Below are 115343 nucleotides of genomic sequence, written 5' to 3'. Positions count from 1 at the left end.
GCCATGCCCCCTGAAGGTGCGGCAAGGGTTATTAGACGATTGTCGACAATGTGTATTTATTCTTTGACTAAGAGGGCTTGATTGGCTAGTTTTTGCGGCATTGCTTTTAAAGGTGTCGACAATATGTTGGATCAGCTGGAAACGCCGGTGGTGGCGCAAGACGATTCCCAGACCATGTCCGAGAACGTTTTCCGGCGTATCCAGGCCGCCATCGTCAAAGGTGAGATCGCTCCCGGCAGCAAAATCTCCGAACCGGAGCTGGCGCGCACTTACGGCATCAGCCGTGGCCCTTTGCGTGAGGCTATCCACCGTCTCGAAGGCCAGCGCCTGCTGGTGCGCGTGCCTCACGTCGGCGCAAGAGTGGTGTCCTTGAGTCATGCCGAGCTGATCGAGCTGTATGAAATCCGCGAATCCCTGGAAGGCATGGCTTGCCGCCTGGCGGCCGAGCGCATGACCGACGCGGAAATCGAAGAGCTGCGCCAGGTGTTGCACACCCATGAGCGCGACGAAGCGTTCCAGGCGGGCCTGGGCTACTACCAGCAAGAGGGCGACTTCGATTTTCATTACCGGATAATTCAAGGCGCCGGTAACCGCACCCTTACCCAAATGCTCTGCGGCGAGCTGTACCAGTTGGTGCGCATGTACCGCATCCAGTTCTCCGCCACCCCTAATCGTCCACGCCAGGCTTTTGCCGAGCATCACCGCATTCTTGACGCGATTGCCGATCGCGACGGTGAACTGGCCGAGTTGTTGATGCGCCGCCATATCGGCGCTTCCAAACGCAATATTGCCCGTCACTTCCCGGACGGCGCTCCTTCATCACGAGGTGAGTCATGAGTTCCAACAATAAAACCACTCCAGGCCAGCGTTTTCGTGACGCCGTCGCCAGTGAACAGCCCTTGCAGGTGGTCGGTGCGATCAACGCCAACCACGCGCTGTTGGCCAAGCGCGCCGGTTTCAAGGCGATTTATCTGTCAGGCGGGGGCGTTGCCGCCGGTTCCCTGGGCGTGCCGGACTTGGGCATCACCGGCCTGGATGACGTACTCACCGACGTACGCCGCATCACCGACGTGTGCGACCTGCCTTTGCTGGTCGACGTCGACACCGGTTTCGGCTCCTCGGCGTTCAACGTGGCGCGCACCGTCAAGTCGATGATCAAGTTCGGCGCCGCCGCCATCCATATCGAAGACCAGGTCGGCGCCAAGCGTTGCGGGCATCGCCCGAACAAAGAAATCGTGTCCCAACAGGAAATGGTCGACCGCATCAAGGCCGCCGTGGACGCACGTACCGACGACAGCTTCGTGATCATGGCGCGCACCGACGCGCTGGCGGTTGAAGGCTTGGAGTCGGCGCTGGAGCGTGCCGCCGCCTGCATCGAAGCCGGCGCCGACATGGTCTTCCCGGAAGCCATCACGGAGCTTGAGATGTACAAGCTCTTCGCGTCAAAGGTAAAGGCCCCGATCCTGGCTAACATCACCGAGTTCGGTGCAACCCCTCTCTATACAGTCGATCAACTGAAATCTGCCGATGTTTCCATCGTGCTGTACCCGCTCTCGGCTTTCCGCGCCATGAACAAGGCCGCCGAGAACGTCTACACCGCGATCCGTCGCGACGGTACGCAACAGAACGTGATCGACACCATGCAAACCCGCATGGAGCTTTACGATCGCATCGACTACCACACCTTCGAGCAGAAGCTCGATGCGCTGTTCGCCGCGAAAAAGTAACGAACGCGCCTCCCTGAATAACTACAAAATTGGAGAAGAACCATGGCTGAAGCAAAAGTACTGAGTGGCGCCGGCCTGCGTGGCCAGGTGGCCGGGCAGACTGCACTGTCCACCGTCGGCCAGGCCGGTGCCGGCTTGACCTATCGCGGCTACGACGTGCGCGAACTGGCCGCCGATGCGCAATTTGAAGAAGTCGCCTACCTGCTGCTCTACGGCGAGTTGCCGAGCAAAACCGAATTGGCCGCTTACAGCGCCAAACTCAGCAAACTGCGCGACCTGCCGCAAGCGCTTAAAGAAGTATTGGAACGCATCCCCGCCGACGCCCACCCGATGGACGTGATGCGCACCGGTTGCTCGTTCCTGGGCAATATCGAACCCGAGAAAGACTTCAGCGCCCAGCACGATGTCACCGACCGCCTGCTGGCCGCTTTCCCGGCGATCATGTGCTACTGGTATCGCTTCAGCCACGACGGCAAGAAGATTGACTGCGTGACCGACGAGCCAAGCATCGGCGGCCACTTCCTGCACCTGCTGCATGGCAAGAAGCCCAGCGCGCTGCATGAAAAAGTCATGAACGTGTCGCTGATCCTCTACGCCGAGCACGAATTCAACGCCTCGACCTTCACCGCCCGCGTGTGTGCTTCAACCCTGTCCGATTTGTATTCCTGCGTGACCGCCGCCATCGGCTCGCTGCGCGGCCCGTTGCATGGCGGCGCCAACGAAGCTGCGATGGAGATGATCGAGCGTTTCGGCTCGGCCGAAGAAGCCGTCGAAGGCACCCTCGGCATGCTGGCGCGCAAAGACAAGATCATGGGGTTTGGCCACGCGATCTACAAAGACAGCGACCCGCGCAATGAAGTGATCAAGGGCTGGGCGAAAAAGCTCGCCGATGAGGTGGGCGACAAGGTGTTGTTCCCGGTTTCGGAGGCTATCGACAAGACCATGTGGGAGCAGAAGAAGTTGTTCCCCAACGCCGACTTCTACCATGCCTCGGCGTACCACTTCATGGGCATCCCGACCAAGCTGTTCACGCCGATCTTTGTGTGCTCGCGCCTGACCGGCTGGGCCGCCCATGTGTTCGAGCAGCGCGCCAATAACCGCATCATCCGCCCAAGCGCCGAGTACATCGGCGTAGAACAGCGCAAGTTCGTGCCAATCGAACGTCGCTGAGTGGGCTGAACCCGGCACATTGGCCAATGTGCTGTTCTGTGGGAGCTGGCTTGCCTGCGATCGCATCACCCTGGTGTACCTGTCACACCGCAGTGATGCCATCGCAGGCAAGCCAGCTCCCACAGAGAGCCAGGCCAGTGTCGACAGTTCGCCTTGTGAACCTACCGTGACCGAGTCCTGACGATGAACACTGAATTTCGCAAACCGCTGCCCGGCAGCCGCCTGGATTTCTTCGACGCCCGCGCGGCTGTCGAGGCAATCACCCCCGGCGCCTACGCCACCTTGCCGTACACCTCGCGCGTACTCGCCGAAAACCTGGTGCGCCGCTGCGATCCGGCCACCCTCAACGCTTCCCTGAGCCAACTGATCGAACGCAAGCGCGACCTCGACTTCCCGTGGTTCCCGGCGCGTGTGGTGTGCCATGACATCCTCGGCCAGACCGCGCTGGTCGACCTCGCCGGCCTGCGCGACGCGATCGCCCTGCAAGGCGGTGACCCGGCGCAGGTCAACCCGGTGGTGCCGACCCAACTGATCGTCGACCACTCCCTGGCCGTCGAAGCCGGTGGTTTTGACCCGCAGGCGTTCGAGAAAAACCGCGCCATCGAAGACCGTCGCAACGAAGACCGTTTTCACTTTATCGAGTGGACCAAAAAGGCCTTCAAGAACGTCGACGTGATCCCGCCGGGCAACGGCATCATGCACCAGATCAACCTGGAGAAGATGTCTCCGGTGATCCAGGTGCGCGATGGCGTGGCCTTCCCCGACACCTGTGTCGGCACCGACAGCCATACCCCGCACGTAGATGCCTTGGGCGTGATTGCCATCGGCGTCGGCGGTCTTGAGGCCGAGAGCGTGATGCTCGGGCGCGCTTCGTGGATGCGTCTGCCGGAAAGCGTCGGCGTCGAGCTGACGGGCAAGCTGCAACCGGGCATCACCGCCACCGACATGGTGCTGGCGCTGACCGAGTTTCTGCGCAAACAGAAAGTCGTGGGTGCCTGGCTGGAGTTCTTCGGCGAAGGCGCTTCGGCACTCACCCTGGGCGACCGCGCGACCATCTCCAACATGGCCCCGGAATACGGCGCTACCGCCGCGATGTTCTACATCGACCAGCAAACCATTGCCTACCTGAAACTCACCGGCCGTGAAGACGAACAAGTCACGCTGGTCGAGCAATACGCCCGCCACACCGGTCTGTGGGCCGATGACCTCAAGGGCGCGCAATACGAGCGTGGCTTGACCTTCGACCTGTCCAGCGTCGTGCGCAACATGGCCGGCCCGAGCAACCCGCATGCGCGCGTGGCGACCAGCGATCTGGCGTCCAAAGGCATCTGCGGTCAGTGGGACGAAGTGCCGGGGCAAATGCCCGACGGCGCGGTAATCATCGCCGCCATTACCAGTTGCACCAACACCAGCAATCCGCGCAACGTGATTGCCGCAGGCTTGCTGGCACGTAATGCCAACCAGCTTGGGCTCACGCGCAAACCGTGGGTCAAATCCTCACTGGCGCCGGGCTCGAAAACCGTGGCCATGTACCTGGAAGAAGCCGGCCTGGGCCATGAGCTGGACAAGCTCGGCTTCGGCGTGGTGGCGTTTGCTTGCACGACTTGCAACGGCATGTCCGGTGCGCTCGACCCGCTGATCCAGCAAGAAATCATCGACCGCGACCTGTACGCCACGGCCGTTTTGTCGGGTAACCGCAACTTCGACGGGCGTATTCACCCGTATGCCAAGCAAGCCTTCCTGGCGTCCCCGCCGCTGGTAGTGGCCTATGCGATTGCCGGTACCATCCGTTTCGACATCGAAAAAGACGTGCTGGGCCTGGATGCTGACGGCAAGGAAATCCGCCTGAAAGACATCTGGCCGAGCGACGAAGAAATCGACGCTGTGGTCAAGGCCTCGGTCAAGCCGGAGCAGTTCCGCGCCGTTTATATCCCGATGTTCGCGATCCACGAAGACACCGGCCCCAAAGTCGCGCCGCTGTACGACTGGCGCCCGCAAAGTACCTATATCCGTCGCCCACCGTACTGGGAAGGTGCGTTGGCCGGTGCGCGGCCGCTCAAGGGCATGCGCCCGCTGGCGGTGCTGCCGGACAACATCACCACCGACCACCTGTCGCCGTCCAACGCGATCATGCTGGACAGCGCCGCGGGCGAATACCTGGCGAAAATGGGCCTGCCGGAAGTCGACTTCAACTCTTACGCGACCCATCGCGGCGACCACTTGACCGCCCAGCGCGCAACCTTCGCCAACCCGAAACTGTTCAACGAAATGGTGCTGGAAAACGGCAAGGTCAAGCAGGGTTCCCTGGCGCGTATCGAGCCCGAAGGCCAGGTCACGCGGATGTGGGAAGCCATCGAAACCTACATGGAGCGCAAGCAACCGCTGATCATCATCGCCGGCGCCGACTATGGCCAAGGCTCTTCTCGCGACTGGGCGGCCAAAGGCGTGCGCCTGGCCGGGGTGGAGGCGATTGCCGCCGAAGGGTTCGAGCGCATCCACCGCACCAACCTGGTGGGCATGGGCGTGTTGCCGCTGGAGTTTTTACCGGGCACCGACCGCCACACACTGAAGATCGACGGCAGCGAAACCTATGACGTGGTCGGCCAACGCACCCCGCGTGCGCAACTGACGCTGGTGATCAATCGCAAGAATGGCGAACGTGTCGAAGTGCCGGTGACATGCCGCCTGGACACCGCCGAAGAAGTGTCGATCTACGAGGCGGGTGGTGTGTTGCAACGTTTCGCCCAGGACTTCCTGGAATCGGCGGCGACCGCTTAAGGGGATAACCATGGCACATGCAGCGCAAATCAAGATCCCCGCCACCTACATGCGTGGCGGTACCAGCAAGGGCGTGTTTTTCAGCCTCAAGGACCTGCCCGAATCGGCGCAGGTGCCGGGTGCTGCTCGCGATGCCTTGCTGTTGCGGGTCATCGGCAGCCCCGATCCTTACGACAAGCAAATCGACGGCATGGGCGGTGCAACCTCCAGCACCAGCAAAACCGTGATCCTGGCCAAAAGCACCCGCGCCGATCACGACGTGGACTATCTGTTTGGCCAGGTCTCGATCGACAAGCCGTTTGTCGACTGGAGCGGCAACTGCGGCAACCTGTCGGCGGCGGTGGGTTCGTTTGCCATTAGCGCCGGCCTGGTTGACCCGGCCCGCGTGCCGCATAACGGTGTGGCGGTGGTGCGGGTGTGGCAGGCCAATATCGGCAAGACCATCATCGCTCACGTGCCGATCACCGACGGCGCGGTGCAGGAAACCGGTGACTTTGAGCTCGACGGCGTGACCTTTCCGGCCGCCGAAGTGCAGCTGGAGTTCATGGACCCGGCAGCGGAAGAAGAGGGCGGCGGTGGCTCGATGTTTCCCACCGGCAACCTGATCGACGACCTCGAAGTGCCGGGTGTCGGCACCTTCAAGGCGACGCTGATCAACGCCGGCATCCCGACCATTTTCATCAACGCTGAAGACCTCGGCTACACCGGCACCGAGCTGCAAGGCGCGGTCAACAGCGACCCGAAAGCATTGGCGATGTTCGAGACCGTGAGGGCCTATGGCGCGTTGCGCATGGGCCTGATCAAACACCTGGACGAAGCCGCCCAGCGCCAGCACACGCCGAAGGTCGCTTTTGTGGCCAAACCTCTGGATTACGTGGCGTCCAGTGGCAAGGCAATCAAGGCCGGTGATGTGGATTTGCTGGTACGCGCACTGTCCATGGGCAAGCTGCACCACGCGATGATGGGCACGGCGGCGGTGGCGATTGGCACGGCGGCGGCGATTTCCGGCACCCTGGTCAACCTCGCGGCCGGTGGTGTGGAGCGCAACGCGGTGCGGTTCGGGCACCCGTCCGGCACTTTGCGCGTGGGCGCCGAGGCCACCCAGGTAAACGGCGAATGGGTGGTGAAAAAAGCCATCATGAGCCGCAGCGCACGGGTGCTGATGGAAGGTTTCGTGCGCGTCCCCGGCGACGCGTTCTAACCTTTGCGGGAGCTGGCTTGTGTGGGAGCTGGCTTGCCTGCGATGGCATCACCTCTGTGTTTCAGATGAACCGAGGTGATGCCATCGCGGGCAAGCCCGGCTCCCACAGGTGATTCTCTATTTCAAGGCAGACACCCAAGATCTGCTTTCCAATAACCGTGAGCCCGAGGACTAACCCCAACCCACTTTGGAGTACTGCCATGAGCGCCAACGTCGACCAGAACAACCGCCCCGACTACGACCAGGTCCTGCAGGACATTGCCGACTATGTCCTCAACTACCGCATCGATTCCCGGGACGCCCTGGACACCGCCCGCAACTGCCTGATGGATACCCTCGGCTGCGGCCTGCTGGCCCTGCGCTTCCCCGAGTGCACCAAGCACCTGGGGCCGATAGTCGAGGGCACCGTCGTGCCGTTCGGCGCGCGTGTGCCGGGTACCTCATTGCGCCTGGACCCGGTCAAGGCCGCCTGGGACATTGGCTGCATCGTGCGCTGGCTCGACTACAACGACACCTGGCTCGCCGCCGAATGGGGCCACCCTTCGGATAACCTCGGCGGTATCCTCGCCGTGGCCGATCACGAGTCGCAAAAACGTGTGGCCAACGGCGACGCACCACTGACCGTGCGTGCAGTGCTGGAAGCGATGATCATGGCCCACGAAATCCAGGGCGTGATTGCCCTCGAAAACTCCTTCAACCGCGTCGGCCTCGATCATGTGTTGCTGGTAAAAGTCGCCTCCACGGCGGTCACCGCCAAGCTGATGGGCGCCAACCGTGAACAGCTGCTGTCGGCGTTGTCCCACGCCTTTGTCGATGGGCAGGCGCTGCGCACCTATCGCCACGCACCCAATGCCGGTTCGCGCAAATCCTGGGCGGCCGGGGATGCATCGAGCCGTGGCGTGCGCCTGGCCGATATCGCAATGCGCGGCGAGATGGGCATACCCGGTGTGCTGAGCGCGCCGCAATGGGGTTTTTATGACGTGCTGTTCAGCCACACCAACAAAGACCTCGCACTCAAGCCTGAGGACAAGCGTGGGTTCAGCCTGCCCCAGCCTTATGGCACCTATGTGATGGAAAACGTGTTGTTCAAGATCAGCTTCCCGGCCGAGTTCCATGCGCAAACGGCCTGTGAAGCGGCGGTGACCTTGCACCCGCTGGTCAAGGATCGTCTGCATGAAATCGAACGCATCGTGATCACCACCCACGAGTCGGCGATTCGCATCATTTCCAAAGTCGGGAAACTCGCCAATGCCGCCGACCGCGACCACTGCCTGCAATACATGACCGCGGTACCGTTGGCGTTCGGCAATCTGGTGGCCGAGCAGTACGAGGATGAATTCCACGCGGCGCACCCGATCATCGATGAGCTGCGCGAAAAGATGGAGATCGTTGAGGACGTGCGCTACAGCCGCGAATACCTGGAGGCCGACAAGCGCTCCATTGCCAATGCCGTGCAGGTGTTTTTCAAAGACGGTACCCACACCGAGCGGGTTGCGGTGGAATACCCGATTGGGCATCGCCGCCGTCGGGTGGATGGCATCCCATTACTGGAGGACAAGTTCAAAGCCAACCTGGCCACGCGGTTTACCGCGCAGCGTAGTGGCGAGATTTTTGCGTTGTGCAAGGATCAGGCGCGGCTTGAGGCCACGCCGGTGAATCGGTTTGTGGACCTGTTTGTGATCTGACAAACGCCCAAAAACTAATGTGGGAGCTGGCTTGTGTGGGAGCTGGCTTGTCGAATCGTCGCACCGCTGCGATAGCATCACCTCGGTGTAGCTCAAAGACCGAGTTGTCTGCATCGCAGGCAAGCCAGCTCCCACATGGGTTCGGTGTTGCTCAATAGAAAATGGTCGACTTCACGCCATTACATACTGCCTTCCACGTCATCCAGGCTAAACGTCTCGGTATGGTCGTCATACGAAAAAATCTCCGCATAACGCCCCCACGCAATCACGCTTTCGAGGGTTTTTTCCACGAACGCTTCGGTCATCGAGTCTTCCAGCTCCTGCTCGAAACGCACCCGTGGCGCACGATGCCCGCTGCGCTCAAGCAACACCTGATGAATTCGCGCGGCCAGCGGCACGTGTTTGATCAAATGCTCGGCGAACAGGGTTTTGCGTTCTTGGGTGCCGTAGTCGGCGAACAGCTTGCCGGCGTCGGTGAGGGTGATGTCGGCGCCCTTGAGTTCAGCGAAGCCCAAATGCTCGAGCATCTCGGCCACCGGGAACAGGTCATCGACTTCCAGCAAGCGCCGTTCGGCCACGGTGGGCAAACCGGCGTGGCCGTTGTAAGGCTCGGCGGCCAGGGTTTCGATCAGGCCGGCCATCAGGTTGGTGGACACCTCCGGCAGCAGGCTGCCCATTTTCAGCTCGGGTATGCCACGGCTGGCGTCGGCGCTGCGCCGGTCGGTCATCAGCGCGTAAATGTCATCGACCATTTGCCGGAACGTCGGGTCCAGGCGGTTGCGCGGGTGCGCGAACGGCACTTTGATCTCTGCGACCACGCGGCCGGGGTTGGATGACAGCACCAGGATGCGGTCGCACATCAGCACTGCTTCTTCAATGTTGTGGGTCACGATCAGGATCGACTTGATCGGTAACTGCTTGCCGCTCCACAAGTCCAGCAGGTCGGTACGCAGGGTTTCGGCGGTGAGCACGTCGAGGGCCGAGAAGGGTTCGTCCATCAGCAACAACGTCGGGTTGACCACCAGGCCACGGGCAAACCCCACGCGCTGGCGCATGCCGCCGGACAGCTCGCGCGGGTAGGCGTTTTCAAAGCCGTCGAGGCCGATCAAGTCGATGGCCGCCAGGGCGCGCCGGCGGGTTTCCTTGCGCTCGACTTGCAAGGCTTGCAGGCCGGCTTCGACGTTTTCCAGCACGGTCAGCCAGGGGAACAGCGCAAAGGTCTGGAACACCATGGCCACGCCTTCGGCCGGGCCGTTGAGCGGCGCGCCGTTGTAGCGGACTTCGCCGGAGGACGGCTGGATCAGCCCGGCGATAATGCGCAGCAAGGTGGATTTGCCCGAGCCGGAGCGACCAAGCATGCCGACGATCTCGCCTTCGTGCAGGCTCAGGTCGACGCCGCTGAGCACTTGCAGCTCGTCTTTACCTTTGCCGAACACCCGGTTGACGTTTTTCAGCGAGTAGATTTGCGGGGTATCGGCAGTGTTTTCGGTGTAGGTAGTCATCACAGCGAATCCCATCAATTCAGACGAAGTTTGTTTTCAGCGATGGCGTACATCGGCCGCCAGACCGCGCGGTTGAACGCCACCACGAAAATCGACATCACCACCACGCCCAGCGCAATTTTCGGAAAGTCGCCGGCGGCGGTGGTTTGCGCGATGTAGGCGCCCAGCCCATGGGCGACCACGTTGTCCTGGCCCCAGGACACGTACTCGGACACGATGCTGGCGTTCCAGGCACCGCCCGAGGCAGTAATGGCGCCGGTGACGTAATAGGGGAAGATCCCCGGCAGCATCACCTTGCGCCACCATAGCCAGCCGCGAATACGGAAATTGGCGGCGGCTTCCTTGAAGTCATTGGGGAAGGCACTGGCGCCGGCAATCACGTTGAACAGGATGTACCACTGGGTGCCCAGCACGATCAGCGGGCTCAGCCAGATATCCGGGTTGAGGTTGTAGTGCAGGATCACGATCACAAATACCGGGAACAACAGGTTCGCCGGGAAGGCCGCAAGAAACTGCGCCAACGGCTGGATTTTTTCCGCCAGCGCAGGGCGCAAGCCGATCATCACGCCCAACGGCACCCAGATCAGCGAGGCGATCAGGATCAGCCCGGCCACCCGCAGCAAGGTGATCAGGCCCAGTACAAAGACATGGCCGACTTCGGCGAAGGTCACTTCGGTGCCGACGTATTGCACGATGTGGTACAGCGCATACGCGGCCAGCAGTGCAATCAGCGTGCCCCACACCCAGTCGATCACTTTTGACGCCGCCGGTGTTTCAGCCGGCAATGCCTTGAACGCGCCGCCCGCCAGGCTGAAGCGTTTGTTGCCGATCCGGCTGAAGGCACGGGTGATGGGGCGCAGGATGCGCTGCACGATGCGCGTGCGCTGGATCAGGTTCAACAGCCAGGATTGTGGCGCCGCGCCCTGGGACGCGGTGGTTTCCATGCGGAACTTGTCAGCCCAGGCCACCAGCGGGCGGAACAGCAACTGGTCGTACAGCAGGATCACCACAATCATCGCCAAAATCACGTAACCCACGGCGTGCAGGTCTTTCTGAGCGATCGCCAAGGCCAGGTACGAACCTACGCCCGGCAGCGTGATGGTCTTGTCGCCGACGGTGATGGCTTCGGAAGCCACCACGAAGAACCAGCCGCCGGACATGCTCATCATCATGTTCCACACCAGCCCCGGCATGGCGAATGGCACGTCGAGCTTCCAGAATTTCTGCCAGCCGGAAAGCCGCAGGTTGGTCGACACCTCCACCAAGTCGTGGGGCAGCATGCGCAGCGACTGATAGAAGCTGAACGTCATGTTCCAGGCCTGGCTGGTGAAGATCGCAAAGATCGCCGCGAGCTCGGCGCCGAGTACGCGCCCGGGGAACAGCAGCAGGAAGAACGTCACCGTGAATGAGATGTAGCCGAGCACCGGCACCGATTGCAGGATATCGAGCACCGGCACCAGCAGCTTTTCAGCGCGCCGGCTTTTGGCCGCCAGGGTGCCGTACAGCAAGGTGAACACCAGCGCCGCGACCATGGCCGCGAGCATGCGCATCGTGGTGCGCATCGCGTATTCCGGCAGGTTGGCCGGGTCCAGGGAAATGACTTCACTCTGCAACGTGGCGATGGGCGCCCAGGTTTCCCGGGCCGTGAGGGAGAAAAACAGCAGAAAGCCGATCACCAGCGGCAGCGCGACCAGGTCCCAGCGGTTGGGTAGCAAGCGCAGGGTGGATGCCGGCAGGTAATCGCGGAACACTTTGTTCATATGCATTCAGTCCGGCAGCGTTCAGGTTCAGGGGCGTAATGGGGGTGAGCTTAGCTGCTGCACGAATGCCCCACCGAGAAGGGCGGGCGCTGTGTTCGTGAGTCAGGGGCAACGAGACGTTGCAGGCGGGATTGTACGTTTCTGAATGTTACAAGCGCATAAATTTGCTGTCAGTTTCCTGTACGAACTGCGGCTTGGGCATCCGTTTTGCGTGCGCTGATCAACCTTCAGGAAAAGGCTGATAGCGCTGCCGACACAATTAGCTACCCACACACCCTGTATTCCAGGAACCGCTTTCAGATAAATGCCAATCAATGGGACAGATCGCTTGCCGCAGCAAGTCTCTGCCAACCCACCACTCAGCATTATCTGGATTTGAGAAAGCATCCTATGATTAGCGTAAATACCCCGCCACAAACGAACTACCCTGTGGGCTACGAACCGTCTCAGCATTCGAAGCCGCCCCGTCAGGAAAGCAAGGCCGATACCTCAAGCGATGTCGGCACACAGGGCGAAGCTGCAGCTCCTCGGCCCCCCATGACGCCAGAGCAGCGCGGTCAGTTATCGAGCCACAACACCCTCGTTAACCCGCCGCAATCGCAAAAGGTCGGGCCACAGAACGAGACCCTGGAATTGGTGGGTAAAAATAACCAGCTCCTGATCGACTTCAAGGCGTTTATCACCGAATGCCAGGAGAAAATCGTCAAACTCAAAAACGAAATTGTCGAACTGCGTGAGCAACTGTGTGCTCCGCGCAAAGGCGCAGACGAGGCCCCCGTCAAACTGCCTCAAACATCTCAAGAGCCGGTTAACCATGTTGTTCAGGACGCTCAGACACCTGAAGTTGTCCAGAATCAAGATCTTGAGGAGCCACTCAAGCTGAATACGCAGTTGCGCGCAGATATCGGCAGGCTGATGCAGCAGATGACGGAGGCCGTTGAAGCGTTGGGCAAGGAGCTTAAAAGTATGACTGAGCACGTCAAGAAGGCGACCAAACCTGAAATCCAGACGCCAACGGCGCCGGCGGATGAGTCCACTATGACCACCAGCGATGCCCCGGCAGATCCGACCAACGAGTCACCCACGCAGTCGGTGCCCACCGCTGAGCAGTTCAGGGTGGACAACGCTAATATCGAAGCGGGTATTGCTGAGATGAAGTCCTACTACAGCACACAAATTTCAATGCTTGAGGAACAGGTTCAGGTGTTGAAAAAACACCTCAATGAGGCGAAGCAGTAGGGCTTAGCTTCACGTCGGCAAGCGTGGTCTACAGCGCCCACGCTTAGCTGACTCGGGTAATTTATCCCTCAAACCGCAGGATCACCCGGCGGTTGTGCTTGCTCTTTTTCTCGATTTTCTCGCAGTACACCCGGCCGATTTCTTCGGTGTTGATCACATGGGTGCCACCGCATGGCTGGATATCGATCCCGGCGATTTCTATTACCCTCACTGAGCCCTGGATGACCGGTGGCGCCACCGCCTGTGTGCGGGTGATCTGCAGCAGGGTCGAGTATTCCGAAGCGGGCATCGACAGGGTTTTCACTGCATGGGCTTGTTCGATCAAGGCATTGAGGTCGCGGGTGATGCTGTCCTTGTCGAGGGTCATTTCCGGTAAGTCGAAGTCCAGGCGGCCTTTGTCTGCGCTGATGCTGCAGCCGGTGACGGGCGCATCAATGATCGAGCACAGCAGGTGCAGGCAGGTGTGCATTTTCATGTGCTGGTAACGCCGCTCCCAATCCAGGCCGGCATCCACCTGTACGCCGGCCGTCAATTGCTCGGGGCAGTGTTCAACCTGGTGCCAGATGATCGAGCGCAACACCGGGTCGCGCACGGTGCCGGTCACGTTGACCCGCGTACCATCGGCCAGGGTCAGGTGCCCGGTGTCGCCCGGTTGCCCGCCGCCGGTGGGGTAGAACAGCGTGTGTTCCAGGGCAATGCCCTGTTCGCTGACGGCAATCACCCGGGCGCTGAAAGCGTTCTGGTAGGGCGCGCTGTCAAACAGCGCCAGGGTTTCCATGGTATGCACGGACATGTTCAACCTCCGACGATCAGTGGGCTGGCTTGCAGCAGGTGACGCACCATTGCGCTCAAGCCAGGCGGGGAGAGCAGGGTGATCTCAAATTCGGGGCCACAGACTTTCAGGTTCAGCGGCAAGCGTGGCAGATGGTCGCCGGTGTCCAGGCGACGCAGGCGAAACTGCAAGTGATGACGCTCCTTCACCGTGGGCTCCAGCATCAGCCCGTGCAAAGGGTGAAAGTCGGCATCCAGCACCGTGACCTTGTGGCTGGCGCTGACTTCGCCGACCACGTGCAAACGCTCATCCAGCGCGAAAGCCCCCAGGTAATTGCTGTGATCCGATTCGGCGTTCTTTTGTAACTGGATCTGGTTGACCACCTTGACCTTGGTGCCCGCCGGTACGTCCTGGGTGATCACACACGAAGGGCTGATAAACACGTTGTCGCCAATCTGCACATAGCCCAGCACTCGCGCGCCGGAGCCGACCTCGACGTTATTGCCCAGGCGCGGGTGGCGTTTGCCGTTCGGGTTGTTGGCAATGCCTCGGGCACCGAGGGTCACGCCGCAGAGGATGTAGCAATCGTTGCCGATCTCGCAGGTTTCGCCGATCACGGTGCCGAAACCGTGGTCCAGCACAAAGCGCCGGCCGATCCGGGCTGCGGGGTGGATTTCGGCGCCGGAGAGGATTTTGCCCTGGTTGCTGAGCTTGAGGGCCATGCGTGAGAACAGACCGTTGGCCTGGTCGGGAAAATTCCACACCAAGTGTGCCAGCCGGTAGAACAACACCGCCTTGAACGAGGCGTAGGACTCCAGGATCAGCTCGCCCCGCCCACGGGACGCCGGGTCGCGGTAGGCATAGGCAATCAAGTCCTCTGCCACGGCCTGTGCGGCATTCTGGATCAATGGCGCCAAATGCGGTTCCAACTGCTTCATCTGCGCAGGCGTCAGGGTCTGGATGAGGTGGGTCAGTAACTCATCGTGCAGCTGTTGCATGTCGATAAAGCCCCCCATGGAGGCACCCCCACAGTCTGGATGGTTGAAAAACCGGTTATTCGAAATTGGGCAGGTAGCTGTCGGCATTGTCGTAGACCATGGTCAACACCACCGTTTCGGGCGGGAGTTCGGGGGCGAGTTGGGCGATGGCCACCATGTTGGCGGCCGAAGACAAACCCAGGCTGATGGCGTCGGTGCGCATGATGCGCTTCATCATGTCGATGCACGCCAGGCGCGAGACCTTGAGCATGCCGTCAATGACACCCACGTTAAGAATGCTCGGGATCAAGCCGATCGACAGGCCCTGGATATGGTGCGGCGCGTGCTGGTCCTTGAGCAGGTCGCACTCCTCCGGTTCCACACCCATGACGCGCATCGCAGGCCAGGCCGCCTTGAGGGTTTCGCCGATGCCGGTGATATGGCCACCGGTGCCGATGCCGCTGACGAAATAGTCCACGCGCTGTTCACCGAAGGCGCGGAGGATTTCCGGTGCGGTGGTGTCGCGGTGGGTCTGCGGGTTGGCGCCGTTGCGCTGCTGGTTGAGCATCACGAAATTGGGGTTTTCCAACTGCAGTTCCATGCACTTTTCGCCGTGGGAATTGTTCCCGAGGCGGCTGTCCGAGAGCACCACCTTGGCGCCGTACAAGCGCAGCAGTTTCTGCTTTTCGGGGCTGTAGTTGTCAGGGATCACCAGCACCACTTTGTAGCCCAGCACATTGCCGGCCATCACCAGGCCAATGCCGGTATTGCCGCCGCTGGGTTCGATGATGGTTTGCCCGGAATCGCGAATCAGCACGCCTCGACGTTCTGCGTCGAGGATCATGCCCAGGGCGATACGCGCCTTGTGGCTGCCGCCAGGGTTGAGGGATTCAAGCTTGGCGTAGACCTCGATGCCGAGGTCTTCGGAAAACTGCGCCAGGCGTACGATCGGCGTATGGCCGATCACATCGAGAATGGAGTTATGCAACATCGCTCAGCCCCCGGATCAGTACAAAGGCATATCGGGTTCGACGTCGCGAACCCAATGTTTCATGCCGCCCTGCAGGACTTTGGTATTGGCGAAGCCGGCGGCCAGCAAGGTGCTGGCCGCTTGCTCGGCGCGGGTTCCGGCGTAGCAGATCAGGTAATGGGTGTTGTCGCGGCTCAGGCTGCCCAATTGCCCGTCCAGTTCGGCCAGGGGGATATGCACCACGCCCGGCAACTTGCACACTTCCAGCTCGCTGGCGTCGCGCACATCCAGCAACACGTCGGCGCTGCGTGGGTGTTCGAGCAGTTGCTTGAGTACGCGCGGTTTGATGTAACGCTCTTCGGCCAACGCGGGCTGGCTCTGCACGGCATCCGCGCAAACGGCTGGCGCGACGCTTTCGCTGTGGCGCAGGTCTGAGCAGCATGGGCAGTCGGCGCGGCGTTTGAAGCGGATCTCGCTGAACTTCATGGCCAGCGCGTCGAAGCGCATCAGGCGGCCCGACAGCGGTTCGCCGATGCCGATGAGTAATTTGATCGCTTCAGTGGCCTGGATCATTCCGACCACACCCGGCAGCACACCGATCACGCCACCGGCGCTGCAATTGGGTGCCAACTCGGCCGGCGGCGCTGAAGGAAACAGGCAGCGGTAGCACGGCCCGCCTTTGTAGTTGAGCACGCTGATCTGCCCATCGAAGCGGTAGATGGCGCCGTACACCAACGGCTTGCCCAATTGCACGCAGGCATCGTTGACCAGGTAGCGGGTGTCGAAATTATCAGTGCCGTCGATCACCAGGTCATACGCGCCGACCAACTCCAGCGCATTGTCGGCGTTGAGGGCGGTGTCGTGGGCATTGATCTGGATATGGCTGTTGAGGTCTTGCAGCCGCCGCTTGGCTGACTCGACCTTGGGCATGCCGAGGGTGCTGTTGCCGTGCACGATCTGGCGTTGCAGGTTGCTGCTCTCGACCACGTCGAAATCCACCAGGCCCAGGGTGCCGATGCCGGCTGCCGCGAGGTACAGGCTGATGGGCGAGCCCAGGCCGCCGGTGCCGATGATCAGCACCTTGGCTTTTTTCAGGTTCAACTGGCCTTCACGGCCCACGCCGGGCAGGGTGATATGGCGCACGTAGCGCTGGACTTCTTCGTTGCTCAGTGCGTCGACGTCCATGCCGCCGGAGGTGGCCAGCAGCACTTCGATCCTGGCTTTTTCCGGCAACTGCTCATCGGCGCCGATCAGTTCTTCCTCGGCGGTGAACAGGAAGTGTTCCTTGAGCTGGTTGTTGTTTTCGTGGAACAGGTGCGAGCGCAGCTGCGGGTGGCTGCTGCAGAGGTTTTCAATGACTTCGCGCAATGTCGATCCAGTGCCCTCAAGGGTCGATTCCGGCAGCTTGGCCACGCGAACCAGGATATCGGGGAAAGAGACAGCGTTCATGGACAACTCCGTGTGCAGGTCGTTGAAGGGTTTAAGGGCGAATTGCTTGCCATCCCAGGCAAACAGCTTTGAGCCCAGGGCCTGGCCCTGGCGCACGTCCACCACCAGGTAGCTGACGGGGTGGATCGGCTCACCCAGGAACAGTGCCTTGTCCTGGTCTTCATCACTGAAATAGGCGCCGACGTCCGGGTGGGAGTGGTAGATCACCACCACCGGGTTGTCGCTGCGAAACGCCTTGTTCAGCAGCAGGGTGTCGGCCACCGAAAAGGTATAGCCATTGGCCGCGCTGCGCGGGTACATCTCGGGGTTCTTGTGGTGCAGCTCATTCTGGATATTGTTGCCCAGGTACACACTGCCATCGGCGAAGACAAAACCGCAGCATTCGTCCGGGTAGCTGCGGCTGGCGTGGGCATAGATCTGTTCCAGAGCGGTGGGGCGGAGGACTTCCATGTTTCTCTCGCGTCGTTGTCGTTGTGGTTTAAGGGTCAATTTTTTTTGGCCAGGAGTTTTTCAACCGGCAACTTGGTGATCGCAAAACCCGCCAGCAGGATGGCCGAGTACAGCATCAGGTCACGGGAAATTTCTACGCCTTCGTACCAGGCGCCGATGATCACCGCGAACACCGGGAAAATAATGAACACGAACGACAAAATGATCGGGCTCAAACGTTTGAGCAACATGAAATACACAATAAACCCGCCCACCGACGCCACCAGCCCCAGGTAGAACAGCGCACTCCAGGAGCGCAGGGTGATGTTTTCGAAGGTCGGTGTTTCAAACCACAGGCCGGCCACGAACAGCATCAGCCCGGCGATACCGATGGGCAGTGTGTTGTAGGTAATCACGCTGATAGCGCTGCCTTTTTGCTTGGTGATGACGTAGCACAAGGCATGCATGATCGCGGCGGTCAGTATCGCCAGCACGCCGAAGAATTCGGCGTGGTCCAGGTGCAGGCCCTGGCTCTTGATGATCATGTAGAGGCTGCCGAAACCGATGCCGATGCCGACCACCTGGGAAAAGTAGATGCGTTCGCGCAAAAACAGCGCGGAGAAAATCAGGATGAACACCGGCATGCAGCTGAACAGCAGCGCGGTGAGGCCGGACGACACATGCATTTCGCCGTAGTTGAGCAAGTAATAGGGAACGCTGAAATACGACAGGGTCACAAATACGAAGAACCAGCGGCTTTCACGCGGGAACAGGATCGGCTCGCGGCGCACCAGGGCAAAACACAGGAACAGCGGGAACGCGATCAGAAAGCGCAGCCCGGCAGACGTCAGCGGCGGCACGCTTTCGACGGCGATCTTGATGCCCAGCCAGGTGGTGCCCCAACTCAGGCACACGATAAGAAACATCACGCTGGTGACCAGACCGGCCAACCACTGTTTCTGATTTTTTGTTTTTGTAGTGTTTTCAAGAACGGCGGACATTGGCATCGTTTATTGCTTCCCTGAGCCGGAATTGAACTCTATATTGACTGTGTATTAAGTTGTTTCATTCGGTGATTGAACCCGTAAAAGCACACTATTAGGGCGAATGATGGCTGTCAAAACAAATATTGACATGGTGTCAATTATGCGTGAGGGGTTGGCCAGCGGTCAGGGCGTGAAGTACAAACGCCTGTCCGATGTGATGGAGCGGGGCATCCTTGAAGGCTTGATTGAACCGGGGCGCAAACTGCCGCCCCATCGGGTTCTTTCCGATAATCTCGGCGTGACCATCGGCACCATCAGCCGCGCCTACGGCGAGCTGGAGCGACTGGGGTTAGTGGTGGCGCGTGTCGGTGACGGCACCTTCGTGCGCAAGCGTGGGATGGAGCGCCAGCGTGATGAAGGCTTTCGCAACGTCAGCGAAGAGCCGCGCCAGTACTTCGACATGAGCCGCAACATGCACATTCCAGGGCAAGAAACGGTGTTCCTGGCCCAAAGCTTCCAAACCTTGTCGACCAACGCCAAGTTCCTCCAGGACATCAGCGCCTACACGCCGGACGCCGGTTTGCCGCGCTACCGCGAGGCCGGTGCGCAATGGCTGGTGCAGCGCGATTTTCATCCGATTCCCGAGCAGGTCATCTGCGTCAATGGCGGCCAGCATGGCCTGCTCTGCGCCATGATGGCGTTGCTGCGGGCGGGGGATACGGTGGTCACTGAGCAACTGACTTACCCAGGGCTTATCACCGCCGCACGCATGCTCGGTGTACGGCTGATCGGCCTGGAGATGGACGACGAAGGCGTGCTGCCGGGTGCGCTGGATGAAGTCTGTCGTAATCACCGGGTTTCGGCGTTGTACTGCACCCCGACGATCCAGAACCCGACCACGGCCGTGCTGTCGGTCGCGCGCCGGGAAGCGCTGGCCAAGGTGTGCCGCGAGCATAATCTGCTGATTCTGGAAGACGAAGCCCACGGCGTGTTGGTGGAAGATCGCCCGCCGCCGCTGAGTTTCTTCGCGCCCGAGCGTACGATTTTGATCAGCAGCCTGAGCAAGGCGGTGTCTGCCGGTTTGCGCGTGGGGTATGTGCATGCGCCACCGGCATTGGTCAGCCGTATTTCGGCGGCCTTGCGCTCGACCTGCTGGATGGCCACGCCGGTGACGCTGGAGCTGGCGACACAGTGGATCGAAAACGGCACGGCGGAATACCTGCTGCGCCAGCAAATCAACGAGATCAGCCGGCGCAAGGCCTTGGTGCGTGACCTTCTGGTCGGTTTGGAATACCGCACTCACCTCAACAGCCCACACTTCTGGATTGAAGTGCCGGAGCCCTGGCGTGCGTCGGAAATCGAGGCAGAGCTCAAGCAGAATAATTACCTAATCGCCACCGCAGAGGCGTTTGCCGTAGGGCAGACGGCGGTGCCGCAGTTTATTCGAGCGAGTATCTGTAATACGTCAGGTGACGATCAGTTGCTGCGTGAAGGCTTTGATGCGCTGGCCACCGCGCTGGGGCAGGGCGGTGACAGGTTTCAGCTGTAGGCAGGTTTACCGCGTTATCGTTCATCGCAGGCAAGCCAGCTCCCACATTTGGAATGCATTCCCCTGTGGGAGCTGGCTTGCCTGCGATGGGGTCCGTGCAGGCGCCCGCTATTTGAAGCGGCGCTCTACACCTTTCTCCACCAGAATCTTCGCCGAGATCTCTTCCACCGAAAAATGCGTGGAATTGATGTGCGCAATATTCTCACGACGGAACAGATTTTCCACTTCGCGCACTTCGAATTCGCATTGGGCATAGCTGGAGTAGCGGCTGTTGGGCTTGCGCTCGTTGCGGATGGCGGTGAGACGGTCCGGATCGATGGTCAGGCCGAACAGCTTGTGGGAATGCGCACGCAAGGCGGCGGGCAGCGTCAGGTGCTCCATGTCGTCTTCGGTGAGCGGGTAGTTGGCCGCGCGGATACCGAATTGCATGGCCATGTACAGGCAGGTCGGGGTCTTGCCGCAGCGAGACACACCCACCAGGATCAGGTCGGCCTTGTCATAGTAGTGGGTGCGAGCGCCGTCATCGTTGTCGAGGGCGAAGTTCACCGCCTCGATACGCTCCATATAGTTGGAGTTATGGCCAATGGAATGGGACTTGCCCACGGAATAGGAGGAATGTTCACTCAGCTCCTGTTCCAATGGCGCCAGGAACGTGGAGAAGATGTCGATCATGAAACCATTGGAGGTTGCCAGGATCTCACGAATGTCCTGGTTGACGATGGTGTCGAAAATGATCGGGCGAAAACCGTCTTTTTCAGCCGCCAGATTGATTTGTTGTACCATGGCCCGCGCTTTATCCACGCTGTCTATATACGGCCGCGTGAATTTGGCGAAGGTAATGTTTTCGAACTGCGCGAGCAGGCTCTGGCCCAATGTTTCGGCTGTAATGCCGGTGCCGTCGGAAATAAAGAAAGCAGATCGTTTCATTTGAGCCCTGGGCCTTAAGCTGATGGCGAATCTTGGATATGATAGGCGCGATTTTGCCGTCCCGCAGTGGGCCGCATTCTCACTTATTTTCCAGGTCCAGGCCACAAGCGCTGGCGTTTGCTCCTACTGAGCCGCCGGCGTCCTGAGCTTTTCCAACACAGAAAGTGGAGAGATCACCTTGGTAGAGTACGTAGTTTCCCTCGATAAGCTCGGCGTCCATGATGTAGAGCATGTGGGGGGCAAGAACGCATCCCTCGGCGAGATGATCAGTAATCTTGCAGGCGCTGGAGTCTCGGTGCCCGGTGGTTTCGCCACCACGGCCCAGGCTTACCGCGATTTCCTCGAGCTGAGCGGCCTCAACGCCCAGATCCACGCCGCGCTGGACGCTCTGGACGTCGATGACGTCAACGCCCTGGCGAAAACCGGCAGCCAGATCCGCCAATGGATCATGGACGCCGAGTTCCCCGAGAAGCTCAACGAAGAAATCCGTACCGCCTTTGCGGCACTGTCGGCCGGCAACCCGGACATGGCGGTTGCCGTACGCTCCTCGGCCACTGCCGAAGACTTGCCGGACGCCTCCTTTGCCGGCCAGCAGGAAACCTTCCTGAACATCCGCGGCGTTGAAAACGTAATCCGCGCCGCCAAGGAAGTGTTTGCCTCGCTGTTCAATGACCGCGCTATTTCCTACCGCGTACACCAGGGTTTCGACCACAAGCTGGTGGCTCTGTCTGCCGGTGTGCAGCGCATGGTGCGTTCGGAAACCGGCACCGCCGGCGTGATGTTTACCCTGGACACCGAATCCGGTTTCCGTGACGTGGTGTTTATCACCGGTGCCTACGGCCTGGGTGAAACCGTCGTACAAGGTGCGGTCAACCCGGACGAGTTCTACGTCCACAAACACACCCTTGAGGCCGGCCGCCCGGCCATCCTGCGCCGCAACCTGGGCAGCAAGGCCATCAAGATGATCTACGGCGACGAGGCCAAGGCCGGTCGCTCGGTGAAAACCGTTGAAGTCGACAAGGCCGAACGCGCGCGTTTCTGCCTGACCGACGCTGAAGTCAGCGAACTGGCCAAACAAGCGATGATCATCGAAAAGCACTACAAGTGCCCGATGGACATCGAGTGGGCCAAGGACGGTGACGACGGCAAGCTGTACATCGTGCAAGCGCGCCCGGAAACCGTGAAGAGCCGCACTTCGGCCAACGTGATGGAACGCTACCTGTTGAAAGAAACCGGCACCGTGCTGGTGGAAGGCCGCGCCATCGGCCAGCGCATCGGCGCCGGCAAGGTGCGGATCATCAAGGACGTGTCCGAAATGGACAAAGTCCAGCCCGGCGACGTGCTGGTCTCCGACATGACCGACCCGGACTGGGAGCCGGTGATGAAACGCGCCAGCGCCATCGTCACCAACCGTGGCGGGCGAACCTGCCACGCAGCGATCATTGCCCGCGAACTGGGGATCCCGGCGGTTGTGGGTTGCGGCAACGCCACCCAACTGTTGAAAGACGGTCAGGGTGTGACTGTGTCCTGCGCCGAAGGCGATACTGGCTTCATCTTTGAAGGTGAGCTGGGCTTCGACATCAAGCAAAACTCCATCGATGCCATGCCGGACCTGCCGTTCAAGATCATGATGAACGTCGGTAACCCAGACCGCGCCTTCGATTTCGCACAGTTGCCGAACGCTGGTGTGGGCCTGGCCCGTCTCGAGTTCATCATCAACCGCATGATCGGCGTGCACCCCAAGGCCCTGCTGAACTACGACGGCCTGCCGCTGGAGATCAAGGACAGCGTCGACAAACGCATCGCCGGCTACAACGACCCAGTGGGTTTCTACGTCGAGAAGCTGGTAGAAGGCATCAGCACCCTGGCGGCGGCGTTCTACCCGAAAAAGGTCATCGTGCGCCTGTCGGACTTCAAGTCCAACGAGTACGCCAACCTGATCGGCGGCAAGCTCTACGAGCCCGAAGAAGAAAACCCGATGCTGGGCTTCCGTGGCGCTTCGCGTTACATCAGCGAAGCCTTCCGCGACTGCTTCGAGCTGGAATGCCGTGCCCTCAAGCGCGTGCGCAACGAGATGGGCCTGACCAACGTCGAGATCATGGTGCCGTTTGTACGGACCCTGGGCGAAGCGAGCCAGGTCGTCGACCTGCTGGCTGAAAACGGCCTGACTCGCGGCGAAAACGGCCTGCGCGTGATCATGATGTGCGAACTGCCGTCCAACGCCATCCTGGCCGAAGAATTCCTGGAGTTCTTCGACGGTTTCTCCATCGGCTCCAACGACCTGACCCAGCTCACCCTGGGCCTGGACCGTGACTCGGGGATCATCGCGCACCTGTTTGATGAGCGTAACCCTGCGGTCAAGAAGCTGCTGGCCAACGCCATCCAGGCCTGTAACAAGGCCGGCAAGTACATCGGCATCTGCGGCCAAGGCCCTTCCGACCACCCGGACCTGGCCAAATGGCTGATGGAACAGGGTATCGAAAGTGTTTCCTTGAACCCCGACTCCGTGCTGGAAACCTGGTTCTTCCTGGCGGAAGGCCAAGCGTCCGCCTAAGGTCGTCACGTCAAAAGTGCCGGTCCCCCAGCCTGGGTGACCGGCATTCTTATCTGTGCAGGGCGGAACTCCATCCGGACGCCGCCCTTTTTTGTGCAAGAGCATTATGCAAAGCAGCAGCAACCTATTTCCCGTCGCCTTGATCAGTGCTGAACGTCGTGGCGACCTGAGTGAAGATGTGTACCGCCTCAAACCCGGTAACAGCCCCGACGGCACCGTCGAGCTGGCTGTGACCCGTTTGGGCCTGGCGGATGTCCCGGAAAACCGGGGCGCGCCGGTTATTTTATTGCACGGCAGTTTTTCCAATCGGCGCTTCTGGTATTCGCCCAAAGGTATCGGTCTGGGTGCTTACCTGGCGCGTCAGGGATTTGATGTATGGATCCCGGAAATGCGTGGCCATGGCCTGTCCAAGCGCAATCAGGACTACGCCAGAAATCGCGTCGCCCATTACGCGCGTTACGATTTGCCGGCGATCGGCGCATTTGTCCGTGAGCAAAGCGCACAAATCCCGCACTGGATCGGCCACTCCCTGGGTGGCACCGCCTTGGCAGCGGCCTTGGGCGGTCAGCACCTTGGCCCGCCAGCCGTGGCGTCGGTGGCGCTGTTTGGTTGCCAGGTCAGCCGCACCCACTGGCCGTTGAAGATTCCGCCGCTGGAGTGGACCGGCCGGTTGCTCTTGAAACGTTTTGGTGAAGTATCCGGCGTACGGCTCAAACGCGGCCCCGAGGACGAGCCGGCGGGCGTGCTGATCGAAGCGATGCGCTGGAATGGCCTGTTCGGTCGTTTTGGCGATGGCAAGCAGGACTGGTGGAAAGGCCTGGCCGATGTCGACGTGCCGCTGCTGGCGGTCAGCGCTGCCGGCGATCAACAGGACCCGGACTGGGCTTGTCGCAAATTATTCGAACAAGTGGGCTCTGAGCACCGCCAATACCTGTGCCTGGGGCGCAAGCAAGGCTTCAGCGGGGATTTCGGACAAGTCGAGATGCTGGTCAGCAAGGCCGCGCAGGCTGAAGTGTGGCCGTTGGTGGCGCAGTGGTTGAAAGACCCGCTGACACCGTTATTCGCGGCAGAGCCGCAGGTCATCGCAATGGTTTGATGCAGCCGCTCTGCCAGGGGCGTTTCACTCGCGCGAGGTTGCGGCTAAGATATGACGCGGCAAACGTTTCTGGTCATATTCAGTCGTGCAGTAGCTATTGCGTTGCGACGGTGTGAGTCTGATCATGGCCGCGGCTGACGAGAGCGCACTTAAAGTTCGACCGTTGTGACGCGTTTTTCTGATGTACACCGTGGGATGTTCGACCTCTTCCTTGATGACAGGAGTTTCCCGATGATCCATTACGTGACGCCCGATCTGTGCGACGCCTACCCGGAGCTGGTGCAGGTAGTTGAGCCGATGTTCAGTAATTTCGGTGGCCGAGACTCCTTTGGCGGTGAAATCGTCACCATCAAGTGCTTCGAAGACAACTCGCTGGTCAAGGAACAAGCCGATCAACCAGGCGCCGGCAAGGTGCTGGTGGTCGACGGCGGGGGCTCCCTGCGTCGCGCGCTGCTGGGCGACATGATCGCCGAGAAAGCTGCAAAAAATGGCTGGGAAGGGTTGGTGATCTACGGTTGCGTGCGTGATGTCGATGTCCTCGCCCAGACTGACCTGGGTGTGCAGGCGTTGGCGCCTCACCCGATGAAGACCGACAAGCGCGGCATTGGCGACCTTAACGTGGTAGTGACGTTTGCCGGCGTGACCTTCCGCCCGGGCGAATACATCTATGCCGACAATAATGGCGTGATCGTTTCGCCTAGCCCGTTGAAAATGCCTGAATAAACCGCAGTAGCCGAAAGGGGTGAGGATGTTCGAGGAAGAAAACGCGCAATGGGGGCTGGTGCATGCCCTGGTGCTGGACGGTAAAGGCGGTGCGCGTTCGATTGCCCGGACTGAGCTCGACGATTTACAGCTGCAGCCCCAGGAAAGCCTGTGGCTGCATTGGGATCGCAGCCATCCACAGACCCAGACCTGGTTGCGTAAATCCAGCGGTCTGAGCGAATTCGCCTGCGACCTGTTGCTGGAGGAGAACACCCGACCGCGCCTGTTGCCGCTGCCGGACAGCGAATTGCTGCTGTTTCTGCGCGGGGTCAACCTCAATCCGGGCGCCGAACCGGAAGACATGGTCTCGGTGCGTATTTTCGCGGCCGCCAGTCGCGTGATTTCCCTGCGCTTGCGCCCATTGCGGGCTACCGACGAGCTGCTGGTGCAACTGGCGGAGGGCAAAGGGCCAAAAACCGCCTCTGAACTCATCCTTTATATGGCGCAGTACCTGACCAATAAAGTGCAGGATCTGGTCACCGACCTGTCCGAAGTCGTCGATTTAGAGGAAGAAAAACTCGATGCCGACGAACGGTATACCCCGGAGCACGGCAACGTCTTGCAGATCCGTCGACGGGCTGCCGGATTGAAGCGTTTCCTGGCGCCGCAGCGGGATATTTTTGCCCAGCTGACGCGGATCAAATTGCCGTGGTTTTGTGACGACGATGCTGACTACTGGAACGAATTGAACAACAGCCTGACCCGCTACTTGGAAGAGCTCGAACTGACCCGGGAGCGCGTGGGGCTGGTGCTTGAGGCCGAAGACCGGCGCTTGAGCGTGCGCATGAATCGCACGATGTACCGCTTCGGGATCATCACCGGGATCTTCCTGCCGATGAGTTTTCTGACCGGTTTGCTGGGCATAAATGTGGGCGGGATTCCGTTCTCCGCCAGCCCCTATGGATTTGTGATTGCCTGCTTGTTGATGGTCTCGGTAGCGCTCGGGCAATGGTGGTTATTTCGACGATTGCGCTGGGTTTGACCTGAATATGACCTGAACACAAGCAGGGGCATATGTGACCCCAAGAATTTAACCCTCGTCTTTTAACTCACTTGCGAGAGGTCTTTATGCACGATCCGTTCGAACAGTCTTTGCGTGACATGCTCAATGCTTCGCCATCCAACCGTGATGACGATGCCTGCCTGGGCCGCGTGTTGAAAACCGCCAACCGTCAGGTAGGGGCGGGTGACCTGTTCGGGCTGCTGGGTCGTTGGTTGCCGGCGTTGATGATGGCCCTGAACAATGGTTCGGCCCACGTATCGCCGGTTTCGCGTCGTAAACCTCTTGCTCGCACTGCTGATAAGGCTGATTGAATATGGAACTTGATCTCTGGACCCAGAGCCTGGTCACCGCGATGACCGCATTGTGGACCAAAGTGGCGAATTTCATTCCCAACCTGTTTGGTGCTCTGGTTCTGGTGTTGCTGGGCTTTGTCGTGGCCAAGTTGCTCGATACCCTGCTGTCCAAATTGCTCGCAAAATTGGGGCTGGACCGCTTGATGGCAGGCACGGGCCTGACTAAGCTGCTGGGCCGCGCCGGGTTGCAGGTGCCGATCTCCACCCTCATCGGGAAGATCGTTTATTGGTTTGTTCTGCTTATTTTTCTGGTTTCTGCGGCTCAATCCCTTGGACTTGAGCGAGTTTCAGCTACGCTCGACATGCTGGCGCTGTATTTGCCGAAGGTTTTCGGCGGCGCGCTGGTGTTGCTGGTAGGTGTTTTGCTGGCGCAACTGGCCAACGGGCTGGTGCGCGGGGCTGCTGAAGGCGTGGGGTTGGACTATGCTGCGGGCCTGGGGCGAATCGCCCAGGGACTGGTGATCATCATCAGTATTTCCGTCGCGATCAGCCAGTTGGAGGTCAAAACCGACCTGCTCAACCACGTGATTGTGATTGTTTTGATTACCGTTGGTCTGGCCGTTGCACTGGCCATGGGGTTGGGAAGCCGGGAAATTGCCGGTCAGATTCTTGCGGGAATCTATGTGCGTGAGCTGTATCAGGTTGGGCAACAGGTGCGTGTGGGCGAGGTCGAAGGGCAAATCGAGGAGATCGGCACGGTCAAGACGACGGTGCTGACCGATGACGGTGAGCTGGTATCGCTGTCCAATCGGATTCTCCTCGAGCAGCAGGTCAGTAGCCGCTAACCCGGCAAATCCTGCTAATGTACGCCGCCGCAAACCCGGGTGACCGGGCTGTAGCGGACATTGACCTGACTGTCGGCACGACTTGTTTTGAATAAAGCCCAAACGCTGTCCACGCGCTATGACCCCCGTGAGCTCTCTGATGAGGAGTTGGTCGCGCGCTCGCACACGGAGCTGTTTCACATAACACGCGCGTACGAAGAATTGATGCGCAGATATCAACGCACTCTGTTCAACGTTTGTTCAAGGTATTTGGGGAACGATAGAGATGCGGATGATGTCTGTCAGGAAGTGATGCTCAAGGTGCTATACGGCCTGAAGAACTTTGAGGGAAAATCGAAGTTCAAGACATGGCTCTATAGCATCACGTACAACGAGTGCATCACGCAGTATCGTAAGGAACGGCGAAAGCGTCGCTTGATGGACGCTTTGAGTCTGGACCCCCTTGAGGAAGCGTCTGAAGAAAAGGCGCCGGTACCCGAGGAAAAGGCCGGACTTGATCGCTGGTTGGTGCATGTGAATCCGATTGACCGGGAAATTTTGGTGCTACGATTTGTCGCAGAGCTGGAGTTTCAGGAAATTGCTGACATCATGCACATGGGTTTGAGTGCTACAAAAATGCGTTACAAGCGTGCTCTTGATAAATTACGTGAGAAATTTGCGGGCGAGACTGAAACTTAGTGCGTGGCAAATATCTCTTACGTGTAGGCAAGTTCTGTTAGACTTGTCGCCGAGTTGTCCCCCGGTTTGTGGGACTGCTTTACAATCACCAGATGGGGATTTAACGGATGAAACTGAAAAACACCTTGGGCTTTGCCATTGGTTCTCTTATTGCGGCCACTTCTTTCGGCGCTCTGGCACAAGGCCAAGGCGCAGTTGAAGGCCAGCTGTTCTACAAGAAGCAGTTCAACGATAGCGTCAAGCACATCGAAGACGGCTTCAACCCTGGCGCTAGCATCGGTTACTTCTTGACCGACGACGTGTCGATCAACCTGAACTACGACACCACCAACCACACCCGTTCGAACGACGGTACTGGTTCCCAGAAGATCAAAGGTGACACTGGCAGCGTAACTGCTCAGTACCACTTCGGTCAGGCTGGTGTTGATTCCCTGCGTCCGTACGTAGAAGGTGGTTTCGGTCACCAGAGCCGTACCAACGTTGAAGCTGATGGCCACAAAGGTCGTGACCAGACCACTCTGGCAATCGCTGGCGCTGGCGTGAAGTACTACTTCACCAACAACCTGTTCGCTCGTGCTGGCGTTGAAGCTGACTACGGCATCGACAACGGCAAGTGGGACTACTCCGCACTGGTTGGCCTGGGTGTGAACTTCGGCGGCAACGCTGGCGCAGTCGCTCCAGCTCCTACTCCAGCACCAGCTCCAGAGCCAACTCCAGAGCCAGAAGCTCCAGTTGCTCAGGTTGTTCGTGTTGAGCTGGACGTTAAGTTCGACTTCGACAAGTCGGTTGTTAAGCCTAACAGCTACGGCGACGTGAAAAACCTGGCCGACTTCATGGCTCAGTACCCAGCTACCAACGTAGAAGTTGCTGGTCACACTGACTCCATCGGTCCAGACGCTTACAACCAGAAGCTGTCCCAGCGTCGTGCTGACGCTGTTAAGCAAGTCCTGGTTAAAGACGGCGTTGCTCCTAGCCGCATCACCGCGGTAGGTTACGGCGAATCCCGCCCAGTTGCTGACAACGCAACTGAAGCTGGTCGCGCTGTTAACCGTCGTGTAGAAGCGTCGGTTGAAGCTCAAGCTGCTCAGTAATTACTGAGTAGTAGAAAAAGCCCGGCTTAGGCCGGGCTTTTTTTGCCTGAAATTTGCCTCAGGCGCTCGCTGACACGGCAATGCAGGCGGCTTGCGCTGCGCCAGCAACACTGCCGATCACCAGGATCGCCGGGCTTTTCAGAGCAAATACCTGTGCATCGGTGTGCATGTGCGCCAGAGTGCTGCGGCACTCGCGTTGCTGAGGCAATGATGCGTTCTCGATCATCGCCACCGGCATATCCGCTGCCATTCCACCTTCCAGCAATTGCTGACGAATCTCCTCCAGCTTCGCCACGCCCATATACACCACCAATGTCGTCCCGCCCTCGGCCAAGGCGCGCCAGTTCAGGCTGCTGTCATCCTGGGTATGCGCAGTGACCAGCGTCACACCGCGACTGACCCCGCGCAGCGTCAGGGGAATATCGCAGTTCGTTGCACCCGCCAGGCCCGCGGTAATCCCGTTGACCAATTCCACCTCTATCCCGTGTTCACGCAACCACATCGCCTCTTCGCCGCCCCGGCCGAAAATACACGGGTCGCCGCCTTTAAGACGCACCACGCATTTGCCTTGGCGCGCATAACGCAACATCAGGCGCTGGATAAAATCCTGGGGTGTCGAACGGCAGCCGCCGCGCTTGCCCACGGTGACTACCCGGGCGTCCGGGCAGTGTTCCAGCACCCTAGCGTTGACCAAGTCATCGATCATCACCACATCGGCCGCGTGCAGGGCGCGTACCGCTTTGAGGGTTAACAGCTCCGGATCACCGGGGCCTGCGCCTACCAGCCAGACTTTTGCGCTCATGTTTATCCCCTCACACACTGATTGCGATTGGCAGCGACGTGCTGGCCAAAAGACGTTTGATTTCCGGAACGCAGGAGCCGCATTGCGTGCCGCACCCCAGTTCCTGTTTAAGCCGGGCCAGGTCCAGGCCACGGCCAATACCGGCACATACCGCGCTTTCGCTGACGTTCTTGCAGTTGCACACAATTTTGCTGCTGGCCGCTGCGCCCCCCGGTGGTGCACTGAGCGGCGCAAGTAACCAGCGCCGAAGTTGATCGTCGGCACGGCCTTCCAGCCACAAACTCTGCAGCCAATGCCGCGCGAGGGTTTCGCCGGCCAGGCGCAGCGCGGTAATGCGGCCTTTTTCGATTTTTACCCGCTTGCCAATCGAACGGCGCGGATCGTCATAGGCCATGACCGGGCCGTCATTGAGGCCCAGCAGTTCGTCGATACGGGTTAACAGTTGCAAGTCGGGCGCTTCGGTATGGGCTGCGCGCAGTAGAAGAGCCGGCCGTTCACGCCCGGCGAGGCTCAAGCTGACGTAGGCAAAGCCCTCACACAGCCGGCGTAAGGCGTCAAAGTGTTGCTGCACATTTCCTTCGATCAACGCGAACAACTGCCATGGTAGTTGCACGGCCTCCAGGCGCACGCCGCTGTGTTTGAGTTCGGGCTGTTTCGACAAGGGGTCGAACGCCGGCTGGGTAAGGGCATTAACACCGCCCTTGAGAAAACGATCGCCCCAATGCATGGGCAGGAACGCCTGGCCTGGGCGCACGCTGTCATCACTGCTGACGGCGACAATCACACTGCCGCGACGGCTTTTCAGGCTGACCAGGTCGCCCTCTTTGAAACGATGCCGACGCAGCTCATCCGGGTGCAGGCTCAGCAAGGCTTCATTGACATGCCCGAACAATTGCGCAGCCGTGCCGGTGCGACTCATGCCGTGCCATTGATCGCGCAGGCGCCCGGTGATCAGGGTCAGTGGGAAGCGTGCATCACGTTGTTCTTTGGCGGCGCGGTAAGGGTCGGCGATAAAGTGCGCGCGACCGCTGTCTGTCGGGAACACACCCTCGGTGTACAGGCGCGGCGTGCCGGCGTGTGCGCCCTCTGGAAATGGCCATTGCTGCGGGCCGAGCCGGTCGAGCAGGGCATGGCTGATACCCGACAGGTCAAGGTCGCGGTTGCGGGTCAGCACCTTGTATTCATCAAATATCTGCGCCGGTTGCTCGAAGGCGAACAAGCTCGGCAACCCCGGACGCAAGCGTTGCTCCAGGCGCTGTGCGAAATCCACTGTAATCGCCCAGTCCGGCCGTGCTTCCCCAGGTGGGACGATGGCGCGGCGTACGTGGGAAATCCGCCGTTCGGAATTGGTCACCGTGCCTTCCTTCTCGCCCCAACTGGCGGCGGGTAACAGCAGGTCGGCGTAGGCGGCGGTTTCGGTAGTGCGAAAAGCCTCCTGCAATACCACGAATGGGCACGCCGCTAATGCCGCCCGCACGCTGTTCTGGTCCGGCAAGGATTGCGCGGGGTTGGTGCAGGCAATCCACACGGCCTTGATCTTGCCGGCCTGGATCTGTTCGAACAGTTCGATAGCCGTCAGCCCGGTAGGCGCTGGCAACGTTTCGACGCCCCAATAAGCCGCGACTTCCGCCCTGTGCTCAGGGTTGGCCGCCTCGCGATGCCCCGGCAGCAGGTTCGACAAACTGCCGGTTTCGCGCCCGCCCATGGCATTCGGTTGGCCGGTCAGGGAAAACGGCCCACAACCCGGCCGACCAATAGTGCCGGTGGCCAGGTGCAGGTTGATCAGCGCACTGTTTTTGGCACTGCCGGCGGTGGACTGGTTAAGCCCCATGCACCACAGCGAGAGAAAACTGCTGGAGGTGCCGACCCACTCTGCACACAGGCGCAACTGCGCAACGCTGATGCCGCACAACTGCGTAACCATCTGCGGCGTGTAGTCATGCACCAGTCGCTTCAACTCGACCAACCCATCGGTATGTGCCTGGATAAAGTCGCGGTCGATCCAGTCTTCCCACAGCAACAGGTGCAAGATCCCATGGAACAGCGCCACATCGGTACCCGGCAGGATCGCCAGGTGCAAGTCGGCCAAATCGCAGGTATCCGTGCGCCGTGGGTCGATCACCAGCACTTTCATTTGCGGGCGCCGTGCCTTGGCTTCCTCAAGGCGTCGGAACAGTACCGGATGGGCGTAGGCCATGTTGCTGCCGACGATCATCACGCAGTCACTCGACTCCAGGTCCTCATAGCTGCATGGCGGCGCATCCGCACCCAGGCTGCGTTTGTAGCCGACCACCGCCGAAGACATGCACAGCCGCGAATTGCTATCGATATTGTTGGTGCCCACCAGTGCGCGGGCCAGCTTGTTGAAGCTGTAGTAGTCCTCGGTCAGCAACTGGCCGGAGATGTAAAATGCCACGCTGTCCGGCCCATGTTCGGCAAGGGTGTCGGCGAACACGTTGGCCGCGTGTTCCAGGGCGCTGTCCCAGTCGGTGCGGGCACGGGCCAGGCCTTTGCCCAGGCGCAGTTCCGGGTACAAGGCGCGGGCCGCCAGGTCGCCGGTCAAGTGCAGGCTGGCGCCCTTGCTGCACAACTTGCCAAAGTTTGCCGGGTGGCTCGGGTCGCCTTGCACACCCAGGATCTGCGCGCCGTCATGTTCAATCAGTAAGCCGCAACCCACCCCGCAATAACAGCAGGTGGACGCGGTAGTCTGGCGGTTCATCAACCGGCGTCCCGCAGGGCCAGCATCACCCGGCCGTTTTCCACACGGGCGGGGTGATGATGGGCGCAGCCGATGTCCGGCGCCTGAGCTTCGCCCGACGCCAGGTCGATCTGCCAGTTGTGCAGCGGGCAGGCCACACGTTTGCCGTAGATCAAGCCTTGGGACAGCGGCCCGCCTTTGTGTGGGCAGCGGTCATCGAGTGCGAAAACCTCATCGTCACTGGTACGAAAAATCGCAATATCGCCTTTTGGCCCATTGATGATGCGCGAGCCCAGGGCGTTGATCTCATCGAGGGCGCAGATATCCAGCCAGTTCATACCGACACCTCCAACTGCTTGACGGGGATGACTTCGAATTCCTTTTTCAGCAGCGGCTGTTCCAGGCGTTCTTTCCACGGGTCTTGTTCGAATGACAGCGAGAATTGCAGGCGTTCGTTGAGGGCTTGGCGCCGGGCCGGGTCTTCCAGTACGGCTTTTTTGATGTGCTCCATGCCCACCCGTTGCAGGTAGTGCACGGTGCGTTCCAGGTAGAAGGCTTCTTCGCGGTACAGCTGTAGGAAGGCGCCGTTGTATTCGCGCACTTCCTCGGCGGTTTTGAGCTTGACGAAGAACTCCGCGACTTCAGTCTTGATCCCGCCGTTGCCGCCGATGTACATCTCCCAGCCGGAGTCGACGCCGATAATGCCGACGTCCTTGATGCCAGCTTCCGAGCAGTTGCGTGGGCAACCGGACACCGCCAGCTTGACCTTGTGGGGCGACCACATGTTGAACAGGTCGTGCTCCAGCTCGATGCCCAACTGTGTGGAGTTTTGCGTGCCGAAGCGGCAGAACTCGCTGCCCACGCAGGTCTTAACGGTGCGGATGGATTTGCCATAGGCGTGGCCGGAGGGCATGTCGAGGTCCTTCCACACACCGGGCAAATCCTGTTTCTTGATGCCCAGCAGGTCGATGCGCTGGCCGCCGGTGACCTTGACCATCGGCACGTTGTACTTGTCGGCCACGTCGGCAATGCGCCGCAGCTCCGACGGATTGGTCACACCGCCCCACATCCGTGGGACTACGGAGTAGGTGCCGTCTTTCTGAATATTGGCGTGGGCGCGTTCGTTGATCAGGCGCGATTGCGGGTCGTCCTTGGCCTCGCCGGGCCAGGTGGAGATCAGGTAATAGTTCAGGGCCGGGCGGCAGGTCGCGCAGCCGTTGGGTGTGCGCCAGTTAAGGTAGCTCATGGTGCCGGCGATGGTCAGCAGGTGCTGGTCGCGGATGGCCTGGCGGATTTGCCCATGGTTGAGGTCGCTGCAGCCGCAGATGGCTTTTTCGCTTTTGGGTTTGACGTCGGCGGCGCCGCCCACGGTGTTGATCAAAATCTGTTCCACCAACCCCGCGCAGGAGCCGCATGAGCTGGCGGCCTTGGTGTGTTTTTTCACGTCATCGACACTGAACAATCCGTGTTCCTGGATCGCCTTGACGATGGTGCCTTTGCACACGCCGTTGCAGCCGCAGACTTCGGCGTTGTCGGCCATGCTCATGGCTTTGTCCTGGCCTTGGTGGCCGACATCGCCTAAAGCATTTTCGCCAAACATCAGGTGATCACGGATCTCGCCAATGGCGTGATTCTCACGGATCTGGCGGAAATACCAACCACCGTCGGCGGTATCGCCGTACAGGCACGCGCCGACCAGGATGTCGTCCTTGATCACCAGCTTCTTGTACACGCCGCCAATCGGGTCGGAGAGGGTGATGGTTTCAGTGCCTTCGCCACCCATGAAGTCTCCGGCGGAAAACAGGTCGATGCCGGTGACCTTCAGCTTGGTCGAGGTCACCGAGCCCTTGTAAGTGGCAAAGCCCAGTTGGGCCAGGTGATTGGCGCAGACCTTGGCCTGTTCGAACAGCGGCGCCACCAGGCCGTAGGCGATCCCACGGTGGCTGGCGCACTCGCCGATGGCATAGATGCGCGGGTCGTAGGTTTGCAGCGTGTCATTGACCAGGATCCCGCGGTTGCAGGGAATGCCGGATTTCTCTGCCAGTTCGGTGTTGGGGCGGATGCCGGCGGCCATCACCACCAGGTCGGCGGGGATGATGTCGCCATTCTTGAACTGCACCGAGCCGACACGACCATTGCCGGCGTCGTGCAGGGCCTGGGTTTGCTCGCACAGGCGAAACACCAGGCCACGGCTTTCCAGTTCGGTTTGCAGCAACTGGCCGCTGGTCTTGTCCAGCTGGCGCTCCAGCAGCCATTCGCCGATATGCACCACGGTCACGTGCATGCCGCGCAACATCAGGCCGTTGGCGGCTTCCAGGCCGAGCAAGCCACCGCCTATGACCACCGCGTGCTTGTGGGTCCTGGCGGTGTCGATCATGGCCTGGGTGTCGGCGATGTCGCGGTAGCCGATCACACCCTGCAAGGTATTGCCGGGGATTGGCAGGATAAAAGGCGTCGAGCCGGTGGCAATCAACAGACGATCGTACTCGGCCTCGCTGCCGTCCTCAGCGATGACGATGCGTCTTACGCGGTCGATCTGCACCACTTTGCGGTTGAGCAACAGCTTGATGTGGTTGTCCAGGTACCAGTCGAGGTCGTTGAGCACGATCTCTTCGAAGGTCTGCTCGCCGGCCAGCACCGGTGACAGCAGGATGCGGTTGTAGTTGGTGTGGGGCTCGGCGCCGAACACCGTGATGTCGTACAGGTCGCTGCTCAGCTTGAGCAATTCTTCAAGGGTGCGAACCCCGGCCATGCCGTTGCCGATCATCACCAATTTGAGTTTTTTCATGTCGTTCTCCGCAATGGCTCGACAAATCGTGCGCAAACAAAAAAGGCGCCCCCACCAGTTACCTGGCGAGGACACCTTTGTCCGGTCCCGTTCTCTCGGGAAACTCGACCCTTCGACGTTGAAGGGGCGGCTATATGTGCGTTGTTGATGAAGCTAATGCAGCGGTTGTGCCAAGTCGCCTGGCGCCCGCTTTATTGGGATTGCCATCGATACTGTGTGGGAAATCGCCCCCTAGTGGTGCAGCAGCCAGTACAGCAGCACCAGATTGATCAGCAGCGAGGCGGTCGCCAGGGTTTGCCAGACCTTGAGCGGCTCGCGCTCCAGCAGGGGCTTGGGTCGTACGCTCAATTCACGGCGGTCGGCCTGTTCCAGCACCAGCAACCATTCCTCGGCGGTTTCATAACGCTCTGCGGGCTGTGCGGCCACAGCGCGTTCCAGGCTCAATGGCAACCAGTCCGGTAAATCGGGGCGGTAACGACTGGCGCTGACGGGCTGGGTGAAACGTGGCCGCTGGAAAGCTTCGATTTCTCCGTAGGGGTAATGCCCGGTCAGCAGGTAATAGAGCGTGACACCGACACTGTATAAATCCTGTTGCGGCGTAGGACGTTCGCCACTGAAGGCTTCGGGCGCGATAAAACTTGGGGTGCCGGGCAGCAAATGGGCGCGGTCCTCGGAAAGCCCCGGGCAGTAAGCCAGGCCGAAATCCAGAACACGCAACTCGCCATCATCGCCCAGCAGCAGGTTTTCCGGCTTGATGTCACGGTGCAGGATTTGCCGTCGATGCAGCAGGCCCACTGCTCGCAGCAAACGCTCGGCAATGGACTGCCACTGCGCCAGGGGCAGCGGGCCTTGTTGCTGGAACAGCTGGGCGAGGGTCTGCCCTGAATATTCACGCATCACGTAGTACAAATGCTGACGCCCGCTGGCTGCATGCACTTCAGGAAATGCGCGGCCCGCCACCCGGCGCAGAAACCATTCTTCCGACAGCAAGGCTTGGCCAGCGTCGTTGTCATCGTCGCGGTTGAGCGGCAAGGTTTTCAACAGCCAAGCTTGCTGCTGGGCATCGCGCACGCGGTACAGCAATGACTGTCGGCTTTGCGCCAGCAAGCTTTCAACCTGCCAGCCTTCAAAGCGTTGCCCGGCCTTCAGGAGCGGTGGCAGCGGCCATTGCTGCAACTGCACCAGCGCATCGCCCAGGGTCGCGGCGCCGAGCTGGTCGATACGCACCAGCAGCGCGCTGGCATTGTCCTGGCTGGCGGCCAGGTGCGCGGCATTCACTAGCGTGTTCACCGCCGCGTCGAGATCGGTTTGTTCGCGCAGGATCGCGCTGATGCTGTGGTCACCCAACGTGGCCCACACGCCATCGCTGAGCAGCAGGAAGCACTCGCCTTCGCGCAGCTCACCGTCGAGAAAATCCAATACCAGGTGTTGATCCAGGCCGAGGGCGCGCTTGAGCACATGCTGCATGCCCGGTTGCTCCCACACATGGTCTTGCGTGATGCGCTGCAACTCGCCATCCAGCCAGCGATACACCCGGCAATCTCCTACATGCGCCAGGGTGAAGCGTTGGCCGCGAAACACCAGGGCGCTGAGGGTGGTCAGCAGCGGCTGGCCACCGCCGTTGGCCTGCAACCAGCGGTTCTGCGCCAGTAACAAGCGCTCCAGGGCCTGGGCCACGCCCCAGGTTTGCGGCGTGGCGTAGTAGTCCAGAGCCAGCGCCTGCAAGGTCGAACGGGCGGCCAGGCCACCGTCAGCGCATTGGCTGACACCGTCGGCGATGGCGCACAGGTAACCCTTGCTCGCGGCCAGTTCCGGCATGGGCGTGACCACCCGCAGGGCGTCCTGGTTTTGTGCCCGCGGGCCGATGGCGCTGGCGTGGGCAACGCTCAGTTGCAAGCTCATCAGACGCGTGCGGCGGTCACGGCGGCCGAGCCCCACGTAGTTCTCCAGCGACGCTTGACGCCGTGCAGGCCGAACCAGGCCAACACGCCCAGGCTGGCAAACAACCACAAGGCCAGCTGATAACTGCCGGTGCTTTGTTTGATTGCGCCCATGCCCGCCGCCAGAGCAAAGCCGCCGATGCCGCCCGCCATGCCGATCAGGCCGGTCATCACGCCGATCTCGCGGCGAAAACGCTGGGGCACCAGCTGGAACACCGCGCCATTACCCGCGCCAAGGCCGAGCATGGTGCAGACGAAAAGCGCCAGTGCGGCGTAGGAACTGGGCAGGTTGAAACCCACAGCGGCGATGCAGATCGCTGCCACGCCGTACATGCCGAGCAGAGTGCGAATCCCGCCGAAGCGATCGGCCAGCGCGCCGCCCAATGGGCGCATCAAGCTGCCGCCAAATACACAGGCTGCGGTGTAGTAACCGGCGGTCACCGGGCTCAGGCCGTATTGATCGTTGAAGTAGCCGGGCAGGGCGCTGGCCAGGCCGATAAAGCCGCCGAACGTCACGCTGTAGAAGAACATGAACCACCAGCTGTCGCGGTCGCCCAGGGCCTTGAAGTAGTCGGCCATGGATTTGGCTTTCGGGCGCTCGGGCGCATTGCGCGCCAACCAGGCGAACACGATCAGTGTCAGCACCAGTGGGATCAGCGCGAAGCCGAACACATTGCTCCAGCCAAATGCGGCGGCCAGCACCGGCGCCAGCAACGCGGCAAACACGGTGCCGGAGTTGCCGGCGCCGGCGATACCCATGGCTTTGCCCTGGTGCTCGGCGGGGTACCACTGGGAGGCCAACGGCAGCGCAACAGCAAAGGAAGCACCGGCCATGCCCAGGAACACGCCCAGCAACAGGGCTTGTTCGTAGCTATGGATGCCGAGTTTCCAGGCGCCGAACAGCGCGGCAATCACAATCACCTGGCCTATCAGCCCGGCGGTCTTGGGTGACAGCTTGTCAGCCAGCATGCCCATCAAAAAGCGCAGCACCGCGCCTGCCAGGATTGGCGTGGCCACCACCAGGCCGCGTTGCTGGGTGGTCAGGTGCAGGTCGGCGGCAATCTGCACCGCCAGTGGCCCCAGCAGGTACCAGACCATGAAGCTCAGGTCGAAATACAGGAACGCGGCAAACAGGGTCGGGGTGTGCCCGGATTTCCAGAAGCTTGATTTCATCACGCACCTCAACGGTTGGGGGTCTTGTCAGAAGGCCTGTTGGCCCCAATCGCCGGGGCCAAAACGAAAAAAAACGCCGCCATCGAGTTCGCGAGTGCAAACCGGATGGGCGACGTCTTTGTCGTAGAAGGGGCAACCGCCGTTGGCTACCTGTAATGAATGCTTAGCAAGAGCTGCGCCAGTTCAGCCGAGCAGCTCGCTCATGGCGATGATCTGCTCGGCCACCTGGATCAGTTTCTGCTGGCGGCTCATGGCCTGGCGGCGCATCAGGGTGTAGGCCTCTTCCTCATTGCAGTGCTTCATTTTCATCAGCATGCCCTTGGCCAACTCGATGCGCTTGCGCTCGGCCAACTGTTGGTCACGGGCCTGGAGCTGGGCGCGCAAGGCCTGGTCGCTTTCAAAGCGGGCCATGGCGACGTCGAGGATCGGCTGCAGGCGCTGGGCCTGAATGCCTTCGACGATGTAGGCGCTGACCCCGGACTTGATGGCCTGGCGCATCACATTTGGGTCGTGCTCATCGGTGAACATCACGATTGGGCGCGGCTGGTCGCGGCTGACCAGCACCACTTGCTCCATCACATCGCGGCCAGGTGACTCGGTATCGATCAGGATCACGTCCGGGCGCACCGTTTCGACGCGCGCCGGCAGGTCGATGGTCAAGCCGGACTCATCGATCACCTCGAAACCGGCTTCGGTCAAGGCGGCTTTGAGGCGCCCGACCTTGCGCGGGGTGTCGTTGATCAACAGGATTCGTAACATAGTCGTGGTCCTGTCAGCGCAGTGCCTGGCGGCTGGTAAGGTCCGCCAGGGCATGCAGGCGGAAGCTGCGGGCGTAGGCGGCGGGGTCGGAGCCGTCCCAGATTTTGCCGTCGATCAACTGGCTGCTGCGCATGTCTTGGGCGCTAGCCGGGACGCCAACCGCAGCCGCGGCTTGGCGATACAGGTCCAGTTGCTGCACCTGGCGGGCCACGCCCAGGTAGTCCGGGTCTTCGCGCAGCAGGCCCCAGCGGCGAAACTGGGTCATGAACCACATGCCATCGCAGAGGTAGGGCAGGTTCACCTCGCCATCGGCGAAAAAACGCAGGGCGTGCGGGTCTTGCCACTGGTTGCCGAGGCCGTCGTCATAATTTCCGAGCAAGCGGGGTTCGATGCAGTCGAGCGGCGCATCGAGGTACTCGCGGGCGCTGAGCAGTTGTGCGGTGGAGCGGCGGTTTTCCTGGCTTTGTTCAATGAAACGGCTGGCCTCGAGGATCGCCATGACCAGTACGCGGGCGGTGTTCGGGTATTGATCGACGAACGCCTGGGTGCAGCCGAGTACTTTTTCTGGGTGATTCGGCCAGATCGACTGGGTAGTGGCCAGGGTGAACCCCTGGTTTTGCTGGACCGCGCTGGCGCACCAAGGCTCACCGACACAAAAACCGTCGATGCGCCCGGCTTGCAGGTGCGCGATCATCTGCGGCGGCGGCACCACCACACTGTCGACATCTTGCAAAGGGTGAATGCCTTGGCTCGCCAGCCAGTAATACAGCCACATGGCGTGGGTGCCGGTGGGAAATGTCTGGGCGAACGTCAGCTTTGTCCGGCTTTGGTGCACATGGCGGTCAAGTGCCTCAGGAGTGGTCACGCCCTGCTGTTGCAGGCCGTGGGACAGGTTGATGCTCTGGCCGTTCTGGTTGAGGCCCATCAGCACGGCCATATCGGTGGGCGCTACGCCGCCGATGCCCAGGTGCACGGCATAGATCAACCCGTACAGGCTGTGGGCGGCGTCCAGTTCACCGCTGACCAGTTTGTCGCGCAGGCCGGCCCAGGAGGATTGGCGCTTGAGGTTCAGCGTCAACCCGTAAGGTTGGGCAAACCCCTGGGTGGCGGCGACCACCAGCGAAGCGCAGTCGGTGAGAGCCATGAAACCCAGGTCCAGGCTGCTCTTTTCCGGGGCGTCACTGCCGTTGACCCACGCCAGTGGGATGTTCACCGGGCTGTTGCCGACCGAGTCGTTCATCAACACCTACCTTTTCTGTCAAAAAAAAAGCATCGCTCCTTCGCATGGCAGTACAAGCCATTGCCGGGTAACGACGCCTTTGTCTGTAAGCCTGCTCCGACGTTGGCGCGGGCTCTGATGCAGAGTCCGTAGCAAGGCACATGCCACGGGGCGGCGGATGGGGCTGCCGTCACCTTTCCATCAAGATTGAAACTCGAGTGCCTTTCAGTATGGCCGCTTCTTTGCGCCCGACTGCCAGGAACCCCGACGGTGTCTTTCGATTCCACGATCAATGAGCGACCACCGATGAGTTACCCACGGCTGTGCCGCTGGTTGCTGAGCTTTGCTGTGCTGTGCAGTGCAGTGCTATGGGCCAATGTTCCCGCCTGGGCGGAGAGCTACCAGGCACGGGATGAAAGCCTGCATACCTTTTTTACCGCGTTGTCGTTGCCCTTGGGGTTGCCGGTTGTCGTCAGCCGTGAAGTGGCGCGTAAACGCCTCACGGGCACCTTCGACCTGGAGGCCGCGCAGCACACACTGGTGACAGTGGCCGAGCAACAGGGGCTGATCTGGTACAGCGACGGACAGGTGCTGTACGTGTATGACGCGGGCGAAGCGAAAAGCTCAGCGGTGGCGCTGCGGCACATTTCGGTCGAGCGGATGCGCGGGTTCATGCGCCGCGCGGGGCTGGATGAATCACGTTACCCACTCAGAGAGAGCGGCGCACGCACGTTCTACGTGTCCGGGCCACCGAACTATGTGGATCAGGTCCTGCACCTGGCTCAACTGATGGACAGGCCGCGCTCCGAAGTACGCGTGGGCAAGCAGGCTTTCGGCGTGGTTCAAGTGTTCAACACTCACGTGGCCGACCGTCAGTACGTCATGGGTGACGACAAGGTCAATGTGCCGGGAATGGCAACGATTATCGAAAACCTGCTGGCCATCGAACAGCAGGATGCCACGCAACGCCCCCCAGGCCTGCTGGCTGACAAGAGCCTTTTGGTGATGGCTTATCCTGACTCCAACAGTTTATTGATCAAGGGCAAGCCGGCCCAGGTCAAGGCGATCGAGGAGCTGGTGGCGGAACTGGACAAGCCCAAGCGGCCGATTGAAGTATCGCTTTGGCAGGTCGATGTGGACCGCAGCGAGTTCGACAGGATGGGGGCAGCGTTCGCTCAGGAAGCCAGCACCGGGGCCACCGTGACGCGGGTATTGGAACCTTTGGACGACAATCGTTTGATGGCTCAGCTTGGTGTGCTTGAGCGTCGGCGTAAAGCCAAGGTCACTGCGTTCCCGGTGATCCTTACCCAGGAGAATGTGCCGGCGGTTTTCCACGACAACCATACCTTTTACCTGCCCAAGCCTGGCGCTGACAGTGGCGAGTGGCAGCCCATTGGGTATGGCACCGAAGCCAGCGTGCTACCACGCTTTGCGGCGGCCAATCAGATTGAAATGCAACTGACGCTTGAGGATGGCCGTCAATTGGACAGCAAGCTCGAGCCAGGCTCGGCGGGCGCTGTGGGGCGAGTGGGGATCAGCACGGTGGTGCGGGTGCCCCAAGGCAGGCGCCTGTGGTTGGGTGGTTTTCCACGTGAGGGCGGCGCGGGTCAAAGCCGACGGGCCGCAGTTCGGCTGTTTGTGATCCAGGCCCGCGCGGTAGGGGCCGAACCGCGCATGCTGGCCGGTGCAGTTGGGCCGCCACCGCTGACACAACGCCAATATGAGCGTGTGCAACGTGCATTCATGCGTGAAAGCCGTGAAGCCCCGGAAACCCATTAGCCCTTTGAGCGCCAATCGACGTATTCCAGAACGTTTGCCGTCGGCGATGGTGAAAAGTCCTACGCAATGTCCACCGAAAACCTCGATTACATGGGTTTTTTCCTAACGTTGTTCCAAGGCCAGCTTTTTATAGTCGCGGGGTTGGCGTATCGGCCGTTTCTGGAAACAAGGAATTCAATGTCAGTAGTCAGGTGCAGAGGTGAATATGACCCTCGTGGATGAAGGGCTGACGGCCGCATGGTTTTTTGCCGGGTGGACCTTGCATGCAGATGGCCGTTTGACGGGCGAGGGTGTGGATATTCAGCTGCCGCCCAAGGAGTGGCAGGTGCTGCGGTTGCTGTTGGCATCCGATGGTGTGCTGATGACCAAGGATCGTTTACTTGAGCAGGCCTGGTCCCGTGGCGAAGTCGCGGAGGAGTCACTCACCCGTTGTATCTACGAATTGCGCAAGCACTTGAGGAAAGATAAGGGCTTTATCAAGACCATATACGGCAGGGGTTATCGCTTTACCTGTGCCGTCACCGTCCGGCACCACTCAGGGGCGGGGCGTTTGCAGCGCGTCTGTTCGGCCTGTGGCCAGGTGCAACATGATTAGGCGTTTGGGCAAGGGCGTGCTGTTGAGCCTGCTGATGGGCAGTCATCAGGCCTGGGCCAGTTGCTGGGATGACGTTGCCCGTCGCTACGACATCGAGCCGGAGCTGTTGCAGGCCATCGCTGTCGTGGAGTCGGGCGCACGCGGCGGCGCGATGAACCAGAGCAATAGTGATGGCTCGCGGGATATAGGCCTGATGCAAATCAATAGCATGCACTTGCCGCGTCTGGCCAAGCAGGGGATTACCGAAGAAAGGTTGCTGAGCGACCCTTGTTTATCGGTCGAAGTGGGCGCTTCGATCCTGGCCGACTTCATCCAGCGCTTCGGTTACAACTGGACAGCCGTGGGTTCCTATAATGCCGGGCCAGCACCTGGGCGCGAGGCATTGCGCCTGCGTTATGCAGAAAAAATCTGGGCGCAGTACGAAGCGTTGGTTGCACAACGCCAGTGACGAATGGACGGCACGCCTCGCACCCCGCGTGCCACCCCGGCTATAATCGCGCCACCTTTCGCCGCCATCCGAGTCTAGCCCGCCCATGTATACCCTGGCCCGCCAGCTGTTGTTCAAACTCTCCCCGGAAACCTCCCACGATCTGTCCCTGGACCTGATCGGTGCCGGTGGTCGCCTGGGGCTCAATGGCCTGGTATGCAAGGCGCCGGCAAAAATGCCGGTGTCGGTGATGGGGCTCGATTTCCCCAACCCGGTCGGGTTGGCTGCCGGCCTGGACAAGAACGGCGCAGCCATCGACGGCTTTGCGCAGCTGGGGTTCGGCTTTGTCGAGATCGGCACCGTGACGCCCCGTCCGCAGCCGGGCAACCCGAAGCCACGTATCTTCCGGTTGCCCGAAGCCGAGGCCATCATCAACCGCATGGGCTTCAACAATCTGGGGGTTGATCATTTGCTGTCGCGGGTTCAAGCCGCGAAGTACAAAGGCATTCTCGGCATCAATATCGGCAAGAACTTCGACACGCCGGTCGAGCGCGCTGTGGATGATTACCTGACCTGCCTGGACAAGGTCTACGCCCACGCCAGCTATGTCACGGTCAACGTCAGTTCGCCCAACACACCGGGCCTGCGCAGCCTGCAGTTTGGCGATTCCCTCAAGCAATTGCTCGAAGCCTTGCGCCAGCGCCAGGAAGACCTGGCCGTGCGCCATGGCAAGCGTGTGCCGTTGGCTATCAAGATTGCCCCGGACATGAGCGATGAAGAGACCGTGCTGGTCGCCCAGGCCCTGGTGGATTCGGGCATGGATGCGGTGATCGCTACCAACACCACCTTAAGCCGCGTCGGCGTTGAAGGGCTGGCGCATGGTGACGAAGCGGGCGGGCTGTCGGGCGCCCCGGTACGGGACCAGAGTACCCATATCGTCAAGGTGCTGGCGGCCGAGCTGGCGGGGCGTTTGCCGATCATCGCCGTTGGCGGCATCACCGAAGGCAAGCACGCAGCCGAGAAGATCGCCGCCGGCGCAAGCCTGGTGCAGCTCTATTCCGGCTTTATCTACAAAGGCCCGGCGTTGATTCGCGAGTCGGTGGATGCCATCGCGGCTTTGCGCTGATAGATCGTGATAGATCGTTCAGTTCACTTTGCGTGGGAACGATCAGTAGATCAGCCAATTTCCGAGCATTAAAAAGGGCTCCAAAAGGAGCCCCCTGGGCCGAAGCCCGCCGCCCGGATAGGACGTGCGTGGTTAAGTCGTTACAAAATCTTCAAGGTGGTTGTCGGATTAAGTGCCCCGTGTCAGCCGACGGCGTGAAGTTCGTTGAGTCTGTGGATTCCCGCAGTGCCAGTCATACCGTCCCAGTTGTCGCCGCGTCCTTCTCGCCAGCCGTTGATCCAGGCTTGGCGTACCGACGGTAGAGTAAATGGGCAAAGCTCACGGGATTTACCATGAACGCCATATTGATATCCGCGTAAAAATGCTCTTTCCAACGGATCACGCTTAAGTCTTCTCATAGGGTGTTTCCCTCACTTGTTGACTGTCTAGATATCCTTCGGCCCCGCGTGGGGCCGGGCAGGGTTTTCCTGCCGTTGGTGGGCTCGCTGCCGGCGTGGCGAGCCTAAGTGTCGGCGTCGTTACGGCGCCAACCTGTGTTGAGTTCTAACCAATAGGTCACATGGATTCAATGATCGTTTTGTCATAAGCACGTAACGATAACGATGCTATAGCCATAAGCTGGGATGGCTTTTCGCCCCATTTAATAGGCAAACCCAGCTATGATGTGCCCTGCATAGAGGATGGGTTTAATCCTTTAGTGAGAATGCCCGCCCGTTGCAGTCGGTTATTATTCGACGAAGGGTCGGAATATTTCTTTTTGTTGCGATGATTTATTTATCTGCCCCGGCAATTAAGGCTCAAACGCCCGGCAGCCGGGGTGGAACGGCACATTCGTGCCACGCGAGCACTCTTCAAGAAAAGTGCTTGATTGAAAACCGAGCCGGCGATGCGTCGCCCGTTCATTTATTGCTGAAAAGCCTGGAATGCCCCATGTCGGACCGTTTTGAACTCTTCCTCACCTGCCCCAAGGGCCTCGAAGGCCTGCTGATCGAGGAAGCCGTCGGGCTTGGCCTTGAAGACGCGCGCGAGCACACCTCGGCCGTGCGCGGCATGGCCGACATGGAAACCGCCTACCGCCTGTGCCTCTGGTCGCGCCTGGCCAACCGCGTGCTGCTGGTACTCAAGCGCTTCCCGATGAAGGACGCCGAAGACCTGTATCACGGCGTGCTGGATATCGAATGGGCCGACCACATGGTCCCGGACGGCACCCTGGCCGTTGAATTCAGTGGCCATGGTTCGGGCATCGACAACACCCACTTCGGCGCGCTGAAGGTCAAGGATGCGATTGTCGACAAGCTGCGCACCCCGACCGGCGAACGTCCGTCCATCGACAAGATCAACCCGGACCTGCGCATTCACCTGCGCCTGGACCGTGGCGAAGCCATCCTTTCCCTTGACCTGTCCGGCCACAGCCTGCACCAGCGCGGTTATCGCCTGCAGCAGGGCGCCGCACCGCTGAAGGAAAACCTGGCCGCCGCGATCCTGATCCGCGCCGGCTGGCCGCGTATTGCGGCCGAAGGTGGCGCGCTGACAGACCCGATGTGTGGCGTGGGCACCTTCTTGGTGGAAGGCGCAATGATCGCCGCCGACATGGCACCCAACCTGAATCGTGAACTGTGGGGCTTCACCACCTGGCTCGGTCACGTGCCGGCGCTGTGGAAGAAGCTGCACACCGAGGCCACCGAGCGTGCTGCCATCGGCATGAACAAACCGCCATTGTGGGTACGTGGCTACGAAGCCGATCCGCGCCTGATCCAACCCGCGCGTAACAACATCGAACGCGCAGGCTTAAGCCACTGGATCAAGGTGTACCAGGGCGAAGTCGGTACTTTCGAGCCGCGCCCGGACCAGAACCAGAAAGGCCTGGTGATCTGCAACCCGCCCTACGGCGAGCGCCTGGGTGACGAAGCCAGCCTGTTGTACCTCTACCAGAACCTTGGTGAGCGCTTGCGCCAGGCGTGCATGGGCTGGGAAGCGGCGGTGTTCACCGGCGCGCCGGACCTGGGCAAGCGCATGGGCATCCGCAGCCACAAACAGTATTCGTTCTGGAACGGCGCGTTGCCGTGCAAGTTGCTGCTGATCAAGGTCAACCCGGACCAGTTCGTCACTGGCGAGCGTCGCACCCCGGAACAGCGTCAGGCCGAGCGTGAGCAAGCCGCTTACGATCAAGCCCCGACCGAGCCGGTCGAGCGCCAGTACAACAAGAACGGCAACCCGATCAAGCCGGCTCCCGCCCCGGTGGTTGAGCAGGCGCGCCTCAGCGAAGGCGGGCAGATGTTCGCCAACCGCCTGCAAAAGAACCTCAAGCAACTGGGCAAGTGGGCCAAGCGCGAAGGCGTGGACTGCTACCGTGTGTACGACGCCGATATGCCGGAATACTCCATGGCCATCGACCTGTACCACGATTGGGTGCATGTGCAGGAATACGCTGCGCCTAAATCCATCGACCCGGAAAAAGCTTCTGCGCGTATGTTCGATGCGCTGGCCGCGATTCCCCAGGCGCTGAACGTCGACAAGAGCCGCGTGGTGGTCAAGCGTCGCGAACGTCAGAGCGGCACCAAACAGTACGAACGTCAAAGCGCCCAAGGCAAGTTCACCGAGGTCAGCGAAGGCGGCGTGAAGCTGTTGGTCAACCTCACCGACTACCTGGACACCGGCCTGTTCCTCGACCACCGCCCGATGCGCATGCGCATCCAGAAGGAAGCGGCCGGCAAGCGTTTCCTCAACCTGTATTGCTATACCGCCACCGCGAGTGTGCACGCAGCCAAGGGCGGCGCGCGCAGCACCACCAGCGTCGACTTGTCCAAGACTTACCTGGACTGGGCGCGTCGCAACTTCTCCCTTAACGGTTTCTCTGACAAGAACCGCCTGGAGCAGGGTGACGTGATGGCCTGGCTGGAGGCGAGCCGTGATGAGTTCGACCTGATCTTCATCGACCCGCCGACCTTCTCCAACTCCAAGCGCATGGAAGGCATCTTCGACGTGCAGCGTGACCACGTGCAGTTGCTCGACCTGGCCATGGCGCGCCTGGCGCCTGGCGGCGTGCTGTACTTCTCGAACAACTTCCGCAAGTTCGTGCTGGAGGACAACCTCAGCGAGCGCTACGCGGTCGAGGAAATCAGCGACAAGACCCTGGACCCGGATTTCGCACGTAACGCGAAGATTCACCGGGCGTGGAAAATCACCGCGCGCTGATCGCCACACTCAAGCTGCACCAAAAAGCCGCAAGCCCGGACTATTCCGGGCTTGCGGCTTTTTTGCACTGGTCAAACGCCGGCCTCATGGCTATAACTTAACGCCTAGCCAAAGTGACACCCCCCGCACGCTGGCGTTGTGAGTGTTGCCTATGCCGATGCAAGCCGTTCGCCCGAAAATACTAGGCTTTATCAGTGAGCAGGCGTCGGCTTGGCTGGTGGCATTGGTGGTGTTATTGGCAGGTGTGGCGCTGACGGTCATCGTCGCCTGGGCGGCCGCCGACCTCTACCAGCAGCAAGTGCGCCAGCGTTTCCAGTTGTTGGTCAACGAGCGCTCCATCCGCCTTCAGGAGCGTTTCGAAGACCAGGAGCAACGCCTGGCCAGCCTGCAGCGTTTCTTCGTCAATTCCAGTGACGTGTCCCGCGCCGAGTTCGATGGTTTCGCCAAGCCTTTGCTTCTGCGCGCCCGCGCCTATGCCTGGGCGCCGCGTATATTTCGCGAACAGCGCAGTGCTTTTGAACAGGAAATCTCGCGTCAGCGGGGTACACCTTTCGCCATTCGAGAGTTGAACGCTGCGGGTGAACTGGCGCCTGCGCCCGAGCGCGACGAGTATGTGCCGGTGTTGTACAGCCAGACCCAAAGCTTGCTGGGGTCACCCTTGGGGTTCGACCTGTTGGCCCAGCCCCTGCGCCGTTCGGTGCTTGAGCGGGTGCAAAGCAGCGGCCGGCCTGCGGTGTCCCAGCCCATGCAGTTGGTGGGCGTAGAACCGGCTTATGCTGCCGGCGTTTTGCTGGTGGCGCCCGTGAGTAAACCCGCCGATACCGAGCCCCATGGTTATGTGATGGCAGTGCTCAGCATGCGCCAACTGGTCGCCGATGGTTTGCCCAAGCCCGGCCGCGACAACCTGGTGATGCAGATCGTCGACACCTCCGACACGCAGCAACGTGTGCTGTACGCGTCCAGCAACGCGGTGGGCGACAGCGGCCTTGTCGCCACGCGCCGCCTCACCCTCGGCGACCATGTGTATGCCTTGAGCATTCGCGCCAGCCAGGTGTTCGACCAGGCCAATCACTCGTCGATGCACACCATCCTGGCCATGGGCGTGCTCCTCAGCCTGCTGCTCAGTGCGTTGCTGTATGTGTTGGTCAGCCAGCGCCAGCGTGCGCTCAAGCTGGTGGAACAACGCACACAGCAGTTGCACCTGCGTGAGCAGGAGCTTCGCGCCGCCCACGGGCAATTGCGCAGCGTACTGAACGCCGCCACCCATGTTGCGATCATTGCCACTGACTTGCGGGGTGTGATCAACACCTTCAATGCCGGTGCCGAGAAAATGCTCGGGTTCAAATCCGAGGCGGTGGTGGGGCGACTGACCCTGGAAAGCCTGCATCTGCCCCATGAACTCGAAGCGCGCGCGGCCAGTTTGAGTGTGGCCTTGGGCAAGCGTATTCCGGTGAGCCAGGCGATGCTGGTGGAAAGCCCGGACAACCTGCACGAGGCGCGCGAGTGGACAATAGTGCGCGAGGATGGCAGCTACCTGACGGTGAATATGCTCACCACCGTGTTGCTGGACGACTACGGCCTGTGGATCGGGCACTTGGCGATCTACCTGGATGTGACCGAACAAAAACGCGCCTACGAGGCGTTGGCCGCGCGCGACCGTCTACTGAAAAAACTCAGTGCCCACGTGCCTGGCGGGATCTTTCAGTTCACCCTTGAACCCAAGGGGAAAGGGCGTTTCATCTATGCCAGCGACGGTATGCGCGATATCTATGAAATCGACACGGGCGTATTGCAGCAAAACGCGGACAAGGTGTTCGAACGTATTCATCCGCAAGACGTGGAACGGGTGCGTCTGTCGATCCGGCTGTCGGCGCTGCAGTTGAGCCATTGGCGCGAAGAGTATCGGGTGGTGTTGCCGCAACGCGGCCTGCGCTGGATTCGTGGCGAAGCCACGCCGGAGGAGTTAACCGGCGGTGGCACGTTGTGGCATGGCTACGTGTCGGATATCTCCGATCTGAAGCGGGTCGAAGAGGAGCTGCGCGCGCTGTCGATTACCGACTCGCTGACGGGCATTCATAACCGCCGTTATTTTCAGGATCGCCTCAAGGCCGAGATGCTCCGGCTCAACCGAACCTCGGGCACACTGTCGTTGATCATGCTCGATATTGATCACTTCAAGCGCATCAATGATCAGCACGGGCATGCGGTGGGCGATGGGGTGTTGCAGGAAGTGTGCAAACGCATCGGCCGGCGCCTGCGCCGCACGGATGTGTTTTGTCGTTTGGGCGGTGAAGAGTTTGTGGTGCTGTGCCCGCATACCGATGCCGAGCAGGCTTATCGCCTGGCGATGGAGTTGTGGCAGTCGCTGCGCACCGAACCGATGGAGGTGGTGGGCGTGGTGACCGCCAGCTTCGGTGTGGCCAGCTGGCGGATCGATGAAGGGATTGACGGGCTGCTGCTGCGCGCAGACTCGGCGGTGTACGTGGCCAAGCAGGCGGGCCGCGACCGGGTGGAAGCCGAGCGCTTGCGCGCCTGAAGGTGGGAGCTGGCTCTGTGTGGCCTTTAGAGCACGGGCGCTGCGGCTGTCAGCTTCGGCTGGCGATACAGGTCCAGCAGCACCTGATCGAGCACCGACGAAGCACCCCATGGCTTCGAGTCGTTGAGGATTGCTACCACCACCCAGCTGTTACCGTTGTTATCGCGGCTGAACCCGGCAATGGCGCGCACGGTGTTCAAGGTACCGGTCTTGACGTGAGCCTCACCGCGCAGGGCCGTGGTTTTCAGGCGTTTGCGCATGGTGCCGTCGGTGCCGGCAATCGGCAGCGAACTGATGTATTCCGCCGCGTACGGGCCTTTCCACGCGGCCTGCAGCATGGCCGCCATTTCGCGGGCGCTGACGCGTTCGGCACGGGACAGGCCGGAGCCGTTCTCCATCACCAAGTGTGGCGCGGTGATACCTTTTTTCGCCAGCCACTGACGCACCACGCGTTGCGCTGCCTTGGCATCGTCGCCATCGGCGTCGTTACGGAACTGCGCGCCCAGGCTCAGGAACAACTGCTGGGCCATGGTGTTGTTACTGTATTTGTTGATGTCGCGGATGATTTCCGCCAGGTCCGGCGAGAACGCACGGGCCAGCACTTTAGCGTCTTTGGGCACCGGCGCCTGGATATCACGGCCCTGGATGGTGCCGCCCAACTCCTGCCAGATCGCACGCACGGCGCCGGCGGTGTAGGTGGCGTGGTCGAGCAGCGACAGGTAAGTCTGCGAGCTGCAGCCATCGCCCAACTGGCCGCTGACCGTCACGGTCACGCTGCCATCGGCCGCGGTGACCGGGCTGTAGCGCACGTCCCCGGTGCATTGCTTGGCGTTGGAGACTTTGACCTGGTTGTCGATGCGGATGCTCGCAATCGGCGGCTCGACCGACACGATCACCCGGCCCGAGTCATTACGGGTGACAAAACGCAGGGCCTTGAGGTTGACCAGCAAGGCGTCCGGCTTGACCAGGAACGGCTTGTTCTCGTCGTTGCCGTCGTCATTGAATTCAGGCAATTGCGGCTGGTTGAAGAAGCTGCGGTCCAGCACCAGGTCGCCGGTGACTTGCTGCACGCCATTGGCGCGCAGGTCACGCATCAACAGCCAGAGTTTTTCCATATTCAGCTTGGGGTCACCGCCGCCCTTGAGGTAAAGGTTGCCGCGCAACACGCCACCGCTGAGGGTGCCGTCGGTATAGAACTCGGTCTTCCACTGGTGGTTGGGGCCGAGCATTTCCAGGGCTGCGTAGGTGGTGACCAGCTTCATGGTGGAGGCCGGGTTTACCGAAACATCCGCGTTGAACACGGTCGGCGTGCCAGGCCCGGTGAGGGGCAGCATCACCAACGACAGCGAAGTATTGGGTATTTTGGCTTTCTGCAGCGCCTGCTGAACATTCGGCGGCAGGGTGTTGTTGGTCGGCGCGGCGGTGACGGAAAAGGCCAGTGGTAGAAGAAAACCGGCAAGGAGTACTGAACGAAAAGAGTTGATCATAAGGAATAAAACCCTACTGCTGAGAAGGGTGAAAAAGGTGAGGGGTATGGAAGAAAATCCCTCATTGGTCACGAAAGTGTCGGCATTATGCCCCAAGGTGCATCCAGTTGTAGCTGAACGATAGCGGGTATTTCGGGTTTTTTTGCGGACCAATGGCCGCCCGTCCCATAGAGTCGGGCAAAGGTCGGCTTAAACTGCTAAAGTGCCGGCCGTTATTACTTAAGAGGATTGTTCCAATGGCGACTAACCGTTCCCAGCGTCTGCGCAAAAAACTGTGCGTTGATGAATTTCAAGAGCTGGGTTTCGAACTGAACCTGGACTTCAAAGAAGACCTGAGTGAAGAAGCTACCGATGCTTTCCTCGAAGCATTCATCAAAGAAGCCATGGAAGCCAACGGTCTGGGCTATGTCGGCGGCGATGACTTCGGTCTGGTTTGCCTGCAGAAGCGTGGCTCGGTCAACGAAGAGCAACGCGTAGCTGTTGAAAGCTGGCTCAAAGGCCGCAGCGAGCTGAAAAGCGCTGAAGTCAGCCCACTGCTGGACGTGTGGTATCCGGAAAAGCCGATCAACGCGGCTAAGTGATACTAAAAAAACGGCGACCTTAGGGTTGCCGTTTTTTTATGCCTTGCGCCAGTTCAGAATCAGCAGCGTCAACACCCCCGCCACAATCCCCCAGAACGCCGAGCCGATGGAAAACAGCGTCAAGCCAGACGCGGTGACCATAAAGGTGATCAGCGCCGCTTCCCGTTCCTTCGGCTCATTCATGGCGATACTCAAGCCGTTGATGATCGAGCCAAACAGCGCCAGGGCCGCAATCGACAGCACCAGTTCCTTGGGCAGTGCAGCGAACAACGCCGCCAAGGTTGCGCCGAACACCCCGGCAATCCCGTAGAACACCCCGCACCACACGGCTGCGGTGTAGCGCTTGTTGCGGTCTTCATGGGCGTGTGGCCCGGTGCAGATCGCCGCGCTGATCGCGGCCAGGTTGATGCCGTGGGAGCCGAATGGCGCCAGTACCAGCGAGGCCAGGCCGGTGGCGGTGATCAGGGGCGAGGCGGGCACCGTGTAGCCGTCGGCGCGCAGCACGGCGACGCCGGGCATGTTCTGCGAGGTCATCGCCACCACGAACAACGGGATACCGATGCTGATCGTGGCCGCCAGCGAGAAGTGTGGCGTGGTCCACACCGGTGTTGCCACTTCCAGATGAAAACCGCTGAAGTCCAGCAAGCCCATCAGCCCCGACAACAGGGTGCCGATCACCAGCGCGGCCAGCACGGCATAACGCGGCGACAGGCGCTTGATCACCAGATAAGTGAAAAACATCCCCAGCACCAACCCGGTGCGGTGTTGCGCGGCGACGAAAATCTCGCTGCCGATCTTGAACAGAATCCCCGCCAGCAAGGCAGCTGCCAATGAGGCGGGAATGCGCTTGACCAGTTTTTCAAAGCTGCCGGTCAGCCCGCACAGCGTCACCAGCACGGCGCAGGTGATATACGCGCCAATGGCCTCGCCGTAGCTCACGCCGCCCAGGCTGGTGATCAGCAGCGCGGCGCCGGGCGTGGACCAGGCGATGGTGATCGGCGTGCGATAGCGCAACGACAGGCCGATGCTGCACACCGCCATGCCGATGGAGATCGCCCAGATCCACGAAGAAATCTGCGCGGTGGTCAAGCCGGCGGCCTGGCCGGCCTGGAACATCAGCACCAGGGAGCTGGTGTAGCCGGTCATCATGGCGATGAAGCCGGCGACGACGGCCGACGCAGAAGTGTCGGCCAACGGGCGCAAAGGCGCTTGGGTGGCGTCGGTCATGGAGAGGTGTTCCTTTTACCTGGGAAAAAGCGAATTCAAGCCTAAACTCAAAAGTAACCACTCATTGCAATACAGCCGCCACCGCAAATAGCCGTACAGTGTGTTGGCGCACTGGGTTGTGTACAATGTGCCCTGTTTTTAGGTGATACTTGCCAGCAACACGCTGTTGACGTATTACCGTTAATTCGCCGCCGTTCTCCAAACCCGAGTGCCCATGAACGAACAGTTGCAACCTCTCAAGAAACAACCGCGAGCCGGCAAGGCCGGTCGCAGCGGAACCCAGGACGATATCGTCTACGCGCATATCTTCGAGGCGATCCTCGAACAACGCCTGGCGCCCGGTACCAAATTGAGTGAAGAAGCACTGGGCGAAATCTTCGGCGTCAGCCGCACCATCATCCGTCGCGCGCTCTCGCGCCTGGCCCATGAAGGCGTGGTACTGCTGCGGCCCAATCGCGGTGCGGTGGTGGCAAGCCCGAGTGTCGAAGAAGCCCGTCAGGTATTTCTCGCCCGGCGGCTGGTGGAGCGGGCGATCACTGAGCTTGCGGTGCAGCACGCCACGGCTGAGCAATTGGCCGAACTGCGCCAGATGGTCAACGATGAGCGCGACAGCTTCTCACGGGGTGATCGCGGTGCCGGTATCCGTCTCTCCGGCGAATTCCACCTGAAGCTCGCCGAAGCCGCAAAGAATGCGCCGCTGATCAGCTTCCAGCGCAGCCTGGTGTCGCAAACCTCGTTGATCATCGCCCAGTACGAAAGCGGCAACCGCTCGCACTGCTCCTACGATGAGCACACCCAGTTGATCGACGCGATCGAAGCACGCGACGCGACGCTGGCGGTGAATTTGATGATGCATCACATGGATCACATCGACAGCAAGCTCAACCTCGACGAGGAAAGCGCGTCGGATGATTTGCACGCGGTGTTCTCGCATTTGTTGCAGACCAAGAAGCCAGGGCGTTCTTCAGTCAAACTGTAATGTTCCAGGTTCGCCTGGGACTAAACATGTGGGAGTCGGGCTTGTGTGGGAGCTGGCTCCCACATTTGTTTTATGGTGTGGCTCAGATCAGCGTTGATGCACCAGATTGCCGGCCGCGTAGGTCTGTAGAATCGTCCGGTCATCCCCCAACGTCATCAACACAAACAACGTCTCGGCAATGTTATTGGCCTGCTTCAAGCGATAGCTGAGCAGCGGCGTAGCGTTGTAGTCCAGCACCAAAAAGTCCGCATCCGTGCCCGGCTGCAACGTGCCGATCTTGTCTTCCAGGCGCAGTGCCCGCGCACCGCCCAAGGTAGCCAGGTACAGCGACTTGAACGGGCTCAAACGCGCGCCCTGCAGTTGCATGACCTTGTAGGCTTCATTCAGTGTTTGCAGGAGCGAGAAGCTGGTGCCGCCGCCCACGTCGGTGCCCAGGCCCACATTCAGCTTGTGCTTCTCGGCCATCGGCAAGTTGAACAAGCCACTGCCAAGAAAGAGGTTCGAGGTTGGGCAGAACGCCACGGCCGAACCGGTCTCGGCCAACCGTGCGCACTCGTCATCACACAGGTGTACGCCGTGGGCAAACACCGAGCGCTCGCCCAGCAGTTTGTAATGGTCGTACACGTCCAGGTAGCCGTTGCGCTCCGGGAACAGCTCTTTTACCCACTCGACTTCCTGCTTGTTCTCGCTGATGTGCGTCTGCATGTACAGGTCTGGGTATTCGCCCAGCAGTTGCCCGGCCAGCGCCAGTTGTTCCGCAGTGCTGGTCGGCGCAAAACGTGGCGTGACGGCATAGTGCAAACGGCCCTTGCCGTGCCAGCGTTCGATCAGCGCCTTGCTTTCCTGGTAGCCGGATTCGGCGGTGTCGGTCAGGTAGTCCGGCGCGTTGCGGTCCATCATCACCTTGCCGGCGATCATGCGCAGGTCGAGTTTCTCGGCGGCTTCAAAGAACGCATTCACCGACTGCGGGTGCACACTGCCGAACACCAACGCCGTGGTGGTGCCATTGCGCAGCAGTTCCTTGATAAAAATACCCGCGACTTCCTCGGCGTGGGCCTTGTCAGCGAACTGGCTTTCACACGGGAAGGTGTAGGTGTTGAGCCAATCCAGCAACTGCTCGCCATAGGCACCGACCATGCCGGTTTGCGGCAGGTGAATGTGGGTGTCGATCAGGCCGGGCGTGATCAGCGCATCCTGATAATGGGTCACGTCGATGTCGGCGGGCAGCGTTGGCAGCAAATCGCTGGCGTGGCCCAGGGCGCTGATCTGGCCGTTATCGATCACCAGCAGGCCGTCTTCGAAATATTCATAGGAGGCTTCGATCCCCACTTCGGCGGGGTCGGCGATGCTGTGCAAAATGGCGGCACGGTAGGCTTTGCGAGTCAAAGGCATGGTGATCTCAATATTTTAGATAGCTTGGCTGCGACGCGAGGCCGGCAGCAGTTTGGCAATAGGTTCGGCGCTCGCACTGTGCTGGCCGAAATTCGCGTTATAGGTGGCGATGATTTCGCCGGCGATGGAGATGGCGATCTCCACCGGCAGTTTGCCCTTCACCTCGGTGAGGCCCATGGGGCAGCGCATGCGTTGCAGGTGCGCGGTGTCGAAGCCGCGATCACGCAGGCGGTGTTCGAACTTGACCCGTTTGGTCTTTGAACCGATCAGGCCGAAATAGGCGAAGTCATTGCGCTTGAGCAGCGCGGCAGTCAGTTCCAGGTCCAACGCGTGATTGTGGGTCATCACGATGCAGTAACTGCCCACCGGCAGGTCGGCAATTTCGTCCACCGGCTCTTCGCTGATGATTTTACGCACGCCCTGAGGGATATGTTCCGGAAACTCTTGATCACGCGAATCAATCCAGCGCACCCGGCACGGCAGGCTCGCCAATAACGGCACCAGGGCGCGGCCGACATGGCCGGCGCCAAATACCGCGATCTGTGCCTGCACCTGGCCCATGGGTTCGAACAGCAACACCGTCACGCCGCCGCAGCACTGGCCCAGGCTGGCGCCGAGGCTGAAGCGCTCCAGATGGGTGTTCTGCTGGCCACGCACCAGCATGTCGCGGGCGATCTGCATCGCTTTGTATTCCAGGTGCCCGCCGCCGATGGTGTCGAAGGTGTGCGCGGCGCTGATCACCATTTTTGAGCCGGCGTTGCGCGGCGTGGAGCCGAGCTCCTCGATGATGGTCACCAGCACGCAGGGTTCACCCTGGTTCTGCAGGTCGGCGAGGGCGCTGATCCAGTTGTTCATAGTCACCTCCAGTGGTGTCTGTGAGACCGCTATCGCAGGCAAGCCAGCTCCCACATTTGATCGGGTTCACAAATCAAAATGTGGGAGCTGGCTTGCCTGCGATGGCAGCACCTCGGTCCTAAAGCGAAGCCATCTCGGTTTCAGTCTCAACGGCTTTCGAAGCGCTCAACTGCCGCATCTGCTCACAGCCCCACAACACCCGCTCCGGCGTCGCCGGCGCGTCAATCTTCGGCTGATGGCGATAGTCACCCAAACTCGCCACGGCATCCTTGATCGCACACCACGAAGCAATCCCGAGCATAAATGGCGGCTCGCCCACGGCCTTGGAATGGAACACCGTGTCTTCCGGGTTTTTGCGGTTTTCCACCAGCTTCACACGCAAATCCAGCGGCATGTCCGCCACGGCCGGGATCTTGTAGCTGGCCGGGCCGTTGGTCATCAGCTTGCCCTTGTTGTTCCACACCAGCTCTTCCATGGTCAGCCAGCCCATGCCCTGGATAAAGCCGCCTTCGACCTGGCCGATGTCGATGGCCGGGTTCAGCGAGGCGCCCACATCGTGAAGGATGTCGGTGCGCAACATTTTGTATTCGCCGGTGAGGGTGTCGACGATCACTTCGCAGCAGGCCGCGCCGAACGCGAAGTAGTAGAACGGCCGACCACGCGCCTGGCTGCGGTCGTAAAAGATTTTCGGGGTCTTGTAAAAACCGGTGCTCGACAGTGAAACCTGAGCGAAATACGCCTGCTGGATCAGCGCCTCAAAGGTCAGGATCTGATCGCGCACGCGCACGTGGCCATTGTGGAACGCCACGTCCGCTTCACTCACGTCGTACTTGCGTGCGGCAAATTCCACCAGGCGTTGCTTGATGGTTTCGGCAGCGTTCTGCGCGGCCTTGCCGTTCAAGTCGGCACCGCTGGAGGCGGCGGTTGGCGAGGTGTTGGGCACCTTGTCGGTGTTGGTGGCGGTGATCTGCACGCGGTCGATCTCGACTTGGAATATTTCAGCCACCACCTGCGCGACCTTGATGTTCAAACCCTGGCCCATCTCGGTGCCGCCGTGGTTCAGGTGGATGCTGCCGTCGGTGTAAATGTGGATCAGCGCACCGGCCTGGTTGAGGAAACTGGCGGTAAACGAAATACCGAATTTCACCGGCGTCAGCGCCAGGCCTTTTTTCAGAATCGGGCTGTGGGCGTTGTACAGGCGGATCGCTTCGCGGCGCTCGGCGTACTGGCTGCTGGCTTCAAGCTCGGCGGTCATTTCTTCGAGCATGTTGTGCTCGACGGTCTGGTAGTAGTGGGTGACGTTGCGTTCGGTCTTGCCGTAGTAATTGACCTTGCGCACCGCCAACGGGTCCAGCGCCAGATGGCGCGCAATGGCGTCCATGACTTCCTCGATGGCAACCATGCCTTGCGGGCCGCCAAAGCCGCGATACGCGGTGTTGGACGCGGTGTTGGTCTTGCAGCGGTGGCCGTTGACGGTGGCGTCGCCCAGGTAATACGAGTTGTCGGAGTGGAACATCGCGCGGTCGACAATCGAGTTGGACAGGTCCGGCGAACAGCCGCAGTTACCTGCCAGGTCCAGATTGATGCCGTGCAGGCGGCCGCTGTCGTCAAACCCCACGTCGTATTCGATATAGAACGGGTGGCGCTTGCCGGTCATCAGCATGTCTTCGACACGCGGCAGGCGCATCTTGGTCGGCTGGCCGGTCAGGCGCGCGACCACTGCGCACAGGCACGCGGGGCTGGCGGCCTGGGTTTCCTTGCCGCCAAAACCACCGCCCATGCGGCGCATATCCACGACGATTTTATTCATCGACACGTCGAGTACTTCGGCCACCAGCTTTTGCACCTCGGTGGGGTTTTGCGTGGAGCAGTAGACGATCATGCCGCCGTCTTCGGTGGGCATTACCGAGGAAATCTGGGTTTCCAGGTAAAAGTGTTCCTGGCCGCCGATATGCAGGGTGCCCTGGATACGGTTTTTCGCGGTGGCCAGTGCGCCCGCCGAATCACCGCGTTGGTGGGTGTGGCTGTCGAGCACAAAGTGCTTGTTGCGAAAGGCCTCGACCACGTCCAGCACCGGCTCCAGGTCTTCATATTCGATCACCGCCGCCATGGCCGCTTTGCGTGCGGTCTCCAGGTCGCGGGCGGCCACGGCCAACACCACTTGGCCGACGAACTGCACGGTGTCGATGGCCAGCAGCGGGTCGCCGGGCATCAATGGACCAATGTCTTTGAGGCCCGGCACATCTTCATGGGTGATGACGATGCGCACGCCGTCAAAGGCGTAGCACGGTGCGGTGTCGATGCTGATGATGCGCGCATGGGCACGGTCGGACATACGCGCATACAGGTGCAACTGGTTAGGGAATTCCAAGCGATCATCGATGTACTGCGCTTCACCGCTGACGTGCTTGGCGGCGCTGTCATGCTTGACGCTGCGGCCGACCCCGGTGGTCAGGTCCTGGGCAAACAGCTCGGCGAGTTCGGCCTGGGTTTTAACGACGGCGTGATGGTTAGACATAAGCGGTCACCCGAGTCTCGATGTGCGGTGTTTGCAGCTCGATGAAGTATTTGCGCAGCAGGTTCTGCGCGCTGAGCAGGCGGTATTCCTTGCTGGCGCGGAAGTCCGACAGCGGGGTGAAATCCTGGGCGAGGGCGGCGCAGGCTTTCTCCACCGTGGTGGCGTTCCAAGTGGCGCCGACCAATACGGCTTCGCAACTTTTCGCGCGCTTGGGCGTGGCGGCCATGCCGCCGAATGCCACGCGTGCGTCGGTGATCACACCGTTGTCGATCTTCAGGTTGAAAGCGGCGCACACGGCGGAAATATCATCATCCAGGCGCTTGGAAACCTTGTAGGCGCGGAACAACGTATGGCCCTTGGGCACGATGATCTTCTCGATAAACTCGCTGTCCTGGCGCGCAGTGACACGGTAGTCGATAAAGTAATCTTCCAGCGCCAAAGTGCGACGGGTGTTGCCCTTGCACAGCACGATCTGCGCGCCCAGGGCGATCAGCAGTGGCGGCGAATCGCCGATGGGCGAGGCGTTGCCGATATTGCCGCCCAGGGTGCCTTGGTTGCGGATTTGCAGTGAGGCGAAGCGGTGCAGCAAATCGCCGAAGTCCGGGTATTCGTGGTGCAGCGCGCCGTAGCAATCGGACAGCGGTGTGGCTGCGCCGATTTCCAGGCGGTCGTCGAACGACTCGATGCGCTTCATCTCTTCGATGTTGCCCACGTAGATCATCACTGGCAGCACGCGGTGAAACTGCGTGACTTCCAGTGCCAGGTCAGTGCCGCCCGCCAGCAAACGCGCCTGCGGGTAGGCGTCGTAGAGGTCGGCCAGGTCGGCAACGGTGAGCGGCACCAGGCAGCGTTTGTCACCGCTGTTGAGTTCACCGGTTTGCGTGGGCGCGATGGCTTTGAGACGGGCGATGGTCTCGGGTTGGCGGCTGTCGAACTGATCCGCCGGCTTGTTGCAGCAGGCCTGTTCGGCGGCGGCCAGAATCGGGCGGTAACCGGTGCAACGGCACAGGTTGCCGGCCAGCGCTTCATGGGCTTTCTGGCTGTCGGGGGCGTCGCTGTTCTTTTGCAGGGCAAATAGCGACATTACAAAGCCTGGGGTGCAAAAGCCGCATTGCGAGCCGTGGCACTCGACCATGGCCTGTTGCACGCTGTGCAGTTGGCCTTGATGCTTGAGGTCTTCGACGCTGATCAGTTGTTTGCCGTGCAATGACGACACAAACGTCAGGCAGGAATTGAGGCTGCGATAGCGGATCTGCTCCGCACCTTGAGCGTCGGTGTGCAATTCGCCGACTACCACGGTGCATGCACCACAATCGCCGCTGGCGCAGCCTTCCTTGGTACCGGATTTGCCCAAATGCTCGCGCAAATAGTTGAGCACGGTCAGGTTGGGGTCCAGGGCGTGCTCGCTACGGAGTTCCTGGTTAAGTAAAAACTGGATCACGGAAGGCCTCGCAGACTCATTATTGTTGTTAACCGCTTTGCGCCGAATCTAGTCATGTCTGACTTTTCGGTCAACGATTTTCTGACCAGAAGGTCAAGAAATTGCGATCGCAACATTTTCAATTATGGTCCAGTCTTCTGGAACCGGTGTTTTTGCTGGCTTTTGGCTTTTCAGCGTTGCTTATTTCATGCCAAATTCGCGCCTGTGGGCGTAGCGCCATCAGCCAGCCAATGCGCTACACTGCCGCGCTTGTACCGATAGAAGATTTTGAAGGGAAAACATGACGTTCAAGGCGCCGGACAGTCTCGCCGAGCAAATTGCTCACCACCTCGCCGAACGTATCATTCGCGGCGATCTCAAGCCTGGGGAGCGGATCCAGGAACAGAAAGTCACGCTGGCACTGAATGTCAGCCGTGGCTCCGTGCGTGAAGCTTTGCTGATCCTCGAGCGCCGCCACCTGATCGCGATCCTGCCGCGCCGTGGCGCCCACGTCACCGAACTCACCGCGCACAAGGTGCAGAGCCTGTGCACGCTGATGGGCGAGTTGTACATCCTGCTCGGCAATTCGGTGGCTGAGGGCTGGAAGGTTCAGGCCGACATGGCGCCGTTTCTGCAGATCCAGCAACGCCTGATGACCAGTTTCGAGCGTGAGGACATACGTTCTTTCGTCGAAGAAAGCTTCAGTGTGATGCGCGCCGCGTACCCCTTCGCCAACAACCCGTATTTGCAGGAAACCGTCGAAAACCTGCAGCCGGCGATGAACCGTGCCTATTACCTGGCCCTGGACCAGCGCAAGGCGGAGATGAGTGAGTACCTGGCGCTGTTCGAGCAACTGCTCGCGGCGGTGCTCGCCCGTGACCTGCCGCAGATTCGCCAGGTGCTGTCGGCCTACTGCGAGCGCAGCAGCTCGCTGGTCATCGCTGCGTTGGCAGGCGCCTAAGCGTGCGGCTCAAGTGCATCAAACTGGCGGGGTTCAAATCCTTCGTCGACCCGACCACGGTGAACTTCCCCAGTAACATGGCGGCGGTGGTCGGGCCCAATGGTTGCGGCAAGTCGAACATCATCGACGCCGTACGTTGGGTGATGGGCGAGAGCTCGGCAAAAAACCTGCGTGGCGAGTCGATGACCGACGTCATCTTCAATGGCTCCACCAGCCGCAAGCCGGTGAGCCAGGCCAGCATCGAACTGGTGTTCGATAACTCCGATGGCACCTTGATCGGCGAATATGCGGCCTACGCGGAAATCTCGATTCGCCGCAAAGTGACGCGTGACAGCCAGAACAGTTACTTCCTCAACGGCACCAAATGCCGTCGACGCGATATCACCGATATTTTCCTCGGCACAGGCTTAGGCCCGCGCAGCTATTCGATCATCGAGCAGGGCATGATCTCCAAGCTGATCGAAGCCAAACCCGAAGACCTGCGTAACTTTATCGAAGAAGCGGCCGGCATCTCCAAGTACAAGGAGCGCCGCCGCGAGACCGAAAACCGTATCCGCCGTACCCACGAAAACCTCGCCCGCCTGACCGACCTGCGTGAAGAGCTGGAGCGTCAACTGGAACGCCTGCACCGTCAGGCCCAGGCCGCCGAGAAGTACCAGGAATACAAGGGCGAAGAGCGCCAGCTCAAGGCGCAGCTCTCGGCTCTGCGCTGGCAGGCGCTGAATGATCAGGTCGGCCAGCGCGAAGCGATCATCGGCACCCAGGAAATCAGCTTTGAAGCGCTGGTGGCCGAGCAGCGTAATGCCGACGCCAGCATCGAGCGCCTGCGTGACGGTCACCATGACCTGTCCGAGCGCTTCAATCTGGTGCAGGGACGGTTCTACTCGGTAGGCGGCGATATTGCCCGGGTTGAGCAGAGCATCCAGCACGGCCAGCAGCGCCTGCGCCAGTTGCAGGATGATTTGAAAGAGGCCGAACGCGCGCGGCTGGAAACCGAGTCGCACCTGGGCCACGATCGCACGTTGCTGCTGACGTTGGGCGAAGAGCTGGACATGCTCACGCCCGAGCAGGAAATCACCAGCGCCGCCGCCGAAGAGGCCGCCGCCGCCCTGGAAGAAGCCGAAACCACCATGCACGGCTGGCAGGAGCAGTGGGACACGTTCAACCTGAAATCCGCCGAGCCGCGCCGCCAGGCTGAGGTGCAGCAATCGCGCATCCAGCAACTGGAAACCAGCATGGAGCGCCTGGCCGAACGCCAGCGCCGCATGCAGGAGGAGCGCGCATTGCTCGCCGCCGACCCGGAAGACGCGGCGATCATGGCGCTGAGCGAGCAGCTGGCCGAAAGTGAAATGACCCTGGAAGAACTCGAGGCCAGCGAAGAACAACAAGTGGAGCGCCTGGAGCAATTGCGTCAGCAACTGCAACAGGCGACCCAGGCTCAGCAGCAGGCCCAGGGCGATTTGCAGCGGCTCAATGGGCGCTTGGCGTCGCTTGAAGCCTTGCAGCAGGCCGCGCTGGACCCAGGCACCGGCACCGCTGAATGGCTGCGTGACCAGCACCTGGCCGAGCGTCCGCGCCTGGCCGAAGGCTTAAAAGTTGAAGCGGGTTGGGAGCTGGCGGTCGAGACCGTGTTGGGCGCCGACCTGCAAGCCGTATTGGTGGATGATTTTGGCGGTTTCGACCTGGCCGGTTTTGCCCAGGGCGATTTGCGTTTGCTCAGCCCCGCAGCCGATGGCACGCGAGTGCCGGGCAGTTTGCTCGACAAGGTTGAGGCGGCGGTTGATCTGGCGCCGTGGCTGGGCCAGGTCAAACCGGTTGAATCACTGGAGCAGGCCCTGGCCCAGCGTGGCCAATTGGGCGCCGGCGAAAGCCTGATCAGCCGGGATGGTTATTGGGTTGGCCGGCACTTCCTGCGTGTGCGTCGTGCCAGTGAGGCCGAGAGCGGCGTATTGGCCCGTGGCCAGGAAATCGTCAACCTGGGCGCCGAACGCGAAGAGCGCGAGGCCACCCTTGAAAGCCTGGAAACCGAACTGCAAACCCTGCGTGCCACTCAGCGCCAACAAGAGACCGGCCGCGAACACCTGCGCCGCCTGTTGCAGGACGAAGCGCGCCAGCAAGGCGAATTGAAAGCCCAGCTGTCGGCGAGCAAGGCCAAGGCCGAGCAATTGACCCTGCGCCGCACCCGCCTCGACGAAGAAGTGGCCGAGATGGGCGAGCAGCGCGCCCTCGAACACGAACAGATCGGCGAAGCGCGCCTGCACTTGCAGGAAGCCCTCGACAGCATGGCGCTGGATACCGAGCAGCGCGAACTGCTGCTGGCCCAGCGCGACAGCCTGCGCGAACGCCTCGATCGCGTGCGCCAGGAAGCCCGTCAGCACAAAGATCACGCCCATCAGTTGGCAGTGCGCCTGGGCTCGTTGCAGGCCCAACACACCTCCACGCGCCAGGCGCTTGAGCGTCTGGAGATGCAGTCCGAACGCCTGACCGAAAAGCGTGAGCAACTGAGCCTCAACCTGGAGGAGGGCGAAGCGCCGCTGGAAGAATTGCGCCTCAAGCTCGAAGAGTTGCTCGACAAGCGCATGACCGTCGACGAAGAACTCAAGACCGCGCAAATCGCCCTGGAAGACGCCGACCGCGAACTGCGCGACGCCGAGAAACGTCGGACTCAGGCCGAGCAGCAATCCCAGCTGATTCGCGGGCAGCTCGAACAACAGCGCATGGAATGGCAAGCCCTGACCGTGCGCCGCAAGACCCTGCAAGACCAGTTGTTGGAAGACGGCTACGACCTGCACGGCGTGCTCACTACCTTGACCGCCCAGGCCAACGAAAAAGACGCCGAAGAAGAACTTGAGCGCATCGCCGCGCGTATCCAGCGCCTCGGCGCGATCAACCTCGCAGCCATCGACGAATACCAGCAACAGTCTGAGCGTAAACGTTACCTGGACGCTCAGGACGCCGACCTGGTCGAAGCGCTGGACACCCTGGAAAACGTGATTCGCAAGATCGACAAGGAAACCCGTAACCGCTTCAAAGATACCTTTGATCAGATTAATGGCGGTTTACAGGCGTTATTCCCGAAAGTTTTCGGTGGAGGCAGCGCCTACTTGGAACTGACGGGCGAAGATCTACTCGATACAGGGGTGACGATCATGGCGCGGCCGCCAGGCAAGAAGAACAGCACCATCCATTTGTTGTCCGGTGGCGAAAAGGCCCTGACCGCATTGGCCCTGGTATTTGCGATCTTCAAGTTGAACCCGGCGCCGTTTTGCATGCTCGACGAAGTTGACGCGCCGCTGGATGACGCTAACGTTGGACGCTACGCTCGGTTGGTTAAAGAGATGTCCCAGACCGTGCAGTTCATCTATATCACCCACAACAAGATCGCCATGGAAATGGCCGATCAGTTGATGGGCGTGACGATGCACGAGCCGGGTTGTTCGCGATTGGTGGCGGTGGATGTCGAAGAAGCGATGGCGATGGTGGACGCCTAGTGGCGAGTCGCTAGTTGTCAGCTACAAGCCGTATGTACTTGAGGCTTATAGCTTGCGACTCGAAGCTCACAGTTGGCGGCTGGTGTAAGAGATCTTCCGGGTCGCTGAAAGATGGCAAATCGACACATTTCGCGCCAACTGTGTGCCAACTGTGTAAAGTTATCGAAGGTCGTGCTAGTTTATTGTCAATTCCTCGTATGCGTGGGCAAAACGTCAGTCAGAACATAGAGTTGGCGCCACGTTTTAAAGCGGTTTGGACGTTGCTAAACCCCTTATTTTTCAGCATTTTTTATTAGAGGCACGGGATTACATGGAAATCGGTCTGCGCGAGTGGCTGATCGTCATCGGCATTATTGTCATTGCCGGTATTCTTTTTGATGGCTGGCGCCGCATGCGCGGTGGCAAGGGCAAGCTCAAATTCCGTCTGGACCGTAACCTGTCCAACTTGCCCGACGATGACGGCAGCGCCGAGCTGCTGGGGCCGCCCCGTGTGCTGGATACCCATAAAGAACCGCAACTGGACGAGCACGACTTGCCGTCGATGAGTGCGCCGGTGCGTGAAGCCCGCGAGCCGTCGTCCAAGCGTGGCAAGCGCGCCAGTGCCGCTGTGGCCGAGCCGCATCAGGGCGACCTGAACCTCGACGTCGACGAAGGCCCGAGCTTCAGCAGCCGTGATGACGACTTCCCCGATGAAAACGTCGGCAAGCCTGCAGCGCGCCAGTCGGTAAACGATCAGCCGGCCGCCGAAGAGGTTTTGGTGATCAGCGTGATCTGCCGCGATGCCGCCGGCTTCAAAGGCCCGGCACTCTTGCAGAACATTCTCGAAAGCGGCCTGCGTTTTGGCGAGATGGATATTTTCCACCGCCACGAAAGCATGGCCGGTAACGGCGAAGTACTGTTCTCCATGGCCAACGCGGTCAAGCCGGGCACTTTCGACCTGGACGATATCGACCTGTTCAGCACTCCGGCGGTGAGCTTCTTCCTTGGTCTGCCAGGCCCGCGTCACCCGAAACAAGCGTTCGACGTGATGGTGGCCGCAGCCCGCAAGCTGTCCCAGGAACTCAACGGCGAGCTCAAGGACGACCAACGCAGCGTTCTGACTGCCCAGACCATCGAGCATTACCGTCAGCGCATCGTCGAGTTCGAGCGTCGCGCCCTGACACAGAAACGCTGAGGATTGGTCTTCAGCGTTGTCAGTAGAATAAGCGCACTAACATATTGAGCAGCTTCGGCTGCTCTTTTGCTTTATGAGAGAACACCCATGACCGCCGCCCACACCCGCATCCTCGAACTGCGCGCTGAACTGGATCAGCACAACTACCGTTACCACGTTCTCGACGAGCCGAGCATTCCGGACGCCGAGTACGACCGGCTGTTCCATGAGCTCAAGGCCCTGGAAGCCGAGCACCCGGAACTGGTGACGCGTGATTCACCGACGCAGCGGGTCGGCAGTGCGGCGCTGTCGGCGTTCACCCAGGTCAAGCACGAGATTCCGATGCTCAGCCTGGGCAACGCCTTCGATGAAACCACCATGCTCGAATTTGATCGCCGGGTGACCGAAGGTCTCGACCTGCCTGTGGGCGATCTGTTTGGCGGTGGTGCGGCGGTGGAATACAGCTGCGAGCCCAAGCTGGACGGCCTGGCGGTCAGCCTGCTGTATCAGGACGGCGAGCTGGTGCGCGGCGCCACGCGTGGCGATGGCACCACCGGTGAAGACATCAGCGTCAACGTGCGCACCGTGCGTAATATCCCGTTGAAACTGCACGGCAGTGGCTGGCCGGCAACCCTGGAAGTGCGCGGCGAAGTATTCATGTCCAAGGCCGGCTTCGAGCGGCTGAACGCCTCGCAGCTGGAAGTGGGCGGCAAGACCTTCGCCAACCCGCGTAATGCCGCCGCCGGCAGCCTGCGTCAGTTGGACTCGAAGATCACCGCCAGCCGTCCGCTGGAATTCTGCTGCTATGGCGTGACTACCGACATCAGCGACACCCATATCGGCAACCTGCAGCAACTGCAGAAGTGGGGCATGCCGATCAGCCATGAGCTGAAGTTGGCCAAGGGCATTCAGGATTGCCTGGCGTATTACCGCGACATCGGCGAGCGGCGTAACAGCCTGCCGTATGAAATCGACGGCGTGGTGTTCAAGGTCAACAGCATTGCTTCCCAGAGGGAGTTGGGCTTCCGCGCCCGTGAACCACGCTGGGCCATCGCGCATAAATTCCCGGCCATGGAAGAGCTGACCGAACTGCTCGACGTGGAATTCCAGGTCGGCCGCACCGGTGCGGTAACGCCGGTGGCGCGCTTGAAGCCGGTCAAGGTCGCCGGAGTCACCGTGTCCAATGCCACGTTGCACAACATGGACGAAGTCGCGCGCCTGGGCCTGATGATCGGTGACACCGTGATCATTCGCCGTGCCGGTGATGTGATCCCGCAAGTCGTCTCGGTGGTCACCGAGCGTCGTCCGGAAGACGCCCGCGCCGTGCACATTCCGCAAAGCTGCCCGGTGTGCGGCTCCCATGTGGAGCGCACGCAACTGGTCAAACGCAGCAAGGGCAAGGAAACCGTCAGCGAAGGTGCGGTGTACCGCTGCGTCGGGCGCCTGGCCTGTGGCGCGCAGCTCAAGCAGGCGATCATCCATTTTGTGTCGCGCCGCGCCATGGACATTGACGGCCTGGGCGACAAAACCATCGAGCAGTTGGTGGATGAAAAGCTTATCGGCTCGCCGGCTGACCTCTACAAGCTCAAATACGAGCAGATCATCGACCTGGAAGGCTTTGCCGATATTTCCAGCAAAAAGCTGATCACCGCCATCGAAAACAGCAAGACCCCGACCCTGGCGCGGTTTATCTACGCCTTGGGCATTCCGGATGTGGGCGAGGAGACCGCCAAGGTACTCGCGCGCTCGCTGGCGTCCCTGGAGCGCGTGCAGCAGGCCTTGCCCGAAGTGCTGACGTACCTGCCGGACGTGGGCCTGGAAGTGGCCCACGAGATTCACAGCTTCTTTGAAGACAGCCATAACCAGGACGTGATTGGCGCGCTGCTGTCGCCGGATGAATGCGGCCTGCAATTGCAGGATCAGGGCGACCTGAGCGCCGAATTCGCCGCCAGCACCACCCTGGGCGGCTTGCTCGACAAGCTGCACGTACCCAGCGTAGGGCCTGGCGCCGCGCAAAAACTCGCTGACAAGTTCGCCAGCCTTGAGGGCGTGATCAAGGCTGACTGGCTGGATATGCGCCAGGCGCTGCCCGAGAAGCAGGCCAAGGCGGTACGCGAGTTTTTTGATAACCCGGACAATGCCAACCATGCCCTGGCCATCGAGCAGCAGCTCAAAGACTTCGGGATGCATTGGCAGAGCGAAAAGAAGGTCGTCGAAGGCTTGCCGGAAGCGGGGCATACCTGGGTGCTGACCGGCTCCCTGGAGCTGATGAGCCGCGATGTGGCCAAGGACAAGCTCGAAAGCCTGGGCGCCAAAGTGGCCGGTTCCGTCTCGGCCAAGACCCACTGCGTGGTCGCCGGGCCGGGCGCGGGTTCCAAGCTGGCCAAGGCCACCGAGCTGGGCCTTAAGGTGCTGGACGAAGAGGCCTTCGTCGCCTTCCTGGCCAAACACAACATCAGCGTCTGATGGTTTTTGTGGCGAGGGAGCTTGCTCCCGCTGGGCTGCGAAGCAGCCCCAAAGCCATTGGAACGATCCTTCACGGTAAATGATCTAGTCTTGGTCACCCAGGGAGAGATCGCCATGTTCCGCTACTTCGAGCAACTCAGTACGCGCATCGCCGCACCGTTCGTGGCCGGATCCTCGCGGGGCAGCAAGGTGTGGCAATGCCGCTGCGGCCAGTCGCTGTTCTTTCGCAACAGCCAGTGCCTGGCCTGTTCTGCGCTGTTGGGCTATCAACCCCAGCAAAGCCGGCTGTCGTCGCTACAGCCCGGCCCAGTCGCTGGTACATGGCTACAGGACGATAATCTCGACGCCGGCGCCTTCCGTCGCTGCGCCAACCTCGACACCCCAGCCGCCTGCAACTGGCTGATTCCGGCCCACAGCACCGCGCCGCTGTGCGTGGCTTGTAGCCTCAACCGCACCATCCCTGACCTGTCGATCCCGGAAAACCCCGAACGCTGGCGCAAAGTCGAAACCGCCAAGCGCCGGTTGGTCGCGCAACTGATCAGCCTGGGCCTGCAAGTGGTGCCCAAAAGTGTTGACGAAGACAGCGGCCTGGCCTTCGATTTCATCGGCATTGACCTTGAAGGCAACGCACCCACCACCGGCCACGCCAATGGCCTGGTTACCCTCGATATCAAGGAAGCCGACGACGCCCACCGCGAGAAAGTCCGTGTGCAAATGCGCGAGCCGTATCGCACGTTACTTGGCCATTTTCGCCACGAAGTCGGCCATTATTACTGGGACCGGCTGATCGCCAACAGCCATTGGCTTGAACCGTTTCGTAGCCTGTTCGGCGACGAGCGCGCCAGTTACGCCGAGGCGCTTGAGCAGCATTACCAAAATGGCCCGCGCCCCGACTGGCAGCAAACCTGCGTCAGCGCCTACGCGACCATGCACCCCTGGGAAGACTGGGCCGAAACCTGGGCTCATTACCTGCACATGATGGACGCCGTCGACACCGCGCTGGGGTTTGGCATGAGCGCCCGCGAGATGGACCTGGATTACCAGCCGTTCCCGCTGACCACGCTCTACGACGCCGAGCACCCTGGCGGCCCGGCCTTCCTGTCGTTCGTCAACGCCTGGATCGAACTGGCCGGCATGCTCAACGAACTGTCACGCAGCATGGGGCAGCCGGATTTTTACCCCTTTGTGTTGCCGCCGGCGGTGATCGCCAAGCTGCACTTCATTCACTTGGTGATTCAGGAGGAGGGCGGCAGGGCCGATGAAGTGGTGCAAGCACAGTAAAGCGCCCGATGTGGGAGTTGGCTTGCCTGCGATTGCGCTGTGTCAGTCAACCAATGCCCCAACTGATACACCGCAATCGCGGGCAAGCCCGGCTCCCACAGGGTTCTGGCAGGTTATCGAGGTTGAGGACAAGTGCTTGAGCCCCTTGATATTTTTAATCCGGAACCAATGGTTGTAACTTCCGATGAGATCGGTACAATGGCGCGGCTTGCCGAGAGGCCAGCGTCGTTATGGTGACCCCATCGGTCCCCCCGCAACGATTACCCGTGAACCTGGTCAGAGCCGGAAGGCAGCAGCCACAGCGGGAACATTGTGTGCCGGGGTGTGGCTGGTGGGGTTGCCTCCATAACGCTCTTCTCTTGCTACGACCCTCCCTGTATCAAATCAAACTCTCTTTTACTCGTTCATCTGGCATTTTTGCGCAGCGATGACGGCTTTGTGCTTGAAAACCTTCAGCGGCCTGCTAGCGTCATTCTTGTAAGCGACCCAGTGCTGGAGTAGTAAAGAAGTGATGGCACTCCTTTGATCAACAAGGATGATTGCCATGTCCAGCCTTCCAGTTTTACCCGCCATTATCAGTGCTTCAGTCGGCACCCCAGGCAAGGCGCAGAACCTGCCTGCTGATGTCCGCTGCATTCAGCACCTGTTTAATCTGATTGAGCCCGCAGTGCCCTTGGTGGAAGACGGCAAGTGCGGCCCGCTGTTGTTGCAGCGCATCAGTGACTACCAGGCGAATCGCCTGAAGGTCAGCAAACCTGATGGTGTGATTGACCCAGGCGGTCGGACGTTCAAGAGCCTGGTCGACGATGCAGCCAAAGCCAATACCGTTGTCCCTGCCGACCCGCCGTTAATCAGCAGGCCCACCTGTGACGGTCAAATCGCCCTGACCGAGGCTGACTTTCAGAACGCGGCCGCAGTGCTGGGCACCGGTATTTCAGTGAATCTGATCAAGGCGTTCGCGACGGTCGAGTCCGGTGGGCGTTCCGGGTTCGGGCCGGCCAGGTTGCCGGTTATCGCCTTCGAGGGCCATATCTTCCGCAAGTACACTCAACAGAAGTACGACAGGGCCTATCCCTTTTTGTCCTACCCCTATCTGGAAAAGGCCGGGCCGCAATGGTGGGTCAATAACAAGGATCAAGCCAAGGCCTGGCAGACACTGGTCGCTGCGTTCACGCTGGACCAGAAGGCAGCGTTGATGTCGGCGTCCTACGGCATGTTTCAGATCATGGGGTTCAACTTCGCCCTGTGTGGTTACAAAAGCGTGTTCGAGTTTGTTACCGCACAGAAACTCAATGCCAGCCAACAATTGATGGCGTTCGTTGGTTTTTGCCGCAAAACCCCTGCGTTGCTCAAAGCCATGAGGAACAAGGACTTCACCGGCATGGCGCGTCATTACAACGGCGCAGACTATGGCGACTACGACCGGCGCATCCGACAAGCCTTCGAGGCGCTGGAACGAAAAAAATAGCCGTACCTGCTGGCTGCCTCACACCGTTGAGGTGGCCTACTGGACAAGCCAAAACCATCTTGTTAGTTTCGCGCAGCCACTTGTTTCAAGTTATGACAAGTGTGTTATGACAAGTGTGCAGCGCTGATATTGAAGTGCTATCACTTCCTTAACTAACAAGGATGTCTGTGATGAAAAGCCTGCCAGGGTTGCCCCGTCTTATCAGTGCTTCAGTGGGCGCGCCGGGTAAAGCGCGCAATTTGCCCGCCGATGTTCAGTGCATTCAGTATTTATTCAATTTGATCATTCCCAAGATGGGCTTTGCGCTGGCCGAAAACGGTAAGTGCGATGGGCAATTGGTGCAGTGCATCAGCCAATATCAGTTCCGGCATCTCAAATATGCGCACCCCGATGGCGTGATCGACCCCACCGGCCGAACCTTCAACAGCCTGATCGAAGAAGCGGTGAAAGTGCCGGTAAAAGCCTTCCCGGCGATGCGCATTCCCAGCTTTCTCAACGCGTTTGGCAATAACGGCGGCGATGCGGTCCAGGCCACGGTCAATGTGTACCTGGAGCGCATGCGCGCCATGATCGAAGCCGAGCGGCGCAACCGGCAGTTGATGCTCCAGGCCACGTGCGATGGCGGCATGACGCTGACCGATACCGACTTTCAGAGCGCTGCCACCCAGTTGGGCAGCGGCATTTCGGTGAATATCATCAAGGCGTTCGCTACGGTCGAATCCGGCGGGCGTTCCGGGTTCGGGCCGGCCAAGTTGCCGGTGATTGCCTTTGAAGGCCACTTGTTTCGCAAGTACACCAAGCACATCTACGACCAGGCGCACCCGCTGCTGTCGTATATCTACGTGAGAAAGGCCGGACCGCAGTGGCAGGTCAATAACAAGGACCAGACCAAGGCCTGGGAGACCATGGCTACCGCGTTTGCACTGGATCAGGAGGCGGCATTGATGTCGGCGTCCTGGGGCATGTTTCAAATAATGGGGTTCAACTACACCTCCTGCGGTTACAAGACGGTGTTTGAATTCGTCGCCGCCCTGAAGATCAATGCCGGTAACCAATTAAAAGCGTTTATCGGTTTTTGCAGCCAGAGCCCGGCCCTGATCAAGGCCATGAAAGATAAAGACTACGTGGCCATGGCGCGTAACTATAACGGTAAGGATTACGGCGACTACGACATCCGTATCAAAAAGGCCTACGAAGCATTGGAAGGGAAGAAATAAGATGAGCCGTTTTCTAGCGATGAGCGTGTTGTCATTTTGCGCCTTGGCGCCAACGTTGGCAGGTGCCGCCGAGCTGCATTCCGGCAAATACGAAGGGCTGATGCTGGCGGTCACGCCTGAGCATCAGGTCGAAGGCTACTACGCAGAAGAGCTGGGCGAGGGCGTGACCCGCAGCTGCACGTTCTACCTGCAAGGCCAGCCTGAAGCGCTCACCACCTGGCTCGACAAGGCTTACCCCGGCAGCGTGGCAGCGTCCTCCGACGGCGTGACCTTGACGGTAGAACAGGGGCGCGAGCATCCCGGTTGCATCAGCGTGCTGATGCCGGAAATCGCCACCGGCCTGGACCTGACCCAAACCGCCAGCAAGCAATGGATCGGCCTGGTGACCGTGACGGCCGACAAGGCTTACCTGCTGAAAGAACCAGGCGCTGAAGCCGCCAAGCGCGCGTATATCGTCAAGGACGATGTGGTCGGCGTGCTGGCGTTCAAGGACGGTTGGGCCAAGGTCGAGTTCACCAATGTCAAAGACCATACCTACACCGGCTGGATCAGCCAAAACCAGTACGCACGCTTGGCTGCGCCGCAAGCCGACTAGCCAAACGTCTCCCGCAGCAGCCCGGCAAACGCATCCCGCGCCAGGTGGCGCTGGGTGTCCGTGTGCCAGAACAGCAGGTTGTCCACGGCCTGCAGCTCATCAAATCGGTAGGACGCCAGTTGATTGGCCTGCTCATAGCGGGCCAGGATGCCTTCCGGCGCCAACGCCACGCCAATCCCCGCACTGACGCAGCCGATGATCGTGCCCCAACTGGCATAGCTGGCGATGCTCGGCTTGAAGGTGTGCGGTTTGATCCAGTTCTCCAGCGCCGCGCGATACGGACAACCGGGCGGCCACACCAGCAAGGTGCGGCCTGCCAAGTCTTCGGCACTGTTGATCGGCGCGCTGGAGGCGCTGGCGATCAGCACCAGGCGTTCGCTGTAGACCACGCTGTGTTCGAGCTTGGCGCGCTTGCCGCCCGAGGCCACCAGTGCCACATCGAGGCGATGGTGTTGCAGGTCGTCGAGCAGTTGCGCCCAGGCGCCGGTGACCAACTCCAGGCTGACATCCGGGTAGCGTCGGTGGTATTCGGCCAGCAGTGGCGGCAGGCGGCCGCTGGCGCTGGATTCCACCGCGCCGATGCGCAAGGTGCCACGCGGAATCGCGTTGGCATCCACTGCGCGTTTGGATTCATCCACCAGGGCCAGGATGCGCTCACAGTAATCGAGGAAGATTTCCCCGGCGGCACTGATGGCCAGCCCACGGCCTGCGCGAATAAACAGCGGCGTGCCCAACTCGCTTTCCAGCTGCTTGATGCGCGTGGTGATGTTGGATGGCACGCAGTGCAATTGCAGCGCGGCCTGGGCCACGCTGCCGGTTTGGGCCACGGCGCGCACCATTTTCAGTTGGGCCAGTTCCATTGCTCAGTTCCAATGATTTCAGAAGTCAGAAACGCTTAATTGTCCTGCGCCTTGCGCGGCTCAAGACTGACGGTATTCCCTCTCAGTATCTGGATGCCGTCGATGAATGCCCCATCACCCGTAAAGCTTACGCTAGTCATCGCTGGCGTGATTCTCTGTTGGGCTTATTCGCCGATTGGCGTGCACATGGGGCTGCACAGCTACAGCCCAGGCCAATTGGCGCTGCTAAGATTTCTGATCGCCTCGGTGTTCATTGGCGGCATCGCCCTGGGGGCAGGCATCGGCCGGCCGCGTGTGCGGGATTTGCCGTGGTTGCTGGTGTTGGGTTTTTTCGGCGTGTTCCTGCACCACACCAGCCTCAACTACGGGCAACAGTGGGTGACGGCGGCAGCATCGAGTGTGCTGGCGCAGTCGGCGCCGCTGTTCAGTGTGGTGATCGCGTTTTTCTGTTTGAAAGAACGGGTCAGCGCCTGGCGTTGGGGCTGCGTCTTGCTCGGCTTGTTCGGTGTGCTGGTGGTGATCTGGGGCGATCATGGCGTCGGTGATATCGACCCGCGCGGCTTGCTGATCCTGCTGGCTGCCGTGTCGTGGAGCGTGTATTTCGCCATCCAGAAGCACTACGCCCATCGCTACAGCCCACTGACCATGGCGTGCTACATGGTGTGGGCGGGCACCTTGATGCTGTGTGTGAACCTGCCGGGCTTGCCGGCTGCCGTGGCCCAGGCGCCGTTGCCGGAGAACCTGTCGGTGCTGGTATTGGGGATTTTCCCCAGCGCCCTGGCGTACCTGGCCTGGGGCTATGTACTCAAACACGTGGACGTCAGCCGCGCCTCGGTGGCGATGTACCTGATACCGCCGGTGGCCATGCTGATGGCTTCGACCCTGCTGGGCGAGCACATTGCCCTGCAAGTGATACTGGGCGCGGTGATCGTGCTGGCCAGTGTCGCCGCCATCAGCCTTGAAGGGCGCTGGCGCTCAATCGCTCAGGCTGAACGCGCGCAGCCGGTGGCCGTCGAGGTCCTCGGCGACAAAGGTGTAGCCGAAGTCCAGGTGGGTCGGTGACTGGATGATGGTCGCGCCGCGTTCTACCCACTGAGCGTGCAGGGCGTCCACGGCGGCTGGGTCAGCCAGCGAAAAACCGAACTCACCGCCGCCGCCGGTGAGGTGGGCCGCAGGCTCCACGGTGTGACGCGACCACAGCCCCAGCTTGACGCCGTTGTCGAGAATGAACAGGGCGAACGTCGGGTTCAGCTCAACCGGCGGCTTGCCCAGCAGGCGACTATAGAAGTTGGCGCTGGTGGCCGGGCTGTCGACGTAGAGCAAAAAGTAATGGGCGACGGTGTGCATGCAGGCTCCTTGAGAACGGGTGGTTAAGGGAGCCCAGTCTATGGCGCGGCACTGTCAGTTCTTGTCAGGAGTGCGCAGCGGCCGCGCATTTTCCCCGGTGTAGAGTTTGATCAGGTCGTCGATCTCGCCCGACATTTTCATCCGCAGCAGCGTGCGCAAGATCCGTTGCACCGGCACGTTCGGGTCATTGCGCACGATGCAGCCCAGGTTTTGCTCGTCGATCACCGCGACGTTGTGCAGCCGCAGGCTTTGGGGCACTTTCAGGTTGAAACGGTCCAGGGTCCATTCGTTGATCACGGCGTATTCGAAGCGCGTGGCCACCAGCTTGTGCAGCACCAACTCCTCGCTGCGCGAATCGTCGCGGGTCAGTTGGCCGCTGGCGAACAGCGGTTCGAGCACGGCGTAGCGGTAGTTGAGCACCGTGCCAATGGCCTGGGGTGCCAACTTGGCCACCTGAACAGGCGGTGCGTGGGCACTGGCCAACACATTGCGCTGCACCATCAAAGGCACGCTCCAGGTGTAGTCGCCGGACAGGTTGCCGAGCCAATCCTGGGCGACATAGCAACGCACATCGACCTCTGCACGTGCCATGGCGCCAGCGAGTCGCGCCCGGGCCAGCACGTGGAACTCGGCCGGGCGCCCGACCTGGGTGGCCAGGCTCAACATCAAGTCATACAAAATGCCCTGGGTGGGCCGGCCACCTTCCAGCTGGGCCATGGGCATTGCCCAGCTGTCGGAAACCGCAAAACGCAACGGTGCGGGCGCCGCCAGGCAAGCAACGGAAATCATCCATAAAGCGCCCAGGACTACGCGCATACACTCTCCGGGTTCAGGCCTTTGAGGGGCCAGTCAGGCAAGCTTAGTCAGATTAGACGAGCGTGCCGGATGCAATTTCCCCCTTGCTCCGCTAGCATTACCGGCTTCCGCTTCCCAGTTGCGACGGTTTTCGATGAGTTATCAGGTTCTTGCACGTAAATGGCGTCCGCGCTCGTTCCGCGAAATGGTCGGCCAGACCCATGTGCTCAAGGCTCTGATCAATGCCTTGGACAGCCAACGTCTGCACCACGCCTACCTGTTCACCGGTACCCGCGGGGTCGGCAAGACCACTATCGCGCGCATTATTGCCAAGTGCCTGAACTGTGAAACCGGTATCACGTCGACACCCTGCGGCACCTGCTCGGTATGCCGCGAGATCGACGAGGGGCGTTTTGTCGACCTGATCGAGATCGACGCCGCGAGCCGCACCAAGGTCGAAGACACCCGCGAGCTGCTCGACAATGTGCAGTACGCGCCGAGCCGTGGGCGCTTCAAGGTCTACCTGATCGACGAAGTGCACATGCTCTCCAGCCATTCCTTCAACGCGCTGTTGAAAACCCTGGAAGAGCCGCCGCCCTACGTTAAGTTCATCCTGGCCACCACCGACCCGCAGAAACTTCCTGCAACGATTTTGTCGCGGTGCCTGCAGTTTTCCCTGAAAAATATGACGCCCGAGCGCGTGGTCGAACATTTGACCCATGTGCTCGGCGTCGAGAATGTACCGTTCGAAGACGACGCGTTGTGGCTGCTTGGCCGCGCTGCCGATGGCTCGATGCGTGATGCCATGAGCCTCACCGACCAGGCCATCGCCTTTGGTGAAGGCAAGGTCATGGCCGCGGATGTGCGCGCCATGCTTGGCACGCTGGACCACGGCCAGGTGTTCGACGTGCTGCATGCGCTGATCGAAGGTGACGCCAAGGCGTTGCTCGAAGCCGTGCGCCATTTGTCGGAGCAAGGCCCGGACTGGAACGGCGTGCTCTCGGAAATCCTCAATGTGCTGCACCGCGTGGCCATCGCCCAGGCGTTGCCCGAAGGTGTCGACAACGGCCATGGCGACCGCGACCGCGTGTTGGCGCTGGCCCAGGCATTGCCGGCCGAAGATGTGCAGTTTTATTACCAGATGGGCCTGATCGGTCGCCGGGATCTGCCTCTGGCGCCAGACCCGCGCGGCGGCTTTGAAATGGTCTTGCTGCGGATGCTGGCCTTCCGGCCCGCCGACTCGGCAGATGCACCGAGACAGCCGCTAAAGCCAGTGGGGATCAGCCAGGCCACAGTTGATTCCGCCAAACCAGTGGCTGGCGCGGCGATAGTCGCGCCAGTAGTTGCTGCACCTGAACCTGCGCCGGTTGCGCCTGCGCCTGCGCCTGTGGTTGCCGCGCCGGTGATCGAGCCCGCGCCGGTGGTTGAGCCTGAACCTGCTCCCGCGCCGGTGGTTGACCTGCCCTGGAACGATCCGGTCGACGCAGAAGCTGAACCTGAGCCTGAACCTGAAGTCGAGCAAGTAGCCGCCGTGGAACCCGTGCTGGAAACCACCGGCGAGCAGCCCGAGCTGACGCCGATGCCCACGCCGACCCCGGACAGCGCGGTGCCGGACGCGCCGGAATGGGTGTCGGCACCGGTTCCCGAGCCGACCGTTGCGCAGGTGGACGCGGCTACGCCGGGTATCGACCTCGATGACGAGCCGCCGCTGGACGAAGATTACATCGAGCCGGACATGGATTCGGCCTACAGCTACCTGGACGACTTGGCCAGCGAGCACACCGCCGAGCCGCCCCCCGAGCCCGAAGCGGAACCCGCTGCCGCCCCGGCCTCCGGCCTGGCATTGCAATGGTTGGAATTGTTTCCTAAATTGCCAATCTCCGGCATGACCGGCAGCATCGCCGCCAACTGCACCTTGATTTCCATCGAGGGCGACCACTGGCTGTTGCACCTGGACCCGGCCCACAGCGCCCTGTTCAACGCGACCCAGCAACGCCGGCTAAACGATGCGCTGAACCAGTACCATGAACGCACGCTGACCATCGCCATCGAACTGATCAAGCCGGAGCAGGAAACCCCGGCCCAGGCGGCGACCCGTAAGCGCATCAACCGTCAGCGTGAGGCCGAAGACTCGATCCATGGCGATCCGCTCATCCAGCAGTTGATGCAACAGTTCGGTGCGGTGGTGCGTCACGATACTATTGAACCTGTCGAAGCCCCGGTGCCCCAAGCGTCATAAAACCGGGCTACTAATTGATTGATCCACGTACTTTGAGGTGATTCCCATGATGAAAGGTGGCATGGCCGGCCTGATGAAGCAGGCGCAGCAGATGCAGGAAAAAATGGCCAAGATGCAGGAAGAACTGGCCAACGCCGAAGTCACCGGTAAAGCCGGTGGTGATATGGTCAGCGTGGTGATGACCGGTCGTCACGACATCAAGCGCGTAAGCATCGACCCAAGCGTGTTGCCAGGCGTGGGCGAAGATGACCTGGAAATGCTCGAAGCGCTGTTCGCCGCGGCCGTCAACGACGCCGTGCGCAAGATCGAAGCCAACAGCCAGGAAAAAATGGGTGGCGTGACTGCCGGCATGCAACTGCCGCCGGGCATGAAGCTGCCGTTCTGATTGTGCAGCGTTAGCTAGACTCAAATGCCAGGCATCGCGCCTGGCATTTTTGTGTGTGGTGTGATCGTTCCTACGCTCTGCGTGGGCATGCCGCCCCAGGACGCTGCGCGTCTAATATGAACCCTGACACGGCACGCAGGGTCTGCACCCTATACCGAAAGATTCGTTAAAGGAGCCCCTCATGCCTCAAGACCCCATTCTTAACCAGCGCATTGTCCTGGTCTCACGCCCGCAAGGCGCGCCGACACCGGAAAACTTTCGCCTGGAACGCGTGAACCTGCCGGAATTGACCGATGGCCAGGTGCTGCTTAAAACCCTGTACCTGTCCCTCGACCCCTACATGCGTGGGCGCATGAGTGACGCGCCGTCCTACGCAGCTCCGGTGGAAATCGACCAAGTGATGACCGGTGGTGCCGTCAGCCGAATCGAACAATCGCGTAACCCGAAGTTCGGTGTAGGTGACCTGGTAGTAGGTTCCACCGGCTGGCAGAGCCATAGCATCTCAGACGGAAACAACCTGATCCCGGTGCCCAAAGGCCTGGCCAGCCCCTCGATGGCACTGGGCGTATTGGGTATGCCCGGCATGACCGCGTACATGGGCCTGATGGATATCGGCCAGCCCAAGGCCGGGGAAACCCTGGTGGTGGCAGCTGCCTCCGGCGCGGTGGGCTCGGTGGTCGGGCAGGTCGCCAAGCTCAAAGGCTTGCGCGTGGTGGGGATTGCCGGCGGTGCGGACAAGTGCCGTTATGTGGTCGACGAGCTGGGTTTTGACGCCTGTATCGACCACAAGAGCGCCGATTTTGCCCAACAGCTGGCGTTGGCCTGTTTCAACGGTGTGGACATCTACTTTGAAAACGTCGGCGGCAAAGTCTTCGACGCCGTGCTGCCGCTGCTCAACCCCAAGGCGCGCATTCCGCTGTGCGGCTTGATCGCCGGCTACAACGCCCATGAAGCGCCCAGCGGCCCAGATCGGTTGCCGGCACTGCAACGCACCTTGTTGACCAAGCGCGTGCGCATCCAGGGCTTTATCGTGTTCGATGACTATGGCGATCGCCAGCCGGAATTCCTCAGCGCCATGGCGCCATGGGTGCGCGACGGCAAGATCAAGTTCCGCGAAGACGTGGTCGATGGCCTGGAACAGGCTCCCGAAGCCTTTATCGGTTTGCTCGAGGGGCGCAACTTCGGCAAGTTGGTGGTGCGCGTCGCGCAGGATTGAGCATTTGACGCTAATCCGAGGCGCGGGTATAAACCGCGTCTCGTTGTTTTGTCGGACCCTTCGCCCATGAGCTTCAGCCCCCTGATTCGCCAACTGATCGACGCCCTGCGCACTTTGCCGGGCGTGGGCCAGAAAACCGCCCAGCGTATGGCGCTGCAACTGCTGGAGCGTGATCGCAGCGGCGGCACGCGGTTGGCCCAGGCCTTGAGCCAGGCCATGACCGGCGTCGGCCACTGCCGCCAGTGCCGCACCTTGACCGAAGAAGATCTGTGCCCGCAATGCGCCGACCCACGCCGCGACGACACGCTGCTGTGTGTGGTGGAAGGGCCGATGGACGTGTACGCCGTCGAGCAGACTGGCTATCGCGGGCGCTACTTCGTGCTCAAGGGGCATCTTTCGCCGCTGGACGGCCTGGGGCCGGAAGCCATCGGCATCCCGCAACTGGTGACACGCATCGAAGAGCAGGGCACGTTTACCGAGGTGATCCTGGCGACCAACCCGACGGTGGAAGGCGAGGCGACCGCGCATTACATCGCCCAATTGCTGACCAACAAAGGCCTGATCACCTCGCGTATCGCCCATGGCGTGCCGTTGGGCGGCGAGCTGGAATTGGTGGATGGCGGCACGTTGGCGCATTCGTTTGCCGGTCGTAAACCGATCGCGCTTTAAATAACCACACTGTTCAAATGTGGGAGCGGGCTTGCTTGCGAATGCGGTGGGTCAGTTAATAAATCTGTGACTGACACTCCGCATTCGCGAGCAAGCCCGCTCCCACAGTAGTTTTGTGTTGTTAGCGCTGTCTTGATAACCAAGCAAGCGCTTGGTAAGTTCTCTCCACCTCACCGTGGAGCTTGCCGATGTCTGCCTATCAGGACTACTTCGACCCCAGCCACCAATTGGTCCGCGACAGCGTGCGCCGTTTTGTCGAGCGCGAGATGTTGCCGGGCATCGAACAATGGGAGGAGGCCGAGGGCTTCCCCCGCGAGCTGTACCTCAAGGCGGGCGCGGCGGGGATCCTGGGCATCGGCTACCCCGAAAGCCTGGGCGGCAGCCACGAAGGCGACGTGTTCGCCAAGGTCGCCGCCAGCGAAGAGTTGATGCGTTGCGGTTCGGGTGGCGTAGTCGCGGGCCTGGGCTCGCTGGATATCGGCCTGCCGCCTGTCGTCAAATGGGCTCGGCCCGAGGTACGTGAGCGGGTTGCGCCTCAAGTGCTGGCCGGTGAAAAGATCATCGCCCTGGCCGTCACCGAACCCGGTGGCGGCTCCGATGTGGCCAACTTGCAAACCCGCGCTGTTCGAGAGGGTGACTTTTATCGCGTCAGCGGCAGCAAAACCTTTATCACCAGCGGCATCCGCGCCGACTTTTACACCGTTGCCGTACGCACCGGCGGGCCGGGCTTCGGCGGCATCAGCCTGTTGCTGATCGAAAAACACACGCCAGGTTTCACCGTCGGCCAACCGTTGAAGAAAATGGGCTGGTGGGCGTCGGACACGGCTGAGCTGTTCTTCGACGATTGCCGAGTCCCCGCAGGCAACTTGATCGGCGTCGAGAACATGGGCTTTGCCTGCATCATGGGCAACTTTCAGAGCGAACGCCTGGCGCTGGCGCTGATGGCGAACATGACCGCGCAGTTGGCCCTGGAAGAAAGTCTCAAGTGGGCGAGCCAGCGCGAAGCCTTCGGCAAACCCATCGGCAAATTCCAGGTGCTCAAGCATCGGCTGGCGGAAATGGCCACCGCAGTGGAAGTCTCCCGAGAGTTCACCTATTGCCAGGCGGCGAAGATGGCGGCCGGCAAGAGTGTGATCAAGGAGATTTCCATGGCCAAGAACCTGGCCACTGATACGGCGGATCGGGTGACCTATGACGCGGTGCAGATACTGGGTGGGCAGGGTTATATGCGTGGCAGTCTGGTGGAACGGCTGTATCGGGATAACCGCATTCTGTCGATTGGCGGTGGTACCCGTGAGGTGATGAACGAAATTATCAGCAAGCAGATGGGGCTTTGATTAGTGGTGTTCTTCCGGGCGCTATCGCAGGCAAGCCAGCTCCCACAATGGAATGCGATCACCTGTGGGAGCTGGCTTGCCTGCGATAGCGCCGGCCCAGGCAGCGATTAAACTTCGGTCAACCCAAACTGCGTCAGGCAGAACGTCGCAATACCCATATCCTGCAGGCGTTGCGAGCCACCCAGCTCCGGCAGGTCAATGATCGCCGCCGCTTCGAAGATTTTCGCGCCCATACGGCGCACCAGGTTTGCCGCGGCAATCAAGGTGCCGCCGGTGGCGATCAGGTCATCGAACATCAGCACCGAGTCGCCGTCGCACAGGCTGTCGGCGTGCACTTCGAGGAAGGCCTCGCCGTATTCGGTCTGGTAACCCTCGGCCAGCACGTCAGCCGGCAGCTTGCCCTGTTTGCGGAACAGGATCAGCGGTTTGTTCAACTGGTAGGCGATGATCGAGCCGATCAGGAAGCCACGGGCATCCATCGCGCCGATGTGGGTAAAGTCGGCCTCGACATAACGCTGGGCAAAGCTGTCGGCCACCAGGCGCAGGGCGCGGGGCGATTGGAACAGCGGGGTAATATCACGAAAGATCACCCCAGGCTTGGGGAAGTCGATGACGGGGCGGATCAGGGATTTGATGTCGAACGAATCGAAGGTCATCGTCGAAGAGTCCTGGGAGCGGAAAACGGACTCGAAGTATACCTGCGGCCTTGCCGATTGGCGCGGCCGCAAGCGTGCGCTTCAGACTTCCAGCGAGCCCCCGGCCAGCGCGCAGAGCTGGATCGGGTCGAGGATATGCACTTCCTTGCCTTCGGCGGCAATCAGCTCGTTTTGCTGGAAACGGGTAAACACGCGGGACACGGTTTCCACCGCCAGGCCCAGGTAATTGCCGATTTCATTGCGCGACATGCTCAGGCGGAACTGGTTGGCCGAGAACCCACGGGCACGGAAGCGCGCCGACAGGTTGACCAAAAACGTGGCAATGCGCTCGTCGGCGGTTTTCTTCGACAGCAGCAACATCATCTGTTGGTCGTCACGGATCTCGCGGCTCATCACCCGCATCAACTGGCGGCGCAGTTGCGGCAGCTGCAGGGCCAATTCATCCAGGCGCTCGAAAGGGATTTCGCACACCGAGGTCGTCTCCAGGGCCTGGGCCGACACCGGGTGAATCTCGGTGTCCATGCCAGACAACCCGACCAGTTCGCTGGGCAGGTGGAAGCCGGTGATCTGCTCCTCGCCGCCGTCGCTCAGGCTGAAGGTCTTCAGCGCGCCGGAACGTACTGCATAGACAGAATCGAATTTGTCACCCTGGCGAAACAGAAACTCGCCTTTTTTCAGCGGGCGACCGCGTTTAACGATTTCGTCCAGCGCTTCCATGTCTTCCAAATTCAACGAAAGTGGCAGGCAGAGGGGGGCCAGGCTGCAATCCTTGCAGTGAGCCTGGCTGTGAGCGCGCAGTTTAACTGGCTCGGACATTTCTTAAATCCTTGTGGGAAAACACACATAAGACGTAAGGGTAACGCACCGAGGGTGGCTGAGGCCAGCGTGTACAAAAAAGCAGCAACGGTATAAAGCTATTTGTATCGGTGCCGATACACAGGTGTCTCTCTATGAGCTGGAGCTCAGATCATGTCAGTCAACACTGTCTCAAACCCATCGATCAACGTTGCAGCGTTATCGGTCTGGAAGGCCGCCGATGCGGCCAAGGATAAAGACGCCGCGCCCAAGGCCGCCACCGAGGCCAAGCCCGCTGAACCTAATGCGGCTGAAGGCGTGAAGGTGGTCATTTCCGGCGCGGGGATGGGCATGGCTTCGGCTGAGAAATCCTCCAATAGCGATATTGATGAAAGCAATCTGAAAGACAACATCAAACAATTGCTGAAGATGATCCGCGAGCTGAAAAAGCAGCTTGCCGAAAAGATGGCTCAGCTCTCGGCAGCCATGAATGACACCACGTTGTCCCCGGAAGCACGCCAAGCCAAAGTGGCAGGTTTGCAGGGCGACGTGGCGACGATACAGGCCGGTTTAATGACCGCCCAAACACAACTGGCCAAATCGCTGAAAGATGAGCCGCCTGAAGCTCAGATGGAAGCCATGAGCTTGATGGCGAAATAAAGCCCTTTAGATCACCCGCGAGAATCGCTGCCTGTTCTGGTGCTCCAGATAGGCATCGAACACCATGCACACCGAGCGCACCAGCAAGCGCCCGGCCGGCAATACGCGAATGCCGTGGGCATCCAGTTCGATCAGGCCGTCGGCGGCCATTGTCTCCAGCTGTGGCCATAGTTCGTCGAAATAGCCGCGAAAATCGATGTTGAAGGCCTGTTCAATCCGCTCGAATGCCAGGCTGAAGTTGCAGATCAACTGCTGAATCACTTCCCGGCGCAAACGATCATCCGTGGTGCAGACCAGGCCACGGCTGGTGGCCAGTTGCGCCCCGGCGAGGGCGTTCTGGTAGTGATTGAGGTCACTGCTGTTCTGGCAATACAGGTCGCCGATCTGGCTGATTGCTGAAACCCCCAGCCCAATCAAATCGCAATGCCCGTGGGTGGTGTAGCCCTGGAAGTTACGCTGCAGCGTGCCTTCTTCCTGAGCCACGGCCAGTTCGTCATCCGGCAGGGCAAAGTGGTCCATGCCGATGTAACGGTAGCCGGCACGGGTCAACTGTTCGATGGTGGTTTGCAGCATCAGCAGTTTTTCTGCCGGCGAGGGCAACTCGTCGGTGTTGATGCGCCGCTGCGGCATAAAGCGCTCGGGCAGGTGCGCATAGTTGAACACCGACAGGCGATCCGGTTGCAGGTTGATCACTTCTTCGACGGTGCGCGCAAAATTCAGCGGCGTTTGCTTGGGCAGGCCGTAGATCAGGTCGATATTGATCGAGCGAAATTGCAAGGTGCGCGCCGCATCGATCACTGCACGGGTTTCTTCCAGGCTTTGCAGGCGGTTGACCGCACGCTGCACCTCGGGGTCCAGGTCCTGCAGGCCGATGCTTACGCGGTTGAAGCCCAGTTCGCGCAGCAACCCCATGGTCGCCCAGTCGGCTTCGCGCGGGTCGATCTCGATGCCATAGTCACCGGAATCATCATCGAGCAAGTTGAAGTGCTGGCGCAGGCGCGTCATCACCTGGCGCAGTTCGTCGTGGCTGAGAAAGGTTGGGGTGCCACCGCCGAAGTGCAGTTGCTCCACGGGCTGTTTCGGGTCGAGGTGGCAAGCCACCAGCTGGATTTCCTGCTCCAGGCGTTGCAGGTAGGCCTGGGCACGGCCACGGTCTTTGGTGATGACCTTGTTGCAGGCGCAGTAATAGCAGATGTTTGCGCAAAACGGCACATGCACATACAGCGACAAGGGCCGTACGGCCTTGCGGCTGTCGCGCAGGGCGTGGAGCAGGTCGAAAGTGCCGACCTGGCTGTCGAATTGTACAGCGGTGGGGTAGGACGTGTAGCGCGGCCCCGCCAAGTCGTAGCGGTGAATCAGATCTGTGTCCCAACGAATGGCGTCGAGCATGCGGGCGGTCCCCCGAATTGGCTAGTGGGCCGAGTCTAGGGGCGCGTCGCAGGTGCCATCTTGATTTGCATCAACGGGGAGCGGCGCTATGCCACATGGCGATTTAATGGCCCATTAGCCAATGTTGATGCGGGCCTGGCAGCGTCCATACCCCAAACACAATCACCAGCACGCCACCGGCCACACGCACGCTGCGTTTGCGCAGCAGCGCGGTGACACGTTCTGCCGCCAAGCCAGTGGCCAGTAGCACGGGCCAAGTTCCAAGCCCGAAGGCCAGCATCAGCAAAGCACTGTCCAGCGCATTACCCTGGCTCGCCGCCCATAGCAGCGTGCTGTAGACCAAGCCGCATGGCAACCAGCCCCACAGCGCGCCCAGCAATAATGCGCGTGGCAGGCTGGACACCGGCAGCAAACGGTTGGCGACCGGCTGTATATAGCGCCACAGGCCGCGCCCCAGGCTTTCGATGCGGGTGAGGCCGCTCCACCAGCCCGCCAGGTACAAGCCCATGCTGATCAGCAACAACCCGGCGAGCACGCGCATGAACATCGCCGCCGGGCTGTTGGCCACTGCCCAGCCGGCCAGGCCGATCAGTAACCCGGCGGCGGCGTAGCTGAGGATGCGCCCCAGGTTGTAGGCGAGCAGCAGGCGAAAACGGCGGCTGCGTTGTTCCTTGGGGATTGCCAGCGTCAGCGCACCCATCAGCCCGCCGCACATGCCCAGGCAATGGCCGCCGCCCAGGAGCCCGAGGATCAAGGCCGAAACCAGCAGTGGCGCCAGCTCAAGCATGGGGCGGGTCTTTGGGCGGTTGTTCGGCCCGGTTGGCTTCGTCGACACCCGCCAGGTGGTTCGGGTCCTGGTCGTCGAACAGCACGCTGTGGGCCGGGCCGTCGAGGTCGTCGTACTGACCGCTGTCCACCGCCCAGAAGAAAATGTAAATGGCCACGCCGACTAACAGCAGCGCCGCCGGAATCATCACGTAAAGAGCTGGCATCGGTACTCCAGGCCCACGCGGCTCAAGCCGGCAGCGGGCGGGTTACTAGGGTGGCACTGTTTACTGGCGGGCTCGGCAGGCGAGTCAGGCGCAAGGCGTTGAGCACCACGATCAACGAGCTGAGCGACATGCCGATCGCGGCCCAGATCGGCGTGATCCAGCCGAGGGCGGCAAACGGCAGCATAAGGCCATTGTACAGCCCGGCCCACAGCAGGTTTTCGATGATTACTCGCCGTGTACGTCGCGCCAGGGTAAACGCCTGCACCAGCGCGTCGAGGCGGTTGGACAGCAGCACGGCATCGGCGCTGGTTTTTGCCAGGTCGGTGGCCGAGCCCATCGCCACGCTGATATCGGCGGCGGCGAGCACGGGCACATCGTTGACGCCGTCGCCGAGCATCAGCACCTTGCGGCCTTGCTTGTGCAGCTGTTGCAGCACCTGCAGTTTGTCGTCGGGGCGCAAGCCGCCTTTGGCCTCGTCGATCCCCAGCTCCAGCGCCACACTGGCGACCATCGGCGAGCTGTCGCCCGACAAGAGCAGCGTGCGCCAGCCTCGCGCTTTGCACGCGGCCAGCAGGGCGGGCGCATCGCTGCGCAGGCGGTCATCGAGCACGAACCAGGCGAGGGCGCCTTCATGATCGCCCAGCAGCAACCATTGGCCTGCTTCGTCCGGCGAGGCGGGAATCGCGCAGCCGCTCAATTGGCATACAAAACCCGGTTGGCCGATGCGCAATTGACGCTCGCCCACGCGACCTTCCAGGCCTAAGCCTTGGAAGCTCAGGACTTCCTCGGCAGCCAGCGGCGCACGCCCGAAGGCGCGAGCAATCGGGTGCTCGGAGCGGTTTTCCAGCGCGGCGGCAAGGCCCAGGCAGTCGTCGCTGTTCAACGAGCTTAGAGGACGGATGGCACGCAGGGCCAGGCGGCCTTCGGTGAGGGTGCCGGTCTTGTCGAAAATCACTGTGTCTATCTGGTTCAGGCCTTCCAGCACATGGCCGCGGGTCAGCAGCAACCCGAGTTTGTGCAGTGTGCCGGTGGCGGCGGTGAGCGCGGTCGGTGTGGCCAGGGACAACGCGCAAGGGCAGGTTGCCACCAGCATCGCCAGCACAATCCAGAACGCACGTGATGCGTCCAACTCCCACCACAGCAGGCCGATCAGCGCGGCCGCGATCAGCGAGCACAGCAGAAACCATTGCGCAGCGCGATCAGCGATTTGCGCCAGGCGCGGCTTCTCGGCTTGGGCGCGTTCCAGCAGGCGCACGATGGCAGACAGGCGGGTGTCATGCCCCAAGGCGCGCACCTCGACGCTCAGCGCCCCTTCGACGTTGAGTGTGCCGGCGGTGACCGCATCGCCGACGTTGCGCGGCTGCGGCAGGTATTCGCCGGTGAGCAGGGATTCATCAATGCTCGACTGGCCGTCGAGAATCACTCCATCGGCCGGCAGCACGGCGCCGGGATGCACCAGCACGCGGTCGCCCACGGCCAATTCGCTGAGCAGGATGCGCTCGCTCTGACCGTCGCCTTTAAGCCGTAAGCATGACGCGGGCAACAGGTTGACCAGTTGTGCGGTGGCGGCTGCGGTGCGTTCCCGCGCCCGGCGTTCCAGATAGCGCCCGGCGAGCAGGAACAGCGCGAACATGCCCACCGCGTCGAAGTACAGCTCGCCAGTGCCGGTAATGGCGGTCCAGATGCCCGCCAGGTACGCGCCGCCAATCGCCAGGGACACTGACACGTCCATGGTCAGATGGCGTGTGCGCAGGTCGCGCAGTGCACCTTTGAAGAACGGCGCACAGCTGTAGAACACGATGGGCGTAGTCAGGAACATCGCCACCCAGCGCAGGATCACATGCAACTCCGGGCTCAGGTCGATATTGAATTCCGGCCAGGTGGCCATGGTCGCCATCATCGCCTGGAACCACAGCAGCCCCGCCACGCCCAGTTGGCGCAAGGCTCGGCGGTTTTCGCTGGCCAATTGCTCGGCGGCGCGATCGGCCTGGTAAGGGTGGGCGGCATAGCCGATATGGCGCAGCTCGGTGAGCACCTGGCTCAGCGGCAATTGGCCGTCGGCCCAGCGCACGTGCAGGCGGTGGTTGGACAGGTTCAGTCGCGCCTCGGCCACCGCGGGCAGGCTGCGCAGGTGTTTCTCGATCAGCCAGCCACAGGCGGCGCAGCTGATGCCTTCCATCAACAGGGTGGTTTCGGCCAGATCGCCCTCGTGACGCACAAAGGGTTTTTGCACGTCGGCGCGGTCGTACAGCGCCAGTTCGTCGACCAGTTGCACCGGCAGCGCCTCGGGGTTGGCCGAGGCTTCGCTGCGGTGTTGGTAATAGCTTTCCAGCCCACCGGCCACAATCGCCTCGGCCACTGCCTGGCAGCCTGGGCAGCAGAGTTCGCGGCGCTCGCCGAGGATGTCGGCGGTAAACCGGCTGCCGGGCGGGACGGGCAGGGCGCAGTGGTAGCAGGGGGTTGGGCTGGTCATGGTGTGAAATCTATATCGGCTGGGAGGGCCTCATCGCGGGCAAGCCCGGCTCCCACAGGAGACCGCGATCCACTGTGGGAGCGGGCTTGCCCGCGATGCGCGAAGCGCAAGGGTTTTACTTTTTCAGGTCTTCGGCACCCTGCAACGGTTCATCACCCAACAGCAAGTCCTTGTCGTGGCTGACCTCTTCTTCTTCGAACAGGCGCCAGGTCTTGTCGCCCTCTACGCCGAGCAATTCCACAAAGCGCCGGCCCTCTACCTTGTCGGTGACCTGGCCGATGTAGCGGCCGGGTTCGCTGTCGCTGCGGGTCAGGTTGATCTTGCGATCCTTCTGCGGCTGGGTCGGGGAAATCAGGTTCAGCTCAAGGGTATTGGGGTTGCTGTAGCCGCTGAGTTGCAACTCGACTTCACCGGTGAGTTCGTCCAGGTGCAGCTTGCCGCGCAATTGCAGGGTCTGGGCCAAGCGTTCACGGTCCAGGGAGCGGTTGATGCCTTTGCCGGCCTCGTAGTAGTTGTCGTTGACCAGGTTGTCCGGGTTCTTCACCGCAATGGTCACCATGGACAAGGTCAAGGTCACCGAGCAGGCCAGGATCCCGATGATGATCCAGGGCCAGAGGTGCTTGTACCAAGGGCTTGCGGCAGTAGCTGCGGGCATTGTTGTGCTCTCTTTTAATTAGCGGACTTGTGGGCCGATGAATCGGCTCTTGGCTTCAATGTGGACGCTGTCGTCATCGGCATCCCTGAGGATGAATTTCACCTCGTTGGTGCTCGACGGCAGTTGCTCAGGGGCGCTGGACAGCTCTACCGGCATGCTGAAGATTTCCCCGGCGGCGACCTTGATCTCGCGGCGGCCTTGCAGCTTGAGGTCGGGCAGGCCCGAAGCGTCGAGCACGTAGGTGTGGTCGCGCTGGTCCTTGTTCATGATCTTCAGGCTGTAGACGTTTTCGATGCGGCCTTCGGCGTTTTCGCGGTACAGCACGCGGTCCTTGCTGACGTCGAAGCCCACCAGCGAGCGCATGAAAAATGCACCGGCCAACAGGCCGATCATCGCCAGCAGCACCAACGCATAACCGATCAGGCGCGGGCGCAGCTTATGGGTTTTCTGCCCGGACAGGTTGTGCTCGGTGGTGTAGCTGATCAGGCCGCGTGGGTAGTCCATTTTGTCCATGATGTTGTCGCAGGCGTCGATACAGGCGGCGCAACCGATGCACTCGATTTGCAGGCCGTCGCGGATGTCGATGCCGGTCGGGCACACCTGCACGCACATCGTGCAATCGATGCAATCACCCAGGCCCTGGGCCTTGTAGTCGGTGCCTTTTTTGCGCGGGCCACGCACTTCGCCGCGGCGCGGGTCGTAGGACACGATCAGGGTGTCTTTGTCGAACATAACGCTCTGGAAACGCGCGTACGGGCACATGTAGATGCACACCTGTTCGCGCAGCCAGCCGGCGTTTCCGTAGGTGGCCAGGGTGAAGAAACCGACCCAGAAATACGACCAGCCATCGGCCTGACCGGTGAAGAAGTCGAACACCAGTTCGCGAATGGGCGAGAAGTAGCCGACGAAGGTCATGCCGGTGGCAAAGCCGATCAACAGCCACAGCGTGTGCTTGCTGAATTTACGCAGGAATTTGTTCGCGCCCATGGGCGCCTTGTCGAGCTTGATACGCTGATTGCGGTCGCCTTCGGTGACCTTCTCGCACCACATGAAGATCCATGTCCATACGCTTTGCGGGCAGGTATAGCCGCACCACACACGCCCGGCATACACGGTGATAAAGAACAGGCCAAACGCCGCAACGATAAGAATGCCCGAGAGCAGGATGAAATCCTGGGGCCAGAAGGTCGCACCAAAAATAAAGAACTTACGCTCCGGCAGGTTCCACCACACCGCCTGGTGACCGCCCCAATTCAGCCACACGGTGCCGAAGTAGAGCAGGAACAACCCGGCACCACCGAGCATGCGCAGGTTGCGGAACAGGCCGGTGAAGGCACGGGTGTAGATTTTCTCTCGCGACGCGTAGAGGTCCACGCTGTTATTCGAATTTTTGGCAGGCGGGGTAACGTCATGTACCGGTATCTGGTTGCTCATCATTGCATCCCACGGCGGTGGAGATTTGCCTCGGCCAGTACGTGCCAACCGGGGTCAAATTAAGGGTGTTGCAGTGGCCTGATGATACGCCCCCGATGGCCTGCAAAGGGTGCGACCTTTGGTCGCGTTGGGGGAAATCAATTGATGGTGTACGTGATCTGGATCAATTGACTTGGCAAGTATGGATGGTTTTTGCAGGTAAGGCGGTCATTCGTCCCACGGATTAATCAGGGGCACGCCGCTGGACCGGAAGTCATTGACGTTGCGCGTAACAACGGTCAGCCCATGAACCAGCGCGGTAGCGGCGATCAGCGCATCACTTTCATTGGCTCGATCCAGAACATGCAAATGCGCACAACGCAGTGCAACCGCAGCGTCAACCGGCAGGATCCTGGCATCGAAAGCCGGCATCACATGGCGTTTCAGCCAGGTCCGCAAAACCTTCCCTTGCGCCGGGTCTCGACGCTCGATGCGCAAGACTCCGGTTTCCAACTCTTTCAACGTAATGGCCGAGATAAACATGCGCGGGGCGATAACGCTTTTTGCCCAGGCGACCACTCTGGCGTCAGCCTGAGGTTTGCGAAGTTCAGAGATTACGTTGGTGTCGAGTAGATACATTCAAGAAAGGTCCACGGGTCGATGAGTGATTACGGCACGTTCGGTTTCAAAGTCGATATCGGCCGCCTCCGGCATCACCAGCAGGTCAACGATGTCGGCATTGAGGCCTGTCAGTTTTTGGTAGTCCTCAATGCTTAGCAGTACATGGGCAGGCTTGCCGCGGTCAGTGATAAAAACCGGGCCTTGGCGCGCGGCTTTTTTGGCACCGCTTGTGTCTTGGTTGAATTCGCGGCTGGAAATGGTCGTGATGGTCATGGGGCGGCCCCCTTCGGTGGATAGGATGTAGTTACGTTACTACTCTGCGGTGGGGCGCTGCAAGCCTGGGTCTACGAGCGGTAGCGCATTCCTGCCTGGAAAGGATCAATTTACTTGTGAAGTCTGGACGGTTTGGCCGGTAAGCGTCAGTTCGCCGGGAGAAATCGATAGAGGGGCACCTGCTCCATCAATATCTCATGGCATTGGGAGTGCACTGTCAGAGTGGTGATATTCGCGTAGAGGTTTGCTGGAGTGTAACGAGATTTATTTATTGGGAACCAACGTTTTGTTTTTGGTGATTAGTCAGAGCTTGCAAAAGTTTCTGAAGAGATTTTTCAGGTGCTTTCAGTGCTTCAGTCGAATGCGTGGATCCGCTTAATACGCAGGTTTTCTATTGGGGTACTTAACTTAAATGATGAGGGTTATATGGACGCAATTCTTGCTACAGGATTCAAAACTTTGTTGGCTGATCATGCGCCGCTGCTGAGCGGTGATGCAAAGGGGGGGGCTGTTACACCCTTTAGGGATTGGAGCGATAAAGAAATCAGCACGCAACTAGCAGGAAACTTTGATAAGTTTGAGGATCCTGAGAACAAAGGATTTATCACGCTAAAATCACTCAAGCAGGCTGCTACCGATCCTGCTCGTTCTGGTCTGTCTTGGGACGATTCCATGTTGGCTCAAGAGATCCTCGATCGCCCAGAGCTTATGCATAAACTCGATGCCGATGGCAAAGGAAACGTTGATGGTAAAATTGACAAGCAGAGTATTCAAAATGTCATTAACCCCAAGCGAGCGCAGAAGGGTGTGATATCCGCTGGAGTTTCTGATACAAGTGTGAGACCGTTTGGTTTGCATACCCTCCCTCATAAGCTTGATATTTGAGCTCGCATAATCTCGCCTGTACATTAAATTGTTTGGTGTGGTTCGACGTGTGAGTCGCGGTATGTTGTCAAACCCCGCCTGAACTAAAGCAGGTGGGGTTTCTGCGTGTCACCATCGTTGATGATAAGTGTGAACGTGATGAAAATAACGCTCCGTTGGTTTTGTTAGGGTAATACCTGGTCTAATGTGATTGGTGTTGCAGGTAACAACGCTAAGTTCATGAACTCGCGGCGTCGCCGCCCTGGTGGCGAGGGTGCTAGTTCCCTCACCACCGGTGACTTTGCGCTCTTTCTATTTAGTAAGTGCCTGAAGAAAAGTTTTCACGTATTTTTAGTGCGCGTTTTTTTGGTGAAGGCCATGCTGGACAAGGGCTTCAGCCCTGATCCACTGATCCACTGATCAGCTAAATGCGAAAATCTCTATCCGGGCACTTAGCTGAGCAGCAGGGGGGGTTGTATTTTTCAGGTTTTATTGCGCCTCTGGCACTTTATCCTCATGGGACAAGCTGTAAACATACGCCGCTAGCAAATGCACCTTGTCATTGCCTTGCAGCAACTCCTGCGCCGGCATTTGGCCTTGACGGCCATAACGGATGGTTTGCTGCAGTTGCGCAAAGCTCGAACCGTAAATGAATGCACCCGGGTGGGTCAGATCCGGCGCGCCCATGGCTGGGGTGCCCTTACCGGCCGGGCCGTGGCAGGCTACGCAGTTGGCGGCGAAGAGTTTCTCGCCGTTGGCTACGTCGGCCTTGGCGCCTTCCGGAAGTTTGCGGCCATCGAGGTTGGTCACCACAAAGCCCGCCACGTCGGCCACGCCTTGTTCGCCAATGACCTCGGCCCAGGCCGGCATAACCGCGTGGCGGCCTTTCATGATGGTTTCCTTGATGGTGGCCGGCTCGCCACCCCAGCGCCAATCGGCGTCGGTCAGGTTGGGGAAACCATAGGCGCCTTTGGCGTCGGAGCCGTGGCACACCGAGCAGTTGGAGGCGAACAAACGGCCGCCCATCTTCAAGGCTTGCGGGTCTTTGGCGACTTCTTCAATCGGCATCGCGGCGAATTTGGCGAAGATCGGGCCGAACTTGGCGTCCGACTTGGCCATCTCCTTTTCCCATTCGTGCACGCCGGTCCAGCCGGTCTGGCCGTTGGCGAAGGGGGTTTGCTTGTCATTGTCGAGGTAGTTGTAGCCCGGCAACAGGCCTTTCCAGTTGCCCAGGCCGGGGTACAGCGCCAGGTAGCCAAGGGCGAAGATGATGGTGCCGACAAACAGCATGAACCACCATTTTGGCAGCGGGTTGTCGTACTCCTCGATGCCGTCGAACGAGTGGCCGACGGTCTCGTCCGTTTGTTCGGTGCGCTGGCCCTTGCGGGTCGACAGCAGCAGCCAGGTCAGGGCGAAAATGGTACCCAGACTGAGGACTGTGACGTACAGACTCCAGAACGTAGTCATTCTTTGTTACTCCTAGAAGCTTGCTCGACGTGCTTGATGGCCTCGGGATCATCTGCAAAGGGCAGCATGGTCGCGTCGTCAAACTCCGACTTGCGGCGCGGGCTGAACACCCACAGCGCCAGGCCGACAAAGGCCACCATCACCACAACGGTGCCCAGGCCACGAATCATCCCGATATCCATGAAGATCACCGTTTGCTTTTGATGATGGTGCCAAGGCCTTGCAGGTAGGCCACCAGTGCGTCCATTTCGGTCTTGCCCTTCACGGCAGCGGCTGCACCGGCGATGTCTTCATCGGTGTAGGGCACGCCCAGGGTGCGCAAGACTTCGAGCTTCTTGGCGGTGTCCTTGCCGTCGAGCTTGTTTTCCACCAGGAACGGGTACGCCGGCATTTTCGACTCTGGCACCACGTTGCGCGGGTTGTACAAGTGCGCGCGCTGCCAGTCATCGGAGTAACGCCCGCCGACACGGGCCAGGTCCGGGCCGGTACGTTTGGAGCCCCACAGGAACGGGTGGTCCCACACGCTTTCACCGGCCACCGAGTAGTGGCCGTAGCGTTCGGTTTCTGCACGGAACGGGCGGATCATCTGCGAGTGGCAACCCACACAGCCGTTGGCGATGTAGACGTCGCGGCCTTCGACTTCAAGGGCGGTGCGCGGCTTCATGCCTTCGACCGGCTTGTTGGTCACGTCCTGGAAAAACAACGGAACGATCTGGGTCAGGCCGCCGATACTCACGGCGATGACCATGAAGAAGGCCAGCAGGCCGATATTCTTCTCGACTACTTCATGCTTCATCAGTGAGCTCCCACAACGGCGATCTTGGCGGCGGCTTCGGCTTCTACCGGGTCGGAAGCACGCACAGTGCGCCAGACGTTGTAAGCCATCAGGAACATGCCGGAGGCAAAGAATGCACCGCCCAGTGCGCGCACGATGTAACCCGGATGGCTGGCTTGCAGCGCTTCGACGAAGGAGTAGGTGAGGGTGCCGTCATCGTTGATGGCACGCCACATCAGGCCCTGGGTGATGCCGTTGACCCACATCGAGGCGATGTAGAGCACGGTGCCGATGGTGGCCAGCCAGAAATGCGCGTTGATCAGCCCGACACTGTGCATCTGCACGCGGCCGAACAGTTTGGGGATCATGTGGTACAGCGCGCCGATGGAAATCATCGCCACCCAGCCCAGCGCCCCGGCGTGTACGTGGCCGATGGTCCAGTCGGTGTAGTGGGACAGCGAGTTGACCGTCTTGATGGCCATCATCGGCCCTTCGAAGGTCGACATGCCGTAGAACGCCAGCGATACCACCAGAAAGCGCAGGATCGGGTCGGTGCGCAATTTATGCCAGGCGCCCGACAGCGTCATCATGCCGTTGATCATGCCGCCCCAGCTTGGGGCCAGCAGGATGATCGACATGGCCATGCCCAACGACTGCGCCCAGTCCGGCAGTGCGGTGTAGTGCAGGTGGTGGGGACCGGCCCAGATGTACAGGGTGATCAGCGCCCAGAAGTGCACGATGGACAGGCGATACGAATAGATCGGGCGTTCGGCCTGCTTGGGCACGAAGTAGTACATCATCCCCAGGAAACCGGTGGTGAGGAAGAATCCCACGGCGTTGTGGCCGTACCACCACTGGATCATTGCGTCGGTCGCCCCGGCATAGGCCGAGTAAGACTTGAACCAGCTCACCGGCAAGGATGCGTGGTTGACGATGTGCAGCATCGCCGTCACCAGGATGAAGGCACCGTAGAACCAGTTGCCCACATAGATGTGCTTGGTCTTGCGCTTGACGATGGTGCCGAAGAACACCACCGCGTAGGTCACCCAGACGATGGCGAGCAAAATCGCGATCGGCCATTCCAGCTCGGCGTATTCCTTGGTGGTGGTGTAGCCCAGCGGCAGGGTAATGATGGCGCCGAGGATTACGGCTTGCCAGCCCCAGAAGGTGAAGGCGGCGAGGCCATCGGAGATCAGTCGCGTCTGGCAGGTTCGCTGCACGACATAGTAGGAGGTGGCAAATAGCGCACAACCACCGAAGGCAAAAATCACCAGGTTGGTGTGCAGCGGGCGCAGGCGGCCGAAGGTCGTCCATGGCAAACCGAAATTCAATTCCGGCCAAACCAATTGCGAGGCGATGAACACCCCGAGCCCCATGCCAAGGATCCCCCAGACCACCGTCATGATGGCGAACTGGCGGACTACCTTATAGTTATAAGCAGTCGGACTGATTGCTGTGCTCATTCTAAGGTTCCACGGTTTAGGTTTTTTTATAGGTAAAATCGGCCGCAAGTATGGAGAAAGCGAGGGGCCATTGCAACGCAATGACTGACCTGTATCAATGCGTTCCGAGCCAGATTCTGCGCCCTTTCCATGTTTTGCGTAGGGACAAAATCGGAAATGGAAAGCTGATCAAGTGGACAGGAATTTTCAGGGGCGCAACGAATACCGTCGCGTAGGCCAGGATTGGTCCACTGTGGGAACAAGCGTAGACCCGAAAGTGAGGAGGGGAAAGTTGGACTTGGGAAGGGTGCGACACTTGGCCGCGAGGTGAACCTGTGGCGAGGGAGCTTGCTCCCGCTGGAGTGCGTAGCGCTCCCAGGATTTTGGGGCCGCTTCGCAGCCCAGCGGGAGCAAGCTCCCTCGCCACAGGTCAGCAGTTACTCAGGTTGGCTTTCTGGCGTTGCGCCATCAGCGTTATGGGACAGGCTGTACACGTACGCCGCCAGCAGGTGCACCTTGTCATTGCCTTGCAGTACCTCCTGCGCCGGCATCTGCCCTTGGCGCCCGTGGCGGATGGTCTGCTGCAACTGGGCCAGGCTGGTGCCGTAGATAAAACCGGCGGGCTCGGTCAGGTTCGGCGCGCCCATCGGCTCCATGCCGTGGCCTTGTGGGCCATGGCACGCCACGCAGGTGGTGTTGAACGCGGCCTGGCCGGCCACCAGGTCGGCGGTGTTGTCGGCCGGTAATGGCAGCTTGGCCAAGTCATGCCGCACATAAGCGGCGACGTTCTTCACGCCGTCTTCACCGAGGATTTCACCCCAGGCCGGCATCGCCGCATGGCGCCCGCTCATGATCGTCGCCTTGATCGCTTCAGCCGAGCCGCCCCAGCGCCAGAGGTTGTCCGCCAGGTTCGGGAAGCCATACGCGCCCTTGGCATCCGAGCCGTGGCACACCGCGCAGTTGGAGGCGAACAGGCGCCCACCCATTTTCAGCGCCTGCGGGTCTTTGGCCACTTCCTCCACCGGCATGGCCGAGAATTTGGCGAAGATCGGCCCGAACTTGGCGTCCGCCCTGGCCATTTCCTTGTCCCATTCCTTGGTCTGGGTCCAGCCGTCTTCATAGCCCGGCAATACGCCTTTCCAGTTGCCCAGGCCCGGGTAGAGGATCAGGTAGCCGACCGCAAACACCAGGGTGCCTGCGAACAGCATGAACCACCACTGGGGCAGCGGGTTGTCGTATTCCTCGATGCCGTCGAAGGCATGGCCCATGGTCTGGTCCACGCTGCCTTTGGTCTCGCCCTTGCGGGTGCCGACCAACAGCCAGGTCAGCCCGATCAGGCTGCCGAGGGTCAATACGCAGATCCATGTACTCCAAAAGGTAGTCATGGCTGGGTGCTCCTTGTTGCAGGCTCTTCTTGAGCGTCGGATGGGGAAGGTTCATCGGCAAACGGCAGCAGGCGGGCCTGCTCGAAGTCCGCATTGCGCCGGTTGTTGAACACCCACAGCGACAGGCCGATAAAGGCGATGGCGACCACCAGCGTGCCAAGGCCGCGGATGGTGCCCGCATCGAATTCAAATCCCATGGCTCACCTCTTGCTCTTGATGGCAGTGCCGAGCACTTGCAGGTACGAAACCAGCGCGTCCATCTCGGTCTTGCCCTTGAGGCTGGCGACGGCGCCACTGATGTCGTCGTCGGTGTACGGCACGCCGAGGGTGCGCATCACTTTCAACTTGGTCTCGGTGTGGCTGCTGTCGACCTGCGCGGTGACCAGCCAGGGGTAGGCCGGCATTTTTGACTCCGGCACCACGTTGCGCGGGTTGTACAAGTGCGCGCGGTGCCAGTCGTCCGAGTAGCGTGCGCCGACGCGCGCCAGGTCCGGCCCGGTGCGCTTGGAACCCCACAGGAACGGGTGGTCCCACACGCTTTCGCCGGCTACCGAGTAGTGGCCGTAGCGCTCGGTTTCGGCGCGGAACGGGCGGATCATCTGCGAGTGGCACTGCACACAGCCTTCGCGGATGTAGATATCGCGCCCTTCCAGTTGCAGTGCGGTGTAGGGCTTCATGCCTTCGACCGGTTTGTTGGTGACGTCCTGGAAGAACAGCGGGACGATCTGGGTCAGGCCGCCGATGCTCACGGCAAGCACCATCAGCAGCATCAACAGGCCGACGTTCTTTTCAATCGTTTCGTGTTTCATCATCGACTCCTCAGGCCATCTGCGCCGCAGCGGTGACTTCGGCAGGTTGCGCCGAGCGCACGGTGCGCCAGGTGTTGTAAGCCATCAGCAACATGCCGCTGAGGAAGATCGCACCGCCCACCAACCGCACGATGAAGCCAGGGTGGCTGGCCACCAGGGTTTCGACGAAGGAGTAGGTCAAGGTGCCGTCTTCGTTGACCGCACGCCACATCAGGCCCTGGGCAATGCCGTTGACCCACATCGAAGCGATGTAGAGCACGGTGCCGATGGTGGCCAGCCAGAAGTGCGCGTTGATCAGGCCAAGGCTGTACATCTGCTCGCGGCCGAAGATTTTCGGGATCATGTGGTACAGCGCGCCGATGGAAATCATCGCCACCCAGCCGAGGGCGCCGGCGTGTACGTGGCCGATGGTCCAGTCGGTGTAGTGGGAGAGGGCGTTGACCGTCTTGATGGCCATCATCGGCCCTTCGAAGGTCGACATGCCGTAGAAGGCTAGAGAGACCACCAGGAAGCGCAGAATCGGGTCGCTGCGCAACTTATGCCAGGCGCCCGAGAGGGTCATCATGCCGTTGATCATGCCGCCCCAGCTGGGTGCCAGCAGTACCAGCGACATCACCATGCCCAGCGACTGTGCCCAGTCCGGCAGCGCGGTGTAGTGCAAGTGGTGGGGGCCGGCCCAGATGTACAGGGTGATCAGCGCCCAGAAGTGCACGATGGACAAACGATAGGAATACACCGGACGTTCGGCCTGCTTGGGCACGAAGTAATACATCATCCCCAGGAAGCCTGCGGTGAGGAAAAAGCCTACCGCGTTATGCCCATACCACCATTGCACCATGGCATCCGTCGCACCGCCGTAGAGGGAGTAGGACTTGGTCAGGCTGACCGGGATTTCCAGGTTGTTGACGATATGCAGGATGGCCACGGTGATAATGAACGCACCGAAGAACCAGTTGCCCACGTAGATGTGCTTGGTGTTGCGTTTCATCACCGTGCCGAAGAACACGATGGCGTAGGCCACCCAGACAATGGTGATGAGGATGTCGATCGGCCATTCCAGCTCGGCGTATTCCTTGGAGCTGGTGTAACCCAGCGGCAAGGTGATCGCGGCCAGGAGGATGACCAACTGCCAGCCCCAGAAGCAGAACGCGGCGATTTTTGGCGCGAACAGCTGCGTCTGGCAGGTACGCTGCACCGAGTAGAACGAGCTGGCGAACAGCGCGCAGCCACCGAAAGCAAAGATCACCGCGTTGGTGTGCAGCGGGCGCAAACGGCCGAAGCTGGTCCAGGGCAAATCGAAATTGAGTGCAGGCCAAACCAATTGGGCGGCGAGAAAAACCCCGAGCCCCATGCCGACGATGCCCCACACCACCGTCATAATGGCGAATTGGCGGACCACCTTGTAGTTATAGGCGGTACTTAAAGTAGTGTTCATGGTTCCCCATCCACGGTTCAACCCAAGCAAATGCGGCACTTGGGCTGGAGTTATAGGCAGACTAAAAAGCGAGGCAAGCATGGGCAAAGAGCACAAGGCCAGTATTGACGGGGATCAATGGGCGCAGTGTGTGCGCGAGCGAGGCTGGTTGTGGGATGCCGCGACCGTGGCTATCGCACGCAAACCTGTGACGCTGATCCTGGCTCACGGCGCCGGTGCACCGATGGACTCATCCTTCATGAACGACATGGCTGCACGCCTTGCCGGGCATGGTGTGAACGTGTTGCGCTTCGAGTTCCCGTACATGGCTCAACGCCGCGTGGACGGCGGTAAACGCCCGCCGAACCCGGCGCCGAAACTGCTCGAATGCTGGCGTGAGGTGTATGCCGAGGTGCGACGTCATGTCGCTGGGAAGCTGGCGGTTGGCGGCAAGTCCATGGGTGGGCGCATGGCCAGTTTGTTGGCCGATGAGCTGGGGGCTGACGGGCTGGTGTGTTTGGGTTATCCGTTTTATGCGGTGGGCAAGCCGGAAAAACCTCGGGTCGAACATCTGGCCGGGTTGAAGGTGCCGACGTTGATTGTGCAGGGCGAGCGCGATGCGCTGGGTAATCGGGCGGCGGTGGAGGGGTATGTGTTATCGCCGAGCATCGACGTGATGTGGCTGGTGGCGGGGGATCATGATTTAAAGCCGTTGAAGGCTTCGGGGTTTAGTCATGAGCAGCATTTGGAGGCGGCTGCGGTGAAGGTGGCTGAGTTTTTGGGCGTTCACTGAAACCGTGGCGAGGGAGCTTGCTCCCGCTGGGCTGCGCAGCGGCCCCAAAATCTTGGGAGCGCTTCGCCCTTTAGCGGGAGCAAGCTCCCTCGCCACAAGGGTCTACCGGTTAAAACGCTCTACCAGCGAATACTGGGTATTGGCTGTATGCGTCAGCTCTTCACTCAACTGCGCCGAGTTCATCGCCTGCTCCGAGGTCTGGTCCGCCAACAGCGCAATTGTGCTGATGTTACGGCTGATCTCTTCGGCCACTGCGCTTTGCTCTTCGGTCGCGGCGGCAATCTGCGTGGTCATGTCGGTGATATTGGCCACCGCCTCACTGATGCCCACCAACGCCTGATCCGCCTCCATCACCCGCGCCACACCTTCTTCAGCCTGGCGATGCCCGGCGTCCATGGTTTGTACGGCCGCCGCTGCGGTGTGTTGCAGCTTGGCGATCAGCGTATGGATCTGCCCGGTGGACTCGGCGGTGCGCTGCGCCAGTTGGCGAACTTCGTCAGCCACCACCGCAAAACCTCGGCCCATCTCACCGGCGCGCGCCGCTTCAATGGCCGCGTTCAGTGCCAGCAGGTTGGTCTGGTCGGCAATGCCTTTGATCACATCGACCACGCCGCCGATTTCATCGCTGTCCTTGGCCAGTTGGGTGACGGTCACACCCGTCTCGCCCACGGCCACCGACAGGCGCTGGATCGCCTCGCGGGTTTCCCCGGCGATGTCGCGGCCGCGACCGGTCAGGCGATTGGCTTCCTGGGTGGCGTCCGCCGTACGCTGTACATGGCTGGCGACTTCCTGAGTGGTCGCTGCCATCTGGTTGACCGCCGTGGCCACCTGCTCGGTTTCCACGCGTTGGCGTTCCAGGCCACTGGAGCTGTTATGCGCCAGGGTGTTGGACCGCGCCGCCTGGTCGTTGAGGTGCTCGGCCGTGTCTTGCAAACGTGTCAGACAGGTCTTCAAGCGCGCTTCCTGGCTGAGAATCGACATCTCCAGCCGCGCCTGGGCGCCCCGGCTGTCGGTGTACATCTGCGCAATCAGCGGGTCGGAGGTGGTCTGTTCGGCCAAACGCAGCAAACGCTTCAGGCCGCGCTGCTGCCAGCTCAGCCCCAACAGACCCAGTGGCACCGACAGGCCCGCCGCCAGGGCAAAGCCCCAGTGGGAGTTGAGCGATGCACCGATCATGAAGCTCAGCTGGCTGACCAGGATAAACGGCAGCCAGTCCTGCAACACCGGCAGCCACTTGTCGCGCTGCGGTACGGCCGACTTGCCCTGGTTGATGCGTTGATAGAGCGCTTCGGCCCGGCGGATCTGCTCGGCGGTGGGCTTGATGCGCACCGATTCGTAGCCGATCACCTGGTTGCCATCGAAGACCGGTGTCACATAGGCGTTAACCCAGTAGTGATCGCCGGTCTTGCAGCGGTTCTTGACGATGCCCATCCATGGCAAGCCTTGTTTGAGCGTGGACCACATGTGCGCGAACACAGCCGACGGAACATCCGGGTGACGCACCAGGTTGTGCGGCGCTCGGACCAGTTCGTCGCGGGTGAACCCACTGATTTCGACGAACGCGTCGTTGCAGTAGGTAATCACGCCTTTGGCGTCTGTGGTGGAGATCAACCGTTGCTGAGCGGGGAAGGTACGTTCGCGCTGGGTAACGGGTTGGTTATTACGCATGGTTGTTCAATCCGCAAGGCTTTCAGGGGTTATCGGCGCTTGCGGGCTTTTATTTAACTTATTTTTGCAATAATCAGCCGGCCAGCATCGGGTAGGTAAACAGCCCGAAGTGAAGCAGGTTCAGCCCGAAGTGCGTGGCGATTGCCGCGCCCAACCCGCCAAAGCGATAAGCCAGGCCATAACCGACCCCGGCGATGCTGGCCAGCAATACCCAATGCCAACCCGCGCCCAGGTGCACCAAACCGAATAACAGCGAGGCCAGCAGCAGTGCCACATTCTCGCCGTAAGGCAGGTGTTTGAAGCGCTCGCTCAGGCCGCCCTGGATGTAGCCACGAAACAACGCCTCTTCAACCAGGGTCACCAGCAGCAGGTTGTTCAATACCCACAGCCACGCCTGTTCCGGCCATTTGGGCGCCCAACTGATCATCCCCAGCAACATTGCGCCGCCGAGCGCCGCGACTGCCGTCAGGGTCAAGGCCAACGCCGTGACGCAGATCGACAGGCGCAATGACCTGCGTGCCACGATCCAGGGGCAGGCCAGCAGCAGCCAGAAGCCGATCAGCGGTTTGTCCTGGTTGAGGTACATCGAGAAGGGCACCGAATCAGGCGTAAAGCGTTGAGGCGCGATGCCACGGCCGTTGTAGAAACCTGGCAACCAATGCATCGCCAGGCCCAGTGCCAGTACGATAAACAAGCCGTGCCCGAGGTAACGCGCCCACTGGTTGCGTTGCTGGCGCACGGCGTAACCCGCGATCAGCAGCATGACCACGGAGACCGCCGCCAGCATGCCCAGTTGCCCGTAGGTCAGGGCCAGTACATAACCAATGGAAAGCAGCACGAGGTACAGCCAGGGCAGAGCAAACATGTGAAATCCTTGAAAAAAAACTGGCCAGCATTATAACGAGCGACTTTCGTTGCCGGCATGAAAACTCTGCCACGCAAAACGCTTGGGTGAAGTGATTGCAAAAACGGTTGGCGGCTGGTTATAGTTCCTGCGTCTTTATCCCTTCAAAAAGATCAGCACATGCCAGCTTCCCAGCGCATAGCGGTAGTCGATTCAGCGGTCAACGCTGTGGTCGTGCCGTGTGGGAACAAACAGCCTGCGCAGATCAGTCACTATCCCCCACCTGTCAGTAGCACGCCGGTGTACGCAGTCGTATCACCGCCGGGTGTTGGCATTTCGGGCTGATCAGCGAATCGCTGTTCCCGTCTGCCCGCCTGAAAAAAAACCATTGAATCTCAGCGTCTGCTGAATCGGCTTTTTTTGCCTGATGACAGGTGGTAACCATGTCTGTTTTTTCGAAACAATCCGTGGCCGCGGCGGCCTCGACGAGCCTGTTTGTCCTGCTGTGGAGCAGTGGGGCGATTTTCTCCAAGTGGGGCCTGGCCCATGCTTCACCCTTTGCCTTCTTATTGATCCGTTTTGCCATCGCCCTGGCGGGCTTGGTGATCCTGGTGCCGATCCTCAAGCTGAAACTGCCGCGCCCCGGCAAACCCATGCTGTACGCGGCGGCGACCGGCCTGGTGTTGTTGGGGGCGTATCAGATTTTCTACCTGCTGGCGCTGGACCTCAAAGTCACGCCAGGGATGATGGCCACCATCATGGGCGTGCAGCCGATCCTCACGGTGGTGCTGATGGAGCGTCAGCGCTCGCTCAGCCGGTTGTTCGGCCTGGGGCTGGGGTTGGCGGGGTTGATCATGGTGGTCTATCAGGGCATCGGGCTGTCGGGTATGTCCCTGGCCGGGATGCTGTTCGGCTTGCTGGCGCTGGCCAGCATGACGCTCGGTTCGATCATGCAAAAACGTATCACCGACAACCCCTTGGGTACGCTGCCGGTGCAGTACGTGGCGGGGCTGCTGCTGTGCGCGGTGTTTGTGCCGTTCCAGCCGTTTCACTTTGAGCAAAGCGCCAGCTTTTATCTGCCAGTGCTGTGGATGGGCCTGGTGGTGTCCGTGCTGGCGACGCTGCTGCTGTATCGACTGATCGCGCGTGGCAATCTGGTGAATGTCACCAGCCTGTTTTACCTGGTACCGGCCGTGACGGCAGTGATGGACTACCTGATCTTCGGCAATCGGCTTGCGCTGTTGAGCGTGCTGGGGATGGGGTTGATCATTGTCGGGTTGGGGTTTGTGTTTCGCAGAAGCTGAGCCGGAGACTGACCATTGAGTCGGCGCTGACGGGGCTCGCCAAAACGAGCCCCGTCAGCGTGCGATTCATGCTCGGCTGAGGGTCGTGGCCAACGTCTGTGCCATCTGCTTCACGTACTCGCGCAGTTCCGGGACGGCGGTGGCCTCCCAGTCGCGCGCCTGGAGGAAGGGGCCGACGTAATACAGCCAGTCTGACGGTGCTGCATGGCAATCAAGCAGCGCGCCGGACGGTGCGATAGCCATACCGGTGCCGAGCGCATCAGGCACCAGCAGGCCATCAGCCCGCAGGGACTTGAGCAACGGGTCGTCCAATTGACGCAGGTCCAGTGCTGGCGTCGTGCAATTGATCACTGCTTTGACTTCCAGCTGTTCTTCGACGCGGGTACCACGACGGCGTACGCAAACGCTCACGCTGCCGGGGTTTGAGGTGTAGCCGACGATGCGACCGGCCATAAGCTTGAGTTTGCCACTGGCCAGTTCCTCCTGCATGCGTGCCCCCGGTTGTGGTGCGCAACGATGGCGATGGGCATCCCAGTAGGGGCGTACATGCCGCAGGAAACGCAGGCGTTCATTAAGTGGCAAGGCGTGCCACAGTTGCTGGGTGGCAGATCTCAGCCCGCCGATGATATCTCGCCAGTCTCCGCCCGCTTGCGCATGCTGGCGAATCGCATCACGCACTGCGCGTACATAGTGACGCACCCTGCAATCGCTGAGCATGTGCTGTGCCAGCCCTTCGTCGTAGTCGGGATGCGCGTTCAGTTCGCGGTGGGGCTGTGGCAGCAGGCCACGGCGTGACACGGCTTGAATAGAGCCGGTGTGCCCACGGTCGCGCAGGTCGAGTACCACATCCAGCATCGTCAGCCCGCTACCGATCAGGAAGACCGGGTCGTTTGTGCCGATACGATCGAGTGCGCCAGGCTGCCATGGGTCGTGTACATAGCCTGGGCTTTCATAGAACGGTCGATATTCGGGAGCAATGGAAGGCGCTTGGCGTGCACAACTGCCAATGCTCAAAACGATGGCGTCGGCCCGGTAATGTTCGCCGTTATCCATCAACAGCAGGCCACCCTGAGCATTTGGCTGAGGGATTATCTTGACCACTTCCCCAATCACTTCCTGCAATTGGCAGCCGGGCGCCGCGTTGTCGGATGCCTGTTGCAGCAGTGCTTGCAAGTAATCACCGTAAAGGCGCCGCTGCGCAAAGAGCGCTGGAGTAGCGTCGGGATGGCTGCGTTTTACGTAGTCATAAAAGCTATCGTCTTCACCGGCCAGCGCATTCATCCTGCCGGCCGGTACGTTAAGTACGTGCGCGCGGGCCTGCGTGCTGTAGGCGATACCCCGAGCCATGCTGCCTGGCCGGCTGATCAGCAGGATTTTCAGCGGTGTGACCGGCGGGTGGCGCAGCAAATGCACAGCCAGCGTCGAACCGCAGAAGCCTGCGCCGATAATCGCGAGGGTCTTGGTAATCATTCCAGCTCCAGTTTCAACGCGGCTCATAATTTATTTGACAAAGTAGTTCTAATACTCTTTTGAGTTGTGTAGCGTCGACCGAAGGGTTGTTATGAGCGCAATAATGAAGTGGTTCGGGTACGTCATCCAGCACGTAACTGCCGCTATTGAGCGTTCGTTGATATAGATCAGTTGGTACGCATACTCGAAGTTGTCGACGCATCATAACTGAATATGAACTATACCTTTCGCGCTGGTGACCGCGCAGTGAGTTGGGCGGTGCGCGCTGGCAGGCGCAGTGGTGCGCAGTCGTTCGTCGGGCTAGTTGGCGGCGTTGGAACTTGGGCGTGTCAGCGTTGTCGGCAGCCGGCCTGAAACCGTCGGTTGGCAAGGCAAAAATGCAAGTGGCGGGCTGGCGGTGCAAGGCCCCATCTTAGAGCGCTGTGGCAGGTTCAGCATGCTTGACCGTCGGTCACAAGTAAGATTGCTCTTACAGTCCAATACTGTAATAATTCCGACCTTATTGCGGCCAATATCCTACCTCCCTGCAGGATATGTAGTACATCTCAAAGGGATATCGTGTCTATTTTCACATCGCGTAGCCTTTCCAATGCTCTGCCGAACGACGTTTGCCTGGCAAATGTTGCGGTTTTGATGTGCTCGTACAATGGGGAGACGTTCCTTGCGGATCAGCTCGACTCCATTGAGCGGCAGAGCTACCGTGGCTGGACGTTAGTCATTTCGGATGACGGCTCCAAAGATGGCTCCTCGGCGATCTTTCAGCAGTACTGCAATCGCTGGGGCAGCGACCGCTTAAGCGTGGTGCGTGGCCCGCAAAAGGGCTTTGTTGCCAATTTTCTTTCGTTGACGTGTCGCGCCGACATCCAGGCCGATTATTTTGCCTGGTGTGATCAGGACGATATCTGGAACGAAGATAAACTACAGGTGGCCGTTGAGTGGCTGCAGAGCCAGCCTTCGGATGTGCCGGCCCTTTACTGTGGCCGCACGCAGCTGGTCAGTGACTCGGGCGTTGCACTGGGTTTTTCACCGCGGTTTTCCTTGCCTCCGCACTTCTCGAACGCACTCGTTCAGAGCATTGCGGGCGGCAATACCATGGTGTTCAATCAGGCCGCTCGCAAGCTGATCATGGAGGCAGGCGCGGATGTCGTCGTCCCCTCTCATGATTGGTGGGCGTATCAACTCGTTACGGGCGCGGGAGGTATCGTTCACTACGATCCCGAGCCTAGAATGCAGTACCGCCAGCATGATGAAAATCTGATTGGCAGCAACTCCAGCTGGGCAGCACGCCTGGTTCGGCTGCGGATGATCTTTCAAGGACGTTTTTACGAGTGGAACGAACAGAACATTCGCGCCCTCGAAGCCATGGAGCATCGTCTTTGTGAAGAACATCGAACGACGCTTGCGCGCTTTAAAGGTGCACGCAGTCAAACGTTATTTAGACGAGTGCTGGGGTTCTGGTCTGCCGGTTTATATCGGCAGACGTTCATGGGGAACCTCGGGCTAATTTTTGCAACACTACTGAAAAAGATCTGACTCAATGACTATCTTAGTAACCGGCGGTGCGGGCTTTATCGGTGCAAACTTTGTATTGGACTGGGTAGCTCAGACAGATGAGCCGGTCATTAACCTGGATAAGCTGACGTATGCCGGCAATCTGGAGAACCTCAGCTCGATCGAGGGTGACAAGCGCCATGTGTTCGTACAGGGCGATATCGCCGACACCCAACTGGTCCAGCGCTTGCTCGCAGAGCACCAGCCGCGCGCGATCCTGAACTTCGCTGCCGAGTCGCACGTCGACCGTTCTATCCATGGCCCGGAAGACTTTATCGAGACTAACGTCGTCGGTACTTTCCGTCTGCTGGAAGCGGTACGTGCCTACTGGAAAGGCCTGGAAGGCGAAGCGCAGCAGTCCTTCCGTTTCCTGCACGTGTCGACTGACGAAGTCTACGGCTCCCTGGCCAAGGACGACCCTGCGTTCACCGAAACCCACCAGTACGAGCCTAACAGCCCTTACTCGGCGAGCAAGGCCGCGAGCGACCATTTGGTCCGCGCCTATCACCATACCTATGGTCTGCCGGTGCTGACGACCAACTGCTCGAACAACTATGGTCCTTACCATTTCCCGGAAAAACTGATTCCGCTGATGATCGTCAACGCGCTGGCGGGCAAAGCGCTGCCGGTGTACGGCGATGGTCAGCAAATTCGTGACTGGCTGTACGTAAAAGACCACTGCAGCGCCATCCGTCGTGTACTGGAAGCCGGTACTGTGGGCGAGGTCTACAACGTCGGTGGCTGGAACGAGAAGCCGAACCTGGATATCGTCCACACGGTGTGTGCATTGCTCGACGAACTGCGCCCTCAAGCGGACGGCAAGCCTTACAGCGATCAGATCGCTTACGTGACCGATCGCCCGGGCCATGACCGCCGCTATGCCATCGACGCGCGCAAACTGGAGCGTGAGTTGGGCTGGAAGCCGGCTGAAACCTTCGAAACCGGTATTCGCAAGACCGTCGAGTGGTACTTGGATAACCAGGGTTGGGTCAGCAATATCCAATCCGGCTCGTACCGCGAGTGGGTTGAAAAGAACTACGCCGAGCGTACGGCATGAAGATCCTTCTGCTTGGCAAAAATGGCCAAGTGGGATGGGAACTCCAACGCAGCTTGGCCCCTTTGGGCCAAGTGCTGGCGCTCGACTCCAAAAGCCAGGACTACTGCGGCGACCTCAACGACCTGCAAGGCCTGGCCGCCACCGTGCAGCGCTTTGCGCCTGACGTGATCGTCAACGCCGCCGCCTACACTGCCGTCGACAAAGCCGAAAGCGAGCCTGCCCAGGCCCTGCGTGTGAACGCAGAAGCCCCGGCAGTGCTGGCCGCCGAAGCGCTGAAGCTGAATGCGTTGCTGGTGCACTATTCCACCGACTACGTGTTCGCCGGCACCGGCGACACGCCGTGGCTGGAAAGCGACCCGGTCGGCCCGCTGAGCGTGTACGGTTCGACCAAGCTGCAAGGCGAGCAGGCCATCCAGGCCAGCGGCTGTGCGCACCTGATCTTCCGTACCAGCTGGGTCTACGCCGCGCGCGGTAACAACTTCGCCAAGACCATGCTGCGCCTGGCCCGCGAGCGCGACAGCCTGAACGTGATTGACGACCAGTTTGGCACGCCCACCGGCGCCGACCTGCTGGCCGACATCACCGCCCACGCTATCCGCACCCTGGGTTCGAACCCGCAACTGAGCGGGATTTATCACCTGGCAGCAGCGGGCGAGACCACCTGGCACCGATATGCCCGTTTCGTGCTGGAACAGGCGCAAGCGGCCGGCGTGCAGCTCAAGGTCGAACCGGCCAATGTGGGCGCGATCACCACCGCCGCGTACCCCACGCCCGCCCAGCGCCCTGGCAATTCCCGACTCAACACTCAAAAACTGCAGAATGCCTTCTCACTGCGCTTGCCTCAATGGCAGGACGGCGTGGCACGGATGCTCGTAGAAATTCTAGAGAAATAAACATGCAAAAACGTAAAGGCATTATTTTGGCCGGCGGTTCAGGCACCCGTCTGCATCCTGCGACCTTGGCGATTTCCAAGCAATTGCTGCCGGTCTACGACAAGCCGATGATCTACTACCCGCTGACCACGCTGATGCTGGCGGGGATTCGCGACATCCTGATCATCTCCACGCCGCAGGACACCCCGCGCTTCGAGCAACTGCTGGGTGACGGCAGCAACTGGGGCTTGAATATTTCCTACGCCGTGCAGGCCTCCCCGGATGGCCTGGCGCAGGCGTTCATCATCGGCGAAGACTTTATCGGCAACGACCTGTCGGCGCTGGTGCTGGGTGACAACATTTACCACGGCCACCACTTCAACCAATTGCTCTCCAGTGCCATGACGCGCGAAGAGGGTGCCAGCGTATTTGCCTACCACGTCAACGACCCGGAGCGTTACGGCGTTGTCGAGTTCGATGCCCAGGGCAAGGCCATCAGCCTGGAAGAGAAGCCGCTCAAGCCCAAGTCGAACTACGCGGTAACCGGCCTGTACTTCTATGACCGCGACGTGGTCGAGATTGCCAAGAGCATCAAGCCGTCGCCGCGTGGCGAGCTGGAAATCACCGACCTGAACCGCATCTACATGGAGCGCGGCAAGCTGTCGGTCGAGATCATGGGTCGCGGTTACGCGTGGCTGGACACCGGCACTCACGATTCCCTGCTTGAAGCCAGCAGCTTCATTGCCACGCTGGAGCACCGTCAGGGCCTGAAAGTAGCCTGCCCTGAAGAGATCGCCTTCCGTCAGAACTGGATCGATGCCGAGCAACTGGAGCGCCTGGCCGCACCGTTGCTCAAAAATGGTTATGGCCAATACCTGAAACGTCTGCTGACCGAGAAGATTTATTAATGAAGCACACAGAGCTAGCGATATCAGACGTCGTTCTAATCGAGCCCCGAGTGTTCGGCGACGAGCGTGGGTTCTTTTTTGAGAGTTTCAATCAAGAGCAGTTTGAGAGCGCCATCGGCCGCTCGGTCAAGTTTGTTCAAGATAATCACTCTCGCTCTGTGAGAAACGTATTGCGTGGTCTTCATTACCAAGTCCGTCAGCCGCAAGGTAAGTTGGTGCGTGTGGTGTCGGGCGAGATCTTTGATGTGGCTGTCGATATCCGCAAAGGCTCCCCGACGTTCGGGCAGTGGGTGGGTGAAGTGCTGAGCGCCGAAAACAAGCGCCAGCTATGGATTCCGGAAGGTTTTGCCCACGGGTTTGTGGTGCTGAGCGAGTCTGCGGAGCTGCTTTACAAGAGCACGGATTACTACGCTCCGACTCACGAGCGTTGCATTGCTTGGGATGATCCGAGCCTGGCAATCGAGTGGCCGATCGACGGCGCCCCGACACTTTCGGAAAAAGACACCAAAGGGCAGTTGCTCTCGGCTGCCGAGGTGTTTGACTGATGCAGAATTTTTCTGTGTCTCCCCGGGAGATGGTGGGGAGCCTCTGGCGCAACCGTCAGTTGATCCGGACCCTGATTCAGCGCGATGTGTTAGGGCGCTATCGGGGTTCGATCATGGGCGTGCTCTGGTCGTTCATCACGCCGATCCTGATGTTGGCGGTCTACACCTTTGTCTTCAGCGTGGTCTTCAAGGCACGCTGGAGCTCGGGCAGTACTTCGATGTCGGAATTCGGCATGGTTCTGTTTGTGGGTTTGATCGTCTTCAATATTTTTGCTGAATGCATCAACAAAGGCCCGGCGCTCATTCTGGCGAACGTCAACTACGTCAAGAAAGTGGTGTTCCCGCTCGAGGTGCTGCCCTGGGTGTCGCTGGGCTGTGCACTGTTCCATGCCGCCGTGAGTGTGCTGGTGTGGCTGACGGCCTATGTGTTCCTGTTCGGTGTGCCGCATTTGACCGTGCTGTTGCTGCCAATCGTCGTGCTGCCGTTGCTGTTTCTGATCATGGGTCTGACCTGGTTCCTGGCCTCTTTGGGGGTCTATCTGCGCGATGTCACGCAGTTCGTCGCCATCCTGACCACCGTGACCATGTTCCTGTCGCCGATCTTTTATCCGGCAAGTGCGCTGCCAGAGCGGTTTCAGATCCTGCTGCTGCTCAACCCTCTGACCTCCGTGGTAGAAGGCGGGCGCGACGTGCTGTTCTGGGGTGTGGTGCCTGATCTGCAGTTCCTTGCCATTTACTTTGTCAGCTCCCTCTTTATTGCTTGGCTGGGTTTTGCTTGGTTCCAGAAAACTCGCAAAGGGTTTGCAGATGTCCTCTGATAACGCGATCACCGTACAAAATCTTAGCAAGTGCTATCAGATTTACGCTAAGCCCCATGACCGTTTGAAACAGTCGCTTTACCCCCGTCTTCAAGGGGCTTTCGGTCTGCAGAGAAAGCAGTATTTCAACGAGTTCTGGTCGTTGCGGGACGTGTCTTTCGAGATCAAAAAGGGCGAGACGGTAGGCATCATCGGCCGCAACGGCAGTGGTAAGTCCACGCTGTTGCAGGTGATTTGCGGGACGCTCAGCCAGACGGCGGGATCCATCCAGACCAATGGCCGCATCGCAGCCTTGCTGGAGCTCGGCTCCGGGTTCAACCCGGAGTTCACCGGGCGCGAAAACGTCTATATGAACGGCGCGATCCTGGGGCTTAGCCGTCAGGAAATCGAAGACCGTTTTGATGAAATTGCGGCCTTTGCCGACATTGGTGCGTTCCTTGAGCAGCCGGTAAAAACCTACTCCAGCGGCATGTTCGTGCGGCTGGCCTTTGCCTGCAACATCATGTCTGACCCTGAAATCATGATTGTCGACGAAGCGCTTTCCGTCGGTGATATGAATTTCCAGGCCAAGTGCATGACCGCGCTGACGCAGATCAAAGAGCGTGGGGCCACCATTCTGTTTGTGAGCCACGATGTGGGCACGGTTAAAAGCCTGTGTTCGCGCTGTGTGTACCTGGACGGCGGTAAAGTGGTTGCCGTGGGGCCATCGGCCGATGTGACCGAGTTGTATGTTCGCTCGATGCGCGAGGAAATGAACGCGGAACACCGCAAGTTTGCGCGCGTGTCCAAGTCGTTTGCTGAATCGACTGAGGGGACTGAGGGGGCCCAGGCGGTTGAGCCGCCGCTAGGGCTGCCAGTGGTTGAGCAGAAGGCCTTCCAGATCGACCACGCGTTCGAAGCACGCGTCGCTCAGTTCCGCTACGGTACGGGCGAGGTCAAGGCCCGCGCTGTCGAATTGCTGGATATGGACGATGAGCCCACGACCTTTCTGGATTTCAACCAGCAGGTCAAGATCAGGGTAAATTTCGAGGCTTACGCCGAGAAATCCATTACCTTGAATGTCAGTGTCTTTGACGAAAAGAAAAACAACATTACCGGCTGTGGGTTCCAGCATGTTGACCAGCCTTACCTGCTGACCAAGCCGGGCAGCAAATACGTCGCTGAATATGTGTTCACGATGCCTTTGCAGGAAGGCTATTACTCGTTGCGGATCAACATTTCTTCGCCGATTGTGGATAACGAATCGGCAGAGTTCATTGACTTGATCAATGATGCCGTGGTCTTCCGCGTTGCGCGTTGGGAGAAGGCCCGGGTGTGGTCCCAAGTCCATCAGTTCGCAGAGTTGAGGCTTGAGGAACTGCAGTGAGCGAGAAAATCAAACAGGCCTTTATCATCGGCACCGGGCGCTGCGGCACTACCTGGCTGGCCCAGATGCTGAACAGCAACCCGGCGCTGTGTGTGCCGCCGGAAATCCAGTTGCTGTTCGAATACTCCGGCAACGGCAACCGGCTGTATGAAGAGTACCTGCTCGCCAAGGAGCAGGGACTCGGCAGCGATCAATTGATCTCGATCATTGAGCGCGGCTGCCCGCACAACCTTGATCAGTTTTTTGACTACCCCGGCTTCTGCCGTCAAGGCACGACACCCAAGCGTTCACTGCGTGAGTTTGTCACCGCCTTTTATGCGGCCGTCGCTCGAAGCCACGGTAAACGCTGGCTTATCGAGCAGACGCCGTGGTACGGGCAACGCCTGGATTTAGTCACAAGTTTGTTTCCCACTGCAAAGTTCATTCATGTTGTCCGTGATGGGCGTGATGTCGCACTGTCGTTTTCGCGGACTACCTGGTGGCACCGCTCGGCGCGTTTGAACCTTTCAAGGTGGCAGCGGGAAATCAAGAAAATCGCGTTGGATGCGCAATTCTTCGTGAAACCTTCGAATTACCTCGAAGTTAAATATGAAAGCCTGGTGTCGGACACGACAGCAGAGCTGAAAAGAATTTGCACATTCCTCGGCGTCGACTTTGACCCGACGATGCTGGACCCTCAGGGGTTCATTGATTACGACCAGTTCTGCAAGTTCGATATGGGGCAAGTATCGTCCCAGGCCTATTCGGCATGGCGTAAACAAAAGACTAAAACCGTGTTTTCGGACAACGTTGAAGCCTGGCGCAAAAATGACAGTGCTTTTGACAAGAGCCTCCCGCCAGAGATCGCCCATTGGTTGTCTCGTTACGGTTACCCGGTCGGTAGTCCAGATGAAGAGGGGGCGGAGAACTTCCACCTGCGTGAGTACAACCTCAACGCGCTGGAGCAGGACAATCAGGAAAAGTCCCAGCATATTCAAAAGCTTGAGCAAACGGTGGCTGATTACGCTCAGCATATCGGCAATGCCAGCGTGGTCGAGAAGGACTGGGCTGCTCGCGGTGAGTTGCTGGAGCATCTGGGCAGTACCATTCATCGCCTGGAACAGGACAATGCCGAGCGTCTGGAGACGATTTACGCCTTGGAAAGGACGCTCGCAGGCCACACCGAGCACGCGGCGTTTATCAAAGATGAGTGGCAAGCCCGCGGCAACTTGATAGACGAGTTGGGTGAAAAATTCCACGCGCTGGAGCAGGAGTATGCAACCGGCGCCGAATTGAACGAGACACTGCAGCAAACACTTGCCGCCCAGGCTGAGCAAGTAGAAGCTATGCAGCACAGCCGGGAGGCTCAGGAACATGAGCTGAGCGAGCTTAGGCAGACGATCGACGGTTTGAAGCAAGAAATTGATAACCGTACACATCAGGTACTGCAGGTTGAGCAGGCCCTGGCTGCTCATGCAGAGCAGCGGGTGATACTTGAGCAAGCGTTGCAGGCACGTGAACGCTTGCTTGAGCAGGCAGGCGAAGCCAATGAGGCTTTGAAAAAAGACAGTGCAGATCGTGGCGAGCGCATTAATGTGCTTGAACAATCGCTGGCCGAACAGAGACAACAGTCTGAAGTTGCGGAAAAACACCTCGCTACCCGAGA

97 protein-coding genes and 1 other RNA gene (1 of these 98 running past the window's edge) are annotated in these 115343 nt (G+C 60.2%); 51 read left to right on the top strand and 47 right to left on the bottom strand.

What is annotated here, in order from left to right:
* Positions 1-123: 123 nt before the first annotated feature.
* The 6 genes from PSH96_RS21465 (at position 124) to prpD (ending at position 8561) form a co-directional block, all read left to right on the top strand.
* The gene (locus PSH96_RS21465; RefSeq protein WP_056861578.1) at positions 124-837 is read left to right on the top strand and encodes a GntR family transcriptional regulator; all 714 of its coding nucleotides are present in this window, start codon (positions 124-126) and stop codon (positions 835-837) included.
* The gene (gene prpB / locus PSH96_RS21460; protein ID WP_017134742.1) at positions 834-1727 is read left to right on the top strand and encodes a methylisocitrate lyase; all 894 of its coding nucleotides are present in this window, start codon (positions 834-836) and stop codon (positions 1725-1727) included. The genes PSH96_RS21465 and prpB overlap by 4 nt, the downstream gene beginning before the upstream one ends.
* Positions 1728-1769: 42 nt before the next feature.
* Positions 1770-2897 carry a 2-methylcitrate synthase gene (prpC, locus tag PSH96_RS21455; RefSeq protein WP_017134743.1) on the top strand — a complete coding sequence of 376 codons (1128 nt, stop codon included), beginning with the start codon at positions 1770-1772 and terminating at the stop codon, positions 2895-2897.
* A gap of 183 nt (positions 2898-3080) precedes the next feature.
* Positions 3081-5675: a Fe/S-dependent 2-methylisocitrate dehydratase AcnD gene (gene acnD / locus PSH96_RS21450; RefSeq protein ID WP_305454911.1), complete on the top strand. Its 2595-nt coding sequence runs from the start codon at positions 3081-3083 to the stop codon at positions 5673-5675.
* A 10-nt stretch (positions 5676-5685) separates the two neighbouring features.
* Positions 5686-6876: a 2-methylaconitate cis-trans isomerase PrpF gene (gene prpF, locus PSH96_RS21445; protein WP_065929892.1), complete on the top strand. Its 1191-nt coding sequence runs from the start codon at positions 5686-5688 to the stop codon at positions 6874-6876.
* A gap of 200 nt (positions 6877-7076) precedes the next feature.
* Complete coding sequence (gene prpD / locus PSH96_RS21440; protein WP_305454910.1) at positions 7077-8561, top strand: 2-methylcitrate dehydratase; 1485 nt, start codon at positions 7077-7079, stop codon at positions 8559-8561.
* Positions 8562-8740: 179 nt separating this feature from the next.
* Here the strand turns inward: prpD and PSH96_RS21435 are convergent, their stop codons facing one another.
* Both PSH96_RS21435 and PSH96_RS21430 read right to left on the bottom strand, forming a co-directional pair.
* Positions 8741-10063: an AAA-associated domain-containing protein gene (locus tag PSH96_RS21435; protein WP_065929890.1), complete on the bottom strand. Its 1323-nt coding sequence runs from the start codon at positions 10061-10063 to the stop codon at positions 8741-8743.
* Positions 10064-10077: 14 nt separating this feature from the next.
* A complete protein-coding gene (locus PSH96_RS21430) occupies positions 10078-11823 on the bottom strand; it encodes an ABC transporter permease subunit (protein ID WP_056861573.1) in 1746 nt (581 codons plus the stop codon).
* 207 nt (positions 11824-12030) lie between these two features.
* On the opposite strand from PSH96_RS21430, the gene PSH96_RS21425 reads away from it, so the two are divergent.
* On the top strand, positions 12031-13062 hold the full coding sequence (locus PSH96_RS21425) for a hypothetical protein (RefSeq protein ID WP_305454909.1): 1032 nt from the start codon (positions 12031-12033) through the stop codon (positions 13060-13062).
* A 61-nt stretch (positions 13063-13123) separates the two neighbouring features.
* Here PSH96_RS21425 and PSH96_RS21420 read toward each other — a convergent pair whose 3' ends face one another.
* Genes PSH96_RS21420 through PSH96_RS21400 form a run of 5 tightly spaced genes read right to left on the bottom strand, consistent with a single transcriptional unit; the run spans position 13124 to position 18609 of the window.
* A complete protein-coding gene (locus PSH96_RS21420; RefSeq protein ID WP_305454907.1) occupies positions 13124-13855 on the bottom strand; it encodes an alanyl-tRNA editing protein in 732 nt (243 codons plus the stop codon).
* 2 nt (positions 13856-13857) lie between these two features.
* On the bottom strand, positions 13858-14850 hold the full coding sequence (locus PSH96_RS21415) for a serine O-acetyltransferase (protein WP_305454906.1): 993 nt from the start codon (positions 14848-14850) through the stop codon (positions 13858-13860).
* Positions 14851-14887: 37 nt separating this feature from the next.
* Positions 14888-15802, bottom strand: coding sequence for a PLP-dependent cysteine synthase family protein (locus PSH96_RS21410; RefSeq protein WP_099486696.1), 915 nt, complete (start codon positions 15800-15802; stop codon positions 14888-14890).
* A 15-nt stretch (positions 15803-15817) separates the two neighbouring features.
* Positions 15818-17680 (bottom strand): molybdopterin-synthase adenylyltransferase MoeB, encoded by a 1863-nt coding sequence (moeB, locus tag PSH96_RS21405; protein ID WP_305454905.1) that lies wholly within the window; start codon positions 17678-17680, stop codon positions 15818-15820.
* A gap of 35 nt (positions 17681-17715) precedes the next feature.
* Positions 17716-18609 (bottom strand): DMT family transporter, encoded by an 894-nt coding sequence (locus PSH96_RS21400; RefSeq protein ID WP_017134754.1) that lies wholly within the window; start codon positions 18607-18609, stop codon positions 17716-17718.
* Positions 18610-18769: 160 nt separating this feature from the next.
* On the opposite strand from PSH96_RS21400, the gene PSH96_RS21395 reads away from it, so the two are divergent.
* Positions 18770-20194 carry a PLP-dependent aminotransferase family protein gene (locus PSH96_RS21395; RefSeq protein WP_056861688.1) on the top strand — a complete coding sequence of 475 codons (1425 nt, stop codon included), beginning with the start codon at positions 18770-18772 and terminating at the stop codon, positions 20192-20194.
* 108 nt (positions 20195-20302) lie between these two features.
* Here the strand turns inward: PSH96_RS21395 and PSH96_RS21390 are convergent, their stop codons facing one another.
* Positions 20303-21121, bottom strand: a complete 819-nt coding sequence (locus tag PSH96_RS21390; RefSeq protein ID WP_003193298.1) for a pyruvate, water dikinase regulatory protein — start codon at positions 21119-21121, stop codon at positions 20303-20305.
* Positions 21122-21299: 178 nt separating this feature from the next.
* Here PSH96_RS21390 and ppsA point away from each other — a divergent pair, with 178 nt between their 5' ends.
* The 8 genes from ppsA (at position 21300) to PSH96_RS21350 (ending at position 29443) form a co-directional block, all read left to right on the top strand.
* Positions 21300-23675 (top strand): phosphoenolpyruvate synthase, encoded by a 2376-nt coding sequence (gene ppsA / locus PSH96_RS21385; protein ID WP_305454904.1) that lies wholly within the window; start codon positions 21300-21302, stop codon positions 23673-23675.
* A gap of 106 nt (positions 23676-23781) precedes the next feature.
* Entirely contained in the window at positions 23782-24771 is a 990-nt protein-coding gene (locus PSH96_RS21380) for an alpha/beta fold hydrolase (RefSeq protein WP_305454903.1), read from the top strand.
* A 234-nt stretch (positions 24772-25005) separates the two neighbouring features.
* The gene (gene rraA / locus PSH96_RS21375) at positions 25006-25494 is read left to right on the top strand and encodes a ribonuclease E activity regulator RraA (protein WP_170875840.1); all 489 of its coding nucleotides are present in this window, start codon (positions 25006-25008) and stop codon (positions 25492-25494) included.
* Positions 25495-25519: 25 nt separating this feature from the next.
* Positions 25520-26515, top strand: a complete 996-nt coding sequence (locus PSH96_RS21370) for a zinc transporter ZntB (RefSeq protein ID WP_017134759.1) — start codon at positions 25520-25522, stop codon at positions 26513-26515.
* A gap of 86 nt (positions 26516-26601) precedes the next feature.
* Positions 26602-26847: a hypothetical protein gene (locus PSH96_RS21365; RefSeq protein ID WP_005790375.1), complete on the top strand. Its 246-nt coding sequence runs from the start codon at positions 26602-26604 to the stop codon at positions 26845-26847.
* Positions 26848-26849: 2 nt separating this feature from the next.
* Complete coding sequence (locus PSH96_RS21360; protein WP_003193288.1) at positions 26850-27674, top strand: mechanosensitive ion channel domain-containing protein; 825 nt, start codon at positions 26850-26852, stop codon at positions 27672-27674.
* A gap of 87 nt (positions 27675-27761) precedes the next feature.
* Positions 27762-28352 carry an RNA polymerase sigma factor SigX gene (gene sigX / locus PSH96_RS21355; protein WP_305454902.1) on the top strand — a complete coding sequence of 197 codons (591 nt, stop codon included), beginning with the start codon at positions 27762-27764 and terminating at the stop codon, positions 28350-28352.
* A 107-nt stretch (positions 28353-28459) separates the two neighbouring features.
* Positions 28460-29443: an OmpA family protein gene (locus PSH96_RS21350; protein WP_056861564.1), complete on the top strand. Its 984-nt coding sequence runs from the start codon at positions 28460-28462 to the stop codon at positions 29441-29443.
* 58 nt (positions 29444-29501) lie between these two features.
* Here the strand turns inward: PSH96_RS21350 and cobA are convergent, their stop codons facing one another.
* From cobA to PSH96_RS21310, 8 genes are all read right to left on the bottom strand, one after another.
* On the bottom strand, positions 29502-30245 hold the full coding sequence (gene cobA / locus PSH96_RS21345) for a uroporphyrinogen-III C-methyltransferase (protein ID WP_305454900.1): 744 nt from the start codon (positions 30243-30245) through the stop codon (positions 29502-29504).
* 10 nt (positions 30246-30255) lie between these two features.
* Positions 30256-32964 carry a nitrate reductase gene (locus PSH96_RS21340; protein WP_305454899.1) on the bottom strand — a complete coding sequence of 903 codons (2709 nt, stop codon included), beginning with the start codon at positions 32962-32964 and terminating at the stop codon, positions 30256-30258.
* Positions 32964-33281 (bottom strand): nitrite reductase small subunit NirD, encoded by a 318-nt coding sequence (gene nirD, locus PSH96_RS21335; protein WP_017134764.1) that lies wholly within the window; start codon positions 33279-33281, stop codon positions 32964-32966. The genes PSH96_RS21340 and nirD overlap by 1 nt, the downstream gene beginning before the upstream one ends.
* On the bottom strand, positions 33278-35731 hold the full coding sequence (nirB, locus tag PSH96_RS21330) for a nitrite reductase large subunit NirB (protein ID WP_305454897.1): 2454 nt from the start codon (positions 35729-35731) through the stop codon (positions 33278-33280). Before nirB ends, nirD begins: the two co-directional genes overlap by 4 nt.
* A 231-nt stretch (positions 35732-35962) precedes the next feature.
* On the bottom strand, positions 35963-37633 hold the full coding sequence (locus PSH96_RS21325; protein ID WP_305460132.1) for a bifunctional protein-serine/threonine kinase/phosphatase: 1671 nt from the start codon (positions 37631-37633) through the stop codon (positions 35963-35965).
* Positions 37633-38844, bottom strand: coding sequence for a NarK/NasA family nitrate transporter (locus PSH96_RS21320; protein ID WP_058422064.1), 1212 nt, complete (start codon positions 38842-38844; stop codon positions 37633-37635). The genes PSH96_RS21325 and PSH96_RS21320 overlap by 1 nt, the downstream gene beginning before the upstream one ends.
* A gap of 183 nt (positions 38845-39027) precedes the next feature.
* The gene (locus PSH96_RS21315) at positions 39028-39603 is read right to left on the bottom strand and encodes an ANTAR domain-containing response regulator (protein ID WP_053257467.1); all 576 of its coding nucleotides are present in this window, start codon (positions 39601-39603) and stop codon (positions 39028-39030) included.
* A 13-nt stretch (positions 39604-39616) separates the two neighbouring features.
* Positions 39617-40843: a CmpA/NrtA family ABC transporter substrate-binding protein gene (locus PSH96_RS21310; RefSeq protein ID WP_305454896.1), complete on the bottom strand. Its 1227-nt coding sequence runs from the start codon at positions 40841-40843 to the stop codon at positions 39617-39619.
* 285 nt (positions 40844-41128) lie between these two features.
* On the opposite strand from PSH96_RS21310, the gene sctC reads away from it, so the two are divergent.
* The 4 genes from sctC (at position 41129) to PSH96_RS21290 (ending at position 44749) form a co-directional block, all read left to right on the top strand.
* Positions 41129-42601: a type III secretion system outer membrane ring subunit SctC gene (sctC, locus tag PSH96_RS21305; protein WP_305460130.1), complete on the top strand. Its 1473-nt coding sequence runs from the start codon at positions 41129-41131 to the stop codon at positions 42599-42601.
* Positions 42602-42806: 205 nt separating this feature from the next.
* Complete coding sequence (locus PSH96_RS21300; protein WP_305460128.1) at positions 42807-43196, top strand: winged helix-turn-helix domain-containing protein; 390 nt, start codon at positions 42807-42809, stop codon at positions 43194-43196.
* The gene (locus tag PSH96_RS21295; protein WP_305454894.1) at positions 43189-43644 is read left to right on the top strand and encodes a transglycosylase SLT domain-containing protein; all 456 of its coding nucleotides are present in this window, start codon (positions 43189-43191) and stop codon (positions 43642-43644) included. The genes PSH96_RS21300 and PSH96_RS21295 overlap by 8 nt, the downstream gene beginning before the upstream one ends.
* 85 nt (positions 43645-43729) lie before the next feature.
* The gene (locus PSH96_RS21290; RefSeq protein WP_305454893.1) at positions 43730-44749 is read left to right on the top strand and encodes a quinone-dependent dihydroorotate dehydrogenase; all 1020 of its coding nucleotides are present in this window, start codon (positions 43730-43732) and stop codon (positions 44747-44749) included.
* A gap of 182 nt (positions 44750-44931) precedes the next feature.
* On the opposite strand, the gene rmf is transcribed toward PSH96_RS21290, so the two are convergent.
* On the bottom strand, positions 44932-45147 hold the full coding sequence (rmf, locus tag PSH96_RS21285; RefSeq protein ID WP_002553055.1) for a ribosome modulation factor: 216 nt from the start codon (positions 45145-45147) through the stop codon (positions 44932-44934).
* A 532-nt stretch (positions 45148-45679) separates the two neighbouring features.
* Here rmf and rlmKL point away from each other — a divergent pair.
* Together rlmKL and PSH96_RS21275 are read left to right on the top strand one after the other, a co-directional pair.
* Positions 45680-47944 carry a bifunctional 23S rRNA (guanine(2069)-N(7))-methyltransferase RlmK/23S rRNA (guanine(2445)-N(2))-methyltransferase RlmL gene (rlmKL, locus tag PSH96_RS21280; protein ID WP_056861554.1) on the top strand — a complete coding sequence of 755 codons (2265 nt, stop codon included), beginning with the start codon at positions 45680-45682 and terminating at the stop codon, positions 47942-47944.
* A gap of 151 nt (positions 47945-48095) precedes the next feature.
* The gene (locus tag PSH96_RS21275) at positions 48096-50480 is read left to right on the top strand and encodes a diguanylate cyclase (RefSeq protein ID WP_305454892.1); all 2385 of its coding nucleotides are present in this window, start codon (positions 48096-48098) and stop codon (positions 50478-50480) included.
* A 26-nt stretch (positions 50481-50506) separates the two neighbouring features.
* Here PSH96_RS21275 and dacB read toward each other — a convergent pair whose 3' ends face one another.
* Complete coding sequence (gene dacB / locus PSH96_RS21270) at positions 50507-51967, bottom strand: D-alanyl-D-alanine carboxypeptidase/D-alanyl-D-alanine-endopeptidase (RefSeq protein ID WP_305454891.1); 1461 nt, start codon at positions 51965-51967, stop codon at positions 50507-50509.
* Positions 51968-52203: 236 nt separating this feature from the next.
* Between dacB and PSH96_RS21265 the strand changes: the two genes are divergently transcribed.
* Entirely contained in the window at positions 52204-52548 is a 345-nt protein-coding gene (locus PSH96_RS21265) for a YggL family protein (RefSeq protein WP_033900540.1), read from the top strand.
* Between the two features lie 36 nt (positions 52549-52584).
* On the opposite strand, the gene PSH96_RS21260 is transcribed toward PSH96_RS21265, so the two are convergent.
* Positions 52585-53775 carry a benzoate/H(+) symporter BenE family transporter gene (locus PSH96_RS21260; RefSeq protein WP_305454890.1) on the bottom strand — a complete coding sequence of 397 codons (1191 nt, stop codon included), beginning with the start codon at positions 53773-53775 and terminating at the stop codon, positions 52585-52587.
* 214 nt (positions 53776-53989) lie between these two features.
* Here PSH96_RS21260 and PSH96_RS21255 point away from each other — a divergent pair, with 214 nt between their 5' ends.
* Positions 53990-54754, top strand: coding sequence for a GntR family transcriptional regulator (locus PSH96_RS21255; RefSeq protein WP_017134778.1), 765 nt, complete (start codon positions 53990-53992; stop codon positions 54752-54754).
* Between the two features lie 87 nt (positions 54755-54841).
* On the opposite strand, the gene guaD is transcribed toward PSH96_RS21255, so the two are convergent.
* The 4 genes from guaD to xdhA form a co-directional block, all read right to left on the bottom strand.
* Positions 54842-56146 (bottom strand): guanine deaminase, encoded by a 1305-nt coding sequence (guaD, locus tag PSH96_RS21250; RefSeq protein ID WP_305454889.1) that lies wholly within the window; start codon positions 56144-56146, stop codon positions 54842-54844.
* 15 nt (positions 56147-56161) lie between these two features.
* Positions 56162-57001 carry a xanthine dehydrogenase accessory protein XdhC gene (gene xdhC, locus PSH96_RS21245; protein WP_056861550.1) on the bottom strand — a complete coding sequence of 280 codons (840 nt, stop codon included), beginning with the start codon at positions 56999-57001 and terminating at the stop codon, positions 56162-56164.
* Positions 57002-57119: 118 nt separating this feature from the next.
* Positions 57120-59519: a xanthine dehydrogenase molybdopterin binding subunit gene (gene xdhB, locus PSH96_RS21240; RefSeq protein WP_305454888.1), complete on the bottom strand. Its 2400-nt coding sequence runs from the start codon at positions 59517-59519 to the stop codon at positions 57120-57122.
* Positions 59512-60960: a xanthine dehydrogenase small subunit gene (gene xdhA / locus PSH96_RS21235; protein ID WP_305454887.1), complete on the bottom strand. Its 1449-nt coding sequence runs from the start codon at positions 60958-60960 to the stop codon at positions 59512-59514. Before xdhA ends, xdhB begins: the two co-directional genes overlap by 8 nt.
* A 280-nt stretch (positions 60961-61240) precedes the next feature.
* Between xdhA and PSH96_RS21230 the strand changes: the two genes are divergently transcribed.
* The 9 genes from PSH96_RS21230 to PSH96_RS21190 all read left to right on the top strand — a co-directional run bounded on the left by PSH96_RS21230 (position 61241) and on the right by PSH96_RS21190 (position 73571).
* On the top strand, positions 61241-61900 hold the full coding sequence (locus PSH96_RS21230; protein WP_305454886.1) for a GntR family transcriptional regulator: 660 nt from the start codon (positions 61241-61243) through the stop codon (positions 61898-61900).
* Positions 61901-61902: 2 nt separating this feature from the next.
* Positions 61903-65391 (top strand): chromosome segregation protein SMC, encoded by a 3489-nt coding sequence (smc, locus tag PSH96_RS21225; RefSeq protein ID WP_236369651.1) that lies wholly within the window; start codon positions 61903-61905, stop codon positions 65389-65391.
* A gap of 310 nt (positions 65392-65701) precedes the next feature.
* Complete coding sequence (gene zipA / locus PSH96_RS21220; protein WP_056861545.1) at positions 65702-66565, top strand: cell division protein ZipA; 864 nt, start codon at positions 65702-65704, stop codon at positions 66563-66565.
* Positions 66566-66652: 87 nt separating this feature from the next.
* Positions 66653-69010, top strand: coding sequence for an NAD-dependent DNA ligase LigA (ligA, locus tag PSH96_RS21215; protein WP_305454883.1), 2358 nt, complete (start codon positions 66653-66655; stop codon positions 69008-69010).
* Positions 69011-69124: 114 nt separating this feature from the next.
* Positions 69125-70291, top strand: a complete 1167-nt coding sequence (locus PSH96_RS21210; protein ID WP_305454882.1) for a putative zinc-binding metallopeptidase — start codon at positions 69125-69127, stop codon at positions 70289-70291.
* Between the two features lie 240 nt (positions 70292-70531).
* An RNA gene (gene ffs / locus PSH96_RS21205) (signal recognition particle sRNA small type) lies at positions 70532-70628 on the top strand.
* Positions 70629-70835: 207 nt separating this feature from the next.
* Positions 70836-71759, top strand: a complete 924-nt coding sequence (locus tag PSH96_RS21200; RefSeq protein WP_305454881.1) for an N-acetylmuramidase family protein — start codon at positions 70836-70838, stop codon at positions 71757-71759.
* Positions 71760-71929: 170 nt separating this feature from the next.
* Entirely contained in the window at positions 71930-72976 is a 1047-nt protein-coding gene (locus tag PSH96_RS21195) for an N-acetylmuramidase family protein (protein WP_305454880.1), read from the top strand.
* 1 nt (position 72977) lies between these two features.
* Positions 72978-73571, top strand: coding sequence for a hypothetical protein (locus PSH96_RS21190; protein ID WP_305454879.1), 594 nt, complete (start codon positions 72978-72980; stop codon positions 73569-73571).
* Here the strand turns inward: PSH96_RS21190 and PSH96_RS21185 are convergent.
* Positions 73568-74431: a LysR family transcriptional regulator gene (locus PSH96_RS21185; protein ID WP_305454878.1), complete on the bottom strand. Its 864-nt coding sequence runs from the start codon at positions 74429-74431 to the stop codon at positions 73568-73570. The two genes, PSH96_RS21190 and PSH96_RS21185, sit on opposite strands and share 4 nt — an antisense overlap.
* A 102-nt stretch (positions 74432-74533) precedes the next feature.
* Between PSH96_RS21185 and PSH96_RS21180 the strand changes: the two genes are divergently transcribed.
* Positions 74534-75493, top strand: coding sequence for a DMT family transporter (locus tag PSH96_RS21180; RefSeq protein WP_305454877.1), 960 nt, complete (start codon positions 74534-74536; stop codon positions 75491-75493).
* On the opposite strand, the gene PSH96_RS21175 is transcribed toward PSH96_RS21180, so the two are convergent.
* Positions 75407-75778, bottom strand: coding sequence for a VOC family protein (locus tag PSH96_RS21175; RefSeq protein ID WP_305454876.1), 372 nt, complete (start codon positions 75776-75778; stop codon positions 75407-75409). The genes PSH96_RS21180 and PSH96_RS21175 overlap by 87 nt on opposite strands.
* Before the next feature lie 54 nt (positions 75779-75832).
* Positions 75833-76594, bottom strand: a complete 762-nt coding sequence (locus PSH96_RS21170) for an amino acid ABC transporter substrate-binding protein (protein ID WP_305454875.1) — start codon at positions 76592-76594, stop codon at positions 75833-75835.
* A 133-nt stretch (positions 76595-76727) separates the two neighbouring features.
* On the opposite strand from PSH96_RS21170, the gene dnaX reads away from it, so the two are divergent.
* From dnaX to PSH96_RS21145, 5 genes are all read left to right on the top strand, one after another.
* Positions 76728-78812, top strand: a complete 2085-nt coding sequence (gene dnaX / locus PSH96_RS21165) for a DNA polymerase III subunit gamma/tau (protein WP_305454874.1) — start codon at positions 76728-76730, stop codon at positions 78810-78812.
* Positions 78813-78858: 46 nt separating this feature from the next.
* Positions 78859-79197 (top strand): YbaB/EbfC family nucleoid-associated protein, encoded by a 339-nt coding sequence (locus PSH96_RS21160; protein WP_003175481.1) that lies wholly within the window; start codon positions 78859-78861, stop codon positions 79195-79197.
* 181 nt (positions 79198-79378) lie between these two features.
* Positions 79379-80413, top strand: coding sequence for an NADP-dependent oxidoreductase (locus PSH96_RS21155; protein WP_305454873.1), 1035 nt, complete (start codon positions 79379-79381; stop codon positions 80411-80413).
* 66 nt (positions 80414-80479) lie between these two features.
* Positions 80480-81082, top strand: coding sequence for a recombination mediator RecR (gene recR, locus PSH96_RS21150; protein WP_017134798.1), 603 nt, complete (start codon positions 80480-80482; stop codon positions 81080-81082).
* Positions 81083-81270: 188 nt separating this feature from the next.
* A complete protein-coding gene (locus PSH96_RS21145; RefSeq protein WP_305454872.1) occupies positions 81271-82419 on the top strand; it encodes an acyl-CoA dehydrogenase family protein in 1149 nt (382 codons plus the stop codon).
* 107 nt (positions 82420-82526) lie between these two features.
* Here the strand turns inward: PSH96_RS21145 and PSH96_RS21140 are convergent, their stop codons facing one another.
* Both PSH96_RS21140 and fnr read right to left on the bottom strand, forming a co-directional pair.
* Positions 82527-83075: an adenine phosphoribosyltransferase gene (locus PSH96_RS21140; protein WP_056861532.1), complete on the bottom strand. Its 549-nt coding sequence runs from the start codon at positions 83073-83075 to the stop codon at positions 82527-82529.
* Positions 83076-83156: 81 nt separating this feature from the next.
* Positions 83157-83891, bottom strand: coding sequence for a fumarate/nitrate reduction transcriptional regulator Fnr (fnr, locus tag PSH96_RS21135; RefSeq protein WP_056861531.1), 735 nt, complete (start codon positions 83889-83891; stop codon positions 83157-83159).
* A gap of 153 nt (positions 83892-84044) precedes the next feature.
* On the opposite strand from fnr, the gene PSH96_RS21130 reads away from it, so the two are divergent.
* Positions 84045-84530, top strand: coding sequence for a hypothetical protein (locus PSH96_RS21130; protein WP_305454871.1), 486 nt, complete (start codon positions 84045-84047; stop codon positions 84528-84530).
* A gap of 6 nt (positions 84531-84536) precedes the next feature.
* Here the strand turns inward: PSH96_RS21130 and hemN are convergent, their stop codons facing one another.
* From hemN to PSH96_RS21090, 8 genes are all read right to left on the bottom strand, one after another.
* Entirely contained in the window at positions 84537-85919 is a 1383-nt protein-coding gene (gene hemN / locus PSH96_RS21125) for an oxygen-independent coproporphyrinogen III oxidase (RefSeq protein ID WP_236369627.1), read from the bottom strand.
* A 103-nt stretch (positions 85920-86022) separates the two neighbouring features.
* On the bottom strand, positions 86023-86706 hold the full coding sequence (locus PSH96_RS21120; protein WP_305454869.1) for a sulfite exporter TauE/SafE family protein: 684 nt from the start codon (positions 86704-86706) through the stop codon (positions 86023-86025).
* Positions 86699-86911 (bottom strand): cbb3-type cytochrome oxidase assembly protein CcoS, encoded by a 213-nt coding sequence (ccoS, locus tag PSH96_RS21115; protein ID WP_017134806.1) that lies wholly within the window; start codon positions 86909-86911, stop codon positions 86699-86701. The genes PSH96_RS21120 and ccoS overlap by 8 nt, the downstream gene beginning before the upstream one ends.
* Before the next feature lie 22 nt (positions 86912-86933).
* Positions 86934-89384, bottom strand: coding sequence for a heavy metal translocating P-type ATPase (locus PSH96_RS21110; RefSeq protein WP_305454865.1), 2451 nt, complete (start codon positions 89382-89384; stop codon positions 86934-86936).
* A gap of 115 nt (positions 89385-89499) precedes the next feature.
* Entirely contained in the window at positions 89500-90039 is a 540-nt protein-coding gene (locus PSH96_RS21105) for a FixH family protein (protein ID WP_305454863.1), read from the bottom strand.
* 18 nt (positions 90040-90057) lie between these two features.
* On the bottom strand, positions 90058-91473 hold the full coding sequence (ccoG, locus tag PSH96_RS21100; RefSeq protein WP_305454861.1) for a cytochrome c oxidase accessory protein CcoG: 1416 nt from the start codon (positions 91471-91473) through the stop codon (positions 90058-90060).
* A gap of 207 nt (positions 91474-91680) precedes the next feature.
* Positions 91681-92091: a type II toxin-antitoxin system VapC family toxin gene (locus PSH96_RS21095; protein ID WP_305454859.1), complete on the bottom strand. Its 411-nt coding sequence runs from the start codon at positions 92089-92091 to the stop codon at positions 91681-91683.
* Entirely contained in the window at positions 92092-92346 is a 255-nt protein-coding gene (locus PSH96_RS21090) for a type II toxin-antitoxin system Phd/YefM family antitoxin (RefSeq protein ID WP_010208555.1), read from the bottom strand.
* Positions 92347-92772: 426 nt separating this feature from the next.
* On the opposite strand from PSH96_RS21090, the gene PSH96_RS21085 reads away from it, so the two are divergent.
* Entirely contained in the window at positions 92773-93231 is a 459-nt protein-coding gene (locus tag PSH96_RS21085; RefSeq protein WP_305454857.1) for a hypothetical protein, read from the top strand.
* Between the two features lie 468 nt (positions 93232-93699).
* Here the strand turns inward: PSH96_RS21085 and ccoP (PSH96_RS21080) are convergent, their stop codons facing one another.
* The 8 genes from ccoP (PSH96_RS21080) to ccoN (PSH96_RS21045) all read right to left on the bottom strand — a co-directional run bounded on the left by ccoP (PSH96_RS21080) (position 93700) and on the right by ccoN (PSH96_RS21045) (position 100523).
* On the bottom strand, positions 93700-94677 hold the full coding sequence (gene ccoP, locus PSH96_RS21080; RefSeq protein WP_305454855.1) for a cytochrome-c oxidase, cbb3-type subunit III: 978 nt from the start codon (positions 94675-94677) through the stop codon (positions 93700-93702).
* Positions 94674-94859, bottom strand: a complete 186-nt coding sequence (locus tag PSH96_RS21075) for a CcoQ/FixQ family Cbb3-type cytochrome c oxidase assembly chaperone (protein ID WP_005790274.1) — start codon at positions 94857-94859, stop codon at positions 94674-94676. Before PSH96_RS21075 ends, ccoP (PSH96_RS21080) begins: the two co-directional genes overlap by 4 nt.
* Positions 94860-94864: 5 nt before the next feature.
* Positions 94865-95473, bottom strand: a complete 609-nt coding sequence (gene ccoO, locus PSH96_RS21070; RefSeq protein ID WP_056861521.1) for a cytochrome-c oxidase, cbb3-type subunit II — start codon at positions 95471-95473, stop codon at positions 94865-94867.
* Positions 95473-96915: a cytochrome-c oxidase, cbb3-type subunit I gene (gene ccoN, locus PSH96_RS21065; RefSeq protein WP_138814388.1), complete on the bottom strand. Its 1443-nt coding sequence runs from the start codon at positions 96913-96915 to the stop codon at positions 95473-95475. The genes ccoO (PSH96_RS21070) and ccoN (PSH96_RS21065) overlap by 1 nt, the downstream gene beginning before the upstream one ends.
* 416 nt (positions 96916-97331) lie before the next feature.
* Positions 97332-98279 (bottom strand): cytochrome-c oxidase, cbb3-type subunit III, encoded by a 948-nt coding sequence (ccoP, locus tag PSH96_RS21060; RefSeq protein ID WP_305454852.1) that lies wholly within the window; start codon positions 98277-98279, stop codon positions 97332-97334.
* Positions 98276-98476, bottom strand: coding sequence for a cbb3-type cytochrome c oxidase subunit 3 (locus PSH96_RS21055; RefSeq protein WP_056861518.1), 201 nt, complete (start codon positions 98474-98476; stop codon positions 98276-98278). Before PSH96_RS21055 ends, ccoP (PSH96_RS21060) begins: the two co-directional genes overlap by 4 nt.
* A gap of 3 nt (positions 98477-98479) precedes the next feature.
* The gene (ccoO, locus tag PSH96_RS21050; RefSeq protein ID WP_034108140.1) at positions 98480-99088 is read right to left on the bottom strand and encodes a cytochrome-c oxidase, cbb3-type subunit II; all 609 of its coding nucleotides are present in this window, start codon (positions 99086-99088) and stop codon (positions 98480-98482) included.
* 10 nt (positions 99089-99098) lie between these two features.
* Positions 99099-100523, bottom strand: coding sequence for a cytochrome-c oxidase, cbb3-type subunit I (gene ccoN, locus PSH96_RS21045; protein WP_065929839.1), 1425 nt, complete (start codon positions 100521-100523; stop codon positions 99099-99101).
* A gap of 79 nt (positions 100524-100602) precedes the next feature.
* On the opposite strand from ccoN (PSH96_RS21045), the gene PSH96_RS21040 reads away from it, so the two are divergent.
* Positions 100603-101295, top strand: a complete 693-nt coding sequence (locus PSH96_RS21040) for an alpha/beta family hydrolase (protein ID WP_305454849.1) — start codon at positions 100603-100605, stop codon at positions 101293-101295.
* A 102-nt stretch (positions 101296-101397) separates the two neighbouring features.
* On the opposite strand, the gene PSH96_RS21035 is transcribed toward PSH96_RS21040, so the two are convergent.
* Complete coding sequence (locus PSH96_RS21035) at positions 101398-102963, bottom strand: PAS domain-containing methyl-accepting chemotaxis protein (RefSeq protein ID WP_305454847.1); 1566 nt, start codon at positions 102961-102963, stop codon at positions 101398-101400.
* Between the two features lie 73 nt (positions 102964-103036).
* On the bottom strand, positions 103037-103828 hold the full coding sequence (locus PSH96_RS21030; RefSeq protein ID WP_305454845.1) for a CPBP family intramembrane glutamic endopeptidase: 792 nt from the start codon (positions 103826-103828) through the stop codon (positions 103037-103039).
* Between the two features lie 422 nt (positions 103829-104250).
* Between PSH96_RS21030 and PSH96_RS21025 the strand changes: the two genes are divergently transcribed.
* Positions 104251-105111, top strand: coding sequence for a DMT family transporter (locus PSH96_RS21025; RefSeq protein WP_305454844.1), 861 nt, complete (start codon positions 104251-104253; stop codon positions 105109-105111).
* 66 nt (positions 105112-105177) lie between these two features.
* On the opposite strand, the gene PSH96_RS21020 is transcribed toward PSH96_RS21025, so the two are convergent.
* A complete protein-coding gene (locus tag PSH96_RS21020; protein ID WP_305454842.1) occupies positions 105178-106581 on the bottom strand; it encodes an FAD/NAD(P)-binding protein in 1404 nt (467 codons plus the stop codon).
* Between the two features lie 558 nt (positions 106582-107139).
* On the opposite strand from PSH96_RS21020, the gene PSH96_RS21015 reads away from it, so the two are divergent.
* The 8 genes in view from PSH96_RS21015 to PSH96_RS20980 are tightly spaced (at most 4 nt apart) and all read left to right on the top strand, a layout consistent with a single transcriptional unit that may run on beyond the window.
* A complete protein-coding gene (locus tag PSH96_RS21015) occupies positions 107140-108114 on the top strand; it encodes a glycosyltransferase family 2 protein (protein WP_305454840.1) in 975 nt (324 codons plus the stop codon).
* A 4-nt stretch (positions 108115-108118) separates the two neighbouring features.
* Complete coding sequence (rfbB, locus tag PSH96_RS21010; protein WP_058422104.1) at positions 108119-109189, top strand: dTDP-glucose 4,6-dehydratase; 1071 nt, start codon at positions 108119-108121, stop codon at positions 109187-109189.
* Positions 109186-110082: a dTDP-4-dehydrorhamnose reductase gene (rfbD, locus tag PSH96_RS21005; RefSeq protein WP_305454836.1), complete on the top strand. Its 897-nt coding sequence runs from the start codon at positions 109186-109188 to the stop codon at positions 110080-110082. The genes rfbB and rfbD overlap by 4 nt, the downstream gene beginning before the upstream one ends.
* A gap of 2 nt (positions 110083-110084) precedes the next feature.
* Positions 110085-110969 (top strand): glucose-1-phosphate thymidylyltransferase RfbA, encoded by an 885-nt coding sequence (rfbA, locus tag PSH96_RS21000; RefSeq protein ID WP_305454834.1) that lies wholly within the window; start codon positions 110085-110087, stop codon positions 110967-110969.
* Positions 110969-111514 (top strand): dTDP-4-dehydrorhamnose 3,5-epimerase, encoded by a 546-nt coding sequence (gene rfbC, locus PSH96_RS20995; protein ID WP_305454833.1) that lies wholly within the window; start codon positions 110969-110971, stop codon positions 111512-111514. The genes rfbA and rfbC overlap by 1 nt, the downstream gene beginning before the upstream one ends.
* Entirely contained in the window at positions 111514-112332 is an 819-nt protein-coding gene (locus PSH96_RS20990) for an ABC transporter permease (protein ID WP_058422494.1), read from the top strand. Before rfbC ends, PSH96_RS20990 begins: the two co-directional genes overlap by 1 nt.
* On the top strand, positions 112322-113698 hold the full coding sequence (locus tag PSH96_RS20985) for an ABC transporter ATP-binding protein (RefSeq protein ID WP_305454829.1): 1377 nt from the start codon (positions 112322-112324) through the stop codon (positions 113696-113698). The genes PSH96_RS20990 and PSH96_RS20985 overlap by 11 nt, the downstream gene beginning before the upstream one ends.
* A protein-coding gene (locus PSH96_RS20980) for a sulfotransferase (protein ID WP_305454827.1) crosses the window boundary here: on the top strand, positions 113695-115343 show its 5' portion. It continues 232 nt past the right edge of the window; 1649 of the gene's 1881 nt are visible here — the first part of the coding sequence; the start codon lies at positions 113695-113697; the stop codon falls past the right edge of the window. Before PSH96_RS20985 ends, PSH96_RS20980 begins: the two co-directional genes overlap by 4 nt.

This window comes from Pseudomonas sp. FP2338, assembly GCF_030687515.1.
GTDB lineage: Bacteria > Pseudomonadota > Gammaproteobacteria > Pseudomonadales > Pseudomonadaceae > Aquipseudomonas > Aquipseudomonas salomonii.
Note: the sequence above shows the minus strand (reverse complement) of the source record. Positions and strands in the feature narration are given on the sequence as shown.

Coding starts and splice junctions, on each gene's coding strand:
- PSH96_RS21465 (WP_056861578.1), top strand. CDS start 124: ATGTTGGATCAGCTGGAAACGCCGGTGGTGGCGCAAGACGATTCCCAG.
- prpB (WP_017134742.1), top strand. CDS start 834: ATGAGTTCCAACAATAAAACCACTCCAGGCCAGCGTTTTCGTGACGCC.
- prpC (WP_017134743.1), top strand. CDS start 1,770: ATGGCTGAAGCAAAAGTACTGAGTGGCGCCGGCCTGCGTGGCCAGGTG.
- acnD (WP_305454911.1), top strand. CDS start 3,081: ATGAACACTGAATTTCGCAAACCGCTGCCCGGCAGCCGCCTGGATTTC.
- prpF (WP_065929892.1), top strand. CDS start 5,686: ATGGCACATGCAGCGCAAATCAAGATCCCCGCCACCTACATGCGTGGC.
- prpD (WP_305454910.1), top strand. CDS start 7,077: ATGAGCGCCAACGTCGACCAGAACAACCGCCCCGACTACGACCAGGTC.
- PSH96_RS21435 (WP_065929890.1), bottom strand. CDS start 10,063: ATGACTACCTACACCGAAAACACTGCCGATACCCCGCAAATCTACTCG.
- PSH96_RS21430 (WP_056861573.1), bottom strand. CDS start 11,823: ATGAACAAAGTGTTCCGCGATTACCTGCCGGCATCCACCCTGCGCTTG.
- PSH96_RS21420 (WP_305454907.1), bottom strand. CDS start 13,855: ATGTCCGTGCATACCATGGAAACCCTGGCGCTGTTTGACAGCGCGCCC.
- PSH96_RS21415 (WP_305454906.1), bottom strand. CDS start 14,850: ATGGGGGGCTTTATCGACATGCAACAGCTGCACGATGAGTTACTGACC.
- PSH96_RS21410 (WP_099486696.1), bottom strand. CDS start 15,802: ATGTTGCATAACTCCATTCTCGATGTGATCGGCCATACGCCGATCGTA.
- moeB (WP_305454905.1), bottom strand. CDS start 17,680: ATGGAAGTCCTCCGCCCCACCGCTCTGGAACAGATCTATGCCCACGCC.
- PSH96_RS21395 (WP_056861688.1), top strand. CDS start 18,770: ATGGCTGTCAAAACAAATATTGACATGGTGTCAATTATGCGTGAGGGG.
- PSH96_RS21390 (WP_003193298.1), bottom strand. CDS start 21,121: ATGAAACGATCTGCTTTCTTTATTTCCGACGGCACCGGCATTACAGCC.
- PSH96_RS21380 (WP_305454903.1), top strand. CDS start 23,782: ATGCAAAGCAGCAGCAACCTATTTCCCGTCGCCTTGATCAGTGCTGAA.
- PSH96_RS21370 (WP_017134759.1), top strand. CDS start 25,520: ATGTTCGAGGAAGAAAACGCGCAATGGGGGCTGGTGCATGCCCTGGTG.
- PSH96_RS21365 (WP_005790375.1), top strand. CDS start 26,602: ATGCACGATCCGTTCGAACAGTCTTTGCGTGACATGCTCAATGCTTCG.
- PSH96_RS21360 (WP_003193288.1), top strand. CDS start 26,850: ATGGAACTTGATCTCTGGACCCAGAGCCTGGTCACCGCGATGACCGCA.
- PSH96_RS21350 (WP_056861564.1), top strand. CDS start 28,460: ATGAAACTGAAAAACACCTTGGGCTTTGCCATTGGTTCTCTTATTGCG.
- cobA (WP_305454900.1), bottom strand. CDS start 30,245: ATGAGCGCAAAAGTCTGGCTGGTAGGCGCAGGCCCCGGTGATCCGGAG.
- PSH96_RS21340 (WP_305454899.1), bottom strand. CDS start 32,964: ATGAACCGCCAGACTACCGCGTCCACCTGCTGTTATTGCGGGGTGGGT.
- nirD (WP_017134764.1), bottom strand. CDS start 33,281: ATGAACTGGCTGGATATCTGCGCCCTCGATGAGATCAACGCCCTGGGC.
- nirB (WP_305454897.1), bottom strand. CDS start 35,731: ATGAAAAAACTCAAATTGGTGATGATCGGCAACGGCATGGCCGGGGTT.
- PSH96_RS21325 (WP_305460132.1), bottom strand. CDS start 37,633: ATGAGCTTGCAACTGAGCGTTGCCCACGCCAGCGCCATCGGCCCGCGG.
- PSH96_RS21320 (WP_058422064.1), bottom strand. CDS start 38,844: ATGAAATCAAGCTTCTGGAAATCCGGGCACACCCCGACCCTGTTTGCC.
- PSH96_RS21315 (WP_053257467.1), bottom strand. CDS start 39,603: ATGTTACGAATCCTGTTGATCAACGACACCCCGCGCAAGGTCGGGCGC.
- PSH96_RS21310 (WP_305454896.1), bottom strand. CDS start 40,843: ATGAACGACTCGGTCGGCAACAGCCCGGTGAACATCCCACTGGCGTGG.
- sctC (WP_305460130.1), top strand. CDS start 41,129: ATGAGTTACCCACGGCTGTGCCGCTGGTTGCTGAGCTTTGCTGTGCTG.
- PSH96_RS21300 (WP_305460128.1), top strand. CDS start 42,807: ATGACCCTCGTGGATGAAGGGCTGACGGCCGCATGGTTTTTTGCCGGG.
- PSH96_RS21295 (WP_305454894.1), top strand. CDS start 43,189: ATGATTAGGCGTTTGGGCAAGGGCGTGCTGTTGAGCCTGCTGATGGGC.
- PSH96_RS21290 (WP_305454893.1), top strand. CDS start 43,730: ATGTATACCCTGGCCCGCCAGCTGTTGTTCAAACTCTCCCCGGAAACC.
- rmf (WP_002553055.1), bottom strand. CDS start 45,147: ATGAGAAGACTTAAGCGTGATCCGTTGGAAAGAGCATTTTTACGCGGA.
- rlmKL (WP_056861554.1), top strand. CDS start 45,680: ATGTCGGACCGTTTTGAACTCTTCCTCACCTGCCCCAAGGGCCTCGAA.
- PSH96_RS21275 (WP_305454892.1), top strand. CDS start 48,096: ATGCCGATGCAAGCCGTTCGCCCGAAAATACTAGGCTTTATCAGTGAG.
- dacB (WP_305454891.1), bottom strand. CDS start 51,967: ATGATCAACTCTTTTCGTTCAGTACTCCTTGCCGGTTTTCTTCTACCA.
- PSH96_RS21265 (WP_033900540.1), top strand. CDS start 52,204: ATGGCGACTAACCGTTCCCAGCGTCTGCGCAAAAAACTGTGCGTTGAT.
- PSH96_RS21260 (WP_305454890.1), bottom strand. CDS start 53,775: ATGACCGACGCCACCCAAGCGCCTTTGCGCCCGTTGGCCGACACTTCT.
- PSH96_RS21255 (WP_017134778.1), top strand. CDS start 53,990: ATGAACGAACAGTTGCAACCTCTCAAGAAACAACCGCGAGCCGGCAAG.
- guaD (WP_305454889.1), bottom strand. CDS start 56,146: ATGCCTTTGACTCGCAAAGCCTACCGTGCCGCCATTTTGCACAGCATC.
- xdhC (WP_056861550.1), bottom strand. CDS start 57,001: ATGAACAACTGGATCAGCGCCCTCGCCGACCTGCAGAACCAGGGTGAA.
- xdhB (WP_305454888.1), bottom strand. CDS start 59,519: ATGTCTAACCATCACGCCGTCGTTAAAACCCAGGCCGAACTCGCCGAG.
- PSH96_RS21230 (WP_305454886.1), top strand. CDS start 61,241: ATGACGTTCAAGGCGCCGGACAGTCTCGCCGAGCAAATTGCTCACCAC.
- zipA (WP_056861545.1), top strand. CDS start 65,702: ATGGAAATCGGTCTGCGCGAGTGGCTGATCGTCATCGGCATTATTGTC.
- ligA (WP_305454883.1), top strand. CDS start 66,653: ATGACCGCCGCCCACACCCGCATCCTCGAACTGCGCGCTGAACTGGAT.
- PSH96_RS21210 (WP_305454882.1), top strand. CDS start 69,125: ATGTTCCGCTACTTCGAGCAACTCAGTACGCGCATCGCCGCACCGTTC.
- PSH96_RS21200 (WP_305454881.1), top strand. CDS start 70,836: ATGTCCAGCCTTCCAGTTTTACCCGCCATTATCAGTGCTTCAGTCGGC.
- PSH96_RS21195 (WP_305454880.1), top strand. CDS start 71,930: ATGAAAAGCCTGCCAGGGTTGCCCCGTCTTATCAGTGCTTCAGTGGGC.
- PSH96_RS21190 (WP_305454879.1), top strand. CDS start 72,978: ATGAGCCGTTTTCTAGCGATGAGCGTGTTGTCATTTTGCGCCTTGGCG.
- PSH96_RS21185 (WP_305454878.1), bottom strand. CDS start 74,431: ATGGAACTGGCCCAACTGAAAATGGTGCGCGCCGTGGCCCAAACCGGC.
- PSH96_RS21180 (WP_305454877.1), top strand. CDS start 74,534: ATGAATGCCCCATCACCCGTAAAGCTTACGCTAGTCATCGCTGGCGTG.
- PSH96_RS21175 (WP_305454876.1), bottom strand. CDS start 75,778: ATGCACACCGTCGCCCATTACTTTTTGCTCTACGTCGACAGCCCGGCC.
- PSH96_RS21170 (WP_305454875.1), bottom strand. CDS start 76,594: ATGCGCGTAGTCCTGGGCGCTTTATGGATGATTTCCGTTGCTTGCCTG.
- dnaX (WP_305454874.1), top strand. CDS start 76,728: ATGAGTTATCAGGTTCTTGCACGTAAATGGCGTCCGCGCTCGTTCCGC.
- PSH96_RS21160 (WP_003175481.1), top strand. CDS start 78,859: ATGATGAAAGGTGGCATGGCCGGCCTGATGAAGCAGGCGCAGCAGATG.
- PSH96_RS21155 (WP_305454873.1), top strand. CDS start 79,379: ATGCCTCAAGACCCCATTCTTAACCAGCGCATTGTCCTGGTCTCACGC.
- recR (WP_017134798.1), top strand. CDS start 80,480: ATGAGCTTCAGCCCCCTGATTCGCCAACTGATCGACGCCCTGCGCACT.
- PSH96_RS21145 (WP_305454872.1), top strand. CDS start 81,271: ATGTCTGCCTATCAGGACTACTTCGACCCCAGCCACCAATTGGTCCGC.
- PSH96_RS21140 (WP_056861532.1), bottom strand. CDS start 83,075: ATGACCTTCGATTCGTTCGACATCAAATCCCTGATCCGCCCCGTCATC.
- fnr (WP_056861531.1), bottom strand. CDS start 83,891: ATGTCCGAGCCAGTTAAACTGCGCGCTCACAGCCAGGCTCACTGCAAG.
- PSH96_RS21130 (WP_305454871.1), top strand. CDS start 84,045: ATGTCAGTCAACACTGTCTCAAACCCATCGATCAACGTTGCAGCGTTA.
- hemN (WP_236369627.1), bottom strand. CDS start 85,919: ATGCTCGACGCCATTCGTTGGGACACAGATCTGATTCACCGCTACGAC.
- PSH96_RS21120 (WP_305454869.1), bottom strand. CDS start 86,706: ATGCTTGAGCTGGCGCCACTGCTGGTTTCGGCCTTGATCCTCGGGCTC.
- ccoS (WP_017134806.1), bottom strand. CDS start 86,911: ATGCCAGCTCTTTACGTGATGATTCCGGCGGCGCTGCTGTTAGTCGGC.
- PSH96_RS21110 (WP_305454865.1), bottom strand. CDS start 89,384: ATGACCAGCCCAACCCCCTGCTACCACTGCGCCCTGCCCGTCCCGCCC.
- PSH96_RS21105 (WP_305454863.1), bottom strand. CDS start 90,039: ATGCCCGCAGCTACTGCCGCAAGCCCTTGGTACAAGCACCTCTGGCCC.
- ccoG (WP_305454861.1), bottom strand. CDS start 91,473: ATGAGCAACCAGATACCGGTACATGACGTTACCCCGCCTGCCAAAAAT.
- PSH96_RS21095 (WP_305454859.1), bottom strand. CDS start 92,091: ATGTATCTACTCGACACCAACGTAATCTCTGAACTTCGCAAACCTCAG.
- PSH96_RS21090 (WP_010208555.1), bottom strand. CDS start 92,346: ATGACCATCACGACCATTTCCAGCCGCGAATTCAACCAAGACACAAGC.
- PSH96_RS21085 (WP_305454857.1), top strand. CDS start 92,773: ATGGACGCAATTCTTGCTACAGGATTCAAAACTTTGTTGGCTGATCAT.
- ccoP (WP_305454855.1), bottom strand. CDS start 94,677: ATGACTACGTTCTGGAGTCTGTACGTCACAGTCCTCAGTCTGGGTACC.
- PSH96_RS21075 (WP_005790274.1), bottom strand. CDS start 94,859: ATGGATATCGGGATGATTCGTGGCCTGGGCACCGTTGTGGTGATGGTG.
- ccoO (WP_056861521.1), bottom strand. CDS start 95,473: ATGAAGCATGAAGTAGTCGAGAAGAATATCGGCCTGCTGGCCTTCTTC.
- ccoN (WP_138814388.1), bottom strand. CDS start 96,915: ATGAGCACAGCAATCAGTCCGACTGCTTATAACTATAAGGTAGTCCGC.
- ccoP (WP_305454852.1), bottom strand. CDS start 98,279: ATGACTACCTTTTGGAGTACATGGATCTGCGTATTGACCCTCGGCAGC.
- PSH96_RS21055 (WP_056861518.1), bottom strand. CDS start 98,476: ATGGGATTTGAATTCGATGCGGGCACCATCCGCGGCCTTGGCACGCTG.
- ccoO (WP_034108140.1), bottom strand. CDS start 99,088: ATGAAACACGAAACGATTGAAAAGAACGTCGGCCTGTTGATGCTGCTG.
- ccoN (WP_065929839.1), bottom strand. CDS start 100,523: ATGAACACTACTTTAAGTACCGCCTATAACTACAAGGTGGTCCGCCAA.
- PSH96_RS21040 (WP_305454849.1), top strand. CDS start 100,603: ATGGGCAAAGAGCACAAGGCCAGTATTGACGGGGATCAATGGGCGCAG.
- PSH96_RS21035 (WP_305454847.1), bottom strand. CDS start 102,963: ATGCGTAATAACCAACCCGTTACCCAGCGCGAACGTACCTTCCCCGCT.
- PSH96_RS21030 (WP_305454845.1), bottom strand. CDS start 103,828: ATGTTTGCTCTGCCCTGGCTGTACCTCGTGCTGCTTTCCATTGGTTAT.
- PSH96_RS21025 (WP_305454844.1), top strand. CDS start 104,251: ATGTCTGTTTTTTCGAAACAATCCGTGGCCGCGGCGGCCTCGACGAGC.
- PSH96_RS21020 (WP_305454842.1), bottom strand. CDS start 106,581: ATGATTACCAAGACCCTCGCGATTATCGGCGCAGGCTTCTGCGGTTCG.
- rfbB (WP_058422104.1), top strand. CDS start 108,119: ATGACTATCTTAGTAACCGGCGGTGCGGGCTTTATCGGTGCAAACTTT.
- rfbD (WP_305454836.1), top strand. CDS start 109,186: ATGAAGATCCTTCTGCTTGGCAAAAATGGCCAAGTGGGATGGGAACTC.
- rfbA (WP_305454834.1), top strand. CDS start 110,085: ATGCAAAAACGTAAAGGCATTATTTTGGCCGGCGGTTCAGGCACCCGT.
- rfbC (WP_305454833.1), top strand. CDS start 110,969: ATGAAGCACACAGAGCTAGCGATATCAGACGTCGTTCTAATCGAGCCC.
- PSH96_RS20990 (WP_058422494.1), top strand. CDS start 111,514: ATGCAGAATTTTTCTGTGTCTCCCCGGGAGATGGTGGGGAGCCTCTGG.
- PSH96_RS20985 (WP_305454829.1), top strand. CDS start 112,322: ATGTCCTCTGATAACGCGATCACCGTACAAAATCTTAGCAAGTGCTAT.